Raw genomic sequence first — 115,343 nt, 5'->3', positions numbered from 1 at the left:
CTAGAAATGTGTTTCATTACATTCTTCGTTTAGGGCTTATTCATCACAATTTTATATTAAGGCAAGCATATTCAATGTTCGAAAAAGGGAATAAAATACTTCAGGATCAACCATTCAGTAGATTATTAGGGACTGAATTAACTGAGTTAAGTCTTGGTAAAGCAGAATTATCTTTAAAAATAAGCAATAAATTAACACAGAACTATGGGTTCGTTCATGGCGGTGTGCTGAGTTATTTAGCTGATAATTGCATAACATTTGCAGCGGCTACCGTATTTGATAAATGTATAACATCGGAGTATAAAATTAGTTACGTTCGCCCAGCTATAGGCAAGTTACTCATTGCTCGCTCCACGGTTCTATCCTCAGGAAGAAAACAAGCAACATGTGAATGTAAGATTTATGTTGTCAATGAGGAGGGTGAAAAGTTAGTTGCAGCTGCGCTGGGTACTATTAGTAACTTCAATATCTAAAATATAGAGCACCTATATACTCATCTATCACGATCACTCAACACTTTAGAAGCTATTCACTTTTTGTGCCGGAATGGTGTTGAGTATTTAGTTTAAATAGTTCCCGCTATTAGAAGAAAACACCTCCCTCCCCCAAAAGCCTTGCACAGCAAGGCTTTGCGCGCTTTCTAGCTTTTTAAATGAGACAGTAAAACATCTAAATTTGGCAATTTGAGACAGTTTTAATCGTGAAAAATGCGAGTGGAAAGTGTCTCAATCTGGCTATTTACGACACGCTAGCACACTAAATGTCTGAGATAAAAAAGTGTAAAAATTCAATTTTTAATATCCCGATGTATCAATTAATGCCCATAAAAAAGGATCCACAATGTCTCAATATGGAAATTTTATAGGGTCTTAGCAGCTAAAAGTCTGAGATAAAAAAGTGTAAAAATTCACTTTTTTATTATATGGGAAGGCAATTCTTTACCTAATTTAAGGCTGATTTACGCGTTAAAATCACAACCAGTGAGTCGTTTTGGCGCGCTCAAATCAGCGATTTTTATCGTAGCTTCACGTGCAATAGGTGAAATAGTGAATGTAAAAGACTCAGTGCTCGACGTTCTTTAGCGTATAAAAAAGTAAAAAACGGTAACTAAAAGCCTTTGTTTGGCGTAAATAATTGAGTCAAAAAGTGAAGCTCTTAACGAAAAAAAAACAAAGCTATCAGTAAACCGGCGCTAAGATTGTTCTCTCATCGTTTATTACCAACTAAAACCAACAATACCAGTTGAAGTTACTAAGGAATATTATTAGAATCTTTTTACTTCTTAATGCGTTAGAACCTTGTAGTTTTTTGTTCAAAAAATACAAGGCATAGGAAGTGTAAGGATCTCACTCTAAAAAAGGATAGAAAATGTTTAAAAAAGTAATTACAGTCGCATTATTCGCATCAGCATTAGCCGCGTGTAAATCAACACCACCGCCAGCAGATGTTCCACTCACAAACTTGCCTGCTGTTAGCTACAAGCTACCACTAAATCAACCAATCGATATTAGCTTTAACACATATGATAAATGTGAAAGCTATGGTGACAAAGGTTGTACTAAGTATGGCAGCATCAAGCTTGGCAATGAGGCTGGAAATGTTATTGTTGAAAAACGTACTCATAACGGAGCAATTGGATCAGGCGCTGTATACACAATTAATGAGACAACTGAACGCACTTCAGATTCAAATATCGTTACATACCAGCCTGCTAAGATGTCCTCTTATCAACAAGGTTTAATACTTCCTTTTCCAGTTCCTAGTATGGATATTGTTGACTACCTATCAAATACTCAGTTTAAAACTAAGTTTGAAATAGACTCTGAATACCCTTCTCAATCGGTTAAAGCAAACTTTGACCGTTTAATGAACAAAGTACGTAAAAATTTCCGTATTTACGGTAGTAACTCTAAGCTTGCTTTAGATGATTATTACATGCTTGACGTTGAAGGCGCTAAAGTTGTTATGCTAGTAGAGTCATTCCCATACAGAAACGGCTCTAAAGTAGTGGTAAATGCAGTAGTACAAACTCAAAAATCAAACAATAACGTGATTGATGTTGCTTCAATTATCAAAAGCGTAGAAGCGAAAATAGCTAAAGTAATTAACTCTTAATTAAAGCACTTCAAAACTATAGGTACGTTGCCTCATGCAGCGTATCTATCCAATACTGATACCTCGTAAACTATTATTACAAAGCACAAACTCATACCTATGTTGATGATAGACAAGTCAACATCGATAACAATAGAGCCAAACAGCAAACAACCAGTGAGTAGTTCTGCCGCTCTCAAATCAGCGATTTTATCGCCGTTCACCAGCAAATAGTGAATGTAAAAGTAAATATCAATGCTCGACGCGCTATACACGACAAAATGAGATGAGGTCGATAGGTATAGTGTGGTGTTCTTGCGTAAAACCGCCAATATCACTTTTGTAAAATATCCATAATGGTACATGATGACTATTTGTAATAACCTAATAAAATTAGAGTGGTTTAGAGCGTAAAATCACCGGTTCTATGCGTAAGCGCGAGTGTTTATGCGTAAGCGCGAGTGTTTATGCGTAAGCGCGAGTGTTTATGCGTAAGCGCGAGTGTTTATGCGTGAAAATGCCTGTTTTACTCATGTTTGACATCCTCCACCACCTCGCCAAGCGCCTGAACAAGTTCAGGAAAGGAGGGGGATTCCGATTAGTTTAAAACCATCGGGGCCTTGTGATCACTCATAAGGCAAGTTCCTGCTTCAACAAGCTGACTAATGTCAATCTCTCCACAGGCTAGAACGCGATGACCTCGCGCTAAAATATTTAATGCGCCAACATGATCCGCATTATCTTGATAACCGCACTTCGCACATTCAAACTTAGACTGCGTTAATCGGTTATCTTTTGATTGATGACCACACGCCGGACACGTTTGACTGGTATGTTTCGGATCAACAAAAATAACCTGACCGCCGAGCCAATCCTGCTTATATTTCAGCATCTCTTTAAACATTCCCCATCCTTGATTGAGAATGACGCGGTTTAAGCCAGATTTTTGTTTCACCATTTTTCCATGCTGCTCACTGTTGCCTTTGCTGTTTTTCGTCATATTTCTAATTTTAAGATCTTCTAGCACGATGATTGCGTGGCTTTTGCTCAACTGTGTTGAGATCTTATGTAATTTGTCATGACGAATATTGGCAACTTTCGTATGAAATGTTGTGATCTTTGCTTTTAATTTTTTCCAGTTACTTGAAAATTTCACTTTTCTAGCAAGTTGCTTCTGTAATCGTTTGATCCTGATTGTCTGTTTGCTGGTATCTATCGGCTCCACAAAACTGCCATCAGAAAGGGTAATTAGGCGTTTCACGCCTAAATCTCCCCCAATCATGGCGTTTGATGGGTGCTTAGGTGGTGCTACTTCTTGTTCAACTTGGATTGAAACAAACCAGTGCTTTCCTTTTTGTGAAACAGTGACGTTTTTAGCTTTTCCTAAAATAGCTTGGCTTTTTCTAACATTAACCCAACCGATTTTAGGTAAAAAAATACGTTTCCCATTCTTGTCGATTTTAAAGCCTTGAGGAAAACTAAAGCTATTCACCTCTCCTTTTTTCTTAAAAGTAGGCATCCGTTTGAGTGGTTGGTTTTTATCGAATGCGTCTTTAAAGGCGCGTTCAAGCTGTTTCAATGTTTGTTGGATAGTTTGTGCGGGCGATAGTGTTAAAAAGCCATACTCCTCGCTTTTTTTCCAAAGTTTAGAAAAGAAATCCAACTCTTGGTAGTAGCAAATTTTTTGTTTATTCTGTAACTTAAATAAGTTAATCGCTAGGGCTTTATTCCACAAGAATCGACAATTTCCCGCATATTGCGCCATTTTAGCGTTAATATCGGGTGTTGTTTTTAAACGAAATTTATAAGCTTTGCGAATAATCATACTGTTATTATATACAGTCAATCAAAAAGGAACAACCCACTTAGTCGCTTCGCGACTATTGCCTTATATCACCGACCTAAAGGAACGGTGTTTTACGGCAAAAGTTGATAAGATAAATACTAGGATTTTACATATATGACCATTACAACTCGCTAACTGCCTTTCTTTAGGACCAAGGGGACGTATTTACGTAAAGCGCGAGCGTTTATGCGTGAAAACGCCTGTATTACTCATGTAAAAATACTGACGTGGTGAGCCTGTAACGGATTTTGTGTAACTACGAGCCTGTAACTAATTTACCTGTTTCGTCCTAAAAGCTTTTCTAACTTTCGATCCGCTACTCTTTCATCTAATGATAGAGCCTTATATTCATCAATAAGCTTTGTTAAGCCTGAGTTTTTTTCACCACGAAAATATTCAATATTACGCTCTATTTTCTGCAAGATCTTAATTAGGCTAACATCTGTAACCAATGAAACATCTCCTTTGTCAGCAAATAGATTTTTCTCTTGCGGGAAGTTCACAAAGTAGCGTAATCCACGCTTACCTTCGCCTGACGGATATAGTAAGCCATTATCAACCAATGATTTTAAATCCCTCGTTGCGGTTGCTGTTGGCGCACCAGTAATAGCTCGGTATTTTTCGTTAGTTAAACCATCACGCACAAAGCCGTCAGCGCCGACAGTGAAGATTTTTTTCATCACTTTTTCTTGGCGTTGGTTGAGTTTGACCTCTGCATATTCAGCCCAAAATTTTGATTTTTGCAATACAAATTCAACGGACTCAAGTGACTTATCTTGCGAAGTTCTAACTAGCTCAACAAACCACGCTATCCACTCATTAATTTGTAAGCTAGCATTAGTATTTCTAAGCTGTTGATAATACTCCATTCGATTAGTATTAATCATGCTCGACATACTAAAAAGCGGCGGTCTCGAAAAGTCTTGAAATAACGCATGCTCGGCTATGGCTCTACCAACACGGCCATTACCATCTTGAAACGGATGAATAGCGACAAACCATAAATGAGCAACTGCTGCTTTTATAGGGCCTGAACAATTGGCGCTATTATACCACTGTATGAAAGCATCCATTTCATGTTCAACCTCAGTGCGATTATTACCGGGTGCTTTGTAGATGATTTCACTGTCGCCGTATAAGTCTTCTCTTATTACATCAATGGACGAGTCTCGATAATCGCCTTTTGTAATAGGGTTTACATAATAGTCTTCACTACCGTGTAATAGTAGCGTGTGCCAACGGCAAAGTAAGGTTTTAGACATAGCACTTTTAATGCTTTTGCGCACATCAACAAGCATCGCCGCAATGCCTTTTTCTTTAGGGAAGTAACCACCACGCTCTGGCTCTTTTAACCCTAGAAAACGAGCAACCGATGAGCGCACCTCTTCACGGTTAAGTTTTTCACCTTCAATGGCACTGGTGCTTAATGCTTCTTCCACTAGTAAGTGGACAAATGCATCATTATGGTCACTTAACGGTATTTGCGATAATGCCCCTTCAATACTGTAAGCCTTTTTCGAATACTCGCTGACACTTACCTCAAAGCGTGTCACATCATATTCGAATAGAGGCCAATTTTTTTGTTGCCAATGATACATATGATTTAAACTCTTGCATTTTATAAATCAACTTATATCGAATTGTGATTTAAAAGTCCACACTTTATGAATCATATAGAAAGGGGTTTTGATTTATAGAGTGAAGATGTATAAATCAAATTAATCCTTTTGGGCTGTGTTGGCTTTTTAAAGTTGCCTATCAGGTGAAGTCCAAACTTATTCACATAATCCTGTTAACACCAAGCGTCATATCAAAATGCCTGACATACTGATGTAGCTAATATGTTTCTTACATGGCATTGCATTATGTAATTCTTATTTGTACTAGCATGAATTAAAAACAGAAGTTTAATTCCTTTTTATTTGTTGAATAACCACAATAACAGAACTATACTTCCCTTTTGATCATAATCATTATAATTTTCGGAAGCATTCTTCTGAGGTATTTATGAGTGTAATATTCCAATTGTTTCACGGTGGTCAGTGGCATGATGCTGCTGAATTAACGTTTTCAGGTGATGAAATGAGCTCTAAAGTAAGGCTCACTTACTTTACGGAATATCTGTTTTCTTTAGCGGATAATGACTGTATTGATAACAGAGCATGCTCTGTTAATGCATCATTGAGTATTATTCCGACAGACTATCTAAAATGGCCTGCTCTTTTGGATGATTTAATGCCTGTAGGAAAATCTCGCTCCTGGTGGTTACGGCGCTTAAATGTAGCGCATGAAACACCCTTTAAGAAAAATATCGCTTTGTTAGAAAACGCATGTAATTCTCCTGTAGGCAATCTTCGAGTCAAAGAATCAACAAACAAAGTATTAACCAAGAATCATGTACTTTACTTTGAAATAAATGACGTTGTGTCTTTGCAGTATGATTTTTTAGAATATGCCAATGAGCAAGGTGCCACGGTTGGAGGGGCAACTGGTGCAGGCGGTGTTGCTCCTAAACTACTGTTAATGCTTGTCGAAGATAAAGTATATATAGATGGCGACTTTGCAGGAAAACCTTTAACCGGCACTGCTTACTTAACTAAATTTGCTAGAAACAACCGGCAAGAGATTGATAACGATATTTTGAAGGCTGAAGGCGTTTATTACCAAGTGCTAAACCAAGTGCTCGATGGTTTGTCAGTAGAGACTATGGATCCCTCTTTAATAAAAATGCTCGAACATAATGGCCAAGTAAGCTTATGGTTACCTCGCTTTGATATTGAAATTGTTGATGGAATTGCTCATAGGTTAGGCATGGAAAGTATCTATTCAATTATTAATGCAGAGCCAGGAAGTGCGCAGAATCATTTTGATGTGATTAATTGCCTTTGGGCAAAAATTAGTAACACGACTGATATGTCATCTGAAGAGTTTGTAAAACAATATATTGCACGCGACTTTTTGAACTTAATCTTTGGAAATTCAGACAATCATGGACGTAATATTTCATTTATCAAAAAAGAGAATAAGATTTCGTTTGCCCCTATCTATGACTTTGCGCCAATGAAAGCAGATCCTAAAATGGTAACGCGACTATTTAAGTGGGATGAGGGTTTTGAACGTGCTGGCAAGGTAAACTTTTTACATATAGCTGAGCAACTTTCACCTATGTGTGATCCAGATGAATTGATTGCATATCTTCAAGAAATAGCCAAAAGGCTCAAAAATTTACCCATGAAACTTTTAGCCGCTGGTTGCCCTGAGCGTATTGTTTATTTTCCGTCTATAGGGCTTGAGTTTCTAGAGAGTAAATTTGTACAAATGGGAGTTATGGATGAGTAAATATGATGGATTAGAAAGGTTAGCCTTTTTAGCACAAATAGAGAACGATATTTTAAATAATGAGATAGAAATAGGTGATGCAGTACGATTAGTTCGCACTAAGCTTTATAAAATGTCGCAAACACGCTTTGCTAATTATGTAAAAGTATCAGATAGAACATTGCGTGATATTGAGAAAAACAACACAGATCCTCGCTTATCGGTTTTAAAAAAAGTACTAAAACCATGTGGGTTTGTTTTAACATTAAAAGTAATGACCAGAACTGTTTCTTAAATGCAGTGATTAAATAACTGGATGTTTTTTCACTGGCATTGTTGGAAAAAATGCATAGTTCAATAGCAGCGTTAAAGTAAAAAAACACAACAAATTTCAAATAAAGCAGCGAGCTGAAAACACATATACTCTAACCCTCCCCATGAAATTCGTACAGAAAAGCATACAAAAACCTGATTTACCCTTAAAAACCCACCGTCAACTTAAAACAATAGAAAAAACCACAAAAATTTAAAAAACTCAAAGAGACATTTTTTTAAATAAAATAAAAAATGAAAAAACTCTAGGCAATTGAAAATAAATGATATTAACCACTATCGAACAAATAATGTTTTTTATAAAAAAATATTTTTATCACGTGTTCTTTTTCAGGTGCCAAAAAAGGGGTCTCTAATCTGAAACTCGTTTAAAAAATCCTTTACGATTTAAATTATTCACATTTTAACTAGTTGGTCATTTTAATGTTTATGAATATTCATGTTTAGCACGACAAATAAGTGTGCCAACAAAGTAGGGGTTAATCGAAGCTGTGACGAAAAAAGCGCGTTAAATTTATTAAATATAAAAAATTTAAAAAATATTCGTCTAAAAAGTTTTTTCAAGAACAAAAAGTTTTTCACTTTTGTTCTTAGGAAAATGGTAGAGCGTCGAAAATAGGTACCTCTGTCACACAAAAAAAATTTTTTATCATTTAACATAGACAAGATAAATATTTTTGGCGCTTACCGATTAAGAATTTTTTTACAAAACGCGAGTGTTGTATTCGCACTAAATAAGTAGGCCTACATAGCCGGACATAATCGTCAAAGCAACAATGGTAAAGGGTTACCATAAATTAGACATGAATACGTTAATTAAAAAGAATGAGTCATATGAAACATAAGCAAAAAGCTATTCAGCTTGATAAAGCAAAATTACAAGCTCATCCACTATTAGGGGAGCTGATTAAAAATGATCTCGTAAATTTAAAAGTAAACCACTGCATTGGTGAGTTATCCATTGAGGTTATACAAACAATATTAGATTTACACCCGCTACCGGTGACACTTAGTACTGATGGTGATTGCTACCTGACACTTGCGTCGAGTGGAATACTAGAGCGCTTTAAAGCCCATCCTTTAAGTAAAAAGCTTACCTTAAAGGTACTTATTTATCCAGCAGATGCTGTTGAGCATATGCTAAGTGTTACCTTGCTATATAACTGTGCGGTAACACTTTATTTAAAAAATTGCTTGGGCGCTAATATTCAACAGCGACATGCTTGCTTTAAAGCGCACGGTATACACGCCCCTAAAAAAACGATATTGGCAAACTTAGCTAATACCTCACCGTCTGCTTTTCGATAATGGAGAGGTCAATATGAGTAAGTATACACACATAGCGAGAAGTAATCGTTTAAACAATGCGGGGGGCTGCTATCCAGATGCAATGGAGCATGCTACAACATTTACTATCTTGATGATAAAGCTAAATAAAGAAAACAAAAAAGATCGTCTTGTAATGACTATTATTACTCTTTTCCTTTGGCTCACTCAGCAATGGTCTAGTATTAAATCTTACAAAGATATTCCAAATTTTACTCGTATATCAGGAGCGTTTGATTGTCAGCCATTCACTTTTCGTACCTTTACACGAGGTAATAATAGTTGGGTCGAGTACGCTCATGAAATAAAAGATAATCAACACACTTATTACGTATGGCAACCGATCCCGCGCTATTTGAATTGTATTTTCCAACCTTATTTCGGTGATCTAAGATATAATACTCCCCTTTTAACTGATCGCGTTAAACAGCGACTTTTTAAATTAATAAGTAGCCACTGGACGAGGCCACTAGTACTCAAAACTTTTAAACCGGCGAGAAAAAATACCTTTTATCGTTATATATCGTTATGTGCTCGCGCAGACGAAACCTTGACCCCTATCCCAAGAAAGCATTTAGTAAAATCAGTTAAAGCACACCATACTAGCGCTATATGCTATCAACGGCTCAGCAGCGACCGTCTGAGATTTAAAATTTTTGATGCCCATCACAGATATATCGGCTTTTTATTTGAATTCATACGAAAAGAGAATTTGCATTCGTATTTCAAAGTTCATCTCGAAAGTAAAACGGTTAACCTTATTACTGAGCGCCTAAGAGATACGCCTTACGAAAATATTGATCCAGATCTGAAACATAAAGGGAGTATGGGTCAATATAAAATCATTAAAACAAAAGGAAAGAGTGATCATGTTGCAGCGCCTGCAATTATGCTCGGTAGTCGCCGTGTTCCTAAAGATAAAGACGTCACTGACTTTTTTAATCGTATTGATAGTTATGTTAAACAACTAAAACCAACCAGTAGAGCTTCACGTGCGCAGTGGTTAGCCTACTTTAATGCTGTCAGCTTTCGCATAGCATTGCTGTTTATTGTATTAACAGGAGTAAGGCCAACTCACAGTATTAGTTTGCTCTCTCATTATTTTTCATTCACTCACGTTACGTTTGTCAAAGATAAAGGCCACTTAAGGCAAGTTATTTTAAGTGATTACCTGCTTAGAGAAATTACGCATTACACTGAGCTAAAAGCATCACTTCATTCCCAACTAAGCTTACATGATGATTTACCTGAGCTTTGGTACATTTATGATAAGTCAGAAACTCCAACACCATTAAGTGCTCGTGCATTACGTGTATTTATGAACAAACACTGGGCTGGTGTTGTTCCTTATCAGCTCAGGCACTATTTTGCTCAATGTGCTCATACAATTATTAGTCTTACCCCACTTACGGCTCAAGATATTGATCGCCTAATGGGCCATGAAAATACAGGAGAACATTTAGGTAGCGACATTATGTTCCCAAAAAATATTGGCGTTCTAAAAGCTTACTTAAACGGGCTAGACCAACATATCGGCGTTAAGGAGTTACATTATGTCTAACCCCGCATTGATACATGCAACAGATATTCAAGACTACCTAAGTAAAACGGCACAGCCGTGTGCTGATACACAAGTTATTGCTGAACTTTTAACTAAATGGCCGGTAATGCAGCAGCAAACACGTTCATTAAAAGAAAAAGAAATAAAGAAAGCACAAAGAATAATAGCAACTGTGCCAACAGGTAAGCGAGTACACTACACTAAAGCTTTGCAAAACATTCTTTATTATTTACGTTATGCATGCCAGTGGCAGTTGCCTGAGTCTCAGGATGGCTCTGAACTTGTTAAATCCTTACTTACTGACGCAGATCATGAGTGGTTTGAAAGTATAGCAAACGAAGCTGGGCTATCACATCGTGTGTTCTCATGCTACCAAATAGACCTCGAAAATTTTTATGAGCAGCGTGAGCTCGGCACTGCTTTTATGGTGATTATGATTGGCTTTGAGATAGCGCCTTTATCGCTTGGCGATATATCAACTATTTTAAATGACTCCCAATCGATAACTAATGAATGCCCTTATCCTAGACTGCGCGTTAAACACCAGTATAAAAATACAGATATCCCCCATTTTCCTACTCATTACTCTTTATCACTCTTAAATCAAAACTTACTGCGTGATTACTATGCACAACGCGCTAAGTTAACCACAACAGCGTCTTTAGTAAAAGAGCTTAAGGACTGGCTGGATACAAATGGCATTCAACACATAGCAAAAACACAATGGTCGAGACTATTTCAAATTCATTGGTATAACCAGTATGAAATAAATCCTGTTTTTATTAAAGATTTAGCTCAACCTGAACGTCATGTGGGGCTAATAACTGACGATGATGTCTGCAAACAAAAATTAGCTGATATTTACAAGAATAATCAGGATACGACGTTGTTTACGCCATTATCAACACATAGGCCTAAGAACCCATGGCAACATGGAAAGTTACTTAGAGCTGTCGACATAAATGAGGTAAATGAAATAGAACCCCCTCCCTGGGATACTGATAATATTTTGCCACGCTTGATGTTTGACTTCGCAAAAGATTGGATAATTAATGGCGGCCCTAAAAAAGCAGCCCTTAAGAAGGGAACTATTAGAACATATACGGCCCTAAAAAAGCAGCCCTTAAGAAGGGAACTATTAGAACATATACGTCACTCACAAAGATACTAACTCCCTTTCCTCTGACTTTAACTGATGCACTCATTGAGGAGTCGATTAATGAGTGGGCACAGGTTATTTTTGTTTCAATTAAGTCTGATGCAGTAAAAAAAGCCTTTTATAAATTTTTAGCGTTTTTAAGCTGGCAAGAGAAAACCGAAGCTCTGGATTTATCTAATTTTAGCACACCAATAATTCCCCCTTCTGTTAGCGCAGCCCGCTTATGTGTAGATAAATGTGACTCGCTTATAAATGCACTTATCGATAATGGAGCAACAAAACCCACATTACACATTTTATTTTGTATTGTTGCTGCTTTGCTCGGTTTTTACGCTATGTTGCGCCGTGGTGAAGTACTTAGATTACGCATTAAAGATATTCAATTTAAAAGTGAGACGGGGCTTTTAACACTCAATATTACCAACACCCGTGAAGGTAAAACAAAAAGTGGCTCCTCCCGTATGGTTTATACAACGATACCCACACGATACCGCTATTTTTTTTATACCCTGCTTGATATTAAAAAACATAGTAATCAAGATTTACCACTTATAGGTCATGATCTTGAGACACTATCCTCTCGCGCTATATCCTATTTAGTACCCGTATCGAGGGCATTACGAATATTATTTGGTATTCACTTTAACTTTCACCATTTACGTCACAGCGGTGTGCATATATTTATGCTGCAAATGTTACATTGCGTTAGCTATACGCCCGACAATTTGCGCGGGGAAACACCTCTTGAGCAGGAAGTGCTATCAGAAAAGTCAGTGGCCGTTCGATTAGATTATTGGTTCAAAGGCAGAGAGGCAATTGAGGTTAATAGTGCTGCTTTTTTAGATAATATGGGAAAACAAATTGGCCATATTTTTTATGCAACTACACGGTGGTCTTACCTACATGATATCGATTGGCTTTTACCAATAATAAGTAAATATCATAATCCTCATACTCACAAGCAGTTTTCACACTCTGCGTTACGCTACCTGATGGGGCTAAGTGCGTCATCTAATGATTTATCTAGACTACTAAGCCATATTATTCCTGATTATGATCAGCAAACACTTGCTGAAAAACGATGTCAATCAATAACAGTAACTGAACACGCACTAAGGGTACATGTGTTACAGATAGATAATTTAAGCCAAGCCGCACAAAAGGAGCATATAACTGACACACTAAGCAATACATACTTGGAAGAAAAGTGGTTGAGTACGCTTGAAAAGAGCCAGTTAACACTGACTAACTTTCTTTTTGATAAGCTAATAAACCCTGTTCCTAATGGTGAAGAAGCAATAATTAACTTTGAGTCTATCAGTGCTATTTGGGAATGTGGGTGTCGTCACCGCTCTCAGCCTATCAATAATAAATATCTAACAGCATATAAATCATTCCCCAACATAACAGTGTGTAAACACAAACACGCATTACGTTTAAATATTGCCTGTACCACCAAAGGTGCGTCTGCGTTTAATACTGTATTTAGACATACAGAGTGGGCATGGGTGCGATGTGAATTTGAGCTTCACATAAATAGAAAAGTAGACAGTAAGCGACCGTTAGAAATGGTTAAAAAGCGTTATGCAAAGAAAAGTGAATACAAACATATCAACGTTTTACGTCAGCAAAAAGGGCCAAGTTCATTGACTATTTACCTAAAGCCAAAGAGCAAAATATCTATCCATACACTTGAATATGTAGAACAGTTTATTAAATTAATTAAACATTAGGGAGGTCGTCATGGACGCTTACTTTACAGACAAAGAAATACGTAAGTTAAAAGGATTCACTAAATCCATATCTAGTTCAAAAAATAAGAACAAATGTAAAAATGTGACAGGTTTCATTGATAAAAAGACAAAACAACTAACCCTTATAGCAGGGGAAGAACCGTACTGGTATACATGTAACTTAAACCTTAACAAAATCTCAGGACAGCACAAAGATTGTTCTTTTTCCGTCAATGCCGAATTTTTGATTCAGCTGCCTTTATATCTCTTAAAAAGCCCAGTTTTATCTATTACGCAAGAAAAGGGGCTCATTAAATTAGGTGTTACTGATCATACTATTAGAACGAGTAAAAACCATCCACAGCTCCCGGGCTTTAAAAGCTATAAATGCACTGAGGGCCAAAAAACTCATTTAAAATACCTAGATGAGCATCAAAAAATTGAAGGGGATCCAATATCAAAGGCTACTTTTGAAATGGTTGTTTTTTTAGCAAGTAAATATGACAGCTTTGACTTTATTGAATTTGACCCAGTAAATAAAGCTATTTTTATTCAAATAAACGGTCATGTGTCACAGGTAACAGTAGATGAAAACATTAAATTAACAGTCCCTTTAATATTAAATGAATTAGCGGTAGAGGACATAAAACAGATGCTCGACCAAAACACAGACCGATGCATTCACTTTTTACAGCGAGGTAATGATCTCCTTTTGCAAGGCTCTGATATATCTATCACATGCCCGTTAGCGGGTATTGAGGAGTTTAGAAAGAAAAAGAAAATGCTAGCAAATGTCATTATTAAAGGAAAAATAGACTTTTTCGCATTGAATATGGAAGTGCTAAATTGTAAAAAATCCTATAAATCAATAAATTCTGGACACTTATACATTAGTGAAAGCCTAGTATCTATCAACAATATAGGTGACGATGGGGACCTAAATAACGAAGGAGAGAATTTCACACGACCTTTAACTATTTTTAGTATTGATAAGATTGAAAAAGCAAAGGAGTACGTATTTCGCTTTACAGTAAAAGACTTTAAAGATCTAAAACTTAAAAGTGCAAAAGAAATAGAAGAAATGTTCTTTCAGGTCACTGAAAACCGGGTTGGACAACTACTTCTAGAGATTTTTAAATGTTTAAAAAGTACTGTGCCACTCAGTGTACTCTCTGTTGAAAGGGATGACAGTCGGCTTAAAGAAGTTTTAGCGTTACACAAGGATTATAAGCCATCACAACTTGAACAACCATCCGATACAGATAAAAATGAACACAAACCTCAAGGAGCACAAGGGGAGCTTGATGTTTGATCCCGAGTGGGTAGAGGGTAAAAAGGAGGAATATTAAAAACAACAAAACACTGGACAAATAGACAGCACTTGCTATATTAAATAGTGAAATTTTGAACAATTGTGAATTTAATGCCTAAAGCGTAAAAGCATTACGGCATAGCACGATTGGGAATAATACCAAGTCGCTTAATTAAGTAAGCTATTTTGAAGCAAGAAAACCGGGTCGAAAACAAGGCAAAAATTTCGTTATTTAGTGGTTCTAAATCAGAAATTTTTAACGCTGTTAGCGTCAGGTTTAATACTTCAGATTGATTACGTATTATTGCGAGTTAGTATCTTATAAGCAGTTGGGGTAAAGAGGCGGCAACCTCCCTACCCCGTACCGGCTGCACCATGTTTAAACGCGACCCAGCCGATGATCCAATTCTAACGAATTCCATCGGTGAGGGATAGATCTATTTATAGATCCATTAACTGATGGAGGCCATTATGGCTCACATTCGCATTCGCCCCAATGGGCGTATCCAATTTGACTTACACATTTATGGGCAGCGCTTTCGTGAAGGCACTAAGCTCATGGCGACCCCTGTAAACCTTAAAAAAGCCAACGCAACACTTAAAAAAATTAATGCTGAAATTGACTTAGATACGTTTCAGTATCGTGATTATTTTCCTGAAAGTAAAAAAGTCGCTAAGTTTGAGGCGCTACAACGCGAAAAACACCCCGATCGTCTTTATCCATTCTTTAACGATTACGCGAATGAATGGTTCGATCGTCAAAAAGCAAAATGGAAAAGCAGTTATCAAAGCGTGGTACGTAATACGCTCGACCGTTACCTCATCCCTGAATTTGGCAATATATTAGTAAACGAGATCAAGCTGGCTAATGTGGATTATTTTCGAGAAAGCTTAATGGTTTGCGATACCAAAGGGGCCCGTAAGCTTTCTAATAAGCGTATTAATGGCATTCTTTGGCCGTTTGTTGCCATACTAAGTTTAGCCGCAGAAGAGCACAGCTTTCCCTACCCATTACGCCGCTATAAAACCCTAAAAGAAGAACGCGCTAACTCATTGCCACTTATTGCCGATGAAGTACAACGCTTTTTAGAATGCACATCCGATGAGTGGCGCGATTATTTTACAGTGCGTTTTTGGACTGGTATGCGAAGCTGTGAAATACATGGTCTTCGCTGGGAAGATATCGACTTTAATCATCGGCTCATTCGTATTCGACACAATTGGGTTAATGGTGAGTTGGGTGATGTAAAAACACCTAAGTCGCGCCGCGACTTAAAAATGTGCGATACATTATTTACATTGTTTAAGCGCTTACAAGAACAAGCAAACAGTGAATTTGTATTTACGCATAAAAATAAACCGCTGGATACCCACTTTATAAGTAAGCAGCTTTGGTATCCCATACTCCAAAAAGCGGGGCTTGCACGCCGCCGCCCTTACGAAACACGCCACACCGCAGCCGTTCTGCATATCGCTGCGCATGAAAACCCACTGTACATTTCGCACATGTTAGGCCACAGCGACACGCGTTTATTATTTGACGTGTACGCGCCGTATGTTGCTAATGCCTCACGGCAGGATGGTTTTGCATTTAATGAAATGATGATTGAACGCGGGATTGCATAAAGCACACACATTTAATGGCTATGCGTTTAGTTGGTTAACGCCAAACAAGCGCATGCCACACCTATAACATTTAATACTTATATCGCGCCTATGCGCATTTAATTTAATGCTAACCTAAAAAGAGGTTATTTATGATTTGCAAACAATGCACAAACAATACAATGCCATACCCATTACCTGAAGAGCTAGAAGTGGCTCAAGATGCGTTCGATAAGCTCATGAGTATGCCATTAAAGCAGCTCAACAAAAGCCAATGGTATGATGAATTTACTAACAAAATGATATTTCAACCTATTATTGGTTTGTTTAAACAGTACGAAAGCACCATTCCTTACTCTGCCTCTAGCCATAAGCGGGCGTGTCAAAAACACATTACACAATTTTTAGGGTATACCACAAAGCCATCAAAGCCGCGTCGGCGCATGTTGAGCTATTTATCTCAGTATATTTCTAAAGAATGCAAGGTCACTTTATGCGCGTGTGCCTTTAAAAAGCAAAAAACACTCGGTGCAAAACAAATTAAAACAGAGTTACAACGCGAGTTGGATAACATACTCACCGATAGAAGAGCCACTGACAAAAACTTATTATCGTTAAATGTTGAGGTTAATTACATTTACTCAAAGCGCGACTATCGCTATACCCTGAGCGCTGAATTTTTAGAGGCAAGAAATAAAGTTGAAAAGCGTATAACCGAGACGCGCAGTAAATTACTCTATTATGCTAAAAGTATACAGGCGGTGTCTTATGACCTTGAAGACATGAACACACCAGAAAAAGTAGAGACATTTAAAGCAAGTGTGTACCAAGAGCTTCAACGATTTAGTGACGCAGCGAGTGTCACCGACATAAAAGTATACACATCAGCTTATTTTCCAGAGCATCAACGTCCCGACTTAAAAAATAACTTTAAACAAAAAGATAGTAAGCGTCTGAGCAAATGCGTCTAGCCTTGATTAACATTCCAAGGTAGCAAGTGCTCTACACTTTCAGGCTTTTTAGCAAGCTCATCTAGGCAGGTTTGCAAATAGTTGTCGACCAACAGTCCGTTCGCTTTCGCGGTTTCAATAATACTATAGAGCACGGCGCTAGCCGTTGCACCCCGCGCGGTATTGGAGAATAACCAGTTTTTTCTGCCAATCACAAACGGTTTCACAGCCCGCTCAGCGCGATTGTTATCTATATTTATGCGACCATCTTTTAAATAGGTGATGAGCTTATGTTCTTGGTTACACCAATACGTAATCGCTTCACCAAGTTTACTTTTCGGTGGCACTTTATCTTTATTTTCGATAATCCAATGGTGAAGTTTATCGATGATGGGTTTTGAACTTTCCTGCCGTGCTTGATACGTTTCTGCGGCCGTTTTGTCTTTTAAGCTTGCCTCAATGCCGTAGAGTTTTCTAATAAGACTTAAGGCAACATCGGCTTTGCCGGTTTTGTTTTTCGTTTGCACCGTTTTCGCATCAATGAATTTTCGACGTGCATGCGCCATACAACCTGCCAATATTGCATCTGTTTTTCCGTACGCTGCATAACCATCGACTTGCAGGTAACCGTCATAGTCACCAAGGTAATCAACTACACAAGCTGCGGCACGAGAGTTGTGATAATCATAGAGGATAATATTTGGCAAACTATTGGCGGCCACCGAATCGCTACCACAACAATACACCCACATGTAACTGCTGCTATTATCGGCCTTAATCACCTTTAAGGGCGTTTCGTCGGCATGGAGCACCGCTTGACTAAGCAATGCTGCTTTTAGCTCGTTAACTAATGGCATCAGTAATTCACTACACCGTATTATCCAATCTGACATGGTTTTACGACTCAGCTCAATACCATACTCATTGAACATTTTTTCTTGCCTATATAGCGGCAACCCATATTGATATTTGGCGCTGATGATTTGACTCAGCAAACTACTGGTGGCAATGCCTTTAGGAATGGGGGTTGCTGGAACAGGTGCAACTTTTATAGAATTTTCTGTGCCAGTTTGCTCACACCTTTTACAGGCATATTTCGGTCGAACTGTCTCTATCACTTTGATGTACGCAGGAACAAACTCAAGTTTTTCACTACGAGCTTCACCAATTTTATGCAGCTTACCTTGGCAACAATCACACACTTTTTCATCAATGGACAAATCAATTGTCACCACTTTTCGAGGTAATTCTTTTGGCAGTGGCTTGCGCGTCGGTTTGTTTTTAATTGTGACCTTACTGTGACTATCAGCCGCAGCTAATAACGTTTTATCGGCCTCATCAATGATTTCTTCCGCTTCATTGAAGGTTTCCCCCGCCCCCGGGAGTTGCTCGGAGCTTTTACCAAACTGTTTACGCTTGGCAATTTCATAGCGTTCAATAAACTGATTAATTTGAATGGCTTGTTCACTGATGATTTTATCTTTTTTCGCTAACTCTTGGGTAGTTTCAGCCTGCAACTCAAGCAACATTTGCTTGAGTTGTTCTGGGTCGTCAGGGAGTGAGTTAGTATCAATTTTCATCCATCGAGTTTAGCAAGAACAGACAGATGATTCTGCTTTGTAACGCAAATAGAATAAGGACTTGCGTACACGATCGTTGACTGATAAAAGATCTAGTTAGATCGGTGACTGATAGTGCAGCGGTTCATGGCCAAGCACGTCATATCCAGATAACAACCAATCCAGTTGTTGATAGGTTAATTCAAATTCCTGGCTCGATAGTTTACTTGGCCATTTGAATTTTTGCTTTTCAAGTCGTTTATACCAAAGCGCGAACCCTGTTTTATCCCAGTATAGAATTTTCAGCTTATCTTTGGCCTTGTTACAAAATACAAACAACGTACCGGTATAGGCATCGCGAACAAGCTCATCTTCAACAATACTCACTAAGCCATTAATACTTTTTCGAAAGTCGACAAAATCCCGATGCAGAAAAACCTCTGACGGCTCAACAAACATTTTCATTGAACAAACTCGCGTAGTAACTGGCTTAAATACGTTGCAGAGGTTGTGGCTGGCAAACTAACGTTTGCCTTGCCAACAGTTAACGTGATGGATGGTTGTTCATCAACTATTTCGACTTGCTGTGTAATTTTGGCGCGAACGAAATTATTCGATGATAGGCCGAGTTTCTTTCTTACCGCATAAAAGCTAGTCATTGATAATTGATGTTGCCGGCAATAATCAATGATGGTTAAACCACTTGATTGTTGTTCATGGATGATGGTTTGCCATTGCTCTGGGCTGCGCATAATTCTCATAAGTTACTCCAAATAATTGTTTGGTTGTAACTTACTTAAGTTGAGATTAATTTGTCAGACGCAATTTGCCGGACGCTCACAAAAGATAAGTACATCATTGATATTGTTATTGCCAATTACTTCATAGCACGCACAACGCTGTCTGCATTACGACAAAGACGAAACGGTGCCAGGGTATGTGAAATGGTATGCAATGATATAAAAATTATTAACGATTTATACCGAATTTCAAATAAGCTAAAAGCTCTCTCGATAAAGTCAGTACAGGTAGAACGTGGTGAAAAAGAAAGTACAGGCAAGCAACGTATTCATACTCGCATTACATACACAAATGGGGAAACTGACTATGTAAGGAATTTTTCAAATTACCCGGGAGTTGAGCAGCCTACGCTGTTACTGCCGATATGTGAAAAACAGCGAAAAAGCGAGGATGCATATAGCCCGTTTACGCACACGCATATTATTTTTTATGTATGGAGCGGCGTTGTTGCAACTGCGAATACGAGAGAGATTATTTATAAGTTTGGGATAAGTCGTTTTGATTGGGCCGACACACAAACGTATACGATAAATGAATTAACGCAGTCTGTAATAAACCGTCAGCTCGATTATTGTCGCAAGCATAACATTATTGCTAACGATGTGAACATTGAGCTTGTTTCAGCGCCTATACCGTTTAGCGGCAACTGGGGGAATAGCGCATTAGGCCAATTAGAATGTGGGCTTAAAAAGCCTGAAAACAATCCGCTATTATTACAGCACAGTATTACAGAAGAGTATAAGCTGACAAGCACAAACCCTACTGAGTTTATGTGTGACGATAGGTTTAATCAGTTATATGTTGTGCCGTTTATTAAAAATTACGCCAACACAATACAGAGTGACCAGCCTATTGCGTTTATTGATTTAGATAACGATGAGTCTGAGGTTTTTGCTGTTCCAACGCAGTAACAACTACCGATGGTAAACGGGTGTTTACCCTTGCAGGTTAAGTTTTGGTAATAAATTAAATATCATATCAGTCGGCTGTATAGCTAACTGGTATGATATTTACAGTAAAACGGCTTACTGAATACGCTGATTATTTTACTTAAAAATAAAATAATATGGGCTATGTAAAAACTAATTTACTAGCGCTTTTAAATGCTCTGTAAATTCTTCACCTAACGTTTCATGGCGTAGGCTGTATTCAACAATGGCTTTTAAGTAACCGAGTTTATCGCCACAGTCATGTGAACGGCCGCTCATGTGAAATGCTTCTACCGTTTCGCTTTCCATTAACGCATCAATCGCATCAGTTAGCTGTATTTCGCCACCCGCGCCAACGGGTGTTTTAGCCAGTAACGGCCAAATATCTTTACTTAACACATAACGACCAACAACTGCTAGGTTTGATGGTGCAACGTCCACAGCAGGCTTTTCAACCATGGTTTTAATTGCAGCACTTTCACCCGGATTTAACTGCACACCACTAATGTCGGCAATACCGTATTTACTTACGTCTTCAAGTGCTACGGGCTCTAGCATAATTTGGCTGGCTTGCGTTTGGTCAAAGCGGGCAATCATTGCTGCTAAATTTTCAGTTTTTTGATTTGCGGTATAAGCATCGAGGATTACATCGGGTAATACCACTACAAAATCGTCATCACCAATAATAGGCTTTGCACACAGCACAGCATGGCCTAAGCCTTTAGCTTCGCCTTGACGTACATGCATTATGGTTACATCGGGTGGGCAAATAGAACGTACTTCATCAAGTAAAACACGCTTAACGCGTTTTTCTAATGTAGCTTCTAGTTCAAAGCTGGTATCAAAATGGTTTTCAATGGCATTTTTAGAGCTATGCGTTACTAATACAATTTCTTTAATACCAGCAGCAACACACTCATTTACTATGTATTGAATAAGCGGCTTATCAACCAACGGGAGCATTTCTTTAGGAATGGCTTTGGTCATGGGTAACATACGCGTGCCTAAACCGGCAACAGGGATAACAGCTTTCACAGATAGTCCTTTAATTTTGTATTTAATTTAATCTTAATTTTTTGAGTTCTGTTACGAATCAGCTTATCCAACTTCATTTCTAGGTAGTAGTAACAAAGCCACCCCATAATTAAACTACTTATCAGCATAGTTGCAAGGTAGATGAGGTTATAATGAATTAGCTCTAGCTTTTTAAAAATAATAGTAACAAAGGCAAGAGTGAATGGGTGAAGTAAATACAGCGAATACGACGACATACCTAGTTCATAAAGATATTTATTCATTTTTATTTTTCTTTCCATGAAAACTAGCCCTATAAATATAAAAAACATAGGTAAACCACCATTTAAACTACTACCTAATGCGGTATCCCACCTCCAAAGACTATTAGCCTGTATAAGCCCTGCAACCCCTAGAAGTATAAAAAAGGTACAGGTAGGAATACTCGGCTTGTAATTTCTGATTAGCTTAAAAGCTATAATACCTAGTACGAACTCTAATAATAGAGGGCTTGTCAAAAAAATTAGCAGAGGAGTCTGAAAGCTATAAAGCGACCCAATTAAGACCAGAAGTACAAGAGTAAAAGAAGTTGCTTGCTTTTGAAAACTCCCTAAAACAAAGCATAATGAAAATATTAAGTAAAAATAAAATTCAAAGCTCAAAGTCCAACCATTATTTATTAAATATTTACTGGTAGTTGGAATTAAGAAGTAAGAAGCTATTATAGAAGTTTCACCTCCTGAAGAGTTGACACTAGAAGGAGATAATAAAAATACTACAAACGCAACTGACGTCAACACCCAGTATAAGGGAATAATTCTTACAATTCTTTTCTTCATAAATGAAATAAAGCTATCCCTTTTCTTTTCTATAGTAAGACACATGATAAAGCCTGAAATAATGAAGAAGAGATCTACACCATAGCCTCCTATATTATACCAATCTAACAAAGTTGAGCCGTTTGATTTGAGTTTAAATGCAGAATGAGTTAATAGAACCATAAACGCTGCTATCGCACGTAAATATTGAACAGAAATAAACAAATTAAATCCTTATAGATTATGTGATTTATACCGTTTTGCTAGTATCGGAACAGCTCAATCAAGGCTATCCTCAAGCTAATTAACCAGATGTCTGCTTAAACGATAACCAATACGTTAAGCTCTACGTTAATTAAATTAAGGTGTGGCTTATTTTTTCAAACAATAAGCCACAAATCCGACCACTAAATTCAACATAAAGCTATTCATGCTACGATGTCTCGAATGTTCAATGAAGGATATGTTCTTGAGTTGGTCATTTATTGTTTAGATTATAAAGCGCTTGAAAGGATAACTCTAGCCCATAATGACATCACTTTTGCCTTCATATTTTTGTGAGCCATCGTAATGAGATTTCCCCCTTTGTCACCAATAATATCCATCGGGCAGTTCGCTAACTCACGCATAGGTTGAATATCATGTACATTCCATGTTGTCACTTTCGTGATTTCAGAACAGGCATTTAGTTCATTTAGAAACACTAAAAAGCAGATATCAAGCGATACTAAGTGGTAGTTATTAGTAAACGATAACAATTAGTATAAAATAAGCTGTAAAATATATCTTCACTGTCTAAAAATACATTTAAATTTTTAATAAATACTGTTCATTTTCCATTTTATATTAAAGAGTAAACACATCTCAATAGCATTAGTTAATGAGAAAACTTTTACTTGTTATAAAACTCTTTATACCAAGTAATAAACTCAGCAACCCCCTCTTTAATACCTACTCGTGATTTGTAACCTGTTGCGGAAAATAAGTCTTGGGTGTCTGCGTAGGTTTGGTATACATCGCCGGGCTGCATTTCGCGAAAGTTTTTCTTCGCTTCTATACCAAGCTCATCTTCAATAGCTTTAACAAAATCCATTAAGCTAATGGGTGAACCATGACCAATATTATATACAGCATAAGGTGCTGAGCTTGAGGCAGGCGTACCTTGCTCTACTGCCCATTGCTTATTACGACCAGGTGCTACATCAGCAATACGAACAACTCCCTCAACAATATCGTCTACGTGGGTAAAGTCACGCCACATGTCGCCATTGTTGTTAATATCAATAGTGTCGCCATCTAATATCTTCTTCGTAAAGATAAACGGTGCCATGTCTGGACGGCCCCACGAGCCATATACAGTGAAAAAACGAAGACCTGTTGTTGGAATATTGTATAAATGCGAGTAGCTGTGCGACATCAGCTCATTTGCTTTTTTAGTAGCAGCGTACAACGAAACTGGGTGGTCAACTGAGTCAGACGTCTCAAATGGTACTTTAGCATTTAGGCCGTAGACTGAACTAGATGAAGCATAAATCAAGTGCTTCACTTTTGTTTGGCGACAGCCTTCAAGAACATTAAGATGACCCACTAGGTTTGAATCAGCGTAAGCATGTGGATTTTCAATTGAATAACGTACACCCGCTTGCGCCGCTAAATGAATTACACGGTCAAACTGCTCTTGCTCAAATAAACTTGCCATTGCTGGTCGGTCTGCTAAATCAACCTTTTTAATTTCGAACTGCCCATGCTTAATACGTTCAAGACGCGCGAGCTTAAGGTTAACGTCATAGTAATCATTTAAGTTGTCAATACCAACTACTTGATGTCCTGTAGCTGTTAGTTTTTCTACAACCGCACTACCAATGAAGCCAGCTGCGCCTGTTACTAAATATTTCATAATATTCCTTTATATGCAAAAGGGTAAAAAGGTATCCAACGCCAAAAATAAAAACTAGTTACTAGCAAAGAGACGTTTAATTACGCAATAGACTATGACTGATACCTAAAACTCTATATCCAAATTTATATAGCTAAATGACCAATTAATCACTTCCAAATAAGTCACGCGTATACACTTTATCTGCAATATCATTAAGCTCTTCAACCATACGGTTAGATACCACTACATCCGATATTTGCTTAAATTCGTTTAGATCTTTAATTACTCGTGAATGATAAAATTCATTTTCCTCAAGTACGGGTTCATAAACGACAACCTCAATACCTTTAGCCTTAATTCGTTTCATAATTCCTTGAATAGCAGATGCTCTAAAATTATCAGAGCCTGTTTTCATTACTAAACGGTAAACGCCTACTATTTTCGGTTCACGCTTAATAATTGAATCTGCAATAAAGTCTTTCCGTGTAGTATTAGCGTCAACAATGGCACCAATAATATTATTTGGTACATCAGCATAATTGGCACGAAGTTGTTTTGTATCTTTCGGTAAACAATAACCACCATAGCCAAACGAAGGGTTGTTATAGTGGCTTCCGATACGCGGGTCTAAACTAACACCTTGTATTATTTGCTTACTATTTAAGCAATGCGCTTCAGCATAGCTATCTAGCTCATTAAAATAAGCTACACGCATCGCCAAATAAGTATTTGAAAACAACTTAATAGCTTCAGCTTCTGTTGAGTCAGTAAAGAGTACTTCTATGTCTTCTTTTATAGCGCCCTGCTTGAGTAAGTTAGCAAATACTTCTGCACGTTCACTTTGCTCGCCAACAACAATACGTGATGGGTGCAAATTATCGTGTAAAGCTTTACCTTCACGTAAAAATTCTGGTGAAAATATTAAATTATCTACATTTAATTCTGTTTTAATATTTTGAGTAAAGCCAACGGGTACTGTCGATTTAATGACTAAAACTGCAGTAGAATTATGCGCTGTAGCATCTTTAATAACAGATTCTACCGAGCTGGTATTAAAGTAGTTATTTTCTACATCATAATCAGTCGGAGTAGCAATAATAACAAATTCTGCATTTTTATACGCTGCAACCTTATCTGTAGTTGCTGTAAAATTTAAATCTCTACGCGTTAAGAACTCACTGATTTCAGTATCTACTATTGGTGAGTTTTTATTATTTAAAAGGGCTATCTTTTGCTCATCAATATCGAGCGCAACAACTTCATTATGTTGTGCTAATAACATCGCGTTAGAGAGGCCTACATAACCTGTGCCAACTACTGTAATTTTCATTCTACTTTCCTAAACCACTGGTTATTTAAATTAAATTTTTAACTTTATTCACTATCGGAACTATATTTATACTTGATAACCGACATCTGACGCTTTTTCTTTATTATTTACTCAAATTAACCACATTGCTTGCACTTTCAGTATTATCTTTAGATTCATTTTCAAGTCTGGCATTCCATACTAAATCACAGATACCATCAGTGGGGTTAAAACCAGTTGGCGCATCGAGTAATAGCTGCCGGATTTTTTCATGCTCAAAGTTATGACATGCAATATCAAGCGCATTAATAAATATATTAAGCTCACTCAGCGGCAGCATTGCTTCATGTGCGGTCATTATACGCTCATGCGGTGTTTGCTCCACGTTATCGCCTATTAATAGCTCTTCATAAAGCTTCTCACCTGGGCGAAGGCCTGTACATTTTATTTCAATATCGCCATGTGGCGTATCATCGTTTTTAATTTCAAGACCAGATAGCCTAACCATTTTAGTAGCGAGATCAATTATTTTTACCGAGTCACCCATGTCGAGTACAAATACGTCACCGCCTCTACCCATAGCGCCAGCTTGTATAACAAGCTGTGCTGCTTCGGGTATAGTCATAAAGTAGCGGGTTATATCTAGATGAGTAAGGGTTATTGGGCCACCTTCTTTAATTTGGCGGCGAAATAGTAGTACAACCGAGCCTGACGAGCCGAGTACATTACCAAAGCGTACCATACTAAAACGCGTTTTATGGTTAGTGCCTTGCTCTTGTGCCAAACCTTGCAGGACTAACTCAGCCATGCGTTTAGTTGCCCCCATAACATTGGTTGGGCGTACCGCTTTATCGGTAGAAATGAGAACAAAGGTATCTACGTTAGCCTCAACAGCAGCCTTTGCGGCGTAATAGGTACCAAATACATTATTACGTACACCTTCTACTACATTGTGCTCAACCAATGGTACGTGCTTATAAGCAGCGGCGTGGTAAATGGTTTGCACATCAAAGGTTCTCATTACCGTTTCAAGACGATTTACACGCTGTACTGAGCCCATAATAGGGATGAGTTCAATATTTAACGTGTTGCTAGTTATGTATTCACCCAATTCTTTTTCAATTGAATAAAGGGCAATTTCACTGCGCTCAAACAACACCAATTTAGTCGGTTTGAGTTTAATGATTTGTCTACACAGCTCAGAGCCTATTGATCCACCCGCGCCAGTAACCATCACTACTTTATTGGTTATATTGGCGGTCATTAAATTATCTTTAGGGGTTACAGGGTCACGGCCAAGTAAATCTTCAATTTCGACGTCTCTAAATTCTGAGAGTTTTGCTTTACCTTCGACTATATCGGCCATACCAGGGATAGAAAGTACTTTAATCGTTAATGGTTCAAGTTGTGCGAGTACTTCTTTACGCCTTGCACGTGTTTCACTAGGCATAGCAAGCAGCACTTTCGTTGCTTTACGTTTTTTTATTAATTCATGTATATCATTAAACGCACGTACCGGTATACCTTGTATTATAGAGCCATGCTTTGTCACGTCGTCATCAATAAACGCACTAACAAAGTACTCTGGCCCTGCATTCAATGCAGTTGCTAATTGCCGCCCCGACGAGCCTGCACCATAAATAATAACCGCATTTTTGTTGCTGGTGGTCATTTTCCCTATCAGTGCGCGCACTACAATGCGTGAGCCACCTACAGTTAATAAACATAACCAAGCAAAAATAAATGGCATAGTACGTGGTATATCTATACCAACAAAAAATGCTAATAGAACCAGAACTACGGTAGTTACAAGTGTACCGAGTATAATGGCCCATACTGCTTGTGAGTTCATATATCGCAATACAGCGCGATACAAACCCAAACTAATAAATGTATATAAACTTATGGGAATTAAAAGTATTAATAACAACCAATTACTAGTAACACTTAATGGCTCTAAGCTATCAAGCCTCACTATTAACGCCAACCAAAAAGCGGTAGCTATAAAAACTGAGTCTATACATAAAGTAATAACACGTTTTTTAGCACGCGGTGCATTAATAATTGAGCGGATAAAGCTATCCATAACACGTTCCTTTGCGGTTCAATTACAGGGAATAACACAATATAATGTTTAAAATGAACAATTTTATAACCATAAAAAAAAGCTCATTAATGTAATTAGACTTAAATGATGATTTATTAGTTACACAATTAGAGCTTAAGCGCTTAATTGAGACGGTTAAAACATGTCAGTCGTAACTATTGGCACTGTAAACAATGCCTAAAAACGGCCTCACGTGAGGCACTCTTCAAGAAATAATATATTTATATTAATGCCTTAAAAGCACCTAAATTTAGGCTCAATAGATAATACTTAGCGTACTCTACTTAATCCTGTCACCACTACCACTGCCACTAACAGTCATTAATATATATTTAAAATAATTACCAATTGTTAGCGTATCAATCATTTCACTATCTGTTTTAGCGAGCAGCTCAGGGGTAGACATATCAATTTCGCTAACTTGGGCTAAACCTGTAATACCAGGGCGCACTGCAAATACATTTTTAGCTTCCCGAGCGTGAGTTAGCTCTTCTTGGTTGAATAAACCAGGGCGAGGACCAACTAAACTCATTTCACCTTTTAGCACATTCCAAAGTTGTGGTAACTCATCAAGCTTAGTTTTACGTAAAAAGCCACCAAATGGAGTAATTGACGCGGAGCTTGCTAAGTGGCTAGCCACCGATGCGGTATCAACAGTCATAGTTCTAAACTTAACTAATGTGAATGGTTTTTTATTTCGACCAATTCGCACCTGTGAGAATATAGGTGAACCTGTATCAAACAAACCAATAATGTATAAAAGCACTAAAAATGGCATTGCAAACAATAATCCAAAAAGTGAAAACAAAAAATCAAGTAAACGTATCATTTTTATAAATCCAATAATTATTTTGTTGAAGGTTTTTTAGCGGCAAGTTTAAAACCATGACCCACTGAGTATGGAGGCTTCCAATTAAGCGTATTTTTTGTATGGGTAATATCTAGCTGAAGGGAGCCCGTAAGCCTATCAATTACATCAGCTTTATTTAGCATTTTTCCTGCTAATTTAAAACACCAAACTGGCACAGGTAAAGCGAAGTTTTTTTTATTTTGCACTTGCGCCATTAATGCCACGATTTCAGCGGTTGATAAGTCATGATCATCACTCGCTAAAAACACTTGGTTAGCTGCTTTTGGGTGCTTAATACATACCTTGATTAAGTCAACCAAGTTATAAACTGATACTAAACTACGTTTGTTATTTTTAATTAGCCTAAAGGGAAGTGGTAAGCCTTTACCAACAAACCTCATTAGTGATGCAAAATTTGCCTTTACAGCCTCACCATAAACTAGTGGCGATCTAATAATAACAACTTCCATGCCAGTTTGTTTTGCTAACTCTAATAACTGCTGCTCAGCCTCTGCTTTAGAAATCCCATAAGGATCTTCAGGGGCTGGATTATCACTCTCGGTAAACGGAGATTTATTAGTCGTACTTTCTCCATTAACCTTTATAGAACTAATAAATATAAAACGTCGAACGCCTGACTTTACAGCTTGTCGCGCCAAGTTTAAAGTCCCTTGTGTATTAACGGCTCTAAACTCTGCAATAGGATCTGATGATTTTTCGTTCATAACATGAACGCGCGCTGCTATATGCACAATGGTATCAACTTCATTAAGTGAACTAATTAAATCTAAATACTTATTCGAAGATAAATCTAACTGACAAAACCTATAATTAGTTTGAGGTTCCACTCTTCCAACTAATAAACACTTTTCAACAGGTAACAGCTTCAATAATTGTTTACCAACAAAACCATTATAACCGGTAATAGCAATCATTGAGTTTTACCAATTAAATTAGTATAAATATCTAAGTGCTTAGCTACAACGCTATCTACATCAAACTCAGCTTCAGCAAAAGCCCTTGCTTTATTGCCCATTGACACTCTCAACTCTGGTTCACTTATAAGTTTTTGGAGAGCGATTGCCAGCGCTTTAGAATCACGAATAGGAACTGTGAACCCAGTCACACCTTCAATTATAGCGTCCCTGCAACCAGGATTATCGGTTGTTACAATAGCTCTTCCACAGGCAGCAGCTTCAATAAGCACTTTTGGTACACCTTCACCATAAAACGATGGTAAACAAACTATATTTGAATCAGCAAATATAGCTGGTATATCACTTCTGTGTCCTAGGTAAGTAATCAAATTTTGGTTTACCCAAGAGTCAATCTCAATTTGCTTTACTGTATTTGGGTTTTCTAAATCAGGGGTACCTACGAGTAAAAACTCAGTATTAGGGTACTGTTCTTTAATAATTCTGGCAGCGTCTATGTATTGATACACACCTTTCTCTTTAAGTAAGCGGCATGCCATAACTATTTTTATGGTGTTACAAATATTTTCAGGATAATAATTATAAACAGAGAGATCAGCGCCAGAGCCTTTAATTAAGACTTTGTCAGATCCTTTTAATTTTGCAACATCGGTTAAAATCTTTTCATCAGAAGTATTTTGAAAAATAACTGTTTTATATTTTTGTGACAAAGCTACTTTATAAAAGGCAGATGCAATAAGTCTTGTTACTTTTGCTCGTATCGAACTTGCTGCAAATACATAGCCAAGCCCTGATATAGCTGCAACGAATGGAATGTCTTGCTTAATAACATGAAGTGCCATACCAGAATACAAAACTGGCTTAATCGTAATGGCATGAATCAATGAAGGCCGTAAATCTTTAATCGTAGCTTTAATAGTTTTAATCGTATTTACTTCAGAAGCTATACCACCACCGCTTCGAGTAAAAGGAATATCCACGACATTGAAACCCATCGATGCTAATTCATCTTTATGCTCAGTAAATCTACAAGCAACAGTAACTTCATAACCACTTGCAAGAGCTTTTTTCGCTATAGATAAACGGTGAGAAATAAAAAACCAATCAACATTTACTATAAATAAGAGTCTCAATGGTTTCATAATATATTACTTCCATTAATTGTTTTTCTGATTCTTTCAATCGAAAAAGACTTTATATCATTAAGACCTAACCGATAATTAATTTGAAATGGAGAAGTCTTAGATGTCTCAAAATAACCAGGCCAATAATTCTGAGCTAGCTTTGTAATCGGATATTTATAAACTCCTCTTTTAACCGTTTCACTGTTAGGTGTAAAAAGGTAGGCACTTATTAAATCATCATCTAAAAAAGGAGCTACAATATTTATATTATACTTTTTAGCAAGTAAATACTTTTGCATTTCTCGAGCTGGTAATACCCTAAACAAATAAACCATTCTTAAAACTAAATGCCAGTCTTTATACTTGCTATAAAGTACACTTAATTCAGATAAAAAATATTTTTCATATTCTGTATCAATATTTTCATTTTCAGTCATAGCGCACAAAATTGAATGCCTAAAATCTAATTGAGTTAGGCATTTTAAAGCTTTACTGAACCTATAAAACTTTCGTTTTATAGGGGTGCTTTTATCTTTATAGATAGGAAGCAAAGATAATGGATAAAATACATATCTTGCCCAAGATATCTTGGCCCAAAGAGTATAAATTTTATCAAGGGGCAATCCGTTTAAAAGAGAGTCAGCTCCCTGACCATCAATTATATTTTTTTCCTGACTAAAGTCATTGATTCTTTCAAATAACTCAGGGAAAACTAAAGAAATTGAATCAGAAATATATTCACCAGTTTCGTCAATAAATTCAGATGCTCTATCACTTAAGTCCACATCTAAATTATAAGATTCAAAAGGGACTTTAATAGAGTTACTTAGTTCATTTGCAATAACTCCCTCTTTAGGAAGACTCGACATTTTACACATGATCGACTTTGATACAGAAAATCGATCATTAACAAAGCCTAATAAAGCTGAAGAGTCTATTCCACCACTTACTAATATTTCAAGCTCATCATCACTTTTTAATTTAGAAAAAAAACTATCTAATTCATCAACTAAAACAGGCGTATTACAACTTGTAGTATTTTTATTTTCAGGGTAATTAGAGCTAAACGTTATCTCTTTTTCACTTATGTTAAAACATACAAACGGTGCAGTCATATACACACCCGTATATTGAGTGAACGGCGGCAATATAAAACCAAATTTTTTATAGAAGTCGATACTCGATTGTAGCTCCTGAACGCCATTTAAATATTCAGTCATATTAGCTAGACAATCTGAAATATAAAGCACACCGTCTAGTTTAAAAATAAAAAGTCTAGTAGCTAAACTAGCACTGTAAAAAACAATGTCATTACCAATAAACTTTAAGCCTAAGTGTTCTTTAGCCCAGTTTTTAAAAATATCAAAATTTTCAAACGTTGTTTTTTTCTTATTTTTTAAAACACAAAAATTCATGAAATAACCTTATAAAATTAAATAAATAGCTTTCGATAAACCAAGTAAGGAATAAAACGGAAAGAAAAAAACTTAAGAACCTCTAGTTTCATTTTTTTATTTTTTTTGTAAAGCTCCAATTTAAATTTATGTAGTGACTTTTGCCCTTTATTCATTTTACTAGAATGTTTATTATAAGCGTGTAAAAGCCCTTTTATTTTATGTTTTGATGTCGAAATTCGCCCCTGTTCATGCTCGGTATGTAAAACGTAAAGTGGGTCTTTCAATCTTAATGCCGGTCCAAAGCGCTCTATTAATCTTAACCACATATCTGCATCTTGTGCTGATGTTAGGTCCTCATCAAACCCACCTATTTCTAAAATTTTTGTTTTTTCTGTTAAAATTTGCGTACCAGCTATGTTCCCCCATAGCATATCATTTAGATCTATTAGCCTCTCTGACTTAAATAAGTTCGAACTTCCTGATTTATTAACTACAATTGTATTTGACGTGACAAAAGACAACTTGGAATTATACGCTTTTAAAAGTAATTCTAACCTTGCCGATATAAACTCATCATCGTCGTCCAGGCCTGCGATATATTTCCCTTTTGCCATTTTTATTCCTTCATTGCGAGTGTAGCAAGCACCTTTATTTTCACTGTTTCGTCGGTAACGTATAGTAAGCTTGCTGCTACTTTTATAATTCTCTAAATAACTATACACATCTACATCAGAGCAATCATCAGATACGACAACTTCAAAATCCTTAAATGTTTGAATTTCTAATGATCTTAATGCTCTTTCTAAAAAAAAAATTCTATTGTATGTAGTAATTACTACTGAAACTTTAGGCTTTTCCATTAAAACTTAATACCTTTGAATTAAAAACTGAAAATATTGTCAAAAAGAATAAAATACAGTTATTTGTCAATATCATTATTGCAGCCCCAGTCCCTCCTAAGTAATTTACTAAAGGTGCCCCTATAGCAGCACTAATGATGAAGCTAACTAGAATATTCCTTCGATGATGTGCATCCAAACCTGTCATTATCAGGAGATAAATTGATGTCCCTGAACAAACAACAAAAAGCTGTGATAAAGCTAATATTTGTAAAACAACTTTTCCTTGTTTAAATTCACCCCCGAAAAAATTGAGAAAAAACGATGGGTACAATAAAAGAAAAAATAAAAAAGGCAGGCATAAAACTACTGAAAATAACAAGAATTTAAAGTAGTTCTCTCTAAGTTTTATTATATTTTTTTCATAGTAAAGCTTTGAAAAAGAATGTGCACTAACCCTATTAAGAGCAAATAAAACAAAAGCCACTAGAGTAGATATTTTTACTGCTACTGAAAATATCGCAACCTCCTTACTATTCGAAAAGAACGCCAAATAAAAAGTTGTTAAAGTGAGTGTAATTACGGCTAAAACCTCTACAACCATTAAGTTTTTAGATTTATTAATAAGTACTCTAGTTATTCTTTTACTCAACAACTTAGTACCTTTAAGACTCCCTTTGATTTGATAAATTGATATTAAAAATACGCAAATACATGACGATAAATAAAAAAATGCTATATCAATATTGTTATCTGGCTTAAATGTTAAAATTAACACGATAAGAAAGGTGTACAATAAAGGTCCTGACAAGAATAGTGCTTTTTTTAAATAACCAAACCCTTGTAATATATGACTAATTAATATACTTGTAACAAAAAAAGGTAAAGCAAATGCAAATAAGCTTAAAGTTTTTCCTAATGAACTAACATTAAACAGCGTACTTGTTATCTGGTTAGCAAAGAGAGAGATAAATATAGCTCCTAGTCCCCCTAAAGCAAAAGAAATACATATAGAGTTTAGTATTAATGTATCAGTTCTCTTAGCACTACCAGTGGCAACTTCTCTTAACATGTAATTATTCATTCCTAACGCACAAAACGGGGTCAAGAAAGTAACTACCGAAAGTGCTATAAAGTACCCCCCGGAACTTTCAAGGCTCAAACTCCTTGTTACTAGCATATTACCAAGAAAACTAATTGCTGCGGATAACACCTTGATAAAAAATGCAAATATTGTATTTACTACCATACTTTTTTCACCTGACAAAACCTAGTGTATAAGAAGTACGCTATGATATAGTAAGTACATATTGGGTAGATATCTGAAAGCTGGCTTCTCCCAACAAAAAACAGATTGTAAATAAAGCAGACACTTAGCCCAAACCAAAATGGAGAGCGATTATAGACATTGTTTATAAACCTTATTTGCATACCGAACAAAATAAAGAAAATGTTATATATATATATATTTCCAGAAGACCAAACATAGAAAGAACTTGGTAATGACCAACCTAATCCTTGGCCACTGAAATAAGCTTTTGAATTATAAAACCAAGATATATAGCCTGAATAACTAGTCGTATAAGAAGGGAAATCTTGGAATAAACTTAATACTTTAGATGCTCCAATTACAAAACTTTGAACTCCCGGTAAAAGTGGGTAATCGTCAATTTTTGTACTTGCATCGAAAACCATTAAACTTATTCCGTTACTATATAAAAAGTGAATTATAGACTCATATATAGATGCACTACTTTCAAATGAACGGAAACTTAAACTCATCATAACTAATGAAACAGGTACTGCTATTAATAATGACTTCAGGATCGAGGTAAAGTTGAAATTAGTAAGGGTTGAGTAATACCATACAAAAAAGAACACCATTGTAAAAAATTGACCACGCTGCCCCATTAGTATTCCTAACAAGCCAGAGATAGATAATGCAATGAGTAAAACCTTCCTAGATTTTTTTACATTAAAAGCCAGCGAAAGAGCTAAAAGTATAAAGAAAGGAGTTTTTGGGTTAAGACTAAAACTAAATTCACCTCCTTGCGATGCGTATAAGGCAAGATATCCGCCCGAAATAACATTAATGAAAAGCAAGAACTCACTATATAGATATAATAAACTAATAATTATCGAAGCAAATAAAATAAGACTCTCATTATTGCCTTGCAGTAAAGCATCCCTTTTATTTTTATTATCACTCTTTGATTTAGAGAGAACACTCCAACCCACTAGTAAATATATAAACATAGAGCTAACATAAACAGTAAGCCGATTAAATTCCGATGTTTCAAGCGTGTAAAATGTAAAAAAACTGATTTTAAATATATTTTCTTCACCTCCTAAGAAATTATAAATATATCGTCCACCAATAAATAGGGATAAGCTTAGTAAAAACAAGCTAAATACATTTATATAGCTACTGTCAACTTTGGCTAATAAAAAAGTAACCAGCATTAAAGCTACCATACCTGATGATAGAGTATTAACATCAAAATATACATCGTGAGTGATGGTAGCGTATGCGTATAAAGAGTGGCATATTAATAAAAATAATATAGCTAAGTTTGTCAGCTTCATAGTATGCATTTATTAACCGTTATAATCCCAATGATCACCAAAAATAAAATCAGCGGCTTTTGGATAAAAAACTTCACACCCCCCACCATGGGTAAATGTCATTTCACCAAAAAATATATCCCCATTAACTAAGTAGAAATCAACACGACAATAATTAAAGTTAGAACTTAACTTTTTTGCTAACTCTGCCATCTGAAATATTTCTTTATTATAAATAGGCTCCCAAGCAAAACTCTTATGCTGAATATCAAATTCAACTTGTTTTAATTCATCATCCAATAAGACTCGTTTATGATTAATCTGCCTATCTATATCTATTTGTAAAAACCACTTCGTCTTACCTTTTTTATTAAATACATGAAACTTGTAATCAACTGGCACCTTTCCATTATCTGAAATAAATTTTTCTATAATTACCTTTCTCTTAATTTCTTTATAATGTAATTCGGCTGAGTTCAAACCATATGGTTGCAACAAGGAGTTTTTAAATTTATTTACTATATCAATCTTATTAAGCTTACTTTCCTCATTTACAATTGTAATATGCTCTGAACCACTTGCATGATTTGACTTAATTACATAATTACTAGGTAAATCTCTTAAATCTTCAAGACAAAGCCTATCAACAACTTTGTAAAGAGGAATTAAGTACTCTGGACCTATAGTTTTTTCAACAAATTTACGTACAAGGTACTTATCAGATAACTCTGTATAAATAGGGAGTGGATTTAACTTTCTTAGTGCAATCTTTTCATTAAAGGAGCGAGGTGTTTTAAAGTTAGGCCAATAACCATGCCTATAGAAGATATCAACTCTAGTCATTAGCTTAGGAAACTTTTGGGTAAGATGACCTTTAACTTTTTTTGCAATTTTAATCACTTAAAAATCCTATTTTTCATATGCAATAACCAAGGAAAACAAATAAATGCTAAGAGCATATAATATAAGAAGTTCTTTTTTAAACTTAAGCTTGAAACCCAGTTAATAATATTTCTTTTATCTTTGAAAGATATATTGCGTTCATATTCTAATTTTTTTTTCGTAAATAAAAACACTAACTTTTTTAAGTGAGTATCTAAATAGCTTTTTGTAATGTCATTCTCAACTTTAATTTTTGCTAATTTTTCGCATACGAACTTGTAACTTTCTACATTTCTCATACTAACTTTTTGAGTCATAATTGAGTTTTCTCGAACTCTTCTTATGTATAATTTAGAGCCTAAACAAAGAACTCGCTTAACTTTTATATCCAACAATAGTTGAGGAGTAAAAAGTTCATCCTCATGTAGCAGTCCTTCCTCAAAGAAAGTACCTTCCAACAAAGATCTTTTACAAGAAAAATAACATGCTGAACTGGAGTAGTTCCTATATTTTGACATTAAACAAAAGAACTCTTGTCCACTCATTACTTTATCTATTACTCTAATGTCTCTTTTAAAAGTACTGGTTATATTAGAGCTGTCACCTCCGTCTAGAAATAGTTTGCGATCAAAGTAGAGCATATCTAAATTATCACTATCCATAGTTTTAATTATCAAATTAACACATCCAATTTCATACATATCATCACTATCTAAAAATGATATATATTCCCCTTGTGAATGTTTAACTCCCATATTTCTAGCAAAAGACAACCCCCCATTTTTATAATTAAAGAGTTTAAACCTAGAGTCTATATTAACAAATCCTTCCGCAACTTCTTTTGATTTATCAGTAGAGCCATCATTAATTAAAATGAACTCAATATCTTCTCTTTGTTGATTACTCAATGATCTCAAACAATCTTCTAAGTACAACTCAACATTATAAATAGGTACAACAACACTTAATTTAAGCACAATTATCACTCAACATTTTATTTATCTTCGAATACAAATACAATCATTGTCGCAGGTGTAACACTTCTCCTAAAATGATATTCAGATAAGTATATGCCTTTTCACCACATACTTTAAAATTAAAGACTATAAGGATGATATAACTATAGTAATTAATTTTAATTTACGAATATATTTTCATATAGGGACAATTTATAAAGCATTTTCTCTTGCAAGAAAAAGAGATACGACAACGCAAGGACATCACAAAAGTGAGCAATAACTTTAAGGATAAATTGTATTTTAGCAATTTAGTATCTCAGTAATATTACACTCCACTGAGACACTTCATTCTAAATTGAGACAGTCAATTTAGACTATCTCATTGTAATTGCTTGTTTTTGTGCTTTTTATAAAAAGTGCCCAATAGGCCCTCAAAAAATCACTCTATTTATGCGTCACTTTTATATTCATAATTATAGTAACCATAATATCCGTAAGCGTTGCTGGCTTTTTTAAGTACACCGTTAAATACCACGCCTTTTATATCTATGCCATTTTGCTCAAAGCGATTACGGGTTAGCTCTATTTCACGTAAATGGTTTTGACCAAAGCGGGTTACTAATAACGTAGTACCTGCATGGGCGCTTACAATAGCGGGATCGGTTACCGCTAATATAGGCGGTGTATCTATAATGACCAAATCGTAAGCGGTACTTAGCTCTGCTATAAACTTACTAAAGTTGCTGTGCATTAATAATTCTGATGGGTTAGGTGGTATTTGCCCGCGAGTAATTACACTTAACCCTTCAACTTTAGTTGCTTTAGTTACTTGCCTTAGGTTTAAACGCCCCGATAGGTAGTCACTTAAGCCTTCTGCTGCCTCTATATTGAACTGTGTTTGTAAGTAACCTTTACGCATGTCAGCATCTACAATCAATACTTTTTTACCACTTTGCGCTAATACGACTGCCAAGTTAACCGATATGAACGACTTACCTACACCAGGACTTGGCCCAGATATGGCAATAACATTATTTTTAGCTTCCATCATCGCAAAGTGCAAGCTTGTGCGTAAGCTACGTAGTGCCTCAACCGCTAGATCTGCAGGATTGTCTGTTGCGAGTATGGATTTAGCTTTCGCTGCCTTGCTCTTGCGTCCTTTGTTAAAGCCGGCAAGTTTATCTTGATGCTCTGAGTGCGGTACGCTGGCATAAACAGGGATACCTAGTGCTTCAATTTCGCTTGGATCTTCCACCCCTTTATGCATAGCTTTTTGTACTAATACAATAGCGACACCTAGCATACCACCTAGCATAGTAGCCATTACAACTATCAAGGCTTTTTTAGGTTTTACTGGTTTACTGGTATTTACCTCAGCGTAGTCAATAATACGTACATTACCGACTGTACCCGCACGGACTATATCAAGCTCTTGGGTTTTACCTAGTAGTAGCGTATAAATTTGATTACTTACTTCTACGTCACGCTTTAAACGCAACAACTCTTGTTGGGTTTCAGGTAGGTTCCCTACCTCGCCCACTAAAGCTTTACGCTGCTCTTTAACTGCGGCTATTTGCTCAACTAAACCTTGGTAGGTTGGGTAATGCCAGTCAGTTAACACTGACTGGCTTTTTTTTATACGGATATTTAGATGGTTTCTTTTTCACACATCGTGGAAAGCTGCGCTCATGACGCCTTGTCGGTAACTGAAATAGCGTCAGCGTTTCTAATAAATGCTCATAGTGTTTTGGTAAATTTCCCGGACTTGTCAGTGGGATAGTTAACAGAAATACGTTGATATGCCTTGAACAATGAGAAAAACTCAGTTGATTTGGCCATACTTCCAGTAACTCTGCCGCCTCACGCATGGCTATTCTTATAATATTGTAGGCAATTAGTAACCCCCACAATTCTTGCCTTATCATATCCGGCCTTTTTGAGCGTAGGATATAGTTTGAGTGCAGCATCGTTTGTTTTATTTCTCGATATCCTATTTCTATTTCCCAGCGATGCATGTACAAATCAGCTATTTCTTTTGATGGGTAACGCATTACATCAAGCATTGATGTAAGAATCTGATACTGCTTATTATTATGCGTGTAGGTAAGCAGCCGAGCTTCTATAAACTCTGGCAAGTCAGTAAACTTTTTTCGCGCTTGTGGCGATGTTTTAAGACGCACTAACTGGTCATTTTTACTCATTTTCTTTATGGTATCATCCAGTGTCTTTCAGTCCCTGCTTGATGCCAACGATGCAAAAGCCCTAATGAATAATAACCGCGATCAAATAAGGTTAATGAGTTATCCGGTGTGCCTTCAATGAGTTCTTCAGCGAGTGTCATCTCCCCTTGATGCTGCCCGTTAAAAGCACAATTAATGAGTTGATGACTCGTTAGCTCCATGTGGCATACCATCCGAATTTGCGGATAGGTATTTTCACCATACTGGGTTGAGCCACATCCAAATACGTCTTTATTCTCTGGCGTATCATGTGTACGAAAGACAACCCCATCAACAGCTAATAGATTTAAGCCACAAAATGTATCAAAGTGGGCATGATTATAATGCCGTGACGCCATCATCTTGAAGACCTGCTCGACAGCACCTTCACCTAAGCGTTGTCTCGCTTGAACCATGGCACTAGGGGCAACTAGTTTCCCTTTACCTGGTAAGGCGATGTCCATTTTAGAGGCTATATCCCAAACAGATTCATGACGAAATAAACTCATACCAATCACAGACCAAACGACAGCGTCGAGTGGTAAACGACGTTTACGAACGGTGGCGACCCCCGATTTTTCAAAAGCTTGGTTAAGTAATTCGGGATCTAATATGCCAGATAAGTTATCAAGCGCTGTAAATTCCTCGGCAGATGAGAAAGTGGTCGAAAGAGCTGTTTGAATATCCATAAAAAATCCGTAATTAGCGAAACTAATTACGGATTATTCACGATCATTTAGATCGGTCAACCGATCAATTAACCTTAACTGATCGGCATTAGGTAGGTTGGGTGGTCTTTTTTAAATTTACGACTGATCTCTAGGCGCTTTAGTTCTAGCTCTTGTAATTTAGTTTCAAGCACGACTACTTGTTCAAGCACGCCTTGGGTTTCGAGTGTTATGTTTATTGATTGGCGTTTAATTTGGTAGTCGTTAAAGCGCTGCTCTGCAAATTCAAGTTGTTTTTTAATTTCAGGCAGTTGCACTTCTAAGAACTCTAGCGACTTTTGAGCTTCAGCACTATTTCGCTCTACGTTACGGCGTACATAAATAGCAGCGACTTTATCTAGTACCTTTTCGGCGTAGCTTGGTTTAGTACTTTGTAGGCTTAAATTAATTATGCCAGAGTCTTTGCCTTTTTCGCTTGCGCCGATAGCAGCTTGTAAATCTAAAATAGTATTTAGGCGATCTTTTCGGCTTAATAAAAACTCAGTACCTGGGCGAGCAATTAAGCTACGTATGGTTAAATTAAATTTACCATTGCTTAGCTCATCTCCCACTTTGCCACTAAGTATTTGCTCACCTTCACCATCTAATAAAGCAACGCTGTTATTGGCTTGTGCTACTAGTGTGTATGTTTGATTAATAGCTCGGCTAGGTACGTCAAATCTAAATACGCTAATGCTTTCGCCGCCCCAGGCATAGCTATCTGCACCAAAGCTTGGCTCGGCTAAATCGCCTTGCTCCATTGGCGTAAACTTACGATAGGCACGGCTACCAACTAATGGAAATAACTTTGGCTCTGCAGTTATATCTAGTTTTAACGTATCTACCGCTTCGCCTATGATACTACGCGACTTTAATAGTTCTATTTCTGTAACGGCAGCAGAGGTACTTTCGAACATACCGGCCATGTCGTCAAAACCAGGTACAGAGCTACTACTATTCTCAACCTGTATCATTGCGCTTGCTTGGTATACAGGTGTGCTTAAAACCGCATAAACCACACCTACTAGCATAAATAATGCAGTAACTGCCACTATAAAATACTTACGATCGAGCAGTGCACCAAGTAATGCCATTAAGTCAATTTCTTGCGCTTGCTGTGTTGTATTACTTACTTGCTTTTGAGTGTTTGAGCTGTTGTTAGGCTGAGTATTCATTAAATTAGCCATTCCTTATAAATACTTTTGCCAAGCGCTACAGGCGCTGTCGATTAATGCGTATACATGGTCAAAAGCCTCTTGGCTTTGACGGTACGGATCGGGTATTTCAGTGTCGTTAATCCATTTACCGAGTAAAAATGTTTTACCACGAGCTTCTGGATAGCGGCTACATAGGTCAGTTAAATGGCGCTGTTCCATTACTAAAATCACACTATTTTGTGCAATTAGTTGCGAGTTAAGTTGGCGACCTTGGTGTGAGTCCATATTTATGCCATGCACTTGCGCTATTTGCTTTGCTGTGGCGTCGGCTGATTTACCTTCAAGTGCAGTTAAACCAGCTGACGATACAGTAATATTTTTGCCTTCAAGCTTTGCTTTTAATATATATTCAGCAGTTGGGCTGCGGCAAATATTGCCTGCACAGACCACTAATACAGAATCAAACATGTTAATTAACCCTTAGTTATTAATGTCGTTAAGGTTATCAACTGTTGCTACCGAAGGTAGTAACAAGCTTATTACACGGTTCCAACGTGCCAGCGGTGCTGAGGTTACATATACAATGTCGTGCGGTTGTAGTTCAAACTGCTCAGCAAGTACTAATGCAGCTATGTTTTTAGCATGCAACTGATATACGTCGGCAATTATTCCGGTTTGTTCCAGGTTACGTTTACGCAGCACAAACACACCATTTGCATCGGCGGTGTTTTCGTTTAAGCCACCGGTGTTAGAAAGTGCTTCTGCTAAGTTTAACCCGTAACGCGTTATGCTCACCGAACCTGCTTTATTTACATCACCTAAAACAAATACTTTTTGTTTGTCGTTACGGTTTACGTGCACTATGTCGCCATGTTGTAACAAGCGATTTTGTGAAATATCACCATTGGCGTAAAAGTCTTCTAATTTAATGACTTCGGTTTTATTACCACGAGTAAAGGTCACTGTGCGCCAATCGGCTTCTTTAGTTAATCCGCCAGCTTGGTTAAGCGCATCTATTAAAGTAAGTGGTATATCGGTTACTGGGTATACGCCTGGCTGTTTGACTTCACCCGTTACATACGTTTTTTGGCTTTTAAAGCTAACTATTTTTACGTCTACTTGTGGGTTTTCTATTACTCGCGCTAAACGTGATACTAAATCTTTGCGTAACTCGCTTATCGTATGCCCAGCTGCTGGAATATTTGCTGCGTAAGCATAAGTAATAGTACCGTCCTCTTGTACTTTAAAGCCGTCGAACTCAGCCGTACGCTGCGTACCTGCTGGTATTGTAAGCTCTGGGTGATCCCATACACCTACCGTTACTACATCGCCTACACCTAATTTATATTTATAATTACTGGTGTTAACACCTACTAGGCTAGAAATTGGTTTTGCCGCTTTACGTGCATTTTTTTGTTGTGAAATAAGCGACGAGTCAATAATTTGAATATTTACTTTTTCGAGCTCTTGCTCGAGATTAGTTGTTTGATTACCAGGCTCTATGCCTTCAAAATGGCTGCCTGGTATAATTGTACAACCAGTCATTGCTAATAGGACGAGAGAGGTAGCGAGAGATTTACAGCGTAACGCCATTGTTGTATTCCAAAATTATTTTAATTATTTAGCTGCTCATCAGCCGATGAGTCGTTATTTTTTGCGCTGTAATTAAAGCATGGATAAAGGGAAAAAGAAAGGTTCTAGGTTCTAGGTTCTAGGTTCTAGGTTCTTCAATATAGTTGCTGGACCCTTACTCTTTACTAAAAACTTTATCTTCTTAGCGCTTATGACCTCAAACACGCTTGCGGCCCTGTTCGTCGCAGAGCTTTTCTCGCTCCAATCTAAAAGTATATCTATTTACTCTCTAGTCCTTCGGACACGCTTCCGCCCCTAGGTTGCAGTTCCTACGTACTGGTAAAATTTAATTTTTGATTTTTGGTATTAAAAATACACATCAAAAAGCACTATCAGTAAATACCGTTGTGCTCTCTAATTTTAGCTAAAACTTATAGTGACTAAAAGAGATGTGTAAAACTTCACTTATAAGCCATAAAGCGCTTAGCTTTAAATTTGCGTGTAAGGCAATTAATCTATTGTGATTTACTAATTGGAAAGTGGTTTTTTATTGCAGTTCGCTCGCTGTTTATTTCGAGGCTTTCTTGGTAGTTAATACCCAGCTTTCCATAGCAATCAACACTTGTAATCAATTGCAAAAAACACAATGTCAAACTAAATGAGCGCAGAATTATACCCTATGTAGTTTATATGTAAATGACTAATTAAATAGAAGTTCAAAGGAATAAAAGTAGAGGTTAAGTGGCTGTAAAAATCCAGCCAAACAACGTGTTTGGCTTTAATACCGAGCTTGGTTTGATCTTTAACCTTGAGCTTGCAGTTGGGAGTTTACCTCGCGCAATGCTTTTTAATTTTAGCAAGTGCGGCATAAAGCCCCGCCTACGGGTAATTTAAACACCGAGCTTGGCTTAATCTCTGCCTGATGCCTGCTCTTACCCGCCCTTTAATCTACTTTGAAAGATAACCCTAATGATGCAAGCATTTTTGAGCGTTTATCAATAGAGTCTGATTCAACTTCTACTAATTGTGCTTGAGTTAGGTTTTCGCTTGAGGTTTCACTAATGTTGTAAATGTTACGGCTAATCTCTTGCGATACCATACTTTGTTCTTCGGCAGCTGTAGATATTTGGCTCGTGATATCTGAAATATCGCTAATAGAAAGATGAACCTGAGAAACTACTTCTTGTGTTTGGCGTGTTTCTTTAACACAGTCTTCGGCAGCGTTTTTTCCAACTTCCATCGTTTTAGACCAGCTTAATAACGTTGACTGCATTTCTGCTATAGATGTTTGTATTTGCTCAGTGGCAGAGTGAGTTCTACTTGATAGTGCGCGAACTTCATCTGCAACTACAGAAAAACCTCTTCCATGCTCTCCAGCACGCGCTGCCTCGATGGCTGCATTTAGCGCAAGTAAATTAGTTTGATCTGCAATACCTTGAATTTCTTGCATGATATCGCCAATTTTACCTGCCTCTTTGGCTAATTCTGTAGCTGAATTAGCTGAGTTATCTACCTCATTTGCGAGTAAAGAAACTTTATCCATAGTTTGCGACATAGCTTGTGTAGCTGCCTCACAATTTGAATGCGCTTGATTTACTTTTTGGGTAGTTATAACAGTACTTTTGGCAACTTCATCAATTGAGTTAACCATTTGCTCAACCGCTGACGAAACCTGATGTAGCTCTGCAGCTTCTTTTTCAACTCCCAATTTAGATTTTTGAGCAACGGCTTTGAGCGAATTGGCACCTTTTTCTAAACTCAATGTTCCATCGATGATCCGCCCTACTATTGTAGTGACTTTGCCTTCGAGTAATTTAATTTGAAAATCTGCAAAACTAAATATATTACTGCCCGAAAACACATGGCGAGAAATACTGTCTGACTCGGCTTTTCTTTTTTTAAGGTATCGCTGCGATAAAACGAGCTGATCATAATAAATAACAAAAGGCAGAGGAATAAACAGCAAAATAAACCACAGTGAATAACTAACTAACCAAGCAAAAAGTGCACTAAAGCATAAATATATAGGGAGTTTGAGTACTGATAGCTTATGAGTAAATGTATTTATAGACTTACCACTATTAATCCGCTGATACAGTTTTTCTGCACTGTTTAAGTACTCTGGTAATAGTCGGCGTCTAACAGATTGATAGCCAATTTTTTTACCGCTTTCATAAATGGGCGTTACAAATGCGTCAACCCAGTAGTATTGACCATTTTTACATCTATTTTTAATTGCACCTCGCCAAGCAATATCATTCTTTAAATTAGACCATAAATCGGCAAATGCAGCTTTGGGCATATCTGGGTGGCGCACCATACTATGGTTATTACCTACTAGCTCGTCTAATGTATATCCAGCAACTTTACAAAAGTTATCATTTGCGTAAGTTATGACTCCTTGCAAATCTGTAGTAGAAAGCAGTTCTTCATCAATACCAAAAGTAACTTCCTGGTCGACTATAGCTTGTTTTTGCTGATTCATTTGAATGATATTCCCTTAGGGTGATATATCGCTGAAGGATAATTTATAAATGTAAAAGGCGCAATTACAATACTTTTTTATTTACTTTATTTTTTTAAATAGTAAAAAAGTTGATTATATTGAGTGTATTTTTAGTTACAAATAACTATTGTTAAAAGAGTAGTTTGTTTTTTGAGTAATGTGAGGGAAGCAGGAAATAAATTATAAAAATATTAAAAGCGTCAGGTGTGAGGTTCTAGTTTTAAGTTCTAGCTAAGTGATATAGCTCGATCCTGATTTATAGATAGGAGTTTACCTTGTGCAGTTTTTTTATTTTAACAAGCGCGGTATAAAGCCCCGCCTACGGGCAGCTTAAACACCGTGCTTGGCTTACCTCTGCCTGAAACCTAATATCTAAAACCTGCCCTTTTTACTCTGGCCTACCTTTATTACGTTTACCTAATAAGTACGCGTCGCGGAATTTTATAAAGTGCTGTTCTAATTTAGAGGCTGCATCCTTCTCTCCCGCTAACGCTAACACCATAATGGCCACTTCTGCAGTGCCGAGTTGGTGCGCATGGGGAGCAACGCGTAGGCGGTAGTCTGAGAGTTTGTCGGCAGTGATCGATAATACCGGAAGGTTATCTAAATACGGACTTTTGCGGATCATTTTTTTAGCTTCGCGCCAGGTGCCGTCTAAAAATATAAATAGCGGTTTTTTACCGGCTGTTATATTTACTTCAGTTACGGCTCTGCCCGGCTCTACATCTTCAGCAGGAAATACCACCATAGGCTGATATTGTGGATCGTTTATTAATGCTAATAGTTTGGCATCGGGATCGGTTCTGTCCCATCTAAATGCATAGTTTTCAGGTATTATTTCGGCGATTAAACGCCCAGTATTTGAAGGTTTAAAGCTTTCATTATGATACATAAGTAAACAAACAGCAGCGTCGCAATCGGCCTGTATAACCCCTTCGCAAATACAGTAAAGCTCTGCAAGTAAGCATTGCTGGCAACGTGTCATTTTAGCACCCCGAGCATTGAACTCACGGCGCGATTCGCTTATTTGTTGGGCACGTAATGCTAAAACGGCATTTTTCACTGGGGGTTTACCTTAAATAAATTAGGCGCGCATTGTAGCTATATTTGATAAAAATAGATATGTAAGGGCGCAGTGAAAAGAGTATTTTAGCGTTCAGGTTTTAGGTATCAATAAGGTAATACAACCCTGTAGCCGAAAGTTTACCTCGCGCAGTTTTTTAATATTAATAAGCGCGGCATAAAGCCCCGCCTACGCATACCTCCAGACACTGAGCTTGGTTTGATCTCTGCCTAAAACCTGCTCTTAACCTAATACCTGCTCTTAACCTAATACCTGCTTTTCGCCCATAAAAAAACCCAAGCTGGGCTTGGGTTTTTAAACAATTAACTAAAAGAAATTATTTTTTCTTTTTAACTGCTTTTTTATTTGGTAAGTCAGTGATTGAACCTTCGTAAATTTCAGCTGCTAGGCCGATTGATTCATTCAATGTTGGGTGAGCATGAATGGTAAGCGCTAAGTCTTCGCCATCTGCACCCATTTCTACTGCTAGGCCAATTTCGCCCAGCATTTCGCCTGCGTTAATACCAACCATAGCGCCACCGATTACACGGCCACTTTCTTTATCAAAAATAAGCTTAGTAGAACCTTCAGTACGTGCAGATGCAATTGCGCGACCTGATGCAGCCCACGGGAATACCGCAGTTTCAATGCTAAGGCCTTGCTCTTTTGCTTCTTTTTCAGTTACACCAACCCACGCCATTTCTGGATCTGTGTAGGCAATTGAAGGAATACATTTAGGATCAAAGTAATGTTTTTGACCAGAAATAACTTCAGCTGCAACGTGTGCTTCGTGAACCGCTTTATGCGCAAGCATAGGCTGGCCAACAATGTCGCCCACTGCAAAAATGTGCTCAACGTTTGTTTTAAGCTGCTTATCAACATTAATAAAGCCGCGATCATCAACGTTAACGCCTGCTTTATCTGCATCAAGTAACTTACCGTTTGGTGTACGGCCAACTGCTACAAGTACTTTGTCGTAACGTACTGGTTCTGCTGGTGCGTTTTTACCTTCAAACGTTACATATAGGCCATCGTCTTTTGCGTCAATGCCCGTTACTTTAGTAGAAAGCATTACGTTAAATTTGTCGCTTACGTACTTTTGGTAAATTTTAACAATGTCTTTATCGGCAGCAGGTACTAGTTGATCAGCAAATTCAACTACGTCGATTGCTGAACCTAGTGCACGGTATACTGTGCCCATTTCAAGACCAATAATACCACCACCAAGTACAAGTAGCTTTTCAGGGATATCTTTAAGCTCTAGTGCGCCAGTTGAGTCAATTACGCGGTCATCTTCTGGGATGAAAGGTAAGCTAACTGGTTTAGAACCTGCAGCAATAATTGCGTTATCGAACGTAATTGTTGTTGTACCGTCGGTGCCTTCAACAGCAATGGTGTTGCTGCCAGTAAATTTACCGTAACCGTATACAACTTTAACTTTACGCATTTTCGACATGCTAGTTAAGCCACCAGTAAGTTGGCCAATAACAGAGTCTTTCCATGAACGGATTTTGTCTAAGTCAATTTGTGGTGCGCCAAAAGTAACGCCATGATCGGCCATTGCCGCTGCGTCATCAATTACTTTAGCTACATGTAAAAGCGCTTTTGAAGGGATACAACCCACATTTAGACATACACCGCCTAGTGTATCGCGAGACTCAACTAGTGTAACTTCTAAGCCCAAGTCAGCAGCACGGAAAGCCGCAGAGTAACCACCAGGACCACCGCCTAGTACAACAACTTGAGTTTTTAATTCGTTGCTCATGCTATTACCTTAATTATTTGAACGGGACACAGCCCCAAGGTTTAACTGCCATGCTTCTGCGAGGCAGAAATTCTGTGCAAAGATTGTATCATTGCAAATGGTAAAAATCCCAGCAAAAAACAACTGGCTGGGATTTGATTTCATACATTTTTAGCGATTACATCACTAATTGACGAATATCGCTCATGTAGCTTGCCAGCGTAACAGTAAAGCGTGCTGCTAGCGCACCGTCAATCACTCTATGGTCGTACGACATTGACAATGGCACCATAAGTTTTGGTTCAAACTCTTTACCATTCCATTTTGGCTTCATTTCAGATTTAGATACACCTAAAATAGCCACTTCTGGCGCGTTAACAATCGGCGTAAATGCCGTACCGCCAATACCGCCTAAGCTTGAAATAGTAAAACAGCCACCTTGCATATCTGCCGAGGTAAGCTTACCGTCGCGTGCTTTAACAGATACTTCCATTAGCTCGCGCGATAGTTCAATAATGCCTTTTTTATCAACATCTTTAAACACAGGTACTACTAAACCATTTGGCGTATCAACCGCTACACCAATATTAATGTACTTTTTAAGAATTAAGCTTTCACCGTCGTTAGACAGTGACGAGTTAATAGTTGGAAATTCGGCCAACGCTTTTGCTGCGGCTTTCATTACAAATACTAATGGCGTAATTTTAACACCTAGCTTTTTCTTCTCGTTAAGGGCATTTTGCTCTTTACGGAATTCTTCAAGGCTTGTTATATCGGCTTCGTCGAACTGAGTAACATGTGGGATTTGCACCCAGTTACGGTGTAAGTTTTTACCCGATAGCTTTTGAATACGCGATAGTTTTTTCTCTTCAATTTCGCCAAACTTAGCAAAATCAACTTTAGGCCATGGAATAAGCCCAAGCTCACTGCCGCCTGCGTTGCCTTTACCTGCCGACAATTGACCAGATTCAACTTGCTTAACTAGGTTTTTAACATAGTTTTGCACGTCGTCTTTTACTACGCGGTTTTTACGGCCAGAGCCTTTTACGTTAGCTAGGTTTATACCAAACTCACGTGCTAAACGGCGTACCACAGGCGATGCATGTGCATACGCGCTGTTATTGGCAAAGCTTTCGTTGCTAGCTGCTGGAGCAGATTGCGTCGCTGTTTCGGCTTTTGGCGCTGGCTTTTCGCTTTTAGCAGCAGGTGCAGATTTTTCGGCTTCTGGTTTAGCGGCTGCAGCGGGTGCGCCACCAGCAACTTCAAAAACAAAAATTAACGAGCCGGTCGATACTTTGTCGCCCGTAGCTACTTTAATTTCTTTAACTGTGCCTGCAAACGGTGCCGGAAGCTCCATTGCCGCTTTGTCGCCTTCAACGTTTAGTAGCGATTGATCTTCAGTAACGCTGTCGCCAACGGCTACTAAAATTTCGGTCACTTCAACTTCGTCGCCACCAATATCAGGCACGTTAACTTCTTTTGTGCTTGATGCTGAGCTTTGCTCGGCTGCTGCCGGTGCTGCTTTAGTTTCGGCTGGTGTTGATTCAGCTGCTGGTGCTGCAGACTCGCTACCTGCTACTTCAAATACAAATACCAATGAACCAGTTTTTACTGTATCGCCAGTCGCTACTTTAATTTCTTTCACTGTGCCAGCAAATGGCGCAGGTACTTCCATTGATGCTTTGTCGCCTTCAACGCTTAAAATAGACTGATCTTCAGTAACGCTGTCGCCAACGGCTACTAATATTTCAGTTACTTCAACTTCGTCATCGCCAATATCTGGCAAAGTTACGTCTTGTACTGCAGAGCTAGAAGCCGCTGGTGCTGGCTTAGCGTCAGTTGCAGGCGCTTTTTGCTCTGCTGCACTGTCGCTTTTAGCTGTACTTGCGCTTTCGCCTGCACTCTCGCCCTCAAAGATAAACACTAAAGAGCCAGTAGCTACGTTGTCGCCAATGCTTACTTTAATCTCTTTTACTGTGCCAGCAGTGTCGGCCGGTACTTCCATTGACGCTTTGTCGCCCTCAACGGTTAGTAATGCTTGGTCAACTTCAACAACGTCGCCAACGGCTACTAATATTTCGGTTACTTCTACTTCATCACCACCGATATCGGGTACTTTAATTTCAATACTCATTGCAAACCTCTTATGCGTACAGTGGGTTAAGTTTGTTGGTGTCTATATTGAACTTTTTAAGTGCTTCAATAACTACCGACTTTTCAACTTCACCACGTTTAGCAAGTTCAGATAACGTAGCAACTACAACGTAGTCTGCGTTAACTTCAAAGTGACGACGAAGGTTTTCGCGACTATCAGAGCGGCCGTAACCATCGGTGCCTAACACTTTATAGTTATTGCTAGGAATAAACGAACGCGCTTGCTCTGCGTAGTTTTTCATGTAATCGGTTGCTGCAACCGTTACTGAATCGTTTAGTACGCTAGTGATATACGCAGTTTTTTGCTCGCCTTCAGGGTTAAGCATGTTAAAACGCTCAACATCTTGGCCATCGCGCGTTAATTCGTTGAAAGACGTTACTGAGAATACGTCAGATGCAACACCGTAGTCTTCGCTCAATACTTTAGCTGCTTTACGTACTTCAGTCATAATAGTACCCGAGCTTAATAGCTGTACGTTGGCTTTTTTGCCTGCGTAGCTCTCTAGCTTGTAAATACCTTTACGAATACCTTCTTCAGCGCCTTCTGGCATAGCTGGCTGATGGTAGTTTTCGTTCATTAACGTTAAGTAGTAGTAAATGTTTTCTTGATCGTCACCATACATACGACGAATACCATCTTGAATGATAACCGCTACTTCGTATGCGTACGTTGGATCGTAAGAAATACAGTTAGGTACTGTGCTGGCAAGAATATGGCTGTGGCCATCTTCGTGTTGTAAGCCTTCGCCGTTAAGCGTAGTACGCCCTGCTGTTGCACCTAATAAGAAACCACGTGCTTGCTGATCGCCTGCCATCCATGCCATGTCGCCAACGCGTTGGAAACCAAACATAGAGTAGTAAATGTAAAATGGGATCATGGGTAAATCGTTGGTGCTGTAAGATGTTGCTGCAGCAACCCATGACGACATTGCACCTAACTCGTTAATACCTTCTTGCAGTACTTGACCCGATGTAGCTTCTTTATAGTAAGAAACAATATCGCGATCTTGAGGTGTGTAGTTTTGGCCATGCGGGTTATAAATACCAATTTGGCGGAACAAACCTTCCATACCAAAGGTACGTGCTTCGTCGGCAATAATAGGTACTATGTTTTTACCAATGCCTTTGTCTTTTAATAAAATATTAAGTGCACGAACAAAACCCATAGTGGTAGAAATATCACGTTTTTGTTCTTCAAGTAGCGGGTTAAACGCCTCTACTTCTGGCACAGCTAACTTTTCGCTAAAGCGCGCAATACGCTTAGGTGTATAACCTTTTAGTTCTTCACGGCGTGCGTGTAAGTAAGTGTGCTCAGGTGAGCCTTCTTCAACCGTTAAATATGGCAGTTCGGTTAGTTGCTCTTCAGATATTAAATCGTCAAGGCCTAAGCGTGAGCGTAGGTGTGCAACATGCGACATGTCCATTTTTTTAACTTGGTGCGCAATATTTTTACCTTCAGCCGCTTCACCCATGCCATAACCTTTAACGGTTTTAGCAAGAATAACAGTAGGACGACCTTTGGTTTCTTCTGCTTTTTTAAATGCAGCAAATAATTTAGATGGCTCATGACCACCACGCTTAAGCGCAAAAATTTCGTCATCTGTCATATCAGCAACAAGTGCTGCGGTTTCAGGGTAACGACCAAAGAAATGCTCACGTACATACGCGCCATTTTTTGCTTTATAGGTTTGGTAATCGCCGTCAACTGTTTCGTTCATTAGTTGTAATAGCTTACCGGTTTTATCTTTAGCCAGTAATATATCCCAACCGCTGCCCCACACTAGCTTAATTACGTTCCAGCCAGCGCCTTTAAATAGGCCCTCTAGCTCTTGAATAATTTTACCGTTACCCATAACTGGGCCATCTAGACGCTGTAAGTTACAGTTAACTAAGTAACATAGGTTGTCTAGCTTTTCGCGTGCAGCAAATGAAATAGCGCCACGAGATTCTGGCTCATCCATTTCGCCATCACCTAAAAACGCATAAACACGTTGGTTTTTAGTGTCTTTTAAGCCACGGCCGTCTAGGTATTTTAAAAAGCGTGCTTGGTAAATAGACGAAATAGGACCAAGGCCCATAGAAACCGTAGGAAACTGCCAAAATTCAGGCATTAATTTAGGATGCGGGTACGACGGTAAGCCTTCGCCACCTACTTCTTGACGGAAGTTATCTAGCTGCGATGCCGATAAACGCCCTTCAACAAATGCGCGGGCATAAATACCCGGAGAAATATGACCCTGGTAATAAACTAAATCGCCGCCATCTACATCGTTTGGTGCTTTAAAAAAGTGGTTAAAACACACTTCATAAAATGCCGCAGACGATTGGTAAGACGCCATATGGCCGCCTAAATCGAGATCTTTTTTCGATGCACGCAATACAATCATAATCGCGTTCCAACGAATTATTGAACGAATACGGCGTTCAATATTTACATCTCCCGGGTAAGCAGGTTCTTGCTCTACCGGAATTGTATTGACGTAATTAGTGGTAATACCCGTTGGCATATCTACGCCATCTAAACGGGCTTGCTCTAACACTTGCTCAAGTAAAAACTGAGCTCGTTCAACACCTTCTTCGCGCACAACCGATTCAAGAGCTTGTAACCACTCTTGTGTTTCTAGCGCGTCTACGTCAATTTTATTGACTTCAGACATATGGAGGTTTCCTTATGTTTAAAATACGAATGTTGTGTATTTAACACATCCCACTTACTAATTTTGAGTAAGGATGTATTTGCTTAATTTTGTTTGGTGCGTCTTAAACTGCGTTCAATTCGCGAATGTTCTTTACCCGCTTCAAGTAATGCTTCTTCTATATAGGCTAAATGCGCATTACTAGCTAAGCGTGCTTCTTCGGGCTTACCTTCAATAACAGCATCCATTAGCAAACCACGGTGGTGGCCTAATTGGTTACTGATATCTGATTTTGTTAATAACACGGTTAAATTTTGTAATACATTTTGCTCAAGCAATGCCTGCATGCCTCTCACTAAATGTAGTAAAACAATGTTATGTGACGCCTCTGCAATACAAAAATGAAAAGCATTTATTGCTTTCGCTTTTTGTTGTAAGTCGTCTTGTACCAAAGCAATTTGATCAAAGCTTTGTTTTACTTTAATAAAATCGTTATTGGTGCCACGCAGTGCAGCGTAATACGCGGCAATCCCTTCTAATGCATGACGAAATTCAAGTAAATCAAACTGCGATTCAGGATGTTTACTGATCAAATCAAACAGCGGATCAGTAAGCCCTTCTTCGAGCTGATTTTTTACATACGTACCGCCGCCTTGGCGCCTAGTTACTAAACCTTTAGCTTCAAGCTTTTGAATCGCTTCGCGCAGTGATGGCCGCGACACTTCAAATTGCTTAGCTAACTCACGCTCCGGTGGCAGTTTTTCGCCTGGTGCCAACGATCCCTCAAGAATCATGTTCTCAAGTTGTTGTAAAATCACATCCGATAATTTTGCAGCTTTAATCTTTAAAGACATCAGTCAACGTCCGCGTTGTATAAATACCAAAAGCCCTTAAAACCAGGCTTTGAACTGAACAATTTAGCCAAAAGGTAAATTGGTCATACCAAATTTTGACATACGGTAACAAAAAGCCTAATTGCTGTCAATTTACAGTGGCTTTAAGGTCACTTAGCCAGCGTAACGCATTCAGCACAAAGTTTAAAGAATACACAAAATAGTATAAATAAAGAAAGGTAAATGAGACGAAAATAAATTGGTCAGACCAGGAGGTAAGAAATGGGGGATTTAGGTATTAGGAGTTAAAAAATAAGTAAAACAAATACACGCTGCGTAAGGTTTACCTTGCGCAATGTTTTTTAATTAACAGCGCGGCATAAAGCTCCGTCTACGATTAGCCTAGATACCAAGCTTAGTTTTATCTCTACCTTAAGCCTGATATCTAAAGCCTGCTTTTTAATCCAACCCACCAAACAGGGTTAATAACGCAATCAGTACTAAATAAAACAATACATTACGTTTTACCAGTTTAATCATACAGGTAGCTTCGTACGCGCAGTCGTAGTAACGTTTTTCTACCTGCTCTGCGGCTAATGCGGTGTAAGTAACTACTTTGCGGTTAGGGCTTGTAAAATCAAGCGCGTAGCGTAACCAGCAACTAGTGCCTTTATTAAAGTTACCTATTACTAAATAACCAAAACTGGTAATACGTGCAGGTAACCAATCAAGCCAAAATAATAACCTGTGTAGCATTTTAGTGTGCTTTGCTATTATTTCATCGTCATCTTGCGTTACCAAGTCGGCGAATGTGCGTACGAGTGCATATAAAACCGCACCGGCTGCGCCTAATATTACAAACCAAAAAATCACCGCGCAGTAAAACCTAAAGTTAACCCACGCCAGGGTTTGCCCCACTGTTTCGCCGTCTTGTTCTTCTTCTGTGCGATTTTGGCCTATTTGCAGTGCATATAAAGTGGCTGCGGTTTTATCATCTCGGGTTAAAGCATTTAAGTACGACTTATATAAAGCACGCTGTTTAGCACAACCAAAACACACGAGTAATATTGTTACATTAAAAATAAGTTGCCACAGCACAAAGTCAGATAGCAAATATAAACAACCAATAGCCAGTACAGGTAAAAGTAACCACACTAAAAAACCAACACCCGAGCCAAATACGCCTTTATTAGTAAGTAGGTTTGCCGAGCGATTTACATAACCATCTGCGTAGTAGCTAATTTGCCAATGGGCTGAACGAGCACCTAAGCGCTCAAGTATTAATGCAATTATTATCGAAACCAAAATCATTGTTGTTACTCACTTAGCCTGATTGTTTAAGCATAGTTAAAAATAAATGCCAGTTAAAGCTACTACCGGGGTCCGTTTTTCGCCCTGGTGCTATATCGCAATGCCCTACAATTCGCTCTATTGTTATATTTGGGTAGCGTTGCATTATGGCTTTACTTAGTGTTTTTAAACTAGTGTATTGCGCTAAAGTATAAGCTGTGGTGTCGGTTCCCTCAAGCTCAATGCCAATGCTAAAGTTATTGCAGTTAGTTTGCCCTTTAAACTCAGACGCCCCAGCATGCCATGCTCGTTTATTAAATGGCACGTACTGCACTAGCTCTCCGCTGCGTTTAATAAAGCAATGCGCCGACACCCGCACACCCTGTAAATCGCTAAAGCTACTATGCGCTTCACAATTAAGCGTACCCATAAATAAATCATCAACATAGGGCGTACCAAACTGCCCCGCCGGCAACGATATATTATGAATCACCAATAAAGAAACATCAGTATCACTCGGGCGCTCATCAAAATGCGCACAACCACGCTGCACAGCACTATTTACCACCCCATTTAAATCTATGTTCATAATTTAAATCAAAAGATCGACATAACATCGATGCTAAAGGATTTAATTTAAAAATGATAGACGAAGCAATAAAAGCTTACCAACCACCGAGTTTGTAGCCGGGAGTTTACCTCGCGCAGCTTTTTAATTTTAACCTGCGCGGCATAAAGCCCCGCCTATACATAACCTAAGCACCGAGCTTGGCTGATTTCTACCTAAAACCTGCTCTTTCCCTAAAACCTGCCTTTACCACAAAGCTGGTTATTACATTTCAAACATAGTAAAATTTGCTTAATTTATTTACTGTTATGAGCTTTTTTATGCCTATTCCACACACTTTAGTTAGTCAACTAGTTACTCTTGCACTTGGTGAAGATTTAAATTACCAAAGTGCTGAAAATGGCGACATTACCGCGCAACTTATTCCTGCAAACGAGCAAGCAAGCGCTAAAGTAATTACCCGCGAAGACTGCATATTTTGTGGTAAAGACCTAATTATTGAAGTATTTAAACAAGTAGATCCAAGCGTTGTAGTAAATGTACTCGTAAACGATGGCGATGCAGTTACAGCTAATAGCACTTTATTTACAGCAACAGGCTCGGCTCGCGCTATTTTAACTGCCGAGCGTACAGCACTTAACTTTGTACAAACACTTTCGGGCACGGCTACTACCACTGCTCATTACGTAAAAGAACTTGCGGGTACAAAAACCCAACTACTCGATACCCGTAAAACCATACCTGGTCTACGCATTTTACAAAAATATGCAGTTAAATGTGGCGGCGGTGCAAACCACCGTATTGGTTTATACGACGCGTTTTTAATAAAAGAAAATCACATAGCAGCGTGTGGCGGTATAAACAAAGCAGTGGCGCAAGCTAAACAAAACCAACCAAACAAACCAATAGAAGTAGAAGTTGAATCACTTGTTGATCTAAAACAAGCGCTTGATGCGGGTGCCGATATTATAATGCTCGACAACTTTAACGTAGAGCAAATTAAGCAAGCTGTAGTGGTTACTAACAAACGTGCGAAACTTGAGGTTTCCGGCAATATGACCTTACAAACGCTTAAAACTTACTCACAAGCAGGGGTAGATTTTATATCAAGCGGGGCGTTAACAAAAAACTTACAATCAATCGATTTATCGATGCGGTTTGATTAATATATGTGCTAAGCCTAAATTAAAATCGTGCTAATTCATTGACAATAGCTGCTATAAAGCATTTAATAATCCGAAAGGACTGCTTTTTAACATTTTGTTAAATAAAATACTTTTTTAAATATAAGCCGTGTACTAAAAAGTAAAAAACAGTGGTAAACTCACGCTGTTGTACTATAAATGAATGTAACATTAATATAAAAGCACTAATTAGCTGCTTTAATACTAATGCGTTCAGTGAACAGGCATAAAAAGCTAAGCGCGTATTAGCTAACAATATAAGTAATTAAAAATTGATTGCGGCTATACCTAAATATAAAAGTAATTAAATAACGCATTAAAGTGCTAAACGTTTGTAACTTTAATAACTAAATTCACAGCGTACTTTTTTTTATACAAACCAAAACACGCTGTACAGTAAAGTTTATTTTTTAAATAAATAGTTTAAGTAAACTGTTTAAATAAACAAATTAAGTAAACAGGTTAAATAAACAAATTAAGCTAAGCACTAATGCTACTTAAATAGTGTTTATTTACCACAACATTATCCTTTAGGAGAGGAAACATGAAAACAATGACACAACAGAACCAAAAGGGTTTCACCCTAATTGAATTAATGATCGTTATCGCAATTATCGGTATTTTGGCTGCTATCGCATTACCGCAGTACCAAACATATACTAAAAAAGCACGTTTTTCTGAGGTTGTACTTGCAGCATCGTCAGCGAAAGGCTTAGTAGATGTATGTTTTCAAACTCGTGGAGCTGGAGATTTAGATAACTGCAAGACCCCTGCTCTTGTTGGTCTCGATACAGCGGGAGCTGCAGCTGGAGTTCATGTTTTAAGTGTGACAGTTGGAGATGATGGAGTAGTCACTGCTATTGGTGAAGATACTGTTGATGATGCTACATATACACTTACCCCTTCAGTTGCAGGAACTGCTGATGTGCCATTGGGAACTCTTACCTGGGCCCAAGATGGTACATGTATTGCCAAAGGTCTTTGTTAATAGAATAACTAATGATTAAAGCCTTAGGCTTTTCATTAATAGAGCTAATGATAACTATCTCCATTATGGGGATATTAATATCATTAGCTCTTCCTGCTTATAACAACCATTATAAACGCGCTAAATTTACTGAAGTTGTTTTAGCGAGCAACGCATTACAGCGCAATATTGAAATTTGCTTTTATACAAAAGAATCTCTAAACAATTGCAATACCTTTAGTAAACTAGGCAGTAATAAATCAGACTTTTTAGCCCCTGAGTTTATCTCCGACATTGAAATTACCAACACCGCCCAAAGCATTCAAATAAAATCAACAGCAAGTAACGAAGCATCTATTTCTAGCGCAGGAGATACTTATATTATGCTTGCAACAATAAATGCGAACCAACTGCAATGGGAATTATTGGCAACTAGCACCTGCATTAGTGAAGGGACTTGCTAAAAACAAGATTATTACCATCCATTGTAACATTTACTATACCTTTTTTTGTTATTACTGCGCACTGTATCCCGCACTCTGTTGCGAAATTTGATACTTCAAAAAACTCGTACATTTCCACTGGCGAAACTGACTCTTTAATTAGCTTATCGTACTTACTTCTATTAGCAGTACCAATTTTAGGCTCGTTAAATTTGTAAAAACTTTCCGAGATTTCACTTCGCCTAGACTCACTTTTTGATATAGCAAAATAAGAACCTTGCCATTTTATAATATAAGCAAGCCTTTGGCTGTCTATTTGAACAACACCATAACCAAAGGATACAGCTTGCAGTAATACGATTAATAAAATATTGATGATATTTTCTTTCTTTGCTTTATCTGGTGAGAGTAGCCAAAAACTCAGTACTGGGCCTAAAATAAGGTCTAAGGTAAATATAATTATCGCTAAGCCAACTAAATCTGTTAGCAAATAACGACCATCATAAAACCAATTTAAATAAATAAGCATTGCAGCAATAGTTAAAACCAAAGCCCCTGTAAGTAAATGTATAATTGACCACTGGAGTTTCTGTTTAAATTTTTGTTTTAACATACATGATTCCATCATTTTGTTATAAGTTGGTAAAAGCTTTTGCATCAATTGTTTATGTGCAATTTTGCAGCTATTATATAGCACTAAGCTAAATGTTATACCTTCATGGTGATATGGAATCAATATGGCTAAACAACAAGAAAAAAAAGGGCAAGATACCTTTGAGTGGGTAGGCGTTAGCACTCGCGGGAAACGTTTAGAAGGTGAGCTTACAGGTTCTAGTGTTGCGTTAGTAAAAGCCCAACTGCGTAAACAGGGTATTACCCCCTCAAAAGTAAAGCGTAAAGCCAAACCGTTATTTGGTGCACGCTTACAAAAAATCACCCCTAAAGATATTGCCATAGTCACTCGGCAAATTGCTACCATGCTTATGGCGGGTGTACCGTTAATTCAGTCAATTGAAATGATTGGTACTGGAGCAACCAATAAAAGCCTTGGTAAACTCATGGAAACCATTGCAGATGAAGTAAAGACTGGCCAACCGCTATCGCAAGCACTAAGGCGCCACCCCCGTTATTTTGATGATTTATATTGTGATTTAGTGGCATCGGGTGAGCAGTCTGGGGCTTTAGATAAAATATTCGACCGCGTTGCAATTTATAAAGAAAAGTCTGAAGCGCTTAAATCAAAAATTAAAAAAGCGATGTTTTACCCTATTGCGGTATTAGTTATCGCACTTATTGTTACCTCTATATTACTAATATTTGTAGTACCGCAATTTCAGGATATTTTTGCCGGATTTGGCGCTGAACTCCCTGCTTTTACCTTATTTGTAATTGCTATATCGGAATTTATGCAAGAGTACTGGTGGATAATACTTATAATAATATTTGCCTTTGGTTGGGCGTTTAAAGAGGCACACCTTAAAAGCTTAAAGCTCCGTGATGCAACAGACAGAGCTATATTAAAGCTCCCTGTTATTGGTATGATTTTAAACAAAGCTGCTGTTGCCCGTTACGCGCGTACGCTTTCGACTACTTTTGCGGCTGGTGTACCGCTAGTAGATGCGCTGGATTCTGCCGCAGGAGCCTCGGGTAATGCGGTTTATCGTTATGCTATTTTAGAAATAAAAGCCGAAGTAAGCTCGGGTAACCAAATGAACTGGGCAATGCGTAACTCTAAAATATTCCCTGATATGGTAATACAAATGGTGGCTATTGGTGAAGAGTCGGGATCACTTGATAGCATGTTAGCCAAAGTAGCGACTATTTATGAGCAAGAAGTTGATGATGCGGTAGATGGGCTCTCAAGCTTGCTAGAACCGATGATTATGGCAGTACTTGGCGTATTGGTTGGTGGTTTAATTGTTGCCATGTACTTGCCTATATTCCAACTTGGCGCTGTTATTTAGTTTTTAAACTCATTATTTAATTATTTGGTCGTTATATGCAAAGTATTATAGAAGTAATGCAAAGCCAATTATGGTTTTATTTAACCACTATTGGCTTAGTGAGTTTATGTGTTGGCAGTTTTTTAAACGTAGTTATTTACCGTTTGCCACTAATGATGCAACGCGAATGGCAAGGCGAATGCCGACTGCTTTTAGAAAGCGAACTTAAAAGTAATAATACAGGCGAAAACGAGCCTTTAAACTCAACTTTTAATTTAATTAAGCCCAACTCTACCTGCCCTAAATGTAAAACCGCAATTAAAGCGTGGCAAAACATTCCTGTTATTAGCTGGTTATTTTTAAAAGGTAAATGCGCCAGTTGTAGTAACCCTATATCGGCTCGTTACCCTATTGTAGAGGCAATAACTGCACTATTAAGCTTAGTTGTTGCGTATAAGCTGGGTGCTACTGAGCAGGCTTTACTTTATATAGCAGTTACTTGGACTTTAGTGGCACTTACCTTTATTGATATTGACCATATGCTCCTGCCCGACCAAATTACCCTACCGCTAGTGTGGCTGGCGCTTATAGCTGCAGTACTGGGCTATACCGTTACCCCAACTGATGCCATTATTGGTGCCGCTTGCGGCTATTTAAGTTTGTGGAGCGTATTTTGGTTATTTAAATTACTTACCGGTAAAGAAGGCATGGGCTATGGCGATTTTAAATTACTTGCCGTGTTTGGTGCTTTGCTTGGCTGGCAATCATTATTAACTATTATTTTGCTCTCGAGCGTAGTGGGCGCCATTATTGGCATTGCGCTATTAACTGTTCAGGGTAAAGACAAAGCTACGCCTATTCCGTTTGGCCCCTACCTTGCTATTGCAGGCTGGATCACCATGTTATGGGGCGAACAATTGCAAGCTAGTTACTTTAATGTAATTGGTTACTAATATGAGCGAACATCCTGTTAAAGTAACGAACATAAATAATTGGGTGCTGGGTTTAACTGGCGGTATAGGCTGTGGTAAAACCGCTGTAAGTAACATGCTTGAAGCACTGGACATTTGCGTTATTGATGCCGATATTATTGCTCGCCAAGTGGTTGAGCAAGGCAGCGAAGGGCTAAAGGCAATTATTGCACACTTTGGTGCAGATATACTCTTAGCCGATGGCAATTTAAACCGCAGTGCTTTGCGCGAGCTTGTGTTTAGCAATAATGAGCATAAAAACTGGTTAAATGCCCTATTACACCCACTTATACGCCAGCAAATTATTACCGATTTAAATAATGCCACCAGCCCTTATGTGGTACTTGTTGCCCCGCTACTTTTTGAAAACGGCCTAGATAAATACTGTAACCGCACTTTACTTATAGACGTGCCAAAAAACGTGCAAATAGAGCGTACGGTTAAACGTGATAACATAAGCTTAGAGCAAGTAAATAGTATTATTGCCGCGCAAATGTCGCGTGAACAAAAACAACAACAAGCAGATGATATTTTAAATAACGATCGCAGCTTAGCTTTGGTTAAGCACGACCTGATAGCTTTGCATAAAGGCTATTTAAAACTGGCGTTAAAATAGCCATAAATTATAAAAACAGCTATTTTAATTGCTAAAATTAGCCTAGATTGTGATGGGCAATGTAATCCCTGCTTTTTTCTGATAAATTGCTAACTATTGAAGGATTTAAACAGGTGCGCAATGAATATTAACTCACCGTTATTAAGAAAATTTATTACCCTTGGCCGTGTTGATGCCGATATAGTAAAAACTAAACAGCAAGAGTTTGCCTCTACTGCTGAGCTTATTGCTAAATGCGGAAAAATCGACAGTAAAGATTTAGCGGCGCAATGCATTGATTTATTTAGGGTGCCTTTTTTTGATTTAAAAGACTTTAATACCGCACTTATTCCCCCTGAGTTAGTAAAAGAAAAACTGATCCGTAAGCATCATATTTTGCCTTTAGTACAAAAAGGCAGAAAAGTGTACATTGCCGCCTCTGATCCTACCGATTACGGCGCATTTGAAAACTTTGAATTTAGTACCGGTTTGTCTTGTGAAGTGGTGGTAGCTGACTACGTTCAACTCGATAACAAAATAGAGCAATTGCTTGATGCCACTGGTAGCTTAAATTTAAGTGATGACGAGTTTAAAGAATTTGCCGAACTAGACGCCGATATCCAAAAAGACACCACTCAAGATGATGATAAAGACGATGCACCAATCATTGTTTACATCAATAAAATATTAATGGATGCAATTAAAAAAGGCGCGTCTGATTTACACTTTGAACCTTACGAGCACAAGTACCGAATTCGCTTTAGAATTGACGGCATTTTGCACGAAGTAGCCAGCCCACCAAATACTTTAGCAACTAAGCTTTCAGCGCGTATTAAAGTAATGTCGCGCCTTGATATTGCCGAAAAACGCAAACCGCAAGATGGCCGCATAAAGCTAAAAATAACCGAGCGTAAAAGCATCGATTTTCGGGTAAGCACCATGCCCACCTTGTGGGGCGAAAAAATTGTAATGCGTATTCTTGATTCATCTAGCGCCATGCTTGGCATTGATGTATTAGGTTACGAACCCGAGCAAAAAAAGCTGTATATGGATGCGCTTGAGCAACCACAAGGGATGATATTAGTAACTGGGCCTACTGGCTCGGGTAAAACGGTATCGCTTTACACTGGCTTAAATATATTAAACCAGCCAGAGCGTAATATTAGTACCGCCGAAGATCCGGTAGAAATTAACCTCGAAGGGATTAACCAAGTACAAATTAATATAAAAGCCGATATGACCTTTGCCAACGCATTGCGCGCATTTTTACGCCAAGATCCCGATGTAGTAATGGTAGGTGAAATACGTGACCTAGAAACCGCTGAAATATCTATTAAAGCGGCACAAACCGGTCACTTAGTGCTTTCGACCTTACATACTAACTCAGCGCCCGAAACCATTACCCGCTTATTAAACATGGGCGTACCGGCGTATAACGTAGCAAGTTCAATAAGTTTAATTATAGCTCAGCGCCTAGCGCGTCGCTTATGCCCTAAGTGTAAAACACCTGAGAATTTACCTAGCGAAGAACTACTGCGCCAAGGTTTTAGCCAGCAACAAATTAGTGAAATGACCCTGTATGCCCCTAAAGGTTGCGAAAACTGTACCGATGGTTATAAAGGCCGTGTAGGTATTTACGAAGTAATGAAAATCACCCCAGAAATAGCACAAATTATAATGCGCGGCGGTAACTCGCTAGAAATAGCTGAAGTGTCGCTTAAAGCCGGATTTAATAACCTGCGTTTATCGGGTATTCGTAAAGCCGCCGACGGCATGACCTCGTTAGCTGAAATTAATCGGGTAACGAGTTTTTAATATCAGGTATCAGAAAAATGATACGACTCTATAAAAGCCAATACAATACAATACTAAAAGCATTTAAACTGACTTAGAGTTTGGCTATTAGACAGCACCATTTAAAACAAGATTGAGAGATTACTATGCCAACTATTGTTAACTGCCCAACCTGTAAAAGTAAGGTTGAATGGTCAGAGCAAAGCCCACACCGCCCGTTTTGTTCAAAACGTTGTCAGCTTATTGATTTAGGCGAATGGTCGTTTGAAAATAACAGAATTTCAGCCCCTATAACCTCAGCTGAAGATTTTAGCCAAGACATGATTGAAGACATAGAAGCCATGATGGCAAAAAACGAAGATGACTTTTTTAAGTAATAAATAGGTTTAGTCTGGAATTTGTAGGCGAGAGTTTACCTCGCGCAATCGTTTTTAAATTTTAACCCGCGCGGCATAAAGCTTGGCCTGCGGGTAATTTAAACACCGTGCTTGGCTTAACCTCTATCTAAAACCTGACACCTTGTTTTACTTAAACAACATACAAAGCAAAACACCGAGCTCAAATGGAACTCGGTGTTTTATTTTATATAGCCAAAAATTTATCCAACTAAAAGCTATTTTGAATGTTTTTTCTTACCCATACGCTTTTGCATTTTTGCAAACTTTTCTTGCTGCTCTGCATTTAGAACTTGCCTTACTTGGTGCTGAGTTTTTAATTTAATTAAACCCATTTCTTCACCTTTTTCGTGGCGTTGAGCGAGTAGCTCTTTTGCGGCATTTTCGTCAAACGTTGCTGCTGATAACAAGCTTTCCATTATAGCTTTGTGAGCGGTGCGCTGTGCTTTACGCGCTTCTTTGTCTGTGCCTCTAAGTGCTTGCATTTGCGTTTTTTGTGCTGCAAATATAGCTTCTAATTTAGTTTGCTGCTCTTGTGTTAAATCGAGTTTATCAGCGCCGCGCTCCGATAGTAAAAAGTGCGCTTGTGAATAGTGACCTTGCTTATGCATATCACCTTTGGCCATAACACTGGTTGCACCGAAAGTAGCGGTTGCTAAGCCACAAATAAGTACTAGTTTTGAAAGTGTATTTACTTTAGTCATAATCATTACCTTTACTATTGGATTGGTTGTTTTAATCTGTTGAGGTAACTATACCCGCTGCAATGCAAAGTAACGCAAAGCAGTGTAAAGGTTATGTAAAGATTCACTTTTGTACTATTAAGCAGGTAAAATCAGCACATACGGCACAACCCAAGGGTTTGAAAATGAAACTATTAATGATTGATGACGACACAGGTTTGTGTGAGCTATTAAGCGAGTATTTAACCGCGCAAGGGTTTAACGTGCAAAGCGTACACGACGGTGAGCAAGGCTTAAAACTAGCGCAAGCGAACGACTACGCACTTATACTACTTGATGTAATGCTGCCAACCCTTGATGGTTTTGAAGTACTTAAACAACTTAGGCAAACCAAGCTTACGCCAGTAATTATGCTTACCGCCAAAGGCGAAGATTTTGATCGTATTTTTGGCCTTGAACTTGGCGCAGACGATTACATACCTAAGCCTTTTAATCACCGTGAGTTACTTGCCCGAGTTAAAGCAATTACGCGTCGTATTGAACATATTACTAGCATGAATGCCACTAGCAGCAATAAATTAGTCGTTAACGGGGTTACTATTAATTTGGCCGCCCGCGAAGCATTAATTCAACAAACTACCTTAACCCTTACCGGCACCGAATACGAAATACTCGCATTACTTGCCAAGCGTGCTGGCGAGGTGGTTAGTAAAGAGCAAATAAGTGAAGACGTACTTGGCAGGCGCTTAGCCTCGTTTGATCGCTCTATTGATATGCACGTTAGCAACATTCGTAAAAAAATAGCTGAGCACTTACCTAACGAGCTAATTAAAACCATTAGAGGGGCAGGTTATGTCTTTATTCAAGGCGAATAAAGCGCCCTACTTTGCGTGGCTAAAGCAACCACATCACTACTTGTTTTTTAAAGTGTTTATTTGGTTCTGGCTTACCATTATAGGCACCATAGCTGCGCTTGTTTTTTTAAGCCATATTACGCTAATTAATGTACTCAGTAATGAGCCATTAAAAGGGCCGATGAAAAAAAACCTCGCTCATACCGCTAAAAGCATTGAGCGCGCAGTTACTAAGCATCAGCGCACCTTGAGCGATATTGTTACTCACCCTAGACTATCAAAACGTAAGTTATTGTATTTAAGTGCCGCGCAAAGCGATGACTTTATAACCAGTAAAGAAGTGCCGAGCAATATTGATTTAAGCTTGCTTAATTTTAGTAAAAGTATGCTGCCGCAGGTAATAATTACCGAACATTTTCAGGCCTTTGGCCCTATCAGTGTAAATGTACCTGAGGGCCACTTTTATTTATACGAAATAGACATAAACCACCAGCCGCCGCTATTCGTGCGCTTAATGTTAATGCCTAAATGGATAAAAATTTCGATTGCGATTATTGCCTCACTTATTTTGAGTTTTTTATTCAGTCGTAATTTAATTGCGCCTATTAACAGCTTAAAAAAAGCCGCGATTAAACTCTCTGCCGGCGATTTAACAGCCCGGGCTGCCATATCCGCTAATCGTAAAGATGAGCTAGGTATATTAGGTCGTGACTTTAACCGTATGGCTGACCAATTAGCGCAATTAATTAGCGCGCAAAAACGCTTACTGGCCGATATATCGCACGAACTACGCTCGCCACTTACTCGCTTAAAAATGGCGACTGGCCTTGCGCAAATGCAAGCAAGCGAAGCCAGCCAATCGTACTTACTGCGTATAGAAAAAGAAGCCAATCAACTCGATAAAATGATTGCCGATGTATTACAAGTGTCGCGTTTAGAGGCAAATAGCCAAGCGTTATCGCTACACAAGCAGTCGCTGCAAGATATTGTTGATCATGTACTTAACGATGCCACTTTTGAAGCAAAACAGCATAACAAGCAACTACAAGTAAGTGGCTCGGCGGCGGTAACACTAAATTGCGATGAAGCGCTAATTGCCAGCGCACTGGAAAACTTACTGCGCAACGCCATTAAGTATGCACAGCACACTATTAGCCTTACCCTAAAGCACGGTGATGCCATTTATATTGAAATATGTGATGATGGCCCAGGTGTACCAAATAACCAGCTAAGTAAGTTATGTGAGCCGTTTTTTAGGCAGTCAGATGCGCGTGACCGAGTGAGTGGTGGCACGGGTTTAGGTTTAGCAATTGCCAAAAATGCTATTATTGCTCATGGCGGCAGCTTGGTTTTATCAAATAAACCACAAGGTGGCCTGTGCGCCATGGTTACTTTACCAATAATAAAAGAGTAGTGAATGTTTTACAGTAGTGAAAACGAGCTTGTTAATAATCAACCCAGTATTAATGATTTTTATAACAACACCCTAGTTAAAGCCTATTTAAATACCCCTGCTGGGCAGTTATTTTATGCCTATGCAAAACCTGAACAGGCGCATACCGCTATTGTAATTAGCTCAGGGCGTATAGAAGGGCTTGATAAATACAAAGAGCTATTGTGGGAGCTGTACACTAATAATTTTGCCGTGTTTATTGTTGATCATCAAGGGCAAGGTCGCTCTTATCGACACTTAGCTAATACGCATAAAGGCTATGTAAAATGCTTTACTGATTATCGCCACGATCTGCATTTATTTAATCAACAAATTGTTGATAATCACTGGCAAGGCAAAAAAATACTGCTTGGCCACTCAATGGGCGGTGCAATTGCTTTTGACTATTTAGCCCACTTTGAAAATAGTTTTAGTGGGTTATTTTTATCGGCACCCATGTTTGACATTCACACTAAAAACACCCCAAAACCGTTGGCAAAATTGATTGCCAACGCAGCTGTGCTTTTCGGTTTTTCACAAAGTTATGCCCTTGGGCAAAACGATTACAGCCCAGATGAGTTTGCCTTAAATACATTAACTAGCAGCCAAGTGCGTTATAAATTTTTTAGGCAAACCTATCAAGATCCACTGTTGCAGCTTGGTGGCGTAACCTATGGCTGGCTACAAGCCGCATTTACCTTTATTGCATCGGTTGATAAGTTAAGTATTAATATTCCACTGTTTATAGCCAGCGCAGAGCGCGACGAAGTAGTAGATAACGCCGCGCAAGATAAACTGGCAAACCGACATAACCAAGCCGTAATAAAAAGCTTTGCCGGCGCTAAACACGAACTATTATTTGAACGTGATGAAATACGCCAGCCACTGCTAACAAGTTTGTACCAGTTTTGCGAATAGGTGTGGAAGAGCAGGTTTGAGGTGTTAGGTTGTAGGTTTTAGGTAGAGAAAAACTAAGCTCGGTGTTTGGGTTAACCATAGGCGGGGCTTTATGCCGCGCTGGTTACGTTTTTAAAACCCTGCGCGAGGTAAACTTCACATCTAGGGCAAAAGTATCAGGTTAAATCCAGTGTTTGCTGGTTTTAACCTGAAATTCCAGTTTTACTTACGGTTCAGTTACCGCTGCCCCCTCAGTGTCACTCAGTTCCACAGAAGACAAAGGATCTAGATGAATTAGAATATCAACTTCTGACTCAAATTCTTTAGTGATCATTGCCTCTACTTCATCGGCTACGTTGTGCGCGCGAATTAAGCTTAGGTGATCATCTAGCTCTAAATGCAGTTGAATAAACTTAACTTTTCCACCTTGTCGGGTACGAACGCCGTGTACACCGCGTACGTCAGTATGGCTTTTCGATACATCTAAAATGCGTTGTTTTTCTTCATCTGGCAGTTCTTTGTCCATTAAGTGATCTGCGCTATCTCGGGCTATATCCCAGCTGTTATAAAGTAGATAACCGGCAACGCCAACTGCAAAAATAGGGTCGGCGTACAACACACCATAATACGAGAGTAAAATAGCCAGTAGCACCGCAGCATTTAAAATCAAATCGCCTTTGTAATGTACTGAGTCGGCCTTTATTGCAATAGATTCGGTATGTTTAACTACTTTATTTTGTACAAATACAATCACTAATGTACAGGCAATGGCAAAAATACTTACCCATACACCTAACAATGAATGAGTGAGCTCTAAAGGATTAAACAAGCGCTCTATACTATGAAACGCTAATAAACAGCCAGAACCTGCAATAAATGCGGCCTGCCCTAGCCCAGCGAGCGCTTCGGCTTTGCCGTGACCAAAACGGTGGTCGTCATCGGCGGGGCGCAGCGCATAACCTAATACTAAAAAACTCATAGCTGTGGCGGTAATATCCATGAGTGAATCGGTTAATGAGCCCAGCATTGACGCTGAACCCGAGGCAAGCCATGCCCAGGTTTTAGCTGCAATCATTAAGCTCACCATGACCATAGTGACTAAACTAGAGGTTTTTACCCAAAATTCGTAACTGCGATTATGCACGTATTTATCCGTTAATAAGTGTATTGAATAAAGTGAGTATATCAGTTTTTTACACGCTTTCTGTGTATACTGCAAATCGTTAAATTACTGACTATTTTATAAGGCTCGTTATGCTGGATATTGTTTTATACCAACCTGAAATCCCACCGAATACCGGTAATATTATTCGCTTATGTGCAAATACGGGCTATTCGCTACATTTAATTGAGCCACTTGGCTTTGCATGGGATGACAAACGAATAAAACGTGCCGGCCTTGATTATCATGAATTTAGCCATGTACAACGCCATGCTTCGTTTGAAGCTTACCTAGAAGCATGCAAGCCTAAAAAAATATACGCTTGCACCACTAAAGGCAGCCAATTTCATCATCAGGCACAATACGAGGCTGGCGACTGTTTAGTATTTGGCCCTGAAACGCGCGGCCTTCCGGATGAGCTAATTCAATCGCTTCCAAACGAGCAACGGGTGCGCATTCCAATGCAAGCCAATAGCCGCAGTATGAACTTATCTAACGCGGTTTCGGTGTTTGTGTATGAATCGTGGCGCCAGCTTGGGTTTCCGGGCGCAAAGTAAGAAGTAAAGAGTTTTAGGCGCAAGGTTTTAGGTAAATGATATAAACCAAGCGCCTAACTTGTAGGTGGAAGTTTACCTCGCGCAGGGTTTAAAGCTTAACCTGCGCGACATTAAGCCCGTCTGCGGTTTAACCCACACACCGAGCTTGGCTAATTTCTACCTAAAACCTGATACCTAAAATCTGACACCTAAAATTTAGCTTTATGAAAGCTGCCCTTTTATTCTGAGCGCTGCTCTCGGCCTAATAAGGCCATAGCCGCTTCTTTCATGTCTTTATTTTCGTACAGCACTTTATAAATTTGCTCGGTGATTGGCATTTCTACACCGCTGCGCTGCGCTAATAAATACACTTCTTTGGTGTTTCTAAAGCCTTCGACCACTTGGCCTATAGACTCTATTGCAGCCTCTACGCTTTCGCCTTTACCTAACGCTAAACCAAAACGACGATTACGTGACTGGTTATCTGTGCAGGTTAAAATTAAATCGCCAAGGCCTGCCATCCCCATAAAGGTTTCGGGTTTTGCGCCCAAAGCACAACCTAAGCGTGTTAGCTCAGCAAGGCCGCGAGTAATTAGTGCCGTGCGTGCATTAGCGCCAAAACCTACGCCATCGGAAATGCCTGCACCAATAGCAATAACGTTTTTAACCGCACCACCTAGCTGTATGCCAATAAAATCATCATTGTTGTACACTCTAAATGAGCGACCGCAATGCAGTAAATCAGCTAACTGCTTGGCAAATTCTGTAGAGGTGGATGAAACCGAAATAGCAGTAGGCGATCCCATGGCCATTTCTTTAGCAAATGTTGGCCCCGAAAGCACCGCTAATGGAATTGCATCACCAAGCTCTTGCACTGCAACTTCTTGTAATAAGCGCCCGGTATTTGGCTCTAGCCCTTTCGTTGCCCACGCAACTTTTGCGCCTTGCTGTAAAGCTGGTTTAATTTGCTTTAAGGTGTCGCCAAATGCATGGCTAGGCACAACCACTAACACTATTTCATTACTTGCAGCAGCACGTTGCAAGTCGGCTTCAAGAGTTAAAGTGTCGGGAAAAGGAATATCAGGTAAGTAACGTTGATTTTTTCGCTCAGCTGCAAGCGTGGCAACGTCGTCGCTATTGCGACCCCAAAGTGTCACTTGGTGACCATTTCGGGCTAAGCAAATAGCAAGGGCGGTGCCATAAGACCCCGCCCCTAATACAGTAACAGCTGAAGTTGCTGTACTCATAATTTATGCGTCTACTGATGCCTGCTCAGCTTGCGCTGTGCGTTGTTGCATGTATTGTGCAAATAATGCGTCAAAGTTAACTGGCGCAAGGTTAAGCTGTGGAAAAGTACCACGGTTAACAAGGTTAGAAACTGCTTCACGCGCATATGGAAACAATACGTTAGGGCAAAATGCACCAAGCATATGAGCAAGTTGTGTTTCTTCAACGTCAGCAATAGTAAAAATACCTGCTTGTTGAATTTCACATAAAAAGGCCGTTTCTTCGCCAATAGATGCAGTCACTGTTAGTGCTAAAACCACTTCAAATACACCTTCGTCTAACTTATTAGAGCGAGTGTCTAGGTCTAACTTAACTTCTGGTGTCCATTCTTTTTGAAAAATAGCTGGAGAGTTTGGCGTTTCAAACGACACGTCTTTTGTGTAAATACGTTGAATAGTAAATTGTGCGCCAGTTTCTTGTTGTGCTGCTGCGTTTTGCGTTTCTTCGTTCATTGTAATCCTTAACCTGTTCGTTATTATAATTAGTTAAAATTTAAGCGTTTTGTGTGGCATTTAGCTTTTTATCAAGTTGACCTTGTGCTTCTATTGCCATCATGTCGTCGCAGCCACCTATATGCTCATCATTAATAAAGATTTGCGGTACCGTGCTTGCGCCGCCTGCTTTGGCGATCATTTCATCACGCAGTTCAGGCTGTACACCAATATCAAAGTTTGTGTATTGCACGCCTTTACTGTCTAAAAGTGCACGAGCACGTTGACAAAAAGGGCAATACGCTTTGGTGTATAAAACAACATTACTCATAATATATCCTCTATCGGACTGCTAATATTTATTAGCGACCGGTTGTAGTTGGTAAGCTCGCAGATTGCCACGCGCCCATACCACCAGATAACACACTTACCTGCTCAAAACCCGCTTTATGCATAGCGGTTGCAGTTCCTGAAGCGGTCATACCTGTAGTACATACCAATATAATGGGTTTGCTCTTATACTTTTCAAGGCTTGAAAAGTCAGATTTTTTCGCATTTTCAGGGCTTAAATGCTGAGCACCGGCAATATGCCCGGTGTTAAACTCTTTTTGCGCACGCATATCAATAACTTGACCGTCTTCACGGTTGATAAGCAGCGTTAACTGCTGAGGGTTTATTTGGCGCACTGCTGAGAGTTTACTTTTGATCCAACCACTAACAATAAGAAACACAATACCCACCCAAGCTGCACTTAAAATTGGGTGATTGGTGATAAATTCAATATATTGATCCATTCGACATCCACTATAAAATTACATCCTAAAACGTGATGTTTTAGCTATTTTTTTCGTTCAATACCAATTGCATTAACTCTATAAGCAAGTATAACAAGAGGTAAGCTACCCACAAACAACATAAAATTTAAACAGGAGTACTCACTTCTGTAAAAATTTTAAACACAATATATACCTAATTTACCTTACTCGCATACACAGCGCTTTAATAAAGTTGGTATTATACCAATTGCATTAAATTAATGGGCTATTATAGCGTCAATAAAATGGGTCAATAACAAGTAAAAAATGATGATATATAGTTGTTCTATATAAGTTATTTTTAACGCAGTTAGTGAGCTATTTAATCAGCTAGAATGTACATGTTTTTAATAAAATTGGTATTAGCTGCGCAAGTATACCCAAATCAGCTAAAAATGCGAGTTAAGGCAAAGTATAATACGCTTTTACGAGGTGCTTTTAGTAAGAACAAAGTAACAGCTTGTTGTTAATTTTTAGCAAGATATTAAAAAGTTTTAATATCTTATTTTGATTGCTGATCCTAGCTGTGAAACACGGTATGCTTAGCATCAGCATGTTAGCGGTAATGTTAGCGTGTTTTATCGCAACGTTAACCTTGAGGAGTGACTATGTCAGAGCATAAAAAACCACTGGTATTAATGATTTTAGATGGCTGGGGATACCGCGAAGATGAGCAAAGTAATGCGATTCTAGCTGCAAATACCCCTGTATTAGATGAATTATGGGCCACCCGCCCGCGCACATTAATTTCAGCTTCGGGTTTTGATGTAGGCCTTCCTGATGGTCAAATGGGCAACTCTGAAGTTGGCCACGTTAATTTAGGCGCTGGGCGCGTTGTTTATCAAGACTTTACTCGTATAACAAAAGCGATAAACGATGGCGAGTTTGACTCTACCCCTGCACTAGTCGATAACATAGATAAAGCCGTAAATGCAGATAAAGCCGTGCACATTATGGGGCTATTAAGCCCAGGCGGCGTACACAGCCACGAAGATCATATTGTGGCAAGTATTGAACTTGCTGCAAAACGCGGTGCAAAAGAGGTGTACTTTCATGGCTTTTTAGATGGCCGCGACACACCTCCACGCAGTGCAAAAGCTTCTATTGAACGCATTGAAGCGGTATTTGCAAAGCTACAATGTGGCCGCTTAGCATCGCTAATTGGCCGTTATTACGCAATGGACAGAGACAACCGCTGGAACCGCGTAGAAAAAGCCTATAACTTACTTACGTTAGCACAAGGCGACTTTAGCTTCCCTACTGGCGTAAGCGCACTTGAAGCCGCTTATGAGCGCGACGAAAACGATGAATTTGTAGCCGCAAGCACCATTACTCCTACAGGCGCAGAGCCGGTACAAATTAACGATGGCGACACGGTTATATTTGCTAACTTTAGAGCCGATCGCGCCCGTGAAATTACACGTGCATTTGTTGAGCCTAACTTTGACGGTTTTGCCAAACAAAAGTCGCCTGCCCTTAGCGCATTTGTAATGATGACCGAATACGCTGCAGATATAGACGCTCCAGTTGCATTTGGCCCTACGCCACTGGTAAACGTACTTGGCGAATGGTTTGAAAAACACGGTAAAACTCAACTACGTATTTCTGAAACTGAAAAATATGCTCACGTTACGTTTTTCTTTAGTGGTGGCCGCGAAGACGAATTTAACGGTGAAACCCGCGAACTTATTCCTTCACCTCAAGTTGCAACCTACGATTTGCAGCCCGAAATGAACTCAGAAATGCTTACCGACAAACTCGTTGCGGCAATTAAAAGTGGTAAATACGACGCTATTATTTGTAACTACCCTAACGGCGATATGGTGGGTCACTCTGGTGTATTTTCAGCGGCAGTTAAAGCCTGCGAAGCAGTTGATCACTGTATTGGTCGCGTAGTAGCAGCACTTAACGAATATGGCGGTGAAGCGCTTATTACTGCCGACCATGGTAATGCTGAGCAAATGGCCAACCTTAAAACAGGCCAAGCCCATACTGCACATACTAGCGAGCCAGTGCCATTTATTTACGTGGGCCGCGATGCAACACCTTCTGAGGGTAAAGCACTTAGCGATGTAGCGCCTACTATGCTGCACTTAATGGGCATGGAGCAGCCAACTGAAATGACAGGCAAACCTATCATGACGTTGAAATAATTTATGCATACATGTATTAATAGCGTTACTAAGCTAATTTTAATACTGACTTTTTTAGCGACTGCAACTGCAGTCGCTAATGAAGATCGTACCAAAAAAGATCTCAGCGAAGTACAAACGGCACTAAAGCAAAGCCAATCGGAATACAACGCGCAACGCAAAAAAATTGCCAAACTACAAAAAAATCTACAACAGCACGAACTCGACATAGCTAAAAACGCCAAAGCCTTAAATATGGCTGAGCAGTCGGTTAAAAAAACCGAACAACAGCAACAACTGCAACAACAAAAAGCCGATCAGCTTGAACAACAACATGCACAGTTTCAACACGCATTAGCTGCGCAACTTAAAAGTGCTTATATGGCCGGTGGCGACGATGACTATGCAAAAATGCTGCTCAACCAAGAAGACACAGCTAAGTTTGAGCGCACTCTAAGCTATTATAATTATTTAAATAAAGCCCGTATTGAACAACTCGAAGAGCTAAAAGCGCTGCAGTTACAAATAGCGCAAAACCAGGCTGAACTGGCTAAAACAAAGCAAAAACTAGTAAACCTGCATGATGAACAAAAAAGACGCCAAACCGCATTAGTTAGTGCTCAAAGCGAACGCCAAGCCAATTTAAAAAATTTACAGACACAGCTAAACAGCACCAAAAGTTCAATTAACTATTTAAAAGAAAACCAGCAAACGCTGATCACAACTATTGAAGAGCTAGAGAAAGAAAAAAATAAAAAAGTTGAATTACTCGGCCTCAATAACAGCAAAGGCAAGCTTAACTGGCCAAGCCGAGGTAAGTTAGAACACACTTTTGGACAACGAAAACACGGTGGTATTGACTGGAAAGGCGTATTAATTGGCGCAAAAGAAGGCAGCAATATTAACAGTGTTCATAACGGCCAAGTGGTATTTGCCGATTGGTTAAAGGGCTACGGATGGGTAATTGTAGTTGACCATGGTGAGGGCTTTATGAGTCTTTATGGCCATGCACAAACCTTATTGAAAGATGTTGGCGACATGGTAAGAGAAGGCGAAACTGTAGCGCTAGTTGGCCAAAGCGGCGGGCAGGCAAGTTCTGGTCTATACTTTGAAATGCGCCATAAAGGGCGTGCAGTAAATCCTGAAAAATGGTGCAAACGCATTTAGCAAATACCAATCTTATTAAAAACATGCCATTGGTATAAATTAACCGCTGCGCCGTATTGGAGCAGCCGATGGACAAAAAAAGCACCCTAGCAAAATGGTTTAAAAATACAGGCTTTACGCTTAGCTTGAGCCTGTATTTACTTGTTCTATTTATTGTTATTAGCTTTTCAGCAAATGTGTTTTCTAGTTCGATTAAAGAATTAAAAAAACAACAAATAACAGAAATCCTATTTAACATTCATACCTACTACGTTGAAGATCTTGCACTACTAAACACCACACATACTAACTATAACAACCAGCAATTTGCGCATTTATATGCCCAGCTCGATCCCTATTCTAAATACCTTGATGAACACGAATTAAATGCTTTATTTGATAACACTAATGGCCGCTATACCGGTTTAGGTATTGAGGTTAAAAAAATAAATAATAACGTGACCATTGTAAATGTAGTGAATAACTCACCTGCTAAAAGTGCTGGGATTATGGCCGGTGACATTATTATTAACGTTAATAATCAAACAACACAACACAGCTCCGTAGAGCATGTTGCTCAGCTAATAACAGCCAGCAAACTTAGTAATATTAGCTTAACCATTAAACGTGATAACCAACCGCAACCACTTAATTTTAATGTGAGCCGCCGTAAAATAAAACTCGAAAGCGTTACTAGTCAAGGTTTAGATTTTGGCCGCGGTTATTTAGCTATCAATAGTTTTTCTAACCACACTTTACATGAAGTTGCTTTGCAAATAGCGGCCATGCAAAATCACTTTGGGCACCCACTTAAAGGCCTTGTTATTGATTTACGTGACAATCCCGGCGGCACACTTACAAGCGCTGTTGCGGTGTCGGATCTGTTTTTACAAAGCGGCACGATTGTTACTACTAAAGGGCGCTATAACGAGGCAAATAAAGATTTTTATGCCAAACACGGAGACATTTTAAAAGGCGCTCCTATTGTAGTGCTTATTAACGAAAACTCGGCATCAGCAGCCGAAATATTAGCTGCTGCATTAAAAGATAATAACCGCGCCAAGGTTGTTGGCAGCCAATCTTTTGGTAAAGGCTCAGTGCAATCGCTTATTCCACTTGGTGATGGCAGCACTGCATTAAAGCTCACTACAGCTAAGTACTTCACTCCTTTGGGGAAATCAATCGAGGGTGTTGGTATTACGCCCGACGTGGCGATTAATCAAACAACCCTTTCACAAAGTGATAAAGCCGTTATAATCAAAAACCAGCAAGCTAAAGGTAAACAAACTCAACTAGCCAGCAAGGTAGCTGATTTACAATTAGTAAAAGCTAAACAGTTACTTAACCTGCAATAACTTTAGCCTTACTGAGGTTAAGTTAATAAGCTCTAAAAATAATAAAAACTATAAATATAAAAAGCGATAAAGATGAAAGTAATAATAGGGCTGATATTGATGCTTGGTTTTGTGTCACTCAATGCTAAAGCCAAGCAAATAGCGATAGTAATAGACGACATAGGTTATCACCAGAGGGATTTAGAACTGTTAACTTTGCCCGGCCAAGTGTCGTATTCAATTTTGCCTCACACGCCTTATGCACAAGCTTTTGCCACTTTAGCCAGTAAAACAGATAAAGAGTTATTACTGCATATTCCCATGCAAGCACTTAACGGTAAGGAGCTTGGCCCAGGCGCACTTACGTTAAATATGAATAAAGAGCAGATACAGCAAATACTTGGCACTGCTTTGGCCAGTTTACCGCAAGTTAAAGGGGTTAATAATCACATGGGTTCGGCGCTCACCCAGCAAAGCCAAGCTATGCGGTGGATAATGGAAGTGCTTAAAAAGCGACATTTGTACTTTTTAGATAGCCGCACCACTGAATTAAGCCAGGCACAAAATGCCGCTAACTTTTTAGGTGTTGAAAATATTGGCCGTCATATTTTTTTAGATAACATAACCACGCCAGAACAGTTGCAACTGCGCCTAGATGAGCTAAAACAACACGCTACTGAGCATAAGTTTGCCATTGCAATTGCCCACCCCTACCCTGAAACAATCGCATTTTTACGCCACGCTTTACCACAGCTCAGCAAACAAGGTTTTGAATTAGTACCCGTATCTAAGCTGGTAGAGCGTAAATATATACAACTAGCAGAGAAGCGCTAAAGAGTAAATTGCAGCGGTTAGTAAAAGCCTGCTCTTTAATAAGCACGGCATTAAGCCCCGCCTACGCACAACCTAAACACTGACCGTGGCTAATTTCGACCTAGTCCTAATGTAGCTAACCCCAGGATATATTCACATTATGTCACAGTATGGTTGTATTATGTCACTCTATGGTTGCATCGACAGCTACGATAATACGCTGCTAACGCTGAGCCTTAAGCTTTTACCATCGCAGCTTTTACGTATACATCAAAGCGGTTTTTTTTCGTTTTTATTTGCATGCTGGGAGTTTTTTCGTTTAAAAAAGGGGCATAGTCGGGGCGCTTTACTACCACGCGTTTACTTGCAAGCGGATAAGCAAATTCGAGTAAATCGTCGGCGTCGGTGTCGGCGCCTACTAAGTCTTGAAATACGCGCATTTCTTTTTTAACTAAGGCTGATTTTTCGCGGTGCGGAAACATAGGATCTAAGTAAACTACGTCTGGCATACTTTCGCATTGAGCAAGTAAGGTATGACTTGAGCCAAATATGAGGCTCATGTTTTGCTGCATCCACGGGCCAATTTCAATATCGTTGTAAGCGCGCTGCAGACCATCGTATAAAAGTGCTGCAACTACGGGGTGGCGTTCGTGCAATATAACTTTACAACCAAGCGACGCTAGCACAAAACCATCACGCCCCAGCCCTGCAGTGGCGTCGAGAACTACCGGAGTCGCCCCTTTATTTAAGCCTACTGCTTTGGCAATTGCTTGGCCTTTACCGCCGCCAAACTTTCGTCTGTGCGCTGCAGCGCCCGTAACAAAGTCAACGCTTATTGCGCCCAGTTTAGGCTCATCGGTTTTATATAAGCTCAAGCCTGTATCATCGTAATGCAGGCTAAAACCACTGCTTTGCTCTGCCCAATGGGCTAAGCCAAAACGTGTTTCTAACTCATTTAAATAAGGACGGCACTCTTTAAAGGCACACTTAATAACCACTCTACACTCCGACGATAAAATACTTTTTCAGTATATCAAGCGCCTTAGTTTAAAGCATTAAAATAGCAATGAAAGGAAAACAATAGTCTTAAAGTCGAGAGTAATTAAAGTTCAGATGCTGTAAAAAAGCGCTCAGTTTTGCAATGAAAACTGAGCGCTATGTGTTTGTGAGTAGCTAAAAGTATATAGAGTTAACTCTATACTTTAGGCAGCAATACCGCTGTGGCGAAGTAATGCGTCAACATTTGGCTCGCGACCACGGAAGTTTTTAAATAATTCCATTGGCTCTTCGCTGCCGCCTTTTTCTAGGATGTGCTGCATAAATGCTCGCCCCGTTTCTGGGTTAAAAATGCCCTCTTCTTCAAATTTAGAATAAGCATCGGCAGAGAGTACTTCTGCCCATTTATACGAGTAATAGCCTGCGCTATAACCACCGGCAAAAATATGGCTAAAGCCATGCTGAAAACGGTTAAATTCTGGCGCTTTAATCACCGAGGTGCGGCTACGCACGTCGTTAAGCACAGCTTGAATATTACATGGCTCACCAGCTACGTAGTCGTTATGTATTTTAAAGTCGAATAACGAAAACTCTAACTGACGCAGCATTTGCATGCCTGAGTTATAGTTTTTAGCTGCTAATAACTTATCTAGTAGCTCTTTAGGTAGTGGCTCGCCGGTTTCGTAATGCCCTGAAATAAAGCTAAGTGCTTGCTCTTCGTAGCACCAGTTTTCTAAAAACTGACTTGGTAGCTCTACCGCATCCCATGCAACGCCGTTAATGCCCGCAACAGGAGCTGCATCTACCTGAGTTAGCATATGATGAATACCATGGCCAAACTCATGGAATAAAGTGGTTACTTCGTTATGAGTAAACAAGGCCGGTTTATCACCTATTGCCTTGTTAAAGTTACAAACTAAATACGCCACTGGGGTTTGCAATTCGCCGCTAGCGCGTACTTTACGCCCCATGCAGTCGTCCATCCATGCGCCACCACGTTTATGATCGCGAGCATATAAGTCGAGATAAAAACGGCCACGTAATGTATTGCTGCTGTCGTATATTTCAAAAAAGCGTACATCTTTGTGGTAGCTGTCAAAATCACTGACTTCTTTTACGCTAATGCCAAATAAACGGTTAACCGTTTCAAACAAACCACTTAATACTTTATTAGCTGGAAAATACGGGCGCAGTACTTCGTCTGAAATGGCGTATTTGTCTTGCTTGAGCTTTTCGCCGTAATAACCAAAATCCCACGCTGCTAGTTCGGTAATACCGTGCTTTTTCTCTGCGTAAGCTTGTAGCTCCGCAAGTTCTTGCTCTGCTTGTGGTTTTGATTTAGCAGCTAGGTCTTCTAAAAATGAGAATACTTGTGCAGGTGTCTCAGCCATTTTAGTGGCAAGTGACTTTTCAGCGTAGCTATTAAAGCCAAGCAACTGTGCTAGTTCATGACGTAGCGCTAGCTCTTCGCTCATAATTGCTGAGTTATCAAATTCACCCGCATTAGGGCCCTGATCAGACGCACGTGTAGAAAACGCTGTATATGTTTCTTCGCGTAATTCGCGATTATCGGCGTAGGTCATAATAGGTAAGTACGATGGAAAATCGAGCGTAAATACCCAGCCGTCTAATTCTTTACTTTTTGCGGTATCGGCAGCTAAAGCCAGCGCCGACTCTGGTAAACCAGCCAGTTCACTTTCATCGGTAATGTGTTTATGCCAAGCCAATGTGGCATCCATAACATTGTTACCAAACTTAGAGGCCAGCTCTGATAAACGCGCGCTAATTTCGCCGTAACGCTTTTGCTGCGCAGGCTCTAGTGCAATGCCCGATAATTTAAAATCGCGAAGTGCATTCGTAATCGACTTTTGCTGAGCGGTAGTGAGGGTTTTAAATTCATCACTGTTATATAACGCGTTGTAAGCTGCAAATAAGCCTTGATGCTGTCCTACAAAAGTTGAGTACTCAGAAATAAGTGGTAAACATTGCTCGTATTGTTCACGTAGTTCGTCGTTATTCATTACTGAGTTTAAATGTGATACCGGCGAAAACATCCGTGATAATTTATCATCGGCTTCCTCTAGTGGCAGTACTAAATCGTTCCAAGTGTATGATTTTTTAGCAAGCACATCTTCAATGGCTTGGCGGCACTGCTCAATCCCGTGCTTTAGTGCTGGCACTACGTGCACTGGCTTTATTTTTGAAAATGGCGGTAAGCCTTCAAGCCCAATTAATGGGTTAGTGTTTGCATTGGTCATATTTATCTCAAATTTGTGCATTATAAGAATTAAAGTTGGGGCAAAGTGGCTAAATACAAGAGCATTTAAGCTTATGATGATCGCAATGAGATCTTTTTCGTTTATACAAGGTGTATGATAATTTTACCTATGCTGATTAAGTAATTTGCCTTGAGCGTATGCTATCATCGGCACAATACAGTTAAATAAACTTTGAGGATTAAACATGGCTCAGCATTTTGATTATATTGCAATTGGCGGTGGTAGCGGTGGTATTGCGTCGGCAAACCGCGCGGCAATGCGTGGCGCTAAAGTAGCACTTATTGAAGCAAAGCATATGGGTGGCACATGTGTAAACGTAGGATGTGTACCTAAAAAAGTAATGTGGCATGGTGCTCAAGTTGCTGAAGCAATTAATTTATATGCGCCTGATTACGGCTTTAATGTTGAAGTAAAAGGTTTTGATTGGGGCAAATTAGTAGAAAGCCGCGAAGCCTACATTGGCCGAATCCATAAAGGTTACGATAATGGCCTTGCAAACAACGGCGTTACCGTAATTAAAGGTTTTGCTAAATTTGTAGATAATAAAACAGTTGAAGTAGATGGTGAGCATTATACAGCTGATCATATTTTAATTGCTGTTGGCGGTCGTCCTAGCATTCCAAATATTGAAGGCGCTGAGCACGGCATTGACTCTAATGGCTTTTTTGAGCTTAAAGAGCAACCTAAACGCGTTGCTGTTATTGGCGCAGGTTACATTGCTGTAGAGCTTGCAGGCGTATTACATAGCTTGGGCACTGACACGCATTTATTTGTGCGTAAACACGCACCACTGCGTAACTTTGACCCATATATAATCGATACGCTAGTTGAAGTAATGGCAAAAGAAGGCCCTACCTTGCATACCGAATCTGTGCCACATAAATTGGTTAAAGAAGACGACGGCTCAGTAACCTTGCATTTAGATAATGGTAAAAGCCATAACGTAGACCAAGTAATTTGGGCTATTGGACGCGAGCCAACTACAAATGCAATTAATATTGCTGCAGCAGGTGTAGAAGTTAACAGCAAAGGCTTTGTTAAAGTAGACGAGTACCAAAACACCACCGCTAAAAACGTATACGCTGTGGGCGATATTATCGAAAACGGTATTGAGCTTACCCCAGTAGCAGTTAAAGCTGGGCGTACTTTATCTGAGCGCTTATTTAATAAAGAACTGCCAGATGATTTAAAAATGGATTACAGCTTAGTTCCTACGGTAGTATTTAGTCACCCACCCATTGGTACTATTGGCTTAACAGAGCAAGAAGCTATATCGCAATACGGTGCAGAAAACGTAAAAGTATACCAATCAGCTTTTGCCGCTATGTATACCGCGGTTACGCAACATCGCCAGCCTTGTAAAATGAAGCTAGTGTGCGCAGGCCCAGATGAAAAAGTGGTCGGCTTACATGGTATAGGTTTTGCTGTAGACGAAATGATTCAAGGTTTTGCAGTTGCCATGAAAATGGGCGCAACTAAAGCTGATTTTGATGCAGTGGTTGCTATTCACCCTACAGGTTCGGAAGAATTTGTTACCATGAGATAACAGCTCAGGGCGACTGTTAGCTTAAGTTGTCCAAAATCAGCAAAATATAAAAACACCGTGCTTAGGTTTAGCGCGGTGTTTTTCCCTAGAACCTAGGGCCTATTATTTAAAAACCTAGCTGTTATTACTTACTTTAAACTTATACCGATTAGGGGTTTTATTATCAAAGACATACTACTACATCCAGTTCTTATCTCAGTGGTGGTACTCACTATCGCATTTAGTTTAAAAGTACTTGTTGATAAGTTGGCGCGCTATAGAGCAGAAAAAAAAGAAAAAGATATTCGCTATATTGCTCACAATATTAAGCACTTTATTAACTTTACTATGGTTTTGTTACTGCTGTTTATATGGTCGACTGAGATTCAAAACTTTGCACTGTCTATAGCCGCTTTTGCCGTTGCTATTGTGCTTGCCACTAGAGAGTTTATTCAATGTGTAATTGGCTTTTTTTACTTAGTGACAACCCGCCCATTTAGAATAGGCGACTGGGTACAAGTTGGTGAATATTATGGCGAAGTAGCAGAGACTAACTGGATTAAAACCACCTTACATGAAATTGATATGAGAACTTATCAATTCTCTAGAAAAACAATATATATCCCTAATAACAAATTAATTACCAGCCCAATAAAAAACTTAAACTTTATTAAACGCTTCGCTACTCATCATTTTAATATTGTGCGCAAAGACAGCTTTAATCCGTACCCTATTTACGAAACTCTAAGTAATAAAGCCAAGCATTACTGCGAAGAGTTTGAAGAAGTAGCAAGTAGATATAACTCTATTATTAAAAGAAAGTTAGATGCAAAGATTTCAGGCCCAGAACCCGAAATTCACTTTGGTACTACTGAGTTAGGAGAGTTTAGAGCAAGCTTCACCCTATTTTGCCCAACCGATAAAGCTCTTGAAATTGAGCATAAGTTAACTGAGTGCTTTATGGAGCTGTGGTATAGCGAAGCAACTAAAAGTGATGTTAAGGATTAAATCTATTACTCGATTAGCAAAAAGGCGCACTTATTAAAGTGACTTTTTATCGAAGAAACCCTGTGTTCTGAGAAGTGATGTCGCAGGGCAGTTCACTTAGATGAAAGAGAATAATTTAAACTTTATTATTTTAAATATAACAATTGCTCTACCGCGAAGTAATAAGGCTGCAGTAGAGCAATTGTTCACGCTTACAAAATAAAGGTAGCCACCTTATCGCTCAAATCAGCAGCGCGATCTTTAAGTACTTTTGCCTGGCTTAAATGGGTCAAAGCCGACTCAGTGATCTCATCTGTAACATCTTTTATAGCAACCGTATTTTGCGTTATTTCATTTGTTACTTGTGTTTGCTCTTCGGCTGCTATGGCTATTTGTCCTGCCATATCAGAAATTATATTAACCGCTTGAGTAATTTCTTCGAGGGCTTTTGCTGCAGCATTAACGTCATCAACACTATTATTAGCTAACCCTTTACTACTATCCATTAAACTAACGGCCTGCTTAGTCGTGTTTTGTAAAGTTTCGATAGTAGTATAAATTTCTGCAGTAGATTCTTGAGTTCGGCGAGATAAAACGCGTACTTCATCGGCAACAACCGCAAAGCCGCGACCGTGCTCACCGGCACGAGCAGCTTCAATGGCCGCATTGAGTGCTAATAAATTAGTTTGCTCAGCAACCTCTTGAATTGTAGTTAAAATACTAGAAATAGCTTGTGCATGCAGGCTTAGCTCTCCCATAACCACAGTGGTTTCATCAATCTCAGATGCTAATGAATTAATAGTGCTACGAGTTTTATCGACCAAGCCTTTGCCCTGTGCACTGCTTTGGGCTGATTGCTGTGATGCTGCTGCTGTGCTTTCTGCATTGGCTGCAATTTCATGTGTTGCACTAGACATTTCTGTTACAGCAGTAGCAACCATCGCTACTTCTTGTTGTTGACGTTGTAACTCTTCAACGCTCGTTTGATTGGTACACAAACTTCTCTCTGCATCTAAATCAAGCTCAGTTGCAAGCTGGCGAATATGGCTAATAAGCTCATGCTGACTACTCACAAAGCGATTAAAGCTATCAGCTAACACACCTACTTCATCTTGGCTATCGACCTCTATACGCTGCGTTAAATCGCCATTACCGTCTGCAATCCGTGATAATGCCAGAGATACTCGAGCTAATGGTCCGAGTAATAAACTTAACAACCATGAAATAGCCAAAACACTCACTATTAAAGCTAAAGCTGCTAACCCTAACTGAGTTAACATTAAGTTTGTTAATGGTGCTTCCAGTGTTTTTTTATCCAGTACAAAAGCTAACTGCCAATCAGTATTAGGAATATCTACGCCCCAAAGTAATTTATCTCGGCCTTCAGTTTTAAAATAAGCAGGAGTAAGCTCCCCACTTTGAATACTCGATTGCACCAGCTTAGTATTTAACTGATCATCAATATTACTGATTTGACCCATAACTTTACTTGCGTCTTTATAGGCAATCACTGTACCGTCATTATGCATCATGATTGCATACCCATTGGCTGGCAACGCCATGTTATTAACACTCTCAACTAAGCTAGCAATAGATACATCACCACCAACCACACCATTTCGAGTCGGTTGCGCTATACTTATCACTAGTAAATTAAAAGCTACGTCTAAATAAGGCTTAGTGACAATAGCTCCTCGTGTTTGTTGAGCTTGTTGATACCAAGGCCGAGTTCGTGGGTTGTAACCTGTGCGATCAACACTTGGATCAGAGTCGAACATTTCGCCATCGTTGTTACCAAAATAGGCTAATTGAAAATCACCAGAAGCTTGCGCTTGCTGTAACGCGTTGAGCGTATCACCTTCTACCTTTGTCGCCACAGAGCTAACTATTCGCAGGCGATCAGCAAGCCATTGCTCAATCTGTGCTGCCTGTTGCTCACCAGATTGACTAACCTGATCAACACTACTTTGTAATAACAAGGCTTTTTGAGTGGAATAACTACGCCATGATAGCAACGCTACCACAATGACGAGTGCGAGAATAACCGATAACAATATCTTTTTCTTTAGTGAATATGAGTGCATATTGGGTACTAATACAGCTTAAAATTAAATTAGATGATGGGTGTAAACACAGCTAACTAACAGCTGAATTTAGAATATGGGTTAAACTGAAAGGCCAGTCTAAACCTGCAAATATTTTCGCATACACAGGGAGGAAACAAAATAAAAACTAACCTCTAGCAGCCTAAATCAGACTTATTCACTAACATATAATGTTAATTTTTTAATTCAAATAAACCCCATGTAAATAGCAACAATCAAATGAGTGCAGTTGGTTTGTTTTACGTTAAATATATGTTTAACGTATTAACTCTGAATAAGACCGAGCTTAAATGGTATTTACTAACTTGAATAGATTTAGAATAGAAAAAGATTTAAGTAGATATTGTGAAGCAAACAAAAAGCCCCGCATTTTATATGCGGGGCTTTTTTGTTGTTCGCTAAATGGTTAGGTTTACACCATTGCAGCTTGTAGCTTTTTCATCGCTGTTTTTTCTAGCTGGCGAACACGCTCAGCCGATACACTGTATTTTTCGGCAAGTTCTTGTAGCGTTGCTTTATCGTCGGTTAACCAACGTGCGCTTACAATGTCTTGCGAGCGTTCGTCTAGCGTTTTAAGAGCGCTAAACAAACGAGTATGTGATTGTTCTTGCCATTGTTGCTGCTCAATATCGTCAGCTAAATCAGCAGTGCCATCAGTTAAATACTGTACTGGTGAATAGGTGCTACTTGGTGCGCTGTCGTCGTCATCACCTGTAAGGTCAAAGCCCATGTCTTGGCCGCTCATGCGCGATTCCATTTCACGTACTTCTTTTTCACTTACACCTAGCTCGCTAGCTACTGTGCTAACTTCTGCTTGGTTAAACCAACCTAAACGTTTTTTATTTTTACGAAGGTTAAAAAACAATTTACGCTGCGCTTTAGTGGTAGCAACTTTTACGATGCGCCAGTTTTTAAGTACAAACTCATGAATTTCTGCTTTAATCCAATGTACTGCAAACGATACTAAACGCACACCCACTTCTGGGTTAAAACGCTTTACCGCTTTCATCAGGCCAATATTACCTTCTTGGATTAAATCTGCTTGTGGCAAGCCATAACCCGAGTAGCCTTTTGCAATATGCGCTACAAAGCGTAAGTGCGACATAATGAGTTGCTTTGCAGCACTAAGATCACCTTCTTCCTGAAGACGTGTTGCCAGCTCTTGTTCTTGCTCTACTTTAAGCATAGGAATAGTGCTTACCGCTTGAAGGTAACCGTCCATGCTTGCGCTTTGCTGTCCAACTGTAAGTGCCATTGCGTATAAATCTTTACTCATTTTTCACCTCGGTGATAAACATTTGAAACCATCTTAGCACTCTTTACCTAAGAGTGCTAACCCCAATTTAAAACTTTTCTTAAGTATAAATCAAGTGGTTTTTTGTATTTTTTAAGTCTACGCTAAGCGACTGAATAAGTGATGAATTAAGCCCTGCTATAGCTTTAAAGTACTTTTATAAAAACTGCTTTAAAAAGAATAATATAAAAGTGTGACCATTTTATGTCAGACTTTATCTGGCTCAATTTCTTTTATATAACGATTAACCGATAAGTACGAACCAATAAATCCTAAGCTAGTAGCAAGCAGTACCAGCGAGCCAAATTCTTTTAAGGTTAAACCAATTAAAGAAAAACTAGTTTGGTAAACACTTGCCACACTGCTAACGGCAGTTGATAGCCACCACATCATTAGCGCTACACATATAAACGCAAATAATCCGCCTATAACGCCATACCATATCCCGGTCCATAAAAAGGGGGCATGAATAAAAGTATTAGTAGCACCTACCAGCTTCATTACTTGTATTTCTTCTTTTTTATCCATAATAGATAAACGAATAGTGTTGCCTATTATTAGCGTTACCGAGGTAAGCAATAGCAGCGCAATGGTAATAACACTTTCTTTTAATAGGCTTAGCAATGCATTTAGACGCTCAAGCCAAGCTATGTCGAGCTTACCAAAATCAACTTCTCGCTCACTTTCAAGCTTAGTTAAAAGTACTTTTGCGGCATTAGGTTGTCTGTGTCGCGACGTTGGTATAACGAGCACTACATCGGGTAACGGGTTGCTATTTAAATAGCTTAACGCCTGACCAAATCCAGATACTTGCTTAAACTCTTGTAGAGCTTGCTGCTTGGAAATAAAGGTCACGCTTTCTACTTCTGGGTAGAGTGCTAAGCGCTTTACTAAGGTTTGGGTTTCTTGCTCGCTCATGCTTTCTTTTACGAACAAAGAAATTTCGCTGGCCTCTTCAAAGCCGCTGCTTACCTGTTGCACATTTTTAACCACTAAATATAAGCTAGCTGGCAAGGTTAAGCTCAAACCCAGTACTGCAATAGTCATTAACGACGCTAGAGGTGTGCGCCACATTTCACCTAAGCTATGTACGCCTTGGCGAAAAATATTAATAATAAAAAAATAACCGCCAGCAAATACTGATTTTTTTTGTTTATCGTTACTATTTTGACGACTTTTAAAAAGTAAACTCATAATGCGCCCTCGGCTAACGGATCTTGAATCATACGACCATCTTTTAGGGTTAAGCTGCGATACTTCATCCGGGCCACTAATCCTAGATCGTGTGTAGCAATAAGTACGGTTGTTCCATGGTTATTAAACTCTTCAAAAAGACGTAATATTTCCATTGAAAGCTCAGGATCTAGGTTACCCGTTGGTTCATCTGCTAATAATATTGGCGGGGAGTTAACAATTGCGCGGGCAATACCCACACGCTGCTGCTCGCCACCAGAGAGCATAGATGGGTGGCATTTAATTTTATCAATCAAACCAACCTTATCAAGTGCGCCATGCACACGCTTTGCAATTTGCTTATGGTGTGTGCCTTCAATGATCAAGGGCAGTGCTACGTTATCAAATATAGTGTAGCGCTCTAATAAGCGGTGGTTTTGAAATATAATGCCTATATCGCGACGGGCATAAGGAATTTGCCGTGAGTTTACTTTGTTTAAATCTATACCGTTAATAAACACACTTCCAGCAGAAGGGCGTTCCATTAGGCTAATTAGTTTTAACAGCGTACTTTTACCCGCGCCACTGTGTCCGGTTAAAAACGCGAGTTCACCAGGCTTAATATGAAAATTAACTTTTTCAAGAGCGCGATGCCCGCCTGGATAGGTTTTACTTACTTGCTGAAAATTTATCATTTTTTATTATGCCAACGCTATTAAACATCAATAAAGCTGGTATTCCTCGCAATTAAAAAGGGAGCAAGCTCCCTCTTTTGGTAAATAAAAGTTCCACCTTTAAAAGGTGTGTTATAAACCACACCTACAGAACCGGAAAATCAAAGTACAAACATGGCTATTTGGGTGAAGCTTTCACTTTATGAGCGTCGCGCTAATCACTTTTCAACGTTTGTACTAATAGCTTGCTATGCTTTAAGCGTCGTCTTCATCTTGGCTAAATAGCGCATCAATAAAGTCATCGCTTTTAAAGGCACGTAAATCATCAATACTTTCACCCACACCAATATAACGAATTGGAATGTTAAACTTATCTGCTACCGCGAAAATAACACCACCTTTTGCCGTGCCATCTAGTTTTGAAAGAGTAATACCGGTTAAACCAACGCACTGATTAAACAAGTTTACCTGGCTAATTGCATTTTGCCCTGTGCCTGCATCAATAGTTAACATTACTTCGTGCGGCGCGTCAGGATCAATTTTTTTCATTACTCGCGCTATTTTTTCAAGCTCTTGCATTAAGTTGTCTTTATTTTGCAAGCGCCCTGCTGTATCTGCAATTAATACGTCAACGTTACGCGCTTTTGCAGCTTGAAAAGCATCAAAAATAACAGACGCACTGTCGGCACCAGTATGCTGTGCAATAACAGGAATACTATTACGATCGCCCCATACTTGTAGTTGCTCAACCGCTGCAGCTCTAAATGTATCACCCGCAGCAAGCATGACCGACTTGCCTTCGCTTTGAAATTGCTTAGCCAATTTACCAATGGTCGTCGTTTTACCTACACCGTTAACACCTACCATTAATATAACAAATGGTTTTTTATCGGCCGGAATAACCAATGGCTGCTCTGCAGTTTTAAGCATTGCAGCCATTTCTTGTTTCATTAGCTCGTAAAGTGCGTCGCCGTCTTTTAATTGCTTACGGTTTGCCGCATCAGTTAAGCGGTCTATTAACTTCATGGTGGTATCAACGCCTAAATCGGCGGTGAGTAATTGCGTTTCTAGCTCTTCAAATAAATCATCGTCTATTTTTTTACCACTAAATATAGAAGCAAAACCAGAACCAATATTAACGCGAGTTTTTAATAAACCTTTTTTAAGGCGAGAGAAAAAACCTTCTTTTTTAGGTTTTTCTACTTTTTGAGCTGCTTCGCTTGCAAGTTCATCTGCAACACGCGCTTGTTCTAAACGCTCAGCTTCTTCTTGCTCTGCTGCAATACGTGCTTGTTCTAAACGCTCAGCTTCTGCTTGCTCTGCTGCAATTCGTGCTTGTTCTAAACGCTCAGCTTCTGCTTGCTCTGCTGCAATTCGTGCTTGTTCTAAACGCTCAGCTTCTGCTTGCTCTGCTGCAATTCGTGCTTGTTCTAAACGCTCAGCTTCTGCTTGCTCTGCTGCAATTCGTGCTTGCTCTAAACGCTCAGCTTCTGCTTGTTCAGCTGCAATACGCTGTTGTTCTAATCGCTCAACTTCTGCTTGCTCTGCTGCAATACGCTGTTGTTCTAATCGCTCAACTTCTGCTTGCTCTGCTGCAATACGTGTTTGCTCTAAACGCTCAGCTTCAGCCTGTTCAGCTGCAATACGCTGTTGTTCTAATCGCTCAGCTTCTGCTTGCTCTACTGCAATTCGCTGTTGCTCTAAACGCTCAGCTTCTGCTTGTTCAGCTGCAATGCGCTGCTGTTCTAATCGCTCAATTTCTGCAAGCTCTGCTGAAATACGTGCTTGCTCTAAGCGCTCAGCTTCAGCTTGCTCTGCTGCAATTCGTGCTTGTTCTAATCGCTCAGCTTCTGCTTGCTCTGCTGCAATACGTGCTTGATCTAAACGCTCAGCTTCAGCCTTTTCCGCTGCTGCTTTTTCTTGATCCAGGCGCATCTGCGCTTCTTGCTCTACTAAACGCTGCTGTTGCTCTAACTGTAATGCATGAGCATCTGCTTGCTGTTTTACGAGTAACTCAGCATTGGCTTTTTCAATCGCTAGCTTTTCAGCTTGCTCTCTCTGTGCTTGCTCGGCTGCAAGTTTTTGCTGCTCTAATCGCTCAGCTTCTGCTTGCTCTGCTGCAATACGTGTTTGCTCTAAACGCTCAGCTTCGGCTTGTTCAGCTGCTGCTTTTTTTTGATCAAGGCGCATCTGCGCTTCTTGCTCTGCTAGACGCTGCTGTTGCTCTAACTGTAATGCATGAGTATCTGCTTGCTGTTTTGCGAGTAACTCAGCATTGGCTTTTTCAATCGCTAGCTTTTCGGCTTGCTCTCTCTGTGCTTGCTCGGCTGCTATTTTGTCTGCAGCCTCTTGCTCCGCTTTTTCAGCGGCCAGTCGCTGTTGCTCTAAATGCTCTGCTTCAGCTTTTTCTGCTGCTAAGCGCGCTTGCTGTTGGTTATCGGCCTCTTGGGCACTTTGTTCCGCTTGTTGTTTTTTATCTGACTTACCAAAACCTAACCAAGACAGTAATTTACTTTTTTTTGCCATACTTGCTAATAACCACTTATAAAATTCTGATAAACTAACGATAATAATAGTATGTGCGTTAACTGCTATTTTAAACTGTTTAAAGGCACAATCTATTGTCTAGGATGCTTATACTACCACTTTTAGCGCAGTTGAAAAATGACACGCTATGATATGATTGCAATATTATCTGAGCTAGATAGCAGATACCAATTTTTAGTGAGCTAAATGAGAAAAAAAACAACACAAAATAAAGTAACTAGCAAATCCAGCGATGGCTTTATTAGAGTGATCAGTGGTCAATTTAGAGGCCGAAAACTGCCCGTTAAAGACGTACAAGGGCTGCGTCCAACAACTGATCGTATAAAAGAAACAGTGTTTAATTGGTTAATGCAAGATACCCGAGAGGCAAATGTGCTCGACTGTTTTGCCGGTTCTGGCGGTTTAGGTTTTGAGGCACTGTCTCGATTTGCTAAAAGCGCTACTTTTGTTGAACTTGACGCTGCCGCAGCAAAGCAAATTGAGCTAAACATTAGCACTTTAAAGCTGCAAAACGCACACGTAAAACATACCAATACACTGGCATTTTTAGAGCAAATTAATAGTAATGAGCCATTTAATCTAGTTTTTGTTGACCCGCCATTTCGTAAAAACTTGGCACAATCGAGCGCTGATTTACTAGAAAACAATCAATGGCTAAGCAGTGACGCTTTAATTTACATTGAGGTAGAAAGCGAGTTAAGCACCTTTACTGCACCAATCAACTGGTTGTTAATTAAAGAAAAAAAGGCTGGGCAAGTTTTTTGTCGTTTGTATCAACGCCAAGTAAATTAACACTGTTTTAGATGCCAGCTTTCTGTTAATATTATCCTTTACATGTGGTGTTGCTTCGGATTACAATACCGCACCATTTTTGAACCACTTGATCAATGTTTGATCAACTTGAGCAACGCTCATAATTTAGGTAGGTGAATTTTTAATGCCAGTAATTAAAGTAAGAGAGAACGAACCGTTTGACGTAGCACTTCGTCGCTTCAAGCGTTCATGTGAAAAAGCAGGAATCCTTTCAGAAGTTCGTCGTCGCGAGCACTATGAAAAACCAACAGCTGAGCGTAAGCGTAAAAAAGCTGCTGCAGTAAAACGTCACATGAAAAAACTTTCTCGTGATAACGCACGTCGCGTTAAATTATACTAATATATTAGGTCTTGTATAAATGAGCCTTTTAATAACGCTAAAAGATGCGCAAAAAGATGCGATGAGAGCCAAAGACAAATTACGTCTTAACCCTATTCGCATGGTACTTGCTGCAATAAAACAACGTGAAATTGACGAGCGTATAACACTAGACGACGCAGGTATTACCTCCGTTATAGTGAAGCTTGTTAAACAACGTCGTGACTCTTACACTCAGTATACTGATGCTGGGCGTGATGATTTAGCTGATATTGAAGCCAGTGAGATAGTAGCACTTGAAACTTTCCTACCTCAACAATTGAGTGAAGAAGAAATAATTGCTCTCATTGACGTGGCTATTGCTGACACTAACGCAGCAGGTATGCAAGACATGGGTAAAGTAATGGGTATAATCAAAAGCAAAGCTGAAGGTCGCGCCGATATGGGCAAAATCTCTGGTTTAATTAAGCAACGATTAACAGCCTAGTACTCCCACATACATTAAGTATGATTGAAGTAAACCGAGCCTAGAGCTCGGTTTCTTTGTTTTTGTATCCGATTTGTGTTCAAATCTACAAACGTGCTATTTGCACCCGCCCTATTTAATAGCAATTAATATATGCGTATAAAATCGCTTGGTTTTATTTGTAGGGTTATAAATTTAATCTCGCTTTCATTGTTATTCTAATTATCTCAGGACGTTATTTTACTAATGGCTGGAAAGATCCCACGTAATTTTATAGATGACTTGCTTGCCAGAACCGATATTGTCGACCTGATAGACTCAAAAGTAGGTCTTAAAAAAGCCGGTAAAGACTACCAAGCTTGCTGCCCATTTCATAACGAAAAATCGCCTTCGTTCACCGTCTCCCAAGATAAACAGTTTTATCACTGCTTTGGCTGTGGCGTTAACGGTAATGCTATTTCGTTTGTTATGGAATACGAAAAACTTGAGTTTGTTGATGCTATTGAAGAGCTTGCAAGTTTACTTAATTTAGAAGTTCCCCGTGAGCAAGGTAGCGGTTCTGCACCTGAGCGTACTGCAGCGCAAAAACGCTCTGATTACGATTTAATGCTCCATACTGCAAGGTTTTATCAACACCAGTTAAAGCACCATAGTAATTCTGCCGCTGTTATTGAATATGTTAAAGGCCGGGGCTTAAGCGGCGAAATAGTTAAAAAGTTCATGATAGGTTATGCACCAAGTGAATGGGATGGTTTGTGCCTACAGCTTGGCCGTAACAAAGAACAAAAAGAGCAATTGGTAGAGCTAAAACTCGCCTCAGAAAAAACACCTGGCAGACAGTTTGACTTTTTTCGCGATCGTTTAATGTTCCCTATTCGCGATAAACGTGGCCGCGTTGTTGCCTTTGGTGGGCGCGTAATGCAAGCCGATCAAGGCCCTAAATATTTAAACTCGCCAGAGACACGTATTTTTCATAAAGGCTTTGAACTCTATGGTTTATATGAAGCTAAACAAGCACATAAAAAGCTCGACCATGTACTGATTGTTGAAGGTTATATGGATGTGGTGGCGCTGGCAGAGCAAGGTATTGAATATGCCGTTGCAGCACTTGGTACAGCAACAACCAGTGAGCATATGCACACTCTATTTAGAACAACAGATAAAGTGATTTGTTGTTACGATGGTGACCGTGCAGGCCGTGATGCAGCTTGGCGTGCGCTCGAAAATGCACTGCCTTATTTAAATGATGGTAAAGCGTTAAACTTTGTATTTTTACCCGATGGCGAAGACCCCGATTCCTTAGTACAAGCCGAAGGTAAAGATAAGTTTGAACAAAGATTAAATGCAGCCGATGATTTCACTAAGGTGTTATTCAATAAGCTCAGCCTAGAAATAGATTTAACCCTTGATTCGGGTAAAGCCAAGTTACTTAGTGCCGCATTGCCATTAATTGAAAAAATTCCTAGTGAGTTTTATCAAGAAAATATTCTTGAGCAGCTCGGGCGATTAATTGGCCGTACTCGTGAGCAGCTTAATAATCGCTTAAAAACCCCCAAGCAACAGCATTCAATTGAGCGAAAATTTAAAATAACCCCCATGCGCCAAGCAATCGGTATTTTAATTCAACACCCGCAAATGGCGAAAAGCGTGCCCTATTTGCCCGATTTAGCACAAATGAATATTGCCGGCATTGGTTTGCTACTGCGCTTACAACATCAAGCGTTGCAAAAAGAAGATGTTACCACAGCGCAGTTGCTCGAATTTTTTAGAGGCACTGACGATTATGACCCGCTAACTAAGCTGGCAACGTGGCAACATCAAATAAATGAAGAGCGTTTAGAGACTGTTTTTCAAAATACTTTTAAATTTATTGAAGATCAGTGTTTAAATTATCGACTAGAGACCCTATTAATAAAGGATAAGACGCAAGGCCTAAATAGCGATGAAAGACTTGAATGTCATTTGTTAATGACAGCGTTAAAAGCGACTAACAGCTAGTCAAATTTGATTTAAACTGTTATACTACGCTATTCACTGCGTCACATTATTCTAGTTTAGCTTTAAGGCAAACTACATGATGGCGCCTGTTGTATCAACTTATCAGAGTGGAAGAAAAAATCTCTATGGATCCAACTCCTCAGTCACAATTAAAACTTCTGATTCTAAAAGGTAAAGAGCAAGGCTACTTAACTTTTGCAGAAGTAAATGATCACCTTCCACAAGATATTATAGACTCAGATCAAGTAGAAGATATCATTAGCATGATTAATGACATGGGTATCAAGGTTAGCGAAAACGCGCCAGATGCCGATGAACTAATGATGCAAGAAACAACGACAGACGAAGACGCAGCTGAAGCTGCCGCTGCAGCCCTTGCGACCGTAGAAAAAGAGATCGGCCGCACAACGGATCCGGTACGCATGTACATGCGTGAAATGGGTACTGTTGAACTTCTGACCCGTGAAGGCGAAATTGTAATCGCTAAGCGTATTGAAGAAGGCATTAACCAAGTACAAATTTCGGTTGCTGAATACCCTGAAGCAATTACTTACCTACTCGAGCAGTGGGATAAGTTTGAAGCAGAAGAAATGCGCCTTAGCGATATTATCGTTGGCTTTATTGATCCTAATGAAGATACAGCGCCAATTTCAGCAACTAATATTGGTTCAGAATTAAGTGCTAAGCAACTTAATGATGACGATAAAGACGATGACGACAGCGACGAAGATGATGAAGACGAAGAAGAAGTAGACACAGGGCCAGATCCTGAAGAAGCACGTGTTCATTTTGAAAATTTACGTGATTTATATAATAAAGCACGTGAAACGTTTGAAGCTAAAGGTCGCTCGCACCCTGATTCTCTTGCCGCTATATTTGAAATTGGTGAGTTATTCAAAACCTTTAAATTAATACCTAAGCAATTTGATCGCATGGTTAATAACATGCGTGAAATGATGGACAGAGTTCGCGTTCAAGAACGTCTTATCATGAAACAAGCAGTACAAATTGCTAAGTTACCAAAGAAAACGTTTGTTAAGCACTTTGCTAATAACGAAACGGATGCTACTTGGGTTGATTTAGAAATTGCAGCTAACGAAAAGTACTCGGCAAAACTTGAAGAAGTTAAGCCTGAGATCATTCGTAGTCTTAATAAATTACGTGTTATTGAAAGTAGCACTGGCTTAAATATTGAGCGTATAAAAGACATAAACCGTCGAATGAGTATTGGTGAAGCTAAAGCTCGCCGTGCGAAAAAAGAGATGGTTGAAGCTAACTTACGTTTGGTAATTTCAATTGCTAAAAAATATACAAACCGTGGTTTACAGTTCTTGGATTTGATTCAAGAAGGTAATATTGGTTTAATGAAAGCCGTTGATAAGTTTGAATATCGCCGTGGTTATAAGTTTTCGACTTATGCTACGTGGTGGATACGCCAAGCAATTACACGCTCTATTGCTGACCAAGCAAGAACGATCCGTATTCCGGTACATATGATTGAAACGATTAATAAACTTAACCGTATTTCACGTCAAATGTTACAAGAAATGGGCCGTGAGCCAAATCCAGAAGAATTAGCTGAACGCATGATGATGCCTGAGGACAAAGTCCGTAAGGTACTTAAAATTGCTAAAGAGCCAATTTCGATGGAAACACCGATTGGTGATGATGAAGATTCGCATTTAGGTGACTTTATTGAAGATACGACCATTGATTCGCCAATTGATTCGGCAACTATGGAGTCGCTTCGTGGCGCAACTAACGACGTACTTGCTGGCCTAACAGCCCGTGAAGCTAAAGTACTGCGTATGCGTTTTGGTATTGATATGAATACCGACCACACCTTAGAAGAAGTAGGTAAGCAGTTTGACGTAACACGTGAACGTATTCGTCAAATAGAAGCGAAGGCGCTGCGTAAATTACGTCACCCTTCTCGCTCTGATTTACTGAAAAGCTTTTTAGACGCTAAATAATAAGCGGCTAATACATATTAAAACTAAAAAGGCCGCACTTGCGGCCTTTTTTCTATTTACCCCCTTTTATCTGGAAATAAACATGGCTTGGATCCAAATTCGTATTAACGCCAACGCTAATAACGCTGATTTAATTAGTGATCTACTAGTTGAAGCTGGTAGTGCATCGGTTACTTTTATTGACGCCAAAGACACGCCTATCTATGAGCCTAAAATAGGCACTGTGCAATTTTGGGCCGATACTACAGTAATAGGCTTATTTGATGCTAATCACGATATGGATAGCGTTGTAGCGCTGCTAAACGCAGATAAATCAGTTGCGCAAAATCTAACATATAAAATAGAACAACTTGAAGACAAAGATTGGGAACGTGAGTGGATGGATAACTTTCACCCAATCCAATTTGGCGAAAGACTTTGGATTTGCCCAAGCTGGCGCGACATTCCTGATCCAGATGCAGTAAACGTATTGCTCGACCCAGGCCTGGCGTTTGGTACCGGCACTCACGCGACTACCGCATTGTGTTTAAAATGGCTAGAAAGCCAAGATTTAACCGGTAAAACCGTGGTTGATTTTGGTTGTGGCTCGGGCATTTTGGGCATTGCTGCTATTAAACTTGGCGCAGAGCGCATGATTGGTATAGATATAGATCCGCAAGCACTAGAAGCAAGCTTAGATAATGCTAACCGTAATGGTGTTGCCGACAAATTGGAAGTATACCTGCCAGAAAACCAGCCTGAATTTAGTGCCGATATAGTCGTTGCTAATATTTTAGCGCAACCGTTACGTGAACTGCATAGTGTTATTTTAGGGTTATTAAAACCCGGTGGTAAAATAGCTATATCGGGAATTTTAACCGAGCAAGCGCAATCGGTTGCCGATGTTTATGCCCCCTTTATTGAGCTGGACGACATTGCTATTGAAGGTGATTGGACCCGTGTAAGTGGCACTAAAAAAGCATAAGCTCTGCCTAACGCTATTTAGAGCTTTTACTTAAAACAAGCATCTAAAGCCTGTATTTAACAGGCTTTACTATTTATTTACAAAATAAAATTTATCTCTATTTTATACTAAAAATAAAAGCTGCTTAAATTTCAAACAAATAAACCGCTTTGTCATACGGTTATCAAATGTCAATACGAAAAGGGCAAAAAAAAGTTACTTTTGTTCAATTTATAGCCTTTGATTTTTGCTAAAAAAACCGTAAACTTAGCGCCCCTTGAAAAGAGGCCTATTGAATATAGTGCGTATCGGTAAATACCAACTTGAGAATAACGTAATTGTCGCGCCTATGGCCGGCATTACAGATAGACCATTTAGACAACTTTGTCGCCGCTTAGGTGCGGGGCTTGCTGTGTCTGAAATGTTATCATCGAATCCTGATGTTTGGAAAACCGAAAAATCGATGAACCGTATGGATCACAGCGGTGAGTCGGGAATACGCGCGGTGCAAATTGCAGGAGCTGATCCTGAGCTTATGGCACAGGCCGCACAATTCAATGTTGCTAATGGTGCACAGATCATAGATATCAATATGGGGTGCCCAGCAAAAAAAGTGAACAAGAAACTCGCTGGCTCTGCTTTATTACAGTTTCCTGAACTTGTGGAAGAGATTATTGATGCAGTAGTTAATGCTGTTGATATACCTGTAACACTTAAAATCCGTACTGGATGGGATCTGGATAACCGTAATGGTGTAGAGATTGCGAGAATAGCTGAACGTTATGGCATAGCGTCACTTGCCGTACATGGGCGCACACGCGCATGTATGTACAAGGGTGAAGCTGAGTACGCCACGATTAGGGATATTAAACGTTCGGTGTCGATTCCTGTGGTTGCAAACGGTGATATTACATCACCGGAAAAAGCAAAACAGGTATTAGATTATACGGGTGCAGATGCCATTATGATTGGCCGAGCCGCCCAAGGTCGCCCTTGGATATTTAGGGAGATAGACCACTATTTGCGAACCGGAGAGCATTTACAGCCGCCTGCTATTGCAGAGGTGCGCAGTATTTTAATGGAGCATTTAACTAATCTCCATACGTTTTACGGTGAACCAATGGGAGCGCGAATTGCTCGTAAGCATGTATCTTGGTATTTGCAAACCCATGACCGTGATGGTCAGTTTAGGCGAGTATTTAATGCGATCGACAACCCACTTACACAAGTTGACGTATTAGAGCAATACTTTAAAACACTAGCAGCTAACTAAGAAAGAAAGAGATTAAATAATGTTCGAACAAAACGTGACTTCTCCATTTATCACTAACCCTCATGTTCAGGCACACGAGAAACCGCAGCCATTACGTGACGCAGTAAAGAAAGCTGTTCACCACTATTTAAAGCAGCTTAACGGTCAAGATGTGCAAGACGTTTACGACCTTGTTCTTTCAGAGCTAGAAGCGCCATTACTGGAAGAAGTAATGACGTATACACGTGGTAACCAAACACGTGCAGCAATTTTACTAGGTATCAACCGTGGTACTTTACGTAAAAAGCTTAAAAAATACGGCATGAACTAATACTTTTTGTATTGACTGGTAAGCACGCATACTAAGCCAATACATAGGGTATAAATTAATAACCATTTATGGCCATTAATTTATATAAAAGCACCTTAGGGTGCTTTTTTTATGCCTGCTATTTAACCTGTTCTCCAGCTAGTAAACCTATCTCAAGCAGCTATTTTCAACGCACTGAATAAGTTATTTAATAAGCTAGAATACGCATGTTTTTAATTGGTTGGCATCACTAAGCGTTAGTATTATTCATGTAGATTAGCGTTGCCTTTTAAGCCAAATTTAGGTTACGCACTCAATTATGCTAGTAAAAAATGCATAACATAAGGTTTTACCTTGGTTAATCCATAAGGAGCTGCATTATTGCTACAAGTGCTAATTGCAAAATGCTCACCCTTAATAAGTCGTTTTTTGAGTTGTTATCAGTTAAAATGCCCGCTTCTAAGCTAGCTCATAAACTGAGGAAATCAAACTACAATGGATACACATCGTCCCATTCGTCGCGCACTATTAAGTGTGTCTGATAAAACCGGTATAGTTGAATTTGCCCGCGCATTAGAAGCGCAAGGTGTTGATATTTTGTCAACTGGCGGTACCTGTAAACTACTTGCTGATAACGGCATAAAAGTCACTGAAGTATCAGATCACACAGGTCACCCAGAAATCATGGATGGCCGTGTAAAAACACTTCATCCAAAAATTCACGGCGGCATTTTAGCGCGTCGCGGACAAGATGAAAGCGTAATGGCAGATAACAACATTTCTGCTATCGACATTGTTGTAGTTAACTTATACCCCTTTGCGAATACTGTCGCTCAAGAAAACTGCAGCCTTGAAGATGCTATTGAAAACATAGATATTGGCGGCCCGACTATGGTTCGCGCAGCGGCTAAAAACCATAAAGACGTTACTATTGTGGTAAATGCCAGCGACTACGACCGCGTGATCAGCGAAATGCAAAGCAACAAAGGTTCTACTACCTATAAAACCCGTTTTGACCTTGCTATAGCGGCCTACGAGCACACCGCTCAGTACGATGGCATGATTGCTAATTACTTCGGTAAAATGGTTCCTGATTACACAGAGGAAGCCGCCGAAGACACTAAATTCCCACGCACTATTAATATGCAGTTCACTAAAAAGCAAGATATGCGCTACGGCGAAAACTCGCATCAAGATGCCGCTTTTTATGTTGAAAACGACATTGTTGAAGCTTCAGTAGCAACAGCAACTCAGCTGCAAGGTAAAGCGTTATCTTTCAACAACATTGCTGATACTGATGCAGCGCTTGAATGTGTTAAAGAGTTTGACGTACCAGCCTGTGTAATCGTAAAACATGCAAACCCATGTGGCGTGTCTATCGGTAGCAATATTCTTGAAGCATACGAACGTGCTTTTAAAACCGATCCTACATCTGCATTTGGTGGCATTATTGCCTTTAACCAAGAGTTAGATGCAGCAACCGCAGAAGCGATTGTTGAACGTCAATTTGTGGAAGTAATTATTGCTCCTAGCGTATCTGATGCGGCAGCAAAAATTGTTTCGGCTAAACAAAACGTACGTTTATTAGTATGTGGACAGTGGACAGGTAAAGCCGCAGGTCAAGACATTAAACGCGTTAATGGCGGTATTTTAGTGCAAGACCGCGACTTAGGCATGGTAACGCAAGGCGATTTAAAAGTTGTATCTAAGCGTCAACCTACTGAGCAAGAGCTTAAAGACTTATTATTTTGCTGGAAAGTAGCTAAATTTGTTAAATCTAACGCCATTGTATATGCCCGTGACGGTATGACAATCGGTGTTGGCGCAGGCCAAATGAGCCGTGTTTACTCGGCTAAAATTGCCGGTATTAAAGCAGCAGATGAAAACCTTGAAGTTAAAGGTTCAGTTATGGCATCGGATGCATTCTTCCCATTTCGTGATGGTATTGACGCAGCCGCAGCCGCTGGCATAACGGCAGTTATTCAGCCAGGCGGCTCAATGCGTGATGCAGAAGTGATTGCCGCAGCAGACGAAGCTGGAATGGCAATGGTACTTACTGGTATGCGCCACTTCCGCCACTAATCACTTATAGAGCTAAACACTGAAGTTTGAGTTTAGCTCTGTTTGTTTGCAATCAATTAACGTATTCTGATTGTTCATTAAACTAACAGTGAAGAATAAAATGATGAAATTTGCTTTAAAATCTATACTTGTCGCCACTATTGCGCTTAGCTCTGCAGCAAGCTTGGCTCATAACCACAGTGAAAACTCATTAATTGCTAATGCACTTAATGATGAGCAACGCGCTACTAAAAACAGTGAGCGTGACGAGTTTCGTCACCCAGCACAAACGCTGGCATTTTTTGGCTTAAAGCCAAATATGAGCGTGGTAGAAATATCGCCCGGTGGTGGTTGGTACAGCGAAATTTTAGCGCCTGTACTCAAAGATAATGGCAAATTTTACGCCGCGCATTTTCCAAAAAATGCGACTGGCTTTTATCAGCGTTCTCGCTCTGAGTTTGAACAAAAAGTAACGCAAGACCCACGCTTTAGTAAGGTAATAGTAACTGAGTTTGCTCCTGTTACTCACACCGAACTTGCCCCTGCAAATAGTGCCGATATGGTACTTACCTTTAGAAATGTGCATAACTGGTATATGGGTAAAAATAAAGACGGCGCGCTTAGTGCGTTTAAATCTTTTTATACCGCACTCAAACCAGGTGGCACCTTAGGTGTAGTAGAGCATAGATTGCCTGAAGCACGCGCCGATGACGATCAAAAAAGCAGTGGTTACATGAAGCAAAGCTACGTAATTGAAATAGCTAAACAAGCTGGGTTTGAATTAGTTGCTAGTAGTGAAATAAATGCTAACCCAAAAGATACAGCCGATCACCCTAAAGGGGTATGGACGCTACCACCAAGCTTACGTTTAGGCGAGCAAGATGCCGATAAATATAAAGCCATTGGTGAAAGTGACCGCATGACGCTGAAATTTAAAAAACCGCTTTAAATAGGAATTTTTCGCCATGAATGTTTTAGTCATTGGCAGCGGCGGCCGCGAACACGCTCTTGCGTTTAAAGCCGCTCAAAACACCAAAGTAAACACCGTATTTGTAGCACCAGGTAATGCGGGCACAGCACTTGAGTCAAAACTTGAGAACGTTGCAATAAATGTTGACGACTTAGACGGTTTACTACAGTTTGCACAACAAAATAATGTTGAGCTTACTATTGTAGGCCCAGAGATCCCGCTTGTGTTAGGTGTGGTTGATAAGTTTCGTGAACACGGCCTAGCTATATTTGGCCCAACAGCTGGCGCAGCTCAGCTTGAAGGCTCAAAGTCGTTTACTAAAGACTTTTTAGCGCGTCACAATATCCCTAGTGGCGATTACCAAACCTTTGAACAGGTTGCCCCTGCCCTTGCTTATTTAAAAGAAAAAGGCGCACCAATTGTAATCAAAGCAGATGGTTTAGCCGCAGGTAAAGGCGTAATTGTCGCCATGACCGAAGCCGAGGCTGAAGATGCTATTCGTGACATGCTTGCGGGTAATGCTTTTGGTGATGCTGGTAGCCGCGTAGTTATCGAAGAGTTTTTAGAAGGTGAAGAAGCGTCTTTCATTGTGATGGTAGATGGCAAAAACGTATTACCGTTTGCCACAAGCCAAGATCATAAACGCGCTTACAATGGCGATGCTGGCCCTAACACTGGCGGTATGGGGGCTTATTCACCTGCGCCAGTGGTTACCGATGAAATTCATCAGCGTATTATGAACGAAGTGATTTACCCAACGGTAGAGGGCATGGCGAGCGAAGGGCACCCGTACACAGGCTTTTTATACGCTGGCTTAATGATAGATACCGATGGCACGCCAAAAGTAATTGAGTATAACTGTCGTTTTGGCGACCCTGAAACTCAACCTATGATGCTACGTTTGCAATCAGATTTAGTCGAGTTAATTGAAGCAGCTAATCGTGTTGAACTAGATAAAACCACCATTGAGTTTGATCCACGTGCAGCCGTGGGTGTAGTACTGGCCGCTAAAGGCTATCCTAGTGATTACCCTAAAGGCGATGTTATATCGGGTTTACAGGTTGACTACCCTGCTGGCGAAAAAGTATTTCATGCTGGTACTAAACAAAACGGTAATGACGTAGTAACCGCAGGCGGGCGTGTATTATGTGCCACCGCACTGGGTTATACCGTAACCGAAGCGCAGCAACGCGCTTACGAGCTAATAAAGCAACTCAGCTGGGATGGCATGGAATATCGTACTGATATTGCATACCGTGCTATTGCGAGAGAGCAAAATAGTTAAATATAACCTATTGGTTAATATTACTATTAAATGTAAACATCAAAAGCGCAGCTTGTCTGCGCTTTTTTAGTGCTACACTATTTGAAAGGATCAAAAAAAGCACAGCATAATTTGGAATTTAAAACGTTACGTTATCATGCGCTAGCCGCAGCAATACTTATATTAATATTTTTTATAATTAATACCTTGGTATCAAACCTGATAACACCTGCCCGTTACACAATAGATAAAATTGCCCCTATCTATTTAAATTATGCTTATTACATTGATAGCAGTAAACAACTCACCTTTGACGAACTAATGGCTCAACCAGAGCGCATAATTGCTCAGCCTTTTTCTAAAATACCATGGAGTTTTACTGCACAAAATTATTGGTTACTTATTGATTTAAAAAATAAAAACCTAAAAAGTGAAGACATTGTTGCCCACTTTGACAACCCTATGGTTGATCACCTAACTATTTATCAACTGAATGATAAAAAACAGTTACTACATACATATAACTTGGGTGACAAAGAGCAAGATCTCTCGTTATTTCAATACAGTGTACCCCATATTCGCTTTACCTTAGAGGGGCAAGCAACCCAGCACTTAGTCATTAAAATAGATACTGGCGGTATAAGTAAAACGCCGGTTAATTTATACCGCAATAAAGAGTTTGTTGACCTAGTACGCTCGCAAACTGGTATTTGGGGCATATTTGTTGGAGTATTAATAATGGCTGCGCTGTATAACTTAGTACTCTATTTTGGTATTAAAGACCGCGTGTACTTAGTTTACATTGGCTATATTATTAGCGCCATAGTGCTAATGGGAGCAGTATTAGGGTTTGGCTTTTATTTATGGCCAACCCCTTGGCAATTGTTTATTCATGAAAGAGTTGTGTTTGCCAATTACGCTATCGCTTTTTTCACCCTGGCCTTTTGTACACTATTTTTACGCTACCATAAGGATAACTGCTGGCGCTATAAATTAAGTGTAATACTACTTTCGTTGATGTTTATACTTGCAGTAAGTAGTTTATTTATACCAGAAAATATAGCCGCACCCATCTTTTTTGTAATAATGGCCGCGCTGTATATTGTGTGTATTATCTTAATTTATAATAAATTGCGTAGCGGTTTTAGATGGGCAAAGTATTACGTACTCTCTTGGGTGCCATTAATACTTGGTGCTGCTATTCAACCTTTAGAGTTAACCGGCGTAATTTCCTACAGTTTTACCACTCGCCATGCTTTTTTAGTCGCTATACTATGTGAAATAGTACTGATGGCGATGGCACTTGCCGATAGAGTTCGCTACCAAAGAGAGCGCGCTTTATATCATGCTACCCACACACAGCAAACCAAACTCCTCAACAGTGCCAAATTAAAGCAAGCCTTTATGATGCTACAAACGCAGCAGCGTCGCGCTATTTTATGTTTAGTCAAAATACGCCACTTCAACTCGCTCAATACTATTATTACCCCAGCACAAGGCTACACGCTAATCAGGCATGTCGCCGATAAGTTGGCATTGCAACTGAGTTATGAGCGTGAGTTTATCGACCTTGATAACGACCTCAGCGCCATTACACAATTTTCCGACTTGGGCAGCGGTGTGTTTGCCTTTATTTCTACCAAAACCCAAAGCCAAGTTATGCTTGAAGAGCGGTTAACCAAAGTACTTGCTGGATTACCAAAACAGTACGAAATAAAAGGCCTCAATTTACAGCTTAACTACTCTACTGGTTTTAGTTACTTAAATGAAAATGACGACTTTGACTACTGGTTACAACATGGCTATTTAGCACTTAAAAATGCCAAAGACAGCATTAATAAAGTAAGCTCATCGGTGCATGATAAACAACAAGTGATGGATGTGACTTTGGCAGCTAAGCTGCAACAAGCAATTAAAACCAATAAGCTGGCGTTATATTATCAAGCGCAACTTAACTTTAGTACAAATAAAGTAAACGGCGCCGAGGCGCTATTGCGTTGGCCCGATCCGGCCTTTAAAAGCATTTCAATTGAGAAATTAATAATTTTGGCTGAGCATACAGGTATTATTAACGAGCTTACTTTGTGGATTATTGAGCAAGCTTGCCAAGATATTATTAGGTTCACCCAAAATGGGCACCCTGGGCATACTGTTAGTGTAAATTTAAGCGCTAAAAATTTAACCATCAATAATTTAGCCGAAAAAGTAGAAAATATTTTAATTAAGTACCAGGTTCCTGCGCATCTACTTAAATTTGAACTGACAGAATCAGCCTTTGTAGAGAGCCAGGAGGCGCTCATTAAATTAGTAGAGCAATTGAACACCTTGGGAGTTAAAGTGGTACTTGATGACTTTGGTACAGGCTACGCGTCACTTAGTTATCTAGTTAACTTTCACTTTAGTGAATTAAAAATAGATAAATCGTTCGTGCTTGATTTACCCAATAATCATACTCATCAGGTTATTGTGCAAACAGCGATAGATATGGCGCATAACCTAGGTTTATCAATCACTATTGAAGGAGTAGAAACGCAAGAGGTTCACGACTTACTTAAAGGTATGAACGCCGATCACGCACAAGGATACCTTTACGCCAAACCACTCGCGTATGACGATTATTTACTGTACTTAAACAGCCAATATAATTTAAAAATGTTAGACTCCCCTTTTTAACATCTTTAGGGGCCAAGTAAAGATGCAAGGCACATTGCGTAAATTAAAATCGAGCTTAACCGAGCCGGTACAATATCACTTACCTGTGGGTGAACACTTAGTCGACTTAAATGCATTTATAGGCAAAGAGCTAACGCTTACTTTTAGCGGCACAATTTTATGCTCTAGCTGCGGTAAAAAAACCAAAAAAAGCTATTCTCAAGGCCATTGCTTTGTATGCATGCGCAAACTTGCTAGTTGCGATATGTGTATTATGAAGCCAGAAACCTGCCATTACGATCAAGGTACTTGCCGCGAGCCAGAATGGGGAGAAGAAAATTGCATGATTCCGCATTACGTCTACCTCGCTAATACCTCAGGACTAAAAGTGGGTATTACTCGCCACACGCAAATACCAACACGTTGGGTTGATCAAGGCGCTACCCAAGCACTGCCTATTTTTAAAGTGCAAACACGATTGCAATCGGGCTTAGTAGAAGTGGCATTGGCTGAATTTATTGCTGATAAAACTAATTGGCGCAATATGCTAAAAGGCCAAAACGAAGCGCTAGATTTAAAGGCTGCAGCCGCTGAGCTTATTCCACAAATTAGCGCAAAGCTAAATGAGCTAAGCGAGCTATTTGGCGCAACAGCTATTGAACAGCTAGATGAAGACGTAGTTGATTTAAACTTTCCGGTAAGCGAATACCCAACCAAAATCAGCTCGTTTAACTTTGATAAAGACCCAGTAGTAAGTGGTGTTTTACAAGGTATTAAAGGTCAGTATTTAATTTTTGAAAAAGGCGTTATTAACATTCGAAAATTCACCTCTTACGAAGTAACTGTAGGCTAGTTTTTGATAAAAACATCATACAGCAGCTGTTTTAACTAACAGCTGTAACTAAAAAACATATTGCTCACAGGGTTTTTAAAGCAAATATCTCCCCTTGATGTAGGACAATAAATAAGCATGTCGTATCCAAAAATTATTATTTATAACAATGAAATTGAGTTAGCTGAGCAGCCTGATGAAGTAGATGATTTTATATATGCGATGGATGAGCTGCATAAAAGCAGAGTTATTATTTTAGATAGTAAGTATAGTTATACAACATTAAGTGGCGAGCCAAAAACAGCTATTAGTGCCATTGAATTAGCGAATTTAGTGAAGGATTATTTGCTAAAAGAAGGTCAGTGTTGCCTAAGTAAAATTAAGCAGCTAACACCTGAGCAAGCATTTGCGTTACTCATAATCGACTAACGCTTTAACATGTGCAATTGCACTGCGACCCAATGCAGAAAGCGCATACCCCCCTTCTAAATACGACACTATACCGCGGCAATTATGCTGCTCGCTAAAGCGGGCTAATTGCTCGGTTAGCCAGCGGTAATCTTCTTCTACAAACTTTAAACTGGCCATATCATCTTCAAGGTGGGCATCAAATCCTGCGCTAATAAATAACATATCAGGCTTAAAAGCATTTAGTTTAGGCAGCCACTGCTGCTCAAATACCGCTTTTAAATCGTTACCGTCGCTGGCAATTGGCAAAGGTGAATTAACTAACGTGGTGTTATTTTCAACCACTGTATTGGGGTAAAATGGATGCTGAAATAAAGAGCAAAACAAGACGTTTTTATCATCTATAAATATATCTTGAGTGCCATTGCCATGATGTACGTCAAAATCAACAATAGCAATGCGCTTAACCCCTTTGCTTTGTGCATACTTAACCGCAATAGCAAGGTTGTTAAATACACAAAAACCGGCTGAGGTAGTGCGATTTGCATGATGCCCTGGCGGGCGCACTGAGCAAAATGCAGCATCAAGGTTGCCCTCTAGTATTTCATCTACCGCTAAAATACCTGCTCCTACTGCACGCTCAATTGCTTTTAATGAATCGGGACATAACCAAGTATCACCGTCTAAATCGACAAGCCCTTGGGTAGGTATTTTACTTTCAACAAAGCTAACTAATGATTCGTCATGCGCAAGTAAGTAATGCTCTCGTTGCGCTTTGGGCGCTTGTTTTTGCTCAATAGCAATATCTAACCCACTTGCTAGTAAGCGATCGTTAATGGCATCTAAGCGCTCTGGGCACTCTGGGTGGTCATCAATCATTTTATGTTTACGACAATGAGGATGAGAAATAATTGCGGTACGCATAAAAGCTCCTAACTGTATCATTAAACATAATATAACAAAGCCACCCATAGGTGGCTTTGCGACTTTGGTGTATACCCTTTACACTAGATATAGCAAATTAGGGATAGCAAAAACAGTTATTTTGCTGTTAATTTTAAATTTCTAAAGTCAAAACTAAAGTCGGTTATTTGCGTTGATACTGCACGCATTTTAGCGCTGCTCACTCTGTTTTCGGTATTCATATTAAAGTTAATAAACGCATCAGCCTCAAGTAGTTTTTCATCCCACTTAACAATAAAAGTATTGCCTGTGTAATGCTCAAGTGAGCCTTTTAAGCCCTTGGTATGCGTAAAATCAATATGTAATTTTCCATCAAGCTGCTCAATAATTACATCGCCGTACCAATTATCGTGTAGCGTACCTGTGTAATTAATATTAGGTAGTTGCGGTTGATAATCAGCTGGCGCTGCAGGCTTTGCATTAGCGTATGCTTTCTCTTTACTTTCAAAATGCTTTTTTGCTAAGTCTTCAACCCAATCTTTATCTTCAAGCTCAAGCGCATCTTCAAGCACTTCGTGGGTTACTGCCGCTAGCGCACCAAATGCTTGCTGGTTACTTAAAATAACAATACCGAGTTTTTTTTCAGGTAGTAATGTAACCTGCGACACCATGCCTAAAATACCGCCACCGTGACCAAGCTTTTTAAAGCCGTGGTAATCTTCAATACTCCAGCCTAGCCCGTAACCTCTAAATTGCTGATGATACGCCTCAAACGCGCTTTTAGACGCCATAGCCGTTATATGTGGATGCCACATTTGCGCTTGTTGTTTTTCGCTAAATAACTGCTCGCCATTTGGCATTGTGCCACCAGCAAGTTGCGTACGTAGCCATTGACTCATATCGCTGGCACTTGAGGCTATTGCCCCAGCGCCTCTAAAATCCTCTAGGTAGTTAACAAAAAATGGATGGAGTTGGTTATCCATCGGAATATGCCCCGTTGCCCAGTTTTTATTGCTACTTGGAATGCGCGAGAATCCCGCTCGCGAGTGAGTCATATTTAGCGGCTGTAACATATTTTTTTCGATGTAATCGTTCCAACTCATCCCAGATACGCGTGCTACCACTTCCCCTGCAGTAACAAACATTAAGTTGTTATACGCATATTGGCTACGAAAGCTGCTGGCTGGCTTTAAGTATTTTAAGCCTGCTAAAATATCATCAACCGACTTATCGGTACTTGGCCAAATCATTAAGTCGCCTTGACCAAGCCCCAGCCCACTGCGATGGCTTAGCAGGTCGCGAATACGCATTTCGCGGGTTACGTATGCGTCATATAGTTGAAATTCTGGCAGGTGATCAATTACTTTATCGTCCCAGCTCAACTTACCTTCATCAACCAACTTAGCCAGCGCCGCACTGGTAAATGCTTTGGTGTTAGATGCAATGCCAAACAAGGTGTCTTTATTAACCTTATTACCGGTGTTTATATGGGTTACACCAAAACCTTTAGCAAATATCACTTTGTCGTTTTCAACAATAGCAACTGCCATTCCTGGCACATCAAAACGTGCCATGGAGGTTTTAATTACCTGCTCTATTTTATTGGTATCTACTTGTGCCCAGGTACTAAACGTAGCCCCTGCTAATAAAGCAATTGTGGCAAACTTAATTAACTTCATTGTTATCCTTTTTTATTATGATTATTTTTGATGTACTGCAAATTCAATTTCAGCACGTTCTAGGTTGCTGTCGCTTTTTTGCGCGCGGTTTAATATTGCATCACTGTATGCTTTTGGAACGCCGGCTTCAAGTGCGCCGCGATGAACGTGTTTAATGTACCAGTCGTAGGGTAGCGCTTCACTATCGTGGGTATTGGCAATATAGCAATGAGCGTTAACGTCTTCGCCGCTTAAAAGCTTTACGGTTATATTTACGCAGTCGTAACCTGCACCTTCTATACCATCTAAAATGACTTTTTCGGCGTCACTTATCTGATAAACAACTCCATAAACTAACGCATCTTCTGCATCACTTGGGCTGATACTGCATTTACCTGAGCCATCTTTAAAATACATATCAAAGGTTAGCTCATAGCCTTGTAATACTGCAGTACCAATACGCTTAGCATTAGGTAGGCGCGCCAGCAAGCGATGAGACGACATGTTAGAACCAAACGAAAAATTATAAAGCGACATACCTACTCCTAAAATTAAATAATGTAACTTAGTTTTAAATTACAACACGAATAGCCAAAGCTATTAAAATAACGCCAATGCAACGGTCAAACCAATAACCACTGCGCTGGAAAAAACTACGTACCTTGGTTTTACAAAGCACTATTGATAACATTGAAAACCACGCCCAGGTAGCCAGCGCCATATAAACGCCATAACCTACTTGCACTATTGTAGGGGTGGTTGGGCTTATGACTAGAGTAAATAATGACATAAAAAACAAGGTGGCTTTGGGGTTTAATGCATTGGTTAAAAAACCGCGCCGAAAGGCAAACCAAACAGGCTCGGCTGGCACCGTTTTGTTGGCAATATCATCAGTTAGATTTGCCCCCGGTTTGGCTGCTCGCAGTGCTTGCACTCCCAAATAAGCTAAATAGGCACCGGCCAAATATTTAAGCCCCATAAACACCTTGGGCGACTGCGTTAAAATAAGTGCCACACCTAACACACAATAAGCTACGTGTAATAAAATAGCCGCACCAACACCTGCACTAGTCCAAAGTGCATTGCGCCTACCTTGCTGTACACTTTGCTTTAATACCACTGAAAAATCGGGCCCAGGGCTTGCTACTGCAAAAAAGTGCGCTACGGCAATCAGTAAAAATTCGTCTAAGTAATTCACACAATATCTCTGCTTAGTTTGGCATATACGCTAATAACAGCGGATTAGCTGAGTTATTTACTAATGCTTTAATTTCTTTTTGCGCTTTTTTAAATTGGCCGCGCAAATGCGGCTTTAAATGCTGCTTAGAGCGTTTATCATTTTTAAAGTAACTCACTAACGCATGCATAAATACCGTGTGGGTTTCGCTCAACGACGCCTCCCGATTTGCATAAGGGTTATAGCACGAGCCACAGCCGCCCTTAAACTGATATACCGTGTTGCTCATCATTACCCCAAAGCCTAAAAAGCATGCCAGTGCATCAGCAGCTTGTGCTAAGTAGTCTTTTCCGCCCGGTGGTAATACGCCCACATGATGAATTAAAATAGTCGCCAATGTTCCAGCAAAACTGGCAACTAAGTCTTGTGGCTGGTTTACTTGGTTTGGATTAAACGAAATATTAATAGCCTGGCTAGGCGGTACAATTAATTTAGCGCCTTCACCGCGTAGTTGTTGGCTAAATTTAAACTGTGGAAAAACCTGTGGAGTGAGCTGCTGCGGTGCAACTAGTTGAATAGGCCACGCTGCCATACCCGCATAACGGCTTACACGGTTAAACACATTACTGGCCATTTCTTCAACACTTGATACCGAGTCGGGAAAGAACTCAACCGTGGGCAAAGTGATTTGCGTATGCTGAGTAAAAAACTCAACATCAAAGTTTTCAACCGCCCATATAAAGGTATCAATTAACCATTGCTGCTCTTGCTCAGCCAGTAATGGTTTAGACTTAAATAACGCTAACATAGCTTACTCTCGCTCTTGCCCAAGCGCCCATTGCCATGCTTGTGTATTGTATAATGGTACAGTAGATAACGCATGATGATGACTCCCCGTAGACTCTTTAGTCGAGTACGACAAATACAATAAGGTATGTGCTTTAGCATCGTAAATACGACGCACTTTTAATGATTTAAATAAAATACTTTTAGATGATTTAAATACCACTTCCCCAGATTTACTCCGATCAATCTGCTGCAATTGCTCTGCGGTAATAACCCCAGTTTGCCGACACGAAATTGACATATCAGAAGGGTCTGAAAAATCTAAATTAGCTTCAATATGGCTAATATGGCACGTTACCCCTGTAACTAAAGGGTCTTGTTGCGAATTTACAATTACATCCTTGGTGGTAAATAGTCCAAGGCTTACAGAGGCAACATCATCTGAGCACGCTGTTAAGGTAAGCATACCCGCGAGTAAAAAGCTGACTTTTAAATACTTCATCGTGTTCTCCAACATACTAAAAGAGGGATACGGTTTGTTTTTCTATACTAAACGTATTTACAGCTACAAAACACATGTTATAAAAAATAAAGCTCCTTATTAATTAATCCTACCCTAAAAATAAAAAGGCATGCCCATTATGGGCATGCCTTGGTAACTTTATTTAAGTTAACTACTTATTTTAAAATTACTTACCTAAAAACCATTACCTGAACTCAAGTTAATTTAAAAGCTGTATTGCGCACCTAAATAAATATAACGCCCTGCACCACCGCCGTAACCACTGTAGTAATTACCACGGCCACTTGGATAAAATGCGCCTTTATCGTCAAATACGTTATTTACACCACCAAAAACACGTAAATCACTTTTAGGTGTTAATGCCATAGTATATGACGCCGATAAACTGTGTTTTAAGTATGAGCCGTAGTCTTGGTACGCAAGTGACTCTGGGTTAACTACGCAACTTGTTTCACCCGCAGCACAGCGTTCATCGTTTGCAGCCGTGTATTCAATATAATCGTTTTCATCTTCTTGGCTTGCTTTAAACGAGCCTAAGTAATTGGTGCGCCAACGTACGCGTAACTCATCCATACTCCATATGATTGACATAGCAGCTTTATCTTTAGTGCTGCCGTATCCTGCATATTGAGTAGTTACAGCGTTGCCATCAAGACCTTCATATGTTTGTGAATTTTCAATTACATGGTTGTAATCGGCTTTTAACTTAATGCTACCGTAACTACCAATATCAAACTTATAAGTGGCTACTACGTCGTACCCACGAGCAGTTAACTCATCTAAGTTATACTCTCTTTGTAGTACTTTTATAATATTCCCCTCTTCGTTACGGGTAATATCATTACAGTATTCGTTGCTATCGCCCCACGCTGCGTCAGAGGCATAACATTCACGCATAATATTTTCGTTACTAATTTCGTCAATTGCATCAACAATAGCAATATCGTAGTAATCAATAGCTAGATTAAAACCACCAAAATACTCCGGTGATAAGGTCACACCAAAGGTGTAAGTATCTGCTGTTTCTTCTTTTAAGTTTGGGTTACCCGTATTTGGCGAGTAGTTATTATCTTCACTTTCAAACTCAAAGTTAGGATCATCTGCTAACTTTTGCGCTAACGTAGGCTCTAAACGACAATTAGCATGTCCCGGCTTAGTAGATGTAGCCGTTAATCCATCACAAATATCATCGTACGAATCAAAATCGCCGCGAGGTGGTGACATCAGCTCAGTAATTGTAGGTGCACGTTGTGCTCGTGCATAGTTAGCACGCACCATATAGCCTTCAATTGGCTGCCATAACAAACCTAACTTATAGCTAGCTACGGTACTAATATTTTCCATACTGTAATTAGCTAAGCGCAACGAGGTTTCAGCAGATAAACTTTTAGCCAGTGGCGCATCTTTTAATAAAGGTATTGCCAGCTCAGCAAACGCTTCATACACTTCTACTTCACCTTGAAACGAAGGTACTACGTTAAAGGTAATACCGCCGGCTTTCATATCATCGCTAGTATCTAGGCTTTGTGAATCTTTACGGTATTCACCACCAAATACTGCAGACACACTCCCTGCCGGCATTTCAAATAAATCACCAGTGATATAACCCATTACCGTGTACTGCTGAATTTTAGTATCGATCACTGGATTAGTACGGATCCAATCAGCCATTGCTGGAGTAATAGACCCTTCACCAAATAAGTTAAGTGCAACACAACCTTCGGCGCGAGCATCTGCATCTTTACATTGAATAGTACCATCGGGAAGTCTTTCAGCTTGCAGCGCCTGATTAACACGCACTGTGTTTAACTCATTACTGCGTATTTGATGTTGTTTAAATTGACCATACCCTGCAGATACATCCCAGTCCCAATCGCCATTAAACATGGTACCTTGTAATCCAGCCCAAGTACGAACCGTGGTACGATCATTATCTGTGCTAATGTTACCTACTTCACCAAAACGGCGGTCCCAATAAATGCGATCTTTGTATGGGTTACTATCGATAATTTCTTGCGGTACATACGGGTTATCTATCGGTATATAACCCGGTGCAATATCTGCAATTGGGTCGCCGGTTACCGGATCGTAACGCGGTACTGATGCATTTTCGTATTCATCTTCAGGCGACTTACTGTTAAACGAGCCACTTTTACTATATTGCAACTGAAAGTAACTTGTAATATCGTCGGTAATATCAAAATCAATTTTTACCGCCGTTGATAAGTTATCGCTCGGTACATCTAGCATCACGTATTGCTGTGAGTTAATGCCGTAAATTTCTTCGTTACCTTTCCAGTCATCACGAAGTGTTTGGCCGTCGTACCAAAACTGAGTATCGTTACGGCTGCTTTCTAAAAATACGCCACCTAGGGTGCCATCACTTTTACTTTTCCAATCTGCCTGGGTTATGCCACTCATGCATTGATAACCATCTGCAGTCAGCATTTGGTTACACATTAGGTCATCGTTATAACGGTGCGCAGCCTCTACTTGTGCACGGTCTCGGTCGTAAAAGCTCATCCCAAAATCACGATCCCAGTTAGTGCTAACATAAACATAACCACGGTCGTTACCAAACGAAGTACCGTAGTTTACATCTAGCGTAAACTCTTTACCGCCACCACTGGTGGTTTCGCCGCCACGTGCTTGAAATTCAAAACCTTCTTTTTTAGACTGAGTAATAATATTTACTACTCCAGCCACCGCATCGGCACCATAAGTAGCTGACGCCCCACCACTAATAATCTCTACTCGCTCAACCATACCGCTGGGAATAGTATTAAGGCTAACATAGTTACCACCGTAACTATTTGATACCACACGACGGCCATCTATCAAGGTCAGTGTACGATTAGCCCCTAATGAACGTAATTGCACCGTTGAAAGGCCCGTGCCAGATATACTTGACTGACTAGTCGTATTACCAATACTTTGGCTAAGCGCAGGCATATTATCGACCAACACATCAGATAAATTGCCTAATCC

The 115,343-nt window shown here is 39.4% G+C and carries 94 protein-coding genes and 4 pseudogenes (1 of these 98 only partly in view); 44 read left to right on the top strand and 54 right to left on the bottom strand.

What is annotated here, in order from left to right; genetic code table 11:
• Window positions 1-74 precede the first annotated feature (74 nt).
• The gene (locus tag PTRA_RS02110) at window positions 75-473 is read left to right on the top strand and encodes a PaaI family thioesterase (RefSeq protein WP_058372507.1); all 399 of its coding nucleotides are present in this window, start codon (window positions 75-77) and stop codon (window positions 471-473) included.
• A gap of 895 nt (window positions 474-1,368) precedes the next feature.
• On the top strand, window positions 1,369-2,115 hold the full coding sequence (locus PTRA_RS02105) for a hypothetical protein (RefSeq protein ID WP_058372506.1): 747 nt from the start codon (window positions 1,369-1,371) through the stop codon (window positions 2,113-2,115).
• Between the two features lie 577 nt (window positions 2,116-2,692).
• Here the strand turns inward: PTRA_RS02105 and PTRA_RS02100 are convergent.
• Both PTRA_RS02100 and PTRA_RS02095 read right to left on the bottom strand, forming a co-directional pair.
• On the bottom strand, window positions 2,693-3,919 hold the full coding sequence (locus PTRA_RS02100) for an RNA-guided endonuclease InsQ/TnpB family protein (protein ID WP_058372505.1): 1,227 nt from the start codon (window positions 3,917-3,919) through the stop codon (window positions 2,693-2,695).
• Between the two features lie 296 nt (window positions 3,920-4,215).
• Window positions 4,216-5,538: a Fic family protein gene (locus PTRA_RS02095; protein ID WP_058372504.1), complete on the bottom strand. Its 1,323-nt coding sequence runs from the start codon at window positions 5,536-5,538 to the stop codon at window positions 4,216-4,218.
• A 409-nt stretch (window positions 5,539-5,947) separates the two neighbouring features.
• On the opposite strand from PTRA_RS02095, the gene PTRA_RS02090 reads away from it, so the two are divergent.
• The 9 genes from PTRA_RS02090 to PTRA_RS02050 all read left to right on the top strand — a co-directional run bounded on the left by PTRA_RS02090 (window position 5,948) and on the right by PTRA_RS02050 (window position 17,258).
• Entirely contained in the window at window positions 5,948-7,279 is a 1,332-nt protein-coding gene (locus PTRA_RS02090) for a type II toxin-antitoxin system HipA family toxin (RefSeq protein WP_058372503.1), read from the top strand.
• Window positions 7,272-7,553, top strand: a complete 282-nt coding sequence (locus tag PTRA_RS02085; protein WP_058372502.1) for a helix-turn-helix domain-containing protein — start codon at window positions 7,272-7,274, stop codon at window positions 7,551-7,553. Before PTRA_RS02090 ends, PTRA_RS02085 begins: the two co-directional genes overlap by 8 nt.
• Window positions 7,554-8,425: 872 nt before the next feature.
• Window positions 8,426-8,899 carry a hypothetical protein gene (locus PTRA_RS02080; RefSeq protein WP_058372501.1) on the top strand — a complete coding sequence of 158 codons (474 nt, stop codon included), beginning with the start codon at window positions 8,426-8,428 and terminating at the stop codon, window positions 8,897-8,899.
• 13 nt (window positions 8,900-8,912) lie between these two features.
• Window positions 8,913-10,478 (top strand): hypothetical protein, encoded by a 1,566-nt coding sequence (locus PTRA_RS02075; RefSeq protein ID WP_058372500.1) that lies wholly within the window; start codon window positions 8,913-8,915, stop codon window positions 10,476-10,478.
• On the top strand, window positions 10,471-11,649 hold the full coding sequence (locus PTRA_RS02070; RefSeq protein WP_058372499.1) for a hypothetical protein: 1,179 nt from the start codon (window positions 10,471-10,473) through the stop codon (window positions 11,647-11,649). Before PTRA_RS02075 ends, PTRA_RS02070 begins: the two co-directional genes overlap by 8 nt.
• Window positions 11,650-11,972: 323 nt before the next feature.
• Window positions 11,973-13,370 carry a site-specific integrase gene (locus PTRA_RS02065; RefSeq protein ID WP_058372498.1) on the top strand — a complete coding sequence of 466 codons (1,398 nt, stop codon included), beginning with the start codon at window positions 11,973-11,975 and terminating at the stop codon, window positions 13,368-13,370.
• Window positions 13,371-13,380: 10 nt separating this feature from the next.
• On the top strand, window positions 13,381-14,682 hold the full coding sequence (locus tag PTRA_RS02060) for a hypothetical protein (protein ID WP_058372497.1): 1,302 nt from the start codon (window positions 13,381-13,383) through the stop codon (window positions 14,680-14,682).
• A gap of 471 nt (window positions 14,683-15,153) precedes the next feature.
• Window positions 15,154-16,308 carry a site-specific integrase gene (locus PTRA_RS02055; protein WP_058374496.1) on the top strand — a complete coding sequence of 385 codons (1,155 nt, stop codon included), beginning with the start codon at window positions 15,154-15,156 and terminating at the stop codon, window positions 16,306-16,308.
• A 131-nt stretch (window positions 16,309-16,439) separates the two neighbouring features.
• Window positions 16,440-17,258: a hypothetical protein gene (locus PTRA_RS02050; protein ID WP_058372496.1), complete on the top strand. Its 819-nt coding sequence runs from the start codon at window positions 16,440-16,442 to the stop codon at window positions 17,256-17,258.
• Here the strand turns inward: PTRA_RS02050 and tnpC are convergent.
• The 3 genes from tnpC to tnpA all read right to left on the bottom strand — a co-directional run bounded on the left by tnpC (window position 17,255) and on the right by tnpA (window position 19,557).
• Window positions 17,255-18,817: an IS66 family transposase gene (gene tnpC / locus PTRA_RS02045; RefSeq protein ID WP_083497488.1), complete on the bottom strand. Its 1,563-nt coding sequence runs from the start codon at window positions 18,815-18,817 to the stop codon at window positions 17,255-17,257. The genes PTRA_RS02050 and tnpC overlap by 4 nt on opposite strands.
• A 96-nt stretch (window positions 18,818-18,913) precedes the next feature.
• Window positions 18,914-19,261 carry an IS66 family insertion sequence element accessory protein TnpB gene (tnpB, locus tag PTRA_RS02040; protein WP_058372495.1) on the bottom strand — a complete coding sequence of 116 codons (348 nt, stop codon included), beginning with the start codon at window positions 19,259-19,261 and terminating at the stop codon, window positions 18,914-18,916.
• Window positions 19,258-19,557, bottom strand: a complete 300-nt coding sequence (gene tnpA, locus PTRA_RS02035) for an IS66 family insertion sequence element accessory protein TnpA (RefSeq protein WP_058372494.1) — start codon at window positions 19,555-19,557, stop codon at window positions 19,258-19,260. The genes tnpB and tnpA overlap by 4 nt, the downstream gene beginning before the upstream one ends.
• 51 nt (window positions 19,558-19,608) lie before the next feature.
• Here tnpA and PTRA_RS02030 point away from each other — a divergent pair, with 51 nt between their 5' ends.
• Window positions 19,609-20,508, top strand: a complete 900-nt coding sequence (locus PTRA_RS02030) for a hypothetical protein (RefSeq protein ID WP_157756035.1) — start codon at window positions 19,609-19,611, stop codon at window positions 20,506-20,508.
• Window positions 20,509-20,679: 171 nt separating this feature from the next.
• On the opposite strand, the gene galU is transcribed toward PTRA_RS02030, so the two are convergent.
• The 28 genes and pseudogenes from galU to ampD all read right to left on the bottom strand — a co-directional run bounded on the left by galU (window position 20,680) and on the right by ampD (window position 55,674).
• Window positions 20,680-21,561 (bottom strand): UTP--glucose-1-phosphate uridylyltransferase GalU, encoded by an 882-nt coding sequence (gene galU / locus PTRA_RS02025; protein WP_058372492.1) that lies wholly within the window; start codon window positions 21,559-21,561, stop codon window positions 20,680-20,682.
• Window positions 21,558-22,583 (bottom strand): acyltransferase family protein, encoded by a 1,026-nt coding sequence (locus tag PTRA_RS02020; protein WP_157756034.1) that lies wholly within the window; start codon window positions 22,581-22,583, stop codon window positions 21,558-21,560. The genes galU and PTRA_RS02020 overlap by 4 nt, the downstream gene beginning before the upstream one ends.
• A gap of 95 nt (window positions 22,584-22,678) precedes the next feature.
• Window positions 22,679-23,023: pseudogene (locus tag PTRA_RS19410) on the bottom strand (transposase); the annotation flags it as partial.
• Between the two features lie 227 nt (window positions 23,024-23,250).
• Window positions 23,251-24,255, bottom strand: coding sequence for an NAD-dependent epimerase (locus PTRA_RS02015; RefSeq protein ID WP_058372490.1), 1,005 nt, complete (start codon window positions 24,253-24,255; stop codon window positions 23,251-23,253).
• 145 nt (window positions 24,256-24,400) lie between these two features.
• On the bottom strand, window positions 24,401-25,567 hold the full coding sequence (locus PTRA_RS02010; protein ID WP_058372489.1) for a nucleotide sugar dehydrogenase: 1,167 nt from the start codon (window positions 25,565-25,567) through the stop codon (window positions 24,401-24,403).
• Window positions 25,568-25,670: 103 nt separating this feature from the next.
• Window positions 25,671-27,632, bottom strand: a complete 1,962-nt coding sequence (locus PTRA_RS02005) for a polysaccharide biosynthesis protein (protein WP_058372488.1) — start codon at window positions 27,630-27,632, stop codon at window positions 25,671-25,673.
• A 301-nt stretch (window positions 27,633-27,933) separates the two neighbouring features.
• Window positions 27,934-28,482: a sugar transferase gene (locus PTRA_RS02000; protein ID WP_058372487.1), complete on the bottom strand. Its 549-nt coding sequence runs from the start codon at window positions 28,480-28,482 to the stop codon at window positions 27,934-27,936.
• Window positions 28,483-28,499: 17 nt separating this feature from the next.
• The gene (locus tag PTRA_RS01995; RefSeq protein WP_058372486.1) at window positions 28,500-29,438 is read right to left on the bottom strand and encodes a UDP-glucose 4-epimerase family protein; all 939 of its coding nucleotides are present in this window, start codon (window positions 29,436-29,438) and stop codon (window positions 28,500-28,502) included.
• Window positions 29,435-30,580, bottom strand: a complete 1,146-nt coding sequence (locus PTRA_RS01990) for a glycosyltransferase family 4 protein (RefSeq protein ID WP_058372485.1) — start codon at window positions 30,578-30,580, stop codon at window positions 29,435-29,437. Before PTRA_RS01990 ends, PTRA_RS01995 begins: the two co-directional genes overlap by 4 nt.
• Window positions 30,577-31,977 carry an asparagine synthase-related protein gene (locus tag PTRA_RS01985; RefSeq protein WP_058372484.1) on the bottom strand — a complete coding sequence of 467 codons (1,401 nt, stop codon included), beginning with the start codon at window positions 31,975-31,977 and terminating at the stop codon, window positions 30,577-30,579. The genes PTRA_RS01990 and PTRA_RS01985 overlap by 4 nt, the downstream gene beginning before the upstream one ends.
• Window positions 31,978-31,994: 17 nt before the next feature.
• Window positions 31,995-32,819, bottom strand: coding sequence for a glycosyltransferase (locus tag PTRA_RS01980; protein WP_058372483.1), 825 nt, complete (start codon window positions 32,817-32,819; stop codon window positions 31,995-31,997).
• Window positions 32,806-34,047, bottom strand: coding sequence for an oligosaccharide flippase family protein (locus tag PTRA_RS01975; RefSeq protein WP_058372482.1), 1,242 nt, complete (start codon window positions 34,045-34,047; stop codon window positions 32,806-32,808). Before PTRA_RS01975 ends, PTRA_RS01980 begins: the two co-directional genes overlap by 14 nt.
• Window positions 34,041-35,393 (bottom strand): O-antigen polymerase, encoded by a 1,353-nt coding sequence (locus PTRA_RS01970; RefSeq protein ID WP_058372481.1) that lies wholly within the window; start codon window positions 35,391-35,393, stop codon window positions 34,041-34,043. Before PTRA_RS01970 ends, PTRA_RS01975 begins: the two co-directional genes overlap by 7 nt.
• Before the next feature lie 3 nt (window positions 35,394-35,396).
• On the bottom strand, window positions 35,397-36,263 hold the full coding sequence (locus PTRA_RS01965; protein ID WP_058372480.1) for an ATP-grasp fold amidoligase family protein: 867 nt from the start codon (window positions 36,261-36,263) through the stop codon (window positions 35,397-35,399).
• Complete coding sequence (locus PTRA_RS01960) at window positions 36,260-37,222, bottom strand: glycosyltransferase family 2 protein (protein WP_058372479.1); 963 nt, start codon at window positions 37,220-37,222, stop codon at window positions 36,260-36,262. Before PTRA_RS01960 ends, PTRA_RS01965 begins: the two co-directional genes overlap by 4 nt.
• A 430-nt stretch (window positions 37,223-37,652) precedes the next feature.
• Window positions 37,653-38,807 (bottom strand): annotated as a pseudogene (locus tag PTRA_RS01955) (polysaccharide biosynthesis tyrosine autokinase); the annotation flags it as partial.
• Window positions 38,808-38,814: 7 nt separating this feature from the next.
• A pseudogene (locus tag PTRA_RS01950) lies at window positions 38,815-40,112 on the bottom strand (IS4 family transposase).
• A 92-nt stretch (window positions 40,113-40,204) separates the two neighbouring features.
• A pseudogene (locus PTRA_RS01945) lies at window positions 40,205-41,305 on the bottom strand (Wzz/FepE/Etk N-terminal domain-containing protein); the annotation flags it as partial.
• A gap of 15 nt (window positions 41,306-41,320) precedes the next feature.
• Window positions 41,321-41,755: a low molecular weight protein-tyrosine-phosphatase gene (locus tag PTRA_RS01940; RefSeq protein WP_058372478.1), complete on the bottom strand. Its 435-nt coding sequence runs from the start codon at window positions 41,753-41,755 to the stop codon at window positions 41,321-41,323.
• Window positions 41,756-41,767: 12 nt separating this feature from the next.
• A complete protein-coding gene (locus PTRA_RS01935) occupies window positions 41,768-42,880 on the bottom strand; it encodes a polysaccharide export protein (RefSeq protein ID WP_058372477.1) in 1,113 nt (370 codons plus the stop codon).
• Window positions 42,881-43,802: 922 nt separating this feature from the next.
• Window positions 43,803-45,344, bottom strand: coding sequence for a methyl-accepting chemotaxis protein (locus PTRA_RS01930; protein WP_058372476.1), 1,542 nt, complete (start codon window positions 45,342-45,344; stop codon window positions 43,803-43,805).
• Window positions 45,345-45,753: 409 nt separating this feature from the next.
• A complete protein-coding gene (locus PTRA_RS01925) occupies window positions 45,754-46,428 on the bottom strand; it encodes a tRNA-uridine aminocarboxypropyltransferase (protein ID WP_058372475.1) in 675 nt (224 codons plus the stop codon).
• Window positions 46,429-46,765: 337 nt separating this feature from the next.
• Window positions 46,766-48,193: a dihydrolipoyl dehydrogenase gene (gene lpdA / locus PTRA_RS01920; RefSeq protein ID WP_011327104.1), complete on the bottom strand. Its 1,428-nt coding sequence runs from the start codon at window positions 48,191-48,193 to the stop codon at window positions 46,766-46,768.
• Window positions 48,194-48,350: 157 nt separating this feature from the next.
• The gene (gene aceF / locus PTRA_RS01915; RefSeq protein ID WP_058372474.1) at window positions 48,351-50,306 is read right to left on the bottom strand and encodes a pyruvate dehydrogenase complex dihydrolipoyllysine-residue acetyltransferase; all 1,956 of its coding nucleotides are present in this window, start codon (window positions 50,304-50,306) and stop codon (window positions 48,351-48,353) included.
• A 10-nt stretch (window positions 50,307-50,316) separates the two neighbouring features.
• Entirely contained in the window at window positions 50,317-52,983 is a 2,667-nt protein-coding gene (gene aceE, locus PTRA_RS01910; protein ID WP_058372473.1) for a pyruvate dehydrogenase (acetyl-transferring), homodimeric type, read from the bottom strand.
• An 83-nt stretch (window positions 52,984-53,066) separates the two neighbouring features.
• A complete protein-coding gene (gene pdhR / locus PTRA_RS01905) occupies window positions 53,067-53,816 on the bottom strand; it encodes a pyruvate dehydrogenase complex transcriptional repressor PdhR (protein ID WP_011327101.1) in 750 nt (249 codons plus the stop codon).
• Between the two features lie 438 nt (window positions 53,817-54,254).
• Window positions 54,255-55,106, bottom strand: a complete 852-nt coding sequence (gene ampE / locus PTRA_RS01900) for a beta-lactamase regulator AmpE (protein WP_058372472.1) — start codon at window positions 55,104-55,106, stop codon at window positions 54,255-54,257.
• Window positions 55,107-55,119: 13 nt separating this feature from the next.
• Entirely contained in the window at window positions 55,120-55,674 is a 555-nt protein-coding gene (gene ampD, locus PTRA_RS01895) for a 1,6-anhydro-N-acetylmuramyl-L-alanine amidase AmpD (RefSeq protein ID WP_058372471.1), read from the bottom strand.
• A gap of 299 nt (window positions 55,675-55,973) precedes the next feature.
• Between ampD and nadC the strand changes: the two genes are divergently transcribed.
• The 3 genes from nadC to PTRA_RS01880 all read left to right on the top strand — a co-directional run bounded on the left by nadC (window position 55,974) and on the right by PTRA_RS01880 (window position 58,268).
• On the top strand, window positions 55,974-56,819 hold the full coding sequence (nadC, locus tag PTRA_RS01890; protein WP_058372470.1) for a carboxylating nicotinate-nucleotide diphosphorylase: 846 nt from the start codon (window positions 55,974-55,976) through the stop codon (window positions 56,817-56,819).
• A 562-nt stretch (window positions 56,820-57,381) separates the two neighbouring features.
• Window positions 57,382-57,825 (top strand): pilin, encoded by a 444-nt coding sequence (locus PTRA_RS01885; protein ID WP_058372469.1) that lies wholly within the window; start codon window positions 57,382-57,384, stop codon window positions 57,823-57,825.
• A gap of 11 nt (window positions 57,826-57,836) precedes the next feature.
• The gene (locus tag PTRA_RS01880; RefSeq protein WP_069188177.1) at window positions 57,837-58,268 is read left to right on the top strand and encodes a pilin; all 432 of its coding nucleotides are present in this window, start codon (window positions 57,837-57,839) and stop codon (window positions 58,266-58,268) included.
• Here PTRA_RS01880 and PTRA_RS01875 read toward each other — a convergent pair.
• Window positions 58,249-58,860: a hypothetical protein gene (locus tag PTRA_RS01875; RefSeq protein ID WP_058374493.1), complete on the bottom strand. Its 612-nt coding sequence runs from the start codon at window positions 58,858-58,860 to the stop codon at window positions 58,249-58,251. The two genes, PTRA_RS01880 and PTRA_RS01875, sit on opposite strands and share 20 nt — an antisense overlap.
• Window positions 58,861-58,984: 124 nt before the next feature.
• Between PTRA_RS01875 and PTRA_RS01870 the strand changes: the two genes are divergently transcribed.
• The 5 genes from PTRA_RS01870 (at window position 58,985) to yacG (ending at window position 63,927) form a co-directional block, all read left to right on the top strand.
• Complete coding sequence (locus PTRA_RS01870) at window positions 58,985-60,211, top strand: type II secretion system F family protein (RefSeq protein WP_058372468.1); 1,227 nt, start codon at window positions 58,985-58,987, stop codon at window positions 60,209-60,211.
• A 35-nt stretch (window positions 60,212-60,246) separates the two neighbouring features.
• Window positions 60,247-61,143 carry a prepilin peptidase gene (locus tag PTRA_RS01865; protein WP_058372467.1) on the top strand — a complete coding sequence of 299 codons (897 nt, stop codon included), beginning with the start codon at window positions 60,247-60,249 and terminating at the stop codon, window positions 61,141-61,143.
• Between the two features lies 1 nt (window position 61,144).
• The gene (gene coaE / locus PTRA_RS01860; protein WP_058372466.1) at window positions 61,145-61,777 is read left to right on the top strand and encodes a dephospho-CoA kinase; all 633 of its coding nucleotides are present in this window, start codon (window positions 61,145-61,147) and stop codon (window positions 61,775-61,777) included.
• Window positions 61,778-61,897: 120 nt separating this feature from the next.
• A complete protein-coding gene (gene pilB / locus PTRA_RS01855; RefSeq protein ID WP_058372465.1) occupies window positions 61,898-63,571 on the top strand; it encodes a type IV-A pilus assembly ATPase PilB in 1,674 nt (557 codons plus the stop codon).
• A 125-nt stretch (window positions 63,572-63,696) separates the two neighbouring features.
• Entirely contained in the window at window positions 63,697-63,927 is a 231-nt protein-coding gene (yacG, locus tag PTRA_RS01850; RefSeq protein WP_011327088.1) for a DNA gyrase inhibitor YacG, read from the top strand.
• 236 nt (window positions 63,928-64,163) lie between these two features.
• Here the strand turns inward: yacG and PTRA_RS01845 are convergent, their stop codons facing one another.
• On the bottom strand, window positions 64,164-64,649 hold the full coding sequence (locus tag PTRA_RS01845) for a Spy/CpxP family protein refolding chaperone (protein WP_058372464.1): 486 nt from the start codon (window positions 64,647-64,649) through the stop codon (window positions 64,164-64,166).
• A 164-nt stretch (window positions 64,650-64,813) separates the two neighbouring features.
• Between PTRA_RS01845 and PTRA_RS01840 the strand changes: the two genes are divergently transcribed.
• The 3 genes from PTRA_RS01840 to PTRA_RS01830 are packed head-to-tail and all read left to right on the top strand — an operon-like array spanning window position 64,814 to window position 67,832.
• Complete coding sequence (locus PTRA_RS01840) at window positions 64,814-65,503, top strand: response regulator transcription factor (RefSeq protein WP_058374492.1); 690 nt, start codon at window positions 64,814-64,816, stop codon at window positions 65,501-65,503.
• Entirely contained in the window at window positions 65,481-66,896 is a 1,416-nt protein-coding gene (locus PTRA_RS01835; RefSeq protein ID WP_058372463.1) for an ATP-binding protein, read from the top strand. Before PTRA_RS01840 ends, PTRA_RS01835 begins: the two co-directional genes overlap by 23 nt.
• A gap of 3 nt (window positions 66,897-66,899) precedes the next feature.
• Entirely contained in the window at window positions 66,900-67,832 is a 933-nt protein-coding gene (locus PTRA_RS01830) for an alpha/beta fold hydrolase (RefSeq protein WP_058372462.1), read from the top strand.
• A 205-nt stretch (window positions 67,833-68,037) separates the two neighbouring features.
• On the opposite strand, the gene PTRA_RS01825 is transcribed toward PTRA_RS01830, so the two are convergent.
• Complete coding sequence (locus PTRA_RS01825) at window positions 68,038-68,955, bottom strand: cation diffusion facilitator family transporter (RefSeq protein WP_255319070.1); 918 nt, start codon at window positions 68,953-68,955, stop codon at window positions 68,038-68,040.
• A gap of 110 nt (window positions 68,956-69,065) precedes the next feature.
• On the opposite strand from PTRA_RS01825, the gene trmL reads away from it, so the two are divergent.
• Window positions 69,066-69,530, top strand: coding sequence for a tRNA (uridine(34)/cytosine(34)/5-carboxymethylaminomethyluridine(34)-2'-O)-methyltransferase TrmL (trmL, locus tag PTRA_RS01820; RefSeq protein ID WP_011327082.1), 465 nt, complete (start codon window positions 69,066-69,068; stop codon window positions 69,528-69,530).
• Between the two features lie 218 nt (window positions 69,531-69,748).
• Here the strand turns inward: trmL and gpsA are convergent, their stop codons facing one another.
• Genes gpsA through PTRA_RS01800 form a run of 4 tightly spaced genes read right to left on the bottom strand, consistent with a single transcriptional unit; the run spans window position 69,749 to window position 72,021 of the window.
• Complete coding sequence (gene gpsA, locus PTRA_RS01815) at window positions 69,749-70,756, bottom strand: NAD(P)H-dependent glycerol-3-phosphate dehydrogenase (protein WP_058372461.1); 1,008 nt, start codon at window positions 70,754-70,756, stop codon at window positions 69,749-69,751.
• 3 nt (window positions 70,757-70,759) lie between these two features.
• Window positions 70,760-71,248, bottom strand: a complete 489-nt coding sequence (gene secB, locus PTRA_RS01810; protein ID WP_011327080.1) for a protein-export chaperone SecB — start codon at window positions 71,246-71,248, stop codon at window positions 70,760-70,762.
• Between the two features lie 40 nt (window positions 71,249-71,288).
• Complete coding sequence (gene grxC / locus PTRA_RS01805) at window positions 71,289-71,558, bottom strand: glutaredoxin 3 (protein WP_058372460.1); 270 nt, start codon at window positions 71,556-71,558, stop codon at window positions 71,289-71,291.
• 31 nt (window positions 71,559-71,589) lie between these two features.
• Window positions 71,590-72,021, bottom strand: a complete 432-nt coding sequence (locus tag PTRA_RS01800; protein WP_058372459.1) for a rhodanese-like domain-containing protein — start codon at window positions 72,019-72,021, stop codon at window positions 71,590-71,592.
• A gap of 629 nt (window positions 72,022-72,650) precedes the next feature.
• On the opposite strand from PTRA_RS01800, the gene gpmM reads away from it, so the two are divergent.
• From gpmM to PTRA_RS01780, 4 genes are all read left to right on the top strand, one after another.
• Window positions 72,651-74,195: a 2,3-bisphosphoglycerate-independent phosphoglycerate mutase gene (gene gpmM, locus PTRA_RS01795; protein WP_058372458.1), complete on the top strand. Its 1,545-nt coding sequence runs from the start codon at window positions 72,651-72,653 to the stop codon at window positions 74,193-74,195.
• A gap of 3 nt (window positions 74,196-74,198) precedes the next feature.
• Window positions 74,199-75,341, top strand: a complete 1,143-nt coding sequence (locus tag PTRA_RS01790; protein ID WP_058372457.1) for a murein hydrolase activator EnvC family protein — start codon at window positions 74,199-74,201, stop codon at window positions 75,339-75,341.
• A gap of 68 nt (window positions 75,342-75,409) precedes the next feature.
• Window positions 75,410-76,675, top strand: coding sequence for a S41 family peptidase (locus PTRA_RS01785; protein ID WP_058372456.1), 1,266 nt, complete (start codon window positions 75,410-75,412; stop codon window positions 76,673-76,675).
• 72 nt (window positions 76,676-76,747) lie between these two features.
• The gene (locus PTRA_RS01780) at window positions 76,748-77,488 is read left to right on the top strand and encodes a divergent polysaccharide deacetylase family protein (protein WP_058372455.1); all 741 of its coding nucleotides are present in this window, start codon (window positions 76,748-76,750) and stop codon (window positions 77,486-77,488) included.
• Window positions 77,489-77,703: 215 nt separating this feature from the next.
• Here the strand turns inward: PTRA_RS01780 and PTRA_RS01775 are convergent, their stop codons facing one another.
• Both PTRA_RS01775 and prlC read right to left on the bottom strand, forming a co-directional pair.
• On the bottom strand, window positions 77,704-78,465 hold the full coding sequence (locus PTRA_RS01775; RefSeq protein WP_058372454.1) for a class I SAM-dependent methyltransferase: 762 nt from the start codon (window positions 78,463-78,465) through the stop codon (window positions 77,704-77,706).
• Between the two features lie 204 nt (window positions 78,466-78,669).
• Entirely contained in the window at window positions 78,670-80,721 is a 2,052-nt protein-coding gene (gene prlC / locus PTRA_RS01770; protein WP_058374490.1) for an oligopeptidase A, read from the bottom strand.
• 205 nt (window positions 80,722-80,926) lie between these two features.
• On the opposite strand from prlC, the gene gorA reads away from it, so the two are divergent.
• Together gorA and PTRA_RS01760 are read left to right on the top strand one after the other, a co-directional pair.
• A complete protein-coding gene (gorA, locus tag PTRA_RS01765; RefSeq protein ID WP_011327071.1) occupies window positions 80,927-82,288 on the top strand; it encodes a glutathione-disulfide reductase in 1,362 nt (453 codons plus the stop codon).
• Window positions 82,289-82,447: 159 nt separating this feature from the next.
• Window positions 82,448-83,275: a mechanosensitive ion channel family protein gene (locus PTRA_RS01760; protein ID WP_058372453.1), complete on the top strand. Its 828-nt coding sequence runs from the start codon at window positions 82,448-82,450 to the stop codon at window positions 83,273-83,275.
• A 191-nt stretch (window positions 83,276-83,466) separates the two neighbouring features.
• Here PTRA_RS01760 and PTRA_RS01755 read toward each other — a convergent pair whose 3' ends face one another.
• The 5 genes from PTRA_RS01755 to ftsY form a co-directional block, all read right to left on the bottom strand.
• Complete coding sequence (locus PTRA_RS01755) at window positions 83,467-85,338, bottom strand: methyl-accepting chemotaxis protein (RefSeq protein ID WP_058372452.1); 1,872 nt, start codon at window positions 85,336-85,338, stop codon at window positions 83,467-83,469.
• Window positions 85,339-85,771: 433 nt separating this feature from the next.
• The gene (gene rpoH, locus PTRA_RS01750; protein ID WP_011327068.1) at window positions 85,772-86,635 is read right to left on the bottom strand and encodes an RNA polymerase sigma factor RpoH; all 864 of its coding nucleotides are present in this window, start codon (window positions 86,633-86,635) and stop codon (window positions 85,772-85,774) included.
• 225 nt (window positions 86,636-86,860) lie between these two features.
• Window positions 86,861-87,847, bottom strand: a complete 987-nt coding sequence (gene ftsX / locus PTRA_RS01745; protein WP_058372451.1) for a permease-like cell division protein FtsX — start codon at window positions 87,845-87,847, stop codon at window positions 86,861-86,863.
• Window positions 87,844-88,521 carry a cell division ATP-binding protein FtsE gene (ftsE, locus tag PTRA_RS01740; protein ID WP_058372450.1) on the bottom strand — a complete coding sequence of 226 codons (678 nt, stop codon included), beginning with the start codon at window positions 88,519-88,521 and terminating at the stop codon, window positions 87,844-87,846. Before ftsE ends, ftsX begins: the two co-directional genes overlap by 4 nt.
• A gap of 234 nt (window positions 88,522-88,755) precedes the next feature.
• Complete coding sequence (gene ftsY / locus PTRA_RS18835; RefSeq protein ID WP_167653563.1) at window positions 88,756-91,026, bottom strand: signal recognition particle-docking protein FtsY; 2,271 nt, start codon at window positions 91,024-91,026, stop codon at window positions 88,756-88,758.
• Window positions 91,027-91,233: 207 nt separating this feature from the next.
• Between ftsY and rsmD the strand changes: the two genes are divergently transcribed.
• From rsmD to PTRA_RS01665, 14 genes are all read left to right on the top strand, one after another.
• Window positions 91,234-91,839 carry a 16S rRNA (guanine(966)-N(2))-methyltransferase RsmD gene (rsmD, locus tag PTRA_RS01730; protein ID WP_011327064.1) on the top strand — a complete coding sequence of 202 codons (606 nt, stop codon included), beginning with the start codon at window positions 91,234-91,236 and terminating at the stop codon, window positions 91,837-91,839.
• Window positions 91,840-91,984: 145 nt separating this feature from the next.
• A complete protein-coding gene (rpsU, locus tag PTRA_RS01725; protein ID WP_002957797.1) occupies window positions 91,985-92,200 on the top strand; it encodes a 30S ribosomal protein S21 in 216 nt (71 codons plus the stop codon).
• A 19-nt stretch (window positions 92,201-92,219) separates the two neighbouring features.
• Window positions 92,220-92,666 (top strand): GatB/YqeY domain-containing protein, encoded by a 447-nt coding sequence (locus PTRA_RS01720; RefSeq protein ID WP_058372449.1) that lies wholly within the window; start codon window positions 92,220-92,222, stop codon window positions 92,664-92,666.
• A gap of 225 nt (window positions 92,667-92,891) precedes the next feature.
• Window positions 92,892-94,643: a DNA primase gene (dnaG, locus tag PTRA_RS01715; RefSeq protein WP_011327062.1), complete on the top strand. Its 1,752-nt coding sequence runs from the start codon at window positions 92,892-92,894 to the stop codon at window positions 94,641-94,643.
• A gap of 125 nt (window positions 94,644-94,768) precedes the next feature.
• Window positions 94,769-96,616 (top strand): RNA polymerase sigma factor RpoD, encoded by a 1,848-nt coding sequence (rpoD, locus tag PTRA_RS01710; protein ID WP_011327061.1) that lies wholly within the window; start codon window positions 94,769-94,771, stop codon window positions 96,614-96,616.
• An 82-nt stretch (window positions 96,617-96,698) separates the two neighbouring features.
• Window positions 96,699-97,580: a 50S ribosomal protein L11 methyltransferase gene (prmA, locus tag PTRA_RS01705; protein WP_058372448.1), complete on the top strand. Its 882-nt coding sequence runs from the start codon at window positions 96,699-96,701 to the stop codon at window positions 97,578-97,580.
• A 280-nt stretch (window positions 97,581-97,860) separates the two neighbouring features.
• Window positions 97,861-98,832, top strand: coding sequence for a tRNA dihydrouridine synthase DusB (gene dusB, locus PTRA_RS01700; protein WP_058372447.1), 972 nt, complete (start codon window positions 97,861-97,863; stop codon window positions 98,830-98,832).
• 19 nt (window positions 98,833-98,851) lie between these two features.
• Window positions 98,852-99,142 carry a DNA-binding transcriptional regulator Fis gene (gene fis / locus PTRA_RS01695; RefSeq protein WP_011327058.1) on the top strand — a complete coding sequence of 97 codons (291 nt, stop codon included), beginning with the start codon at window positions 98,852-98,854 and terminating at the stop codon, window positions 99,140-99,142.
• 474 nt (window positions 99,143-99,616) lie between these two features.
• Window positions 99,617-101,203, top strand: coding sequence for a bifunctional phosphoribosylaminoimidazolecarboxamide formyltransferase/IMP cyclohydrolase (gene purH, locus PTRA_RS01690; RefSeq protein ID WP_058372446.1), 1,587 nt, complete (start codon window positions 99,617-99,619; stop codon window positions 101,201-101,203).
• Between the two features lie 103 nt (window positions 101,204-101,306).
• Entirely contained in the window at window positions 101,307-102,131 is an 825-nt protein-coding gene (locus PTRA_RS01685; RefSeq protein ID WP_058372445.1) for a class I SAM-dependent methyltransferase, read from the top strand.
• Between the two features lie 16 nt (window positions 102,132-102,147).
• Window positions 102,148-103,437, top strand: a complete 1,290-nt coding sequence (gene purD / locus PTRA_RS01680) for a phosphoribosylamine--glycine ligase (protein ID WP_058372444.1) — start codon at window positions 102,148-102,150, stop codon at window positions 103,435-103,437.
• Between the two features lie 111 nt (window positions 103,438-103,548).
• On the top strand, window positions 103,549-106,089 hold the full coding sequence (locus PTRA_RS01675) for an EAL domain-containing protein (protein ID WP_058374488.1): 2,541 nt from the start codon (window positions 103,549-103,551) through the stop codon (window positions 106,087-106,089).
• Window positions 106,090-106,111: 22 nt separating this feature from the next.
• The gene (locus PTRA_RS01670) at window positions 106,112-106,921 is read left to right on the top strand and encodes a DUF2797 domain-containing protein (RefSeq protein ID WP_011327052.1); all 810 of its coding nucleotides are present in this window, start codon (window positions 106,112-106,114) and stop codon (window positions 106,919-106,921) included.
• Between the two features lie 117 nt (window positions 106,922-107,038).
• Complete coding sequence (locus tag PTRA_RS01665) at window positions 107,039-107,329, top strand: DUF4144 family protein (protein WP_208855513.1); 291 nt, start codon at window positions 107,039-107,041, stop codon at window positions 107,327-107,329.
• Here PTRA_RS01665 and PTRA_RS01660 read toward each other — a convergent pair.
• From PTRA_RS01660 to PTRA_RS01630, 7 genes are all read right to left on the bottom strand, one after another.
• The gene (locus PTRA_RS01660; RefSeq protein ID WP_058374487.1) at window positions 107,312-108,232 is read right to left on the bottom strand and encodes a histone deacetylase family protein; all 921 of its coding nucleotides are present in this window, start codon (window positions 108,230-108,232) and stop codon (window positions 107,312-107,314) included. The two genes, PTRA_RS01665 and PTRA_RS01660, sit on opposite strands and share 18 nt — an antisense overlap.
• A gap of 116 nt (window positions 108,233-108,348) precedes the next feature.
• Window positions 108,349-109,890 (bottom strand): serine hydrolase, encoded by a 1,542-nt coding sequence (locus PTRA_RS01655; RefSeq protein ID WP_058372442.1) that lies wholly within the window; start codon window positions 109,888-109,890, stop codon window positions 108,349-108,351.
• 21 nt (window positions 109,891-109,911) lie between these two features.
• On the bottom strand, window positions 109,912-110,406 hold the full coding sequence (locus PTRA_RS01650) for a gamma-glutamylcyclotransferase family protein (protein ID WP_011327047.1): 495 nt from the start codon (window positions 110,404-110,406) through the stop codon (window positions 109,912-109,914).
• A 34-nt stretch (window positions 110,407-110,440) separates the two neighbouring features.
• Window positions 110,441-111,067, bottom strand: a complete 627-nt coding sequence (locus PTRA_RS01645) for a LysE family translocator (RefSeq protein ID WP_058372441.1) — start codon at window positions 111,065-111,067, stop codon at window positions 110,441-110,443.
• A gap of 13 nt (window positions 111,068-111,080) precedes the next feature.
• A complete protein-coding gene (locus tag PTRA_RS01640; RefSeq protein ID WP_058372440.1) occupies window positions 111,081-111,854 on the bottom strand; it encodes a hypothetical protein in 774 nt (257 codons plus the stop codon).
• 3 nt (window positions 111,855-111,857) lie between these two features.
• Entirely contained in the window at window positions 111,858-112,334 is a 477-nt protein-coding gene (locus PTRA_RS01635) for a CreA family protein (RefSeq protein ID WP_083497484.1), read from the bottom strand.
• Window positions 112,335-112,559: 225 nt separating this feature from the next.
• Window positions 112,560-115,343 carry the 3' portion of a TonB-dependent receptor domain-containing protein gene (locus tag PTRA_RS01630; RefSeq protein WP_058372439.1) on the bottom strand. Its footprint extends 237 nt past the window's final position, so only the last 2,784 of its 3,021 coding nucleotides appear in the window; its start codon lies off the right edge, out of view; it ends in the stop codon at window positions 112,560-112,562.

The organism is Pseudoalteromonas translucida KMM 520 (assembly GCF_001465295.1).
Taxonomy (GTDB): domain Bacteria; phylum Pseudomonadota; class Gammaproteobacteria; order Enterobacterales; family Alteromonadaceae; genus Pseudoalteromonas; species Pseudoalteromonas translucida.
This window is presented reverse-complemented; position numbering and strand designations above follow the sequence as displayed.

Bases quoted from the DNA above. Each gene is read 5' to 3' on its own strand.
- PTRA_RS02110 (WP_058372507.1), top strand. From the start codon at position 75: ATGTTCGAAAAAGGGAATAAAATACTTCAGGATCAACCATTCAGTAGA.
- PTRA_RS02105 (WP_058372506.1), top strand. From the start codon at position 1,369: ATGTTTAAAAAAGTAATTACAGTCGCATTATTCGCATCAGCATTAGCC.
- PTRA_RS02100 (WP_058372505.1), bottom strand. From the start codon at position 3,919: ATGATTATTCGCAAAGCTTATAAATTTCGTTTAAAAACAACACCCGAT.
- PTRA_RS02095 (WP_058372504.1), bottom strand. From the start codon at position 5,538: ATGTATCATTGGCAACAAAAAAATTGGCCTCTATTCGAATATGATGTG.
- PTRA_RS02090 (WP_058372503.1), top strand. From the start codon at position 5,948: ATGAGTGTAATATTCCAATTGTTTCACGGTGGTCAGTGGCATGATGCT.
- PTRA_RS02085 (WP_058372502.1), top strand. From the start codon at position 7,272: ATGAGTAAATATGATGGATTAGAAAGGTTAGCCTTTTTAGCACAAATA.
- PTRA_RS02080 (WP_058372501.1), top strand. From the start codon at position 8,426: ATGAAACATAAGCAAAAAGCTATTCAGCTTGATAAAGCAAAATTACAA.
- PTRA_RS02075 (WP_058372500.1), top strand. From the start codon at position 8,913: ATGAGTAAGTATACACACATAGCGAGAAGTAATCGTTTAAACAATGCG.
- PTRA_RS02070 (WP_058372499.1), top strand. From the start codon at position 10,471: ATGTCTAACCCCGCATTGATACATGCAACAGATATTCAAGACTACCTA.
- PTRA_RS02065 (WP_058372498.1), top strand. From the start codon at position 11,973: ATGTTGCGCCGTGGTGAAGTACTTAGATTACGCATTAAAGATATTCAA.
- PTRA_RS02060 (WP_058372497.1), top strand. From the start codon at position 13,381: ATGGACGCTTACTTTACAGACAAAGAAATACGTAAGTTAAAAGGATTC.
- PTRA_RS02055 (WP_058374496.1), top strand. From the start codon at position 15,154: ATGGCTCACATTCGCATTCGCCCCAATGGGCGTATCCAATTTGACTTA.
- PTRA_RS02050 (WP_058372496.1), top strand. From the start codon at position 16,440: ATGATTTGCAAACAATGCACAAACAATACAATGCCATACCCATTACCT.
- tnpC (WP_083497488.1), bottom strand. From the start codon at position 18,817: ATGAAAATTGATACTAACTCACTCCCTGACGACCCAGAACAACTCAAG.
- tnpB (WP_058372495.1), bottom strand. From the start codon at position 19,261: ATGAAAATGTTTGTTGAGCCGTCAGAGGTTTTTCTGCATCGGGATTTT.
- tnpA (WP_058372494.1), bottom strand. From the start codon at position 19,557: ATGAGAATTATGCGCAGCCCAGAGCAATGGCAAACCATCATCCATGAA.
- PTRA_RS02015 (WP_058372490.1), bottom strand. From the start codon at position 24,255: ATGAAATATTTAGTAACAGGCGCAGCTGGCTTCATTGGTAGTGCGGTT.
- PTRA_RS02010 (WP_058372489.1), bottom strand. From the start codon at position 25,567: ATGAAAATTACAGTAGTTGGCACAGGTTATGTAGGCCTCTCTAACGCG.
- PTRA_RS02005 (WP_058372488.1), bottom strand. From the start codon at position 27,632: ATGGATAGCTTTATCCGCTCAATTATTAATGCACCGCGTGCTAAAAAA.
- PTRA_RS02000 (WP_058372487.1), bottom strand. From the start codon at position 28,482: ATGATACGTTTACTTGATTTTTTGTTTTCACTTTTTGGATTATTGTTT.
- PTRA_RS01995 (WP_058372486.1), bottom strand. From the start codon at position 29,438: ATGATTGCTATTACCGGTTATAATGGTTTTGTTGGTAAACAATTATTG.
- PTRA_RS01990 (WP_058372485.1), bottom strand. From the start codon at position 30,580: ATGAAACCATTGAGACTCTTATTTATAGTAAATGTTGATTGGTTTTTT.
- PTRA_RS01985 (WP_058372484.1), bottom strand. From the start codon at position 31,977: ATGAATTTTTGTGTTTTAAAAAATAAGAAAAAAACAACGTTTGAAAAT.
- PTRA_RS01980 (WP_058372483.1), bottom strand. From the start codon at position 32,819: ATGGAAAAGCCTAAAGTTTCAGTAGTAATTACTACATACAATAGAATT.
- PTRA_RS01975 (WP_058372482.1), bottom strand. From the start codon at position 34,047: ATGGTAGTAAATACAATATTTGCATTTTTTATCAAGGTGTTATCCGCA.
- PTRA_RS01970 (WP_058372481.1), bottom strand. From the start codon at position 35,393: ATGCATACTATGAAGCTGACAAACTTAGCTATATTATTTTTATTAATA.
- PTRA_RS01940 (WP_058372478.1), bottom strand. From the start codon at position 41,755: ATGTTTGATTCTGTATTAGTGGTCTGTGCAGGCAATATTTGCCGCAGC.
- PTRA_RS01935 (WP_058372477.1), bottom strand. From the start codon at position 42,880: ATGGCGTTACGCTGTAAATCTCTCGCTACCTCTCTCGTCCTATTAGCA.
- PTRA_RS01930 (WP_058372476.1), bottom strand. From the start codon at position 45,344: ATGAATCAGCAAAAACAAGCTATAGTCGACCAGGAAGTTACTTTTGGT.
- lpdA (WP_011327104.1), bottom strand. From the start codon at position 48,193: ATGAGCAACGAATTAAAAACTCAAGTTGTTGTACTAGGCGGTGGTCCT.
- aceF (WP_058372474.1), bottom strand. From the start codon at position 50,306: ATGAGTATTGAAATTAAAGTACCCGATATCGGTGGTGATGAAGTAGAA.
- aceE (WP_058372473.1), bottom strand. From the start codon at position 52,983: ATGTCTGAAGTCAATAAAATTGACGTAGACGCGCTAGAAACACAAGAG.
- pdhR (WP_011327101.1), bottom strand. From the start codon at position 53,816: ATGTCTTTAAAGATTAAAGCTGCAAAATTATCGGATGTGATTTTACAA.
- ampE (WP_058372472.1), bottom strand. From the start codon at position 55,106: ATGATTTTGGTTTCGATAATAATTGCATTAATACTTGAGCGCTTAGGT.
- ampD (WP_058372471.1), bottom strand. From the start codon at position 55,674: ATGAACATAGATTTAAATGGGGTGGTAAATAGTGCTGTGCAGCGTGGT.
- nadC (WP_058372470.1), top strand. From the start codon at position 55,974: ATGCCTATTCCACACACTTTAGTTAGTCAACTAGTTACTCTTGCACTT.
- PTRA_RS01885 (WP_058372469.1), top strand. From the start codon at position 57,382: ATGAAAACAATGACACAACAGAACCAAAAGGGTTTCACCCTAATTGAA.
- PTRA_RS01880 (WP_069188177.1), top strand. From the start codon at position 57,837: ATGATTAAAGCCTTAGGCTTTTCATTAATAGAGCTAATGATAACTATC.
- PTRA_RS01875 (WP_058374493.1), bottom strand. From the start codon at position 58,860: ATGTTAAAACAAAAATTTAAACAGAAACTCCAGTGGTCAATTATACAT.
- PTRA_RS01870 (WP_058372468.1), top strand. From the start codon at position 58,985: ATGGCTAAACAACAAGAAAAAAAAGGGCAAGATACCTTTGAGTGGGTA.
- PTRA_RS01865 (WP_058372467.1), top strand. From the start codon at position 60,247: ATGCAAAGTATTATAGAAGTAATGCAAAGCCAATTATGGTTTTATTTA.
- coaE (WP_058372466.1), top strand. From the start codon at position 61,145: ATGAGCGAACATCCTGTTAAAGTAACGAACATAAATAATTGGGTGCTG.
- pilB (WP_058372465.1), top strand. From the start codon at position 61,898: ATGAATATTAACTCACCGTTATTAAGAAAATTTATTACCCTTGGCCGT.
- yacG (WP_011327088.1), top strand. From the start codon at position 63,697: ATGCCAACTATTGTTAACTGCCCAACCTGTAAAAGTAAGGTTGAATGG.
- PTRA_RS01845 (WP_058372464.1), bottom strand. From the start codon at position 64,649: ATGACTAAAGTAAATACACTTTCAAAACTAGTACTTATTTGTGGCTTA.
- PTRA_RS01840 (WP_058374492.1), top strand. From the start codon at position 64,814: ATGAAACTATTAATGATTGATGACGACACAGGTTTGTGTGAGCTATTA.
- PTRA_RS01835 (WP_058372463.1), top strand. From the start codon at position 65,481: ATGTCTTTATTCAAGGCGAATAAAGCGCCCTACTTTGCGTGGCTAAAG.
- PTRA_RS01830 (WP_058372462.1), top strand. From the start codon at position 66,900: ATGTTTTACAGTAGTGAAAACGAGCTTGTTAATAATCAACCCAGTATT.
- trmL (WP_011327082.1), top strand. From the start codon at position 69,066: ATGCTGGATATTGTTTTATACCAACCTGAAATCCCACCGAATACCGGT.
- gpsA (WP_058372461.1), bottom strand. From the start codon at position 70,756: ATGAGTACAGCAACTTCAGCTGTTACTGTATTAGGGGCGGGGTCTTAT.
- secB (WP_011327080.1), bottom strand. From the start codon at position 71,248: ATGAACGAAGAAACGCAAAACGCAGCAGCACAACAAGAAACTGGCGCA.
- grxC (WP_058372460.1), bottom strand. From the start codon at position 71,558: ATGAGTAATGTTGTTTTATACACCAAAGCGTATTGCCCTTTTTGTCAA.
- PTRA_RS01800 (WP_058372459.1), bottom strand. From the start codon at position 72,021: ATGGATCAATATATTGAATTTATCACCAATCACCCAATTTTAAGTGCA.
- gpmM (WP_058372458.1), top strand. From the start codon at position 72,651: ATGTCAGAGCATAAAAAACCACTGGTATTAATGATTTTAGATGGCTGG.
- PTRA_RS01790 (WP_058372457.1), top strand. From the start codon at position 74,199: ATGCATACATGTATTAATAGCGTTACTAAGCTAATTTTAATACTGACT.
- PTRA_RS01785 (WP_058372456.1), top strand. From the start codon at position 75,410: ATGGACAAAAAAAGCACCCTAGCAAAATGGTTTAAAAATACAGGCTTT.
- PTRA_RS01780 (WP_058372455.1), top strand. From the start codon at position 76,748: ATGAAAGTAATAATAGGGCTGATATTGATGCTTGGTTTTGTGTCACTC.
- prlC (WP_058374490.1), bottom strand. From the start codon at position 80,721: ATGACCAATGCAAACACTAACCCATTAATTGGGCTTGAAGGCTTACCG.
- gorA (WP_011327071.1), top strand. From the start codon at position 80,927: ATGGCTCAGCATTTTGATTATATTGCAATTGGCGGTGGTAGCGGTGGT.
- PTRA_RS01755 (WP_058372452.1), bottom strand. From the start codon at position 85,338: ATGCACTCATATTCACTAAAGAAAAAGATATTGTTATCGGTTATTCTC.
- rpoH (WP_011327068.1), bottom strand. From the start codon at position 86,635: ATGAGTAAAGATTTATACGCAATGGCACTTACAGTTGGACAGCAAAGC.
- ftsX (WP_058372451.1), bottom strand. From the start codon at position 87,847: ATGAGTTTACTTTTTAAAAGTCGTCAAAATAGTAACGATAAACAAAAA.
- ftsE (WP_058372450.1), bottom strand. From the start codon at position 88,521: ATGATAAATTTTCAGCAAGTAAGTAAAACCTATCCAGGCGGGCATCGC.
- ftsY (WP_167653563.1), bottom strand. From the start codon at position 91,026: ATGGCAAAAAAAAGTAAATTACTGTCTTGGTTAGGTTTTGGTAAGTCA.
- rsmD (WP_011327064.1), top strand. From the start codon at position 91,234: ATGAGAAAAAAAACAACACAAAATAAAGTAACTAGCAAATCCAGCGAT.
- rpsU (WP_002957797.1), top strand. From the start codon at position 91,985: ATGCCAGTAATTAAAGTAAGAGAGAACGAACCGTTTGACGTAGCACTT.
- PTRA_RS01720 (WP_058372449.1), top strand. From the start codon at position 92,220: ATGAGCCTTTTAATAACGCTAAAAGATGCGCAAAAAGATGCGATGAGA.
- dnaG (WP_011327062.1), top strand. From the start codon at position 92,892: ATGGCTGGAAAGATCCCACGTAATTTTATAGATGACTTGCTTGCCAGA.
- rpoD (WP_011327061.1), top strand. From the start codon at position 94,769: ATGGATCCAACTCCTCAGTCACAATTAAAACTTCTGATTCTAAAAGGT.
- prmA (WP_058372448.1), top strand. From the start codon at position 96,699: ATGGCTTGGATCCAAATTCGTATTAACGCCAACGCTAATAACGCTGAT.
- fis (WP_011327058.1), top strand. From the start codon at position 98,852: ATGTTCGAACAAAACGTGACTTCTCCATTTATCACTAACCCTCATGTT.
- purH (WP_058372446.1), top strand. From the start codon at position 99,617: ATGGATACACATCGTCCCATTCGTCGCGCACTATTAAGTGTGTCTGAT.
- PTRA_RS01685 (WP_058372445.1), top strand. From the start codon at position 101,307: ATGAAATTTGCTTTAAAATCTATACTTGTCGCCACTATTGCGCTTAGC.
- purD (WP_058372444.1), top strand. From the start codon at position 102,148: ATGAATGTTTTAGTCATTGGCAGCGGCGGCCGCGAACACGCTCTTGCG.
- PTRA_RS01670 (WP_011327052.1), top strand. From the start codon at position 106,112: ATGCAAGGCACATTGCGTAAATTAAAATCGAGCTTAACCGAGCCGGTA.
- PTRA_RS01665 (WP_208855513.1), top strand. From the start codon at position 107,039: ATGTCGTATCCAAAAATTATTATTTATAACAATGAAATTGAGTTAGCT.
- PTRA_RS01660 (WP_058374487.1), bottom strand. From the start codon at position 108,232: ATGCGTACCGCAATTATTTCTCATCCTCATTGTCGTAAACATAAAATG.
- PTRA_RS01655 (WP_058372442.1), bottom strand. From the start codon at position 109,890: ATGAAGTTAATTAAGTTTGCCACAATTGCTTTATTAGCAGGGGCTACG.
- PTRA_RS01650 (WP_011327047.1), bottom strand. From the start codon at position 110,406: ATGTCGCTTTATAATTTTTCGTTTGGTTCTAACATGTCGTCTCATCGC.
- PTRA_RS01640 (WP_058372440.1), bottom strand. From the start codon at position 111,854: ATGTTAGCGTTATTTAAGTCTAAACCATTACTGGCTGAGCAAGAGCAG.
- PTRA_RS01635 (WP_083497484.1), bottom strand. From the start codon at position 112,334: ATGAAGTATTTAAAAGTCAGCTTTTTACTCGCGGGTATGCTTACCTTA.